The sequence below is a fragment of the Corynebacterium sp. H127 genome, from assembly GCF_037482665.1.
Taxonomy (GTDB): Bacteria; Actinomycetota; Actinomycetes; order Mycobacteriales; family Mycobacteriaceae; genus Corynebacterium.
Genome location: NZ_JBBHKY010000005.1, coordinates 1 through 114,098, shown reverse-complemented (window position 1 = coordinate 114,098; position 114,098 = coordinate 1). Strand labels below are relative to the sequence as shown.

112 protein-coding genes and 1 pseudogene (1 of these 113 running past the window's edge) are annotated in these 114,098 nt (G+C 58.1%); 50 read left to right on the top strand and 63 right to left on the bottom strand.

Features of this window, described 5'->3' with window-relative positions:
- From WG936_RS06970 to WG936_RS06960, 3 genes and pseudogenes are all read left to right on the top strand, one after another.
- A protein-coding gene (locus WG936_RS06970) for an ABC transporter substrate-binding protein (protein WP_339564674.1) crosses the window boundary here: on the top strand, positions 1-9 show its 3' portion. Its footprint begins 1,248 nt before the window's first position; the window shows 9 of its 1,257 coding nt (coding positions 1,249-1,257); the start codon falls outside the window, past its left edge; it ends in the stop codon at positions 7-9.
- Positions 10-29: 20 nt separating this feature from the next.
- Positions 30-941 (top strand): annotated as a pseudogene (locus WG936_RS06965) (carbohydrate ABC transporter permease); the annotation flags it as partial.
- 14 nt (positions 942-955) lie between these two features.
- Positions 956-1,777, top strand: coding sequence for a carbohydrate ABC transporter permease (locus WG936_RS06960; RefSeq protein ID WP_339572481.1), 822 nt, complete (start codon positions 956-958; stop codon positions 1,775-1,777).
- A 153-nt stretch (positions 1,778-1,930) separates the two neighbouring features.
- Here the strand turns inward: WG936_RS06960 and WG936_RS06955 are convergent, their stop codons facing one another.
- Together WG936_RS06955 and WG936_RS06950 are read right to left on the bottom strand one after the other, a co-directional pair.
- Positions 1,931-2,203 carry a HypC/HybG/HupF family hydrogenase formation chaperone gene (locus WG936_RS06955; protein ID WP_339572480.1) on the bottom strand — a complete coding sequence of 91 codons (273 nt, stop codon included), beginning with the start codon at positions 2,201-2,203 and terminating at the stop codon, positions 1,931-1,933.
- Between the two features lie 10 nt (positions 2,204-2,213).
- Complete coding sequence (locus WG936_RS06950) at positions 2,214-3,350, bottom strand: nickel-dependent hydrogenase large subunit (protein WP_339564671.1); 1,137 nt, start codon at positions 3,348-3,350, stop codon at positions 2,214-2,216.
- Positions 3,351-3,379: 29 nt separating this feature from the next.
- Between WG936_RS06950 and WG936_RS06945 the strand changes: the two genes are divergently transcribed.
- Entirely contained in the window at positions 3,380-3,718 is a 339-nt protein-coding gene (locus WG936_RS06945; RefSeq protein WP_339564670.1) for a hydrogenase maturation nickel metallochaperone HypA/HybF, read from the top strand.
- On the opposite strand, the gene WG936_RS06940 is transcribed toward WG936_RS06945, so the two are convergent.
- The 6 genes from WG936_RS06940 to WG936_RS06915 all read right to left on the bottom strand — a co-directional run bounded on the left by WG936_RS06940 (position 3,715) and on the right by WG936_RS06915 (position 9,868).
- Complete coding sequence (locus WG936_RS06940) at positions 3,715-4,257, bottom strand: HyaD/HybD family hydrogenase maturation endopeptidase (RefSeq protein ID WP_339564669.1); 543 nt, start codon at positions 4,255-4,257, stop codon at positions 3,715-3,717. The two genes, WG936_RS06945 and WG936_RS06940, sit on opposite strands and share 4 nt — an antisense overlap.
- Positions 4,250-5,419 carry a Ni/Fe-hydrogenase, b-type cytochrome subunit gene (gene cybH / locus WG936_RS06935; RefSeq protein WP_339572479.1) on the bottom strand — a complete coding sequence of 390 codons (1,170 nt, stop codon included), beginning with the start codon at positions 5,417-5,419 and terminating at the stop codon, positions 4,250-4,252. The genes WG936_RS06940 and cybH overlap by 8 nt, the downstream gene beginning before the upstream one ends.
- Entirely contained in the window at positions 5,416-7,167 is a 1,752-nt protein-coding gene (locus WG936_RS06930; protein ID WP_339572478.1) for a nickel-dependent hydrogenase large subunit, read from the bottom strand. Before WG936_RS06930 ends, cybH begins: the two co-directional genes overlap by 4 nt.
- Positions 7,167-8,327 (bottom strand): hydrogenase small subunit, encoded by a 1,161-nt coding sequence (locus WG936_RS06925; protein ID WP_339572477.1) that lies wholly within the window; start codon positions 8,325-8,327, stop codon positions 7,167-7,169. The genes WG936_RS06930 and WG936_RS06925 overlap by 1 nt, the downstream gene beginning before the upstream one ends.
- A 392-nt stretch (positions 8,328-8,719) precedes the next feature.
- On the bottom strand, positions 8,720-9,532 hold the full coding sequence (hypB, locus tag WG936_RS06920) for a hydrogenase nickel incorporation protein HypB (protein ID WP_339572476.1): 813 nt from the start codon (positions 9,530-9,532) through the stop codon (positions 8,720-8,722).
- Between the two features lie 3 nt (positions 9,533-9,535).
- Entirely contained in the window at positions 9,536-9,868 is a 333-nt protein-coding gene (locus tag WG936_RS06915) for a hydrogenase maturation nickel metallochaperone HypA (protein ID WP_339572475.1), read from the bottom strand.
- Between the two features lie 32 nt (positions 9,869-9,900).
- Between WG936_RS06915 and hypF the strand changes: the two genes are divergently transcribed.
- The gene (gene hypF, locus WG936_RS06910; protein ID WP_339572474.1) at positions 9,901-12,048 is read left to right on the top strand and encodes a carbamoyltransferase HypF; all 2,148 of its coding nucleotides are present in this window, start codon (positions 9,901-9,903) and stop codon (positions 12,046-12,048) included.
- On the opposite strand, the gene hypE is transcribed toward hypF, so the two are convergent.
- Complete coding sequence (gene hypE / locus WG936_RS06905) at positions 12,045-13,148, bottom strand: hydrogenase expression/formation protein HypE (RefSeq protein WP_339572473.1); 1,104 nt, start codon at positions 13,146-13,148, stop codon at positions 12,045-12,047. The two genes, hypF and hypE, sit on opposite strands and share 4 nt — an antisense overlap.
- 81 nt (positions 13,149-13,229) lie before the next feature.
- Between hypE and WG936_RS06900 the strand changes: the two genes are divergently transcribed.
- Entirely contained in the window at positions 13,230-13,493 is a 264-nt protein-coding gene (locus tag WG936_RS06900; RefSeq protein ID WP_339564661.1) for a HypC/HybG/HupF family hydrogenase formation chaperone, read from the top strand.
- Entirely contained in the window at positions 13,490-14,620 is a 1,131-nt protein-coding gene (gene hypD / locus WG936_RS06895) for a hydrogenase formation protein HypD (RefSeq protein ID WP_339572472.1), read from the top strand. Before WG936_RS06900 ends, hypD begins: the two co-directional genes overlap by 4 nt.
- Before the next feature lie 89 nt (positions 14,621-14,709).
- Here the strand turns inward: hypD and WG936_RS06890 are convergent, their stop codons facing one another.
- Genes WG936_RS06890 through WG936_RS06880 form a run of 3 tightly spaced genes read right to left on the bottom strand, consistent with a single transcriptional unit; the run spans position 14,710 to position 16,820 of the window.
- On the bottom strand, positions 14,710-15,162 hold the full coding sequence (locus WG936_RS06890) for a YdcF family protein (RefSeq protein WP_339564659.1): 453 nt from the start codon (positions 15,160-15,162) through the stop codon (positions 14,710-14,712).
- Positions 15,163-15,663 carry a 5-(carboxyamino)imidazole ribonucleotide mutase gene (gene purE, locus WG936_RS06885; RefSeq protein ID WP_339572471.1) on the bottom strand — a complete coding sequence of 167 codons (501 nt, stop codon included), beginning with the start codon at positions 15,661-15,663 and terminating at the stop codon, positions 15,163-15,165.
- Complete coding sequence (locus WG936_RS06880; protein WP_339572511.1) at positions 15,663-16,820, bottom strand: 5-(carboxyamino)imidazole ribonucleotide synthase; 1,158 nt, start codon at positions 16,818-16,820, stop codon at positions 15,663-15,665. Before WG936_RS06880 ends, purE begins: the two co-directional genes overlap by 1 nt.
- 265 nt (positions 16,821-17,085) lie before the next feature.
- On the opposite strand from WG936_RS06880, the gene WG936_RS06875 reads away from it, so the two are divergent.
- Positions 17,086-17,364, top strand: a complete 279-nt coding sequence (locus tag WG936_RS06875; protein WP_339564657.1) for a hypothetical protein — start codon at positions 17,086-17,088, stop codon at positions 17,362-17,364.
- A gap of 490 nt (positions 17,365-17,854) precedes the next feature.
- On the opposite strand, the gene WG936_RS06870 is transcribed toward WG936_RS06875, so the two are convergent.
- Both WG936_RS06870 and WG936_RS06865 read right to left on the bottom strand, forming a co-directional pair.
- Positions 17,855-18,295 carry a hypothetical protein gene (locus WG936_RS06870; RefSeq protein ID WP_339572470.1) on the bottom strand — a complete coding sequence of 147 codons (441 nt, stop codon included), beginning with the start codon at positions 18,293-18,295 and terminating at the stop codon, positions 17,855-17,857.
- Positions 18,292-19,065 (bottom strand): biotin--[acetyl-CoA-carboxylase] ligase, encoded by a 774-nt coding sequence (locus tag WG936_RS06865; protein ID WP_339572469.1) that lies wholly within the window; start codon positions 19,063-19,065, stop codon positions 18,292-18,294. Before WG936_RS06865 ends, WG936_RS06870 begins: the two co-directional genes overlap by 4 nt.
- 211 nt (positions 19,066-19,276) lie before the next feature.
- Here WG936_RS06865 and WG936_RS06860 point away from each other — a divergent pair, with 211 nt between their 5' ends.
- From WG936_RS06860 to WG936_RS06820, 9 genes are all read left to right on the top strand, one after another.
- Positions 19,277-20,884: an acyl-CoA carboxylase subunit beta gene (locus WG936_RS06860; RefSeq protein ID WP_339572468.1), complete on the top strand. Its 1,608-nt coding sequence runs from the start codon at positions 19,277-19,279 to the stop codon at positions 20,882-20,884.
- Between the two features lie 122 nt (positions 20,885-21,006).
- Entirely contained in the window at positions 21,007-22,632 is a 1,626-nt protein-coding gene (locus WG936_RS06855; protein WP_339564653.1) for an acyl-CoA carboxylase subunit beta, read from the top strand.
- Positions 22,633-22,640: 8 nt separating this feature from the next.
- On the top strand, positions 22,641-22,850 hold the full coding sequence (locus tag WG936_RS06850; RefSeq protein WP_339564652.1) for an acyl-CoA carboxylase subunit epsilon: 210 nt from the start codon (positions 22,641-22,643) through the stop codon (positions 22,848-22,850).
- 71 nt (positions 22,851-22,921) lie between these two features.
- Positions 22,922-23,509 (top strand): Maf family protein, encoded by a 588-nt coding sequence (locus WG936_RS06845; protein WP_339564651.1) that lies wholly within the window; start codon positions 22,922-22,924, stop codon positions 23,507-23,509.
- A gap of 3 nt (positions 23,510-23,512) precedes the next feature.
- Entirely contained in the window at positions 23,513-24,157 is a 645-nt protein-coding gene (locus WG936_RS06840; protein WP_339572467.1) for a peptidylprolyl isomerase, read from the top strand.
- Complete coding sequence (locus tag WG936_RS06835; RefSeq protein ID WP_339564649.1) at positions 24,157-24,510, top strand: DUF3151 domain-containing protein; 354 nt, start codon at positions 24,157-24,159, stop codon at positions 24,508-24,510. Before WG936_RS06840 ends, WG936_RS06835 begins: the two co-directional genes overlap by 1 nt.
- 30 nt (positions 24,511-24,540) lie before the next feature.
- Positions 24,541-26,478, top strand: a complete 1,938-nt coding sequence (locus tag WG936_RS06830; protein WP_339572466.1) for an OPT family oligopeptide transporter — start codon at positions 24,541-24,543, stop codon at positions 26,476-26,478.
- A 98-nt stretch (positions 26,479-26,576) separates the two neighbouring features.
- Positions 26,577-27,545 (top strand): lactate/malate family dehydrogenase, encoded by a 969-nt coding sequence (locus WG936_RS06825; protein WP_339572465.1) that lies wholly within the window; start codon positions 26,577-26,579, stop codon positions 27,543-27,545.
- Between the two features lie 119 nt (positions 27,546-27,664).
- On the top strand, positions 27,665-28,108 hold the full coding sequence (locus WG936_RS06820; protein WP_339572464.1) for a hypothetical protein: 444 nt from the start codon (positions 27,665-27,667) through the stop codon (positions 28,106-28,108).
- 403 nt (positions 28,109-28,511) lie between these two features.
- Here the strand turns inward: WG936_RS06820 and WG936_RS06815 are convergent, their stop codons facing one another.
- Positions 28,512-29,573 carry a Cj0069 family protein gene (locus tag WG936_RS06815; protein WP_339564645.1) on the bottom strand — a complete coding sequence of 354 codons (1,062 nt, stop codon included), beginning with the start codon at positions 29,571-29,573 and terminating at the stop codon, positions 28,512-28,514.
- 283 nt (positions 29,574-29,856) lie between these two features.
- Here WG936_RS06815 and WG936_RS06810 point away from each other — a divergent pair, with 283 nt between their 5' ends.
- From WG936_RS06810 to glpK, 5 genes are all read left to right on the top strand, one after another.
- Positions 29,857-30,714 carry a sulfurtransferase gene (locus tag WG936_RS06810; RefSeq protein WP_339572463.1) on the top strand — a complete coding sequence of 286 codons (858 nt, stop codon included), beginning with the start codon at positions 29,857-29,859 and terminating at the stop codon, positions 30,712-30,714.
- A gap of 217 nt (positions 30,715-30,931) precedes the next feature.
- Positions 30,932-32,713 (top strand): acetyl/propionyl/methylcrotonyl-CoA carboxylase subunit alpha, encoded by a 1,782-nt coding sequence (locus WG936_RS06805; RefSeq protein WP_339564643.1) that lies wholly within the window; start codon positions 30,932-30,934, stop codon positions 32,711-32,713.
- A 106-nt stretch (positions 32,714-32,819) separates the two neighbouring features.
- Entirely contained in the window at positions 32,820-33,227 is a 408-nt protein-coding gene (locus tag WG936_RS06800; protein WP_339564642.1) for a DUF1707 domain-containing protein, read from the top strand.
- The gene (locus WG936_RS06795) at positions 33,228-33,593 is read left to right on the top strand and encodes a hypothetical protein (protein WP_445227941.1); all 366 of its coding nucleotides are present in this window, start codon (positions 33,228-33,230) and stop codon (positions 33,591-33,593) included.
- Between the two features lie 52 nt (positions 33,594-33,645).
- Entirely contained in the window at positions 33,646-35,124 is a 1,479-nt protein-coding gene (gene glpK, locus WG936_RS06790) for a glycerol kinase GlpK (protein WP_339572461.1), read from the top strand.
- A 72-nt stretch (positions 35,125-35,196) separates the two neighbouring features.
- Here the strand turns inward: glpK and WG936_RS06785 are convergent, their stop codons facing one another.
- Positions 35,197-38,595 carry a pyruvate carboxylase gene (locus WG936_RS06785; protein ID WP_339572460.1) on the bottom strand — a complete coding sequence of 1,133 codons (3,399 nt, stop codon included), beginning with the start codon at positions 38,593-38,595 and terminating at the stop codon, positions 35,197-35,199.
- Positions 38,596-38,770: 175 nt separating this feature from the next.
- Here WG936_RS06785 and WG936_RS06780 point away from each other — a divergent pair, with 175 nt between their 5' ends.
- Positions 38,771-39,223, top strand: coding sequence for a hypothetical protein (locus tag WG936_RS06780; RefSeq protein ID WP_339564638.1), 453 nt, complete (start codon positions 38,771-38,773; stop codon positions 39,221-39,223).
- 10 nt (positions 39,224-39,233) lie between these two features.
- Here WG936_RS06780 and WG936_RS06775 read toward each other — a convergent pair whose 3' ends face one another.
- The gene (locus WG936_RS06775) at positions 39,234-40,610 is read right to left on the bottom strand and encodes an NAD(P)H-quinone dehydrogenase (protein ID WP_445227797.1); all 1,377 of its coding nucleotides are present in this window, start codon (positions 40,608-40,610) and stop codon (positions 39,234-39,236) included.
- A 46-nt stretch (positions 40,611-40,656) separates the two neighbouring features.
- Positions 40,657-41,850, bottom strand: a complete 1,194-nt coding sequence (locus tag WG936_RS06770) for an amidohydrolase (RefSeq protein WP_339564636.1) — start codon at positions 41,848-41,850, stop codon at positions 40,657-40,659.
- A gap of 48 nt (positions 41,851-41,898) precedes the next feature.
- On the opposite strand from WG936_RS06770, the gene WG936_RS06765 reads away from it, so the two are divergent.
- Positions 41,899-43,452 (top strand): phospho-sugar mutase, encoded by a 1,554-nt coding sequence (locus WG936_RS06765; RefSeq protein ID WP_339572459.1) that lies wholly within the window; start codon positions 41,899-41,901, stop codon positions 43,450-43,452.
- Positions 43,453-43,468: 16 nt separating this feature from the next.
- Here the strand turns inward: WG936_RS06765 and upp are convergent, their stop codons facing one another.
- A complete protein-coding gene (gene upp / locus WG936_RS06760; protein WP_339564634.1) occupies positions 43,469-44,104 on the bottom strand; it encodes a uracil phosphoribosyltransferase in 636 nt (211 codons plus the stop codon).
- 72 nt (positions 44,105-44,176) lie between these two features.
- Here upp and WG936_RS06755 point away from each other — a divergent pair, with 72 nt between their 5' ends.
- Genes WG936_RS06755 through WG936_RS06745 form a run of 3 tightly spaced genes read left to right on the top strand, consistent with a single transcriptional unit; the run spans position 44,177 to position 46,545 of the window.
- Positions 44,177-44,446, top strand: coding sequence for a hypothetical protein (locus WG936_RS06755; protein WP_339572458.1), 270 nt, complete (start codon positions 44,177-44,179; stop codon positions 44,444-44,446).
- Positions 44,443-45,297 (top strand): C40 family peptidase, encoded by an 855-nt coding sequence (locus WG936_RS06750; protein WP_339572457.1) that lies wholly within the window; start codon positions 44,443-44,445, stop codon positions 45,295-45,297. The genes WG936_RS06755 and WG936_RS06750 overlap by 4 nt, the downstream gene beginning before the upstream one ends.
- Positions 45,298-45,318: 21 nt before the next feature.
- The gene (locus tag WG936_RS06745) at positions 45,319-46,545 is read left to right on the top strand and encodes a hypothetical protein (RefSeq protein WP_339572456.1); all 1,227 of its coding nucleotides are present in this window, start codon (positions 45,319-45,321) and stop codon (positions 46,543-46,545) included.
- Between the two features lie 6 nt (positions 46,546-46,551).
- On the opposite strand, the gene WG936_RS06740 is transcribed toward WG936_RS06745, so the two are convergent.
- The 4 genes from WG936_RS06740 to trpS all read right to left on the bottom strand — a co-directional run bounded on the left by WG936_RS06740 (position 46,552) and on the right by trpS (position 50,618).
- Entirely contained in the window at positions 46,552-47,472 is a 921-nt protein-coding gene (locus tag WG936_RS06740; RefSeq protein ID WP_339572455.1) for an adenosine deaminase family protein, read from the bottom strand.
- Between the two features lie 10 nt (positions 47,473-47,482).
- Positions 47,483-48,229, bottom strand: a complete 747-nt coding sequence (locus WG936_RS06735) for an RDD family protein (RefSeq protein WP_339572454.1) — start codon at positions 48,227-48,229, stop codon at positions 47,483-47,485.
- Positions 48,230-48,374: 145 nt separating this feature from the next.
- A complete protein-coding gene (locus WG936_RS06730) occupies positions 48,375-49,454 on the bottom strand; it encodes a YhjD/YihY/BrkB family envelope integrity protein (RefSeq protein ID WP_339564628.1) in 1,080 nt (359 codons plus the stop codon).
- A gap of 132 nt (positions 49,455-49,586) precedes the next feature.
- Positions 49,587-50,618, bottom strand: a complete 1,032-nt coding sequence (trpS, locus tag WG936_RS06725) for a tryptophan--tRNA ligase (protein WP_339564627.1) — start codon at positions 50,616-50,618, stop codon at positions 49,587-49,589.
- A 110-nt stretch (positions 50,619-50,728) separates the two neighbouring features.
- Here trpS and panC point away from each other — a divergent pair, with 110 nt between their 5' ends.
- Positions 50,729-51,619, top strand: coding sequence for a pantoate--beta-alanine ligase (gene panC, locus WG936_RS06720; RefSeq protein WP_339564626.1), 891 nt, complete (start codon positions 50,729-50,731; stop codon positions 51,617-51,619).
- A gap of 61 nt (positions 51,620-51,680) precedes the next feature.
- On the opposite strand, the gene WG936_RS06715 is transcribed toward panC, so the two are convergent.
- Positions 51,681-52,634 carry a hypothetical protein gene (locus WG936_RS06715; protein ID WP_339572453.1) on the bottom strand — a complete coding sequence of 318 codons (954 nt, stop codon included), beginning with the start codon at positions 52,632-52,634 and terminating at the stop codon, positions 51,681-51,683.
- On the opposite strand from WG936_RS06715, the gene WG936_RS06710 reads away from it, so the two are divergent.
- A complete protein-coding gene (locus tag WG936_RS06710; RefSeq protein ID WP_339572452.1) occupies positions 52,633-52,761 on the top strand; it encodes a hypothetical protein in 129 nt (42 codons plus the stop codon). The genes WG936_RS06715 and WG936_RS06710 overlap by 2 nt on opposite strands.
- A gap of 78 nt (positions 52,762-52,839) precedes the next feature.
- Here WG936_RS06710 and panB read toward each other — a convergent pair whose 3' ends face one another.
- Positions 52,840-53,655 carry a 3-methyl-2-oxobutanoate hydroxymethyltransferase gene (gene panB / locus WG936_RS06705; protein ID WP_339564624.1) on the bottom strand — a complete coding sequence of 272 codons (816 nt, stop codon included), beginning with the start codon at positions 53,653-53,655 and terminating at the stop codon, positions 52,840-52,842.
- Positions 53,656-53,674: 19 nt separating this feature from the next.
- Between panB and WG936_RS12260 the strand changes: the two genes are divergently transcribed.
- Entirely contained in the window at positions 53,675-53,992 is a 318-nt protein-coding gene (locus WG936_RS12260) for a DCC1-like thiol-disulfide oxidoreductase family protein (protein ID WP_445227940.1), read from the top strand.
- On the opposite strand, the gene WG936_RS06700 is transcribed toward WG936_RS12260, so the two are convergent.
- The 3 genes from WG936_RS06700 to WG936_RS06690 form a co-directional block, all read right to left on the bottom strand.
- Entirely contained in the window at positions 53,989-54,885 is an 897-nt protein-coding gene (locus tag WG936_RS06700) for an exodeoxyribonuclease III (RefSeq protein WP_445227939.1), read from the bottom strand. The genes WG936_RS12260 and WG936_RS06700 overlap by 4 nt on opposite strands.
- Positions 54,886-54,926: 41 nt before the next feature.
- Positions 54,927-55,514: a hypothetical protein gene (locus WG936_RS06695; RefSeq protein ID WP_339572451.1), complete on the bottom strand. Its 588-nt coding sequence runs from the start codon at positions 55,512-55,514 to the stop codon at positions 54,927-54,929.
- Between the two features lie 188 nt (positions 55,515-55,702).
- On the bottom strand, positions 55,703-56,914 hold the full coding sequence (locus WG936_RS06690; protein WP_339564731.1) for an MFS transporter: 1,212 nt from the start codon (positions 56,912-56,914) through the stop codon (positions 55,703-55,705).
- A 158-nt stretch (positions 56,915-57,072) separates the two neighbouring features.
- Here WG936_RS06690 and WG936_RS06685 point away from each other — a divergent pair, with 158 nt between their 5' ends.
- Together WG936_RS06685 and WG936_RS06680 are read left to right on the top strand one after the other, a co-directional pair.
- Complete coding sequence (locus tag WG936_RS06685; RefSeq protein ID WP_339572450.1) at positions 57,073-59,289, top strand: NADP-dependent isocitrate dehydrogenase; 2,217 nt, start codon at positions 57,073-57,075, stop codon at positions 59,287-59,289.
- Between the two features lie 116 nt (positions 59,290-59,405).
- On the top strand, positions 59,406-60,569 hold the full coding sequence (locus WG936_RS06680) for a saccharopine dehydrogenase family protein (protein ID WP_339572449.1): 1,164 nt from the start codon (positions 59,406-59,408) through the stop codon (positions 60,567-60,569).
- Between the two features lie 39 nt (positions 60,570-60,608).
- On the opposite strand, the gene WG936_RS06675 is transcribed toward WG936_RS06680, so the two are convergent.
- Positions 60,609-60,788, bottom strand: coding sequence for a YbdD/YjiX family protein (locus WG936_RS06675; protein ID WP_339564619.1), 180 nt, complete (start codon positions 60,786-60,788; stop codon positions 60,609-60,611).
- Positions 60,775-63,039 carry a carbon starvation CstA family protein gene (locus tag WG936_RS06670; protein ID WP_339564618.1) on the bottom strand — a complete coding sequence of 755 codons (2,265 nt, stop codon included), beginning with the start codon at positions 63,037-63,039 and terminating at the stop codon, positions 60,775-60,777. Before WG936_RS06670 ends, WG936_RS06675 begins: the two co-directional genes overlap by 14 nt.
- A 280-nt stretch (positions 63,040-63,319) precedes the next feature.
- On the opposite strand from WG936_RS06670, the gene WG936_RS06665 reads away from it, so the two are divergent.
- The gene (locus WG936_RS06665; protein ID WP_339572448.1) at positions 63,320-64,633 is read left to right on the top strand and encodes an O-acetylhomoserine/O-acetylserine sulfhydrylase; all 1,314 of its coding nucleotides are present in this window, start codon (positions 63,320-63,322) and stop codon (positions 64,631-64,633) included.
- A 15-nt stretch (positions 64,634-64,648) separates the two neighbouring features.
- Entirely contained in the window at positions 64,649-65,710 is a 1,062-nt protein-coding gene (metX, locus tag WG936_RS06660; RefSeq protein WP_339572447.1) for a homoserine O-acetyltransferase MetX, read from the top strand.
- A gap of 32 nt (positions 65,711-65,742) precedes the next feature.
- Here metX and WG936_RS06655 read toward each other — a convergent pair whose 3' ends face one another.
- Both WG936_RS06655 and WG936_RS06650 read right to left on the bottom strand, forming a co-directional pair.
- Positions 65,743-66,093, bottom strand: a complete 351-nt coding sequence (locus WG936_RS06655; RefSeq protein ID WP_445227791.1) for a DUF3017 domain-containing protein — start codon at positions 66,091-66,093, stop codon at positions 65,743-65,745.
- A gap of 6 nt (positions 66,094-66,099) precedes the next feature.
- A complete protein-coding gene (locus WG936_RS06650; protein ID WP_339572446.1) occupies positions 66,100-66,951 on the bottom strand; it encodes a bifunctional methylenetetrahydrofolate dehydrogenase/methenyltetrahydrofolate cyclohydrolase in 852 nt (283 codons plus the stop codon).
- An 83-nt stretch (positions 66,952-67,034) separates the two neighbouring features.
- On the opposite strand from WG936_RS06650, the gene WG936_RS06645 reads away from it, so the two are divergent.
- A complete protein-coding gene (locus WG936_RS06645; RefSeq protein WP_339572445.1) occupies positions 67,035-67,514 on the top strand; it encodes a tRNA (cytidine(34)-2'-O)-methyltransferase in 480 nt (159 codons plus the stop codon).
- On the opposite strand, the gene WG936_RS06640 is transcribed toward WG936_RS06645, so the two are convergent.
- From WG936_RS06640 to WG936_RS06605, 8 genes are all read right to left on the bottom strand, one after another.
- Positions 67,511-68,176, bottom strand: a complete 666-nt coding sequence (locus WG936_RS06640; protein WP_339564613.1) for a metal-dependent transcriptional regulator — start codon at positions 68,174-68,176, stop codon at positions 67,511-67,513. The two genes, WG936_RS06645 and WG936_RS06640, sit on opposite strands and share 4 nt — an antisense overlap.
- Before the next feature lie 5 nt (positions 68,177-68,181).
- Positions 68,182-69,000 carry a metal ABC transporter permease gene (locus WG936_RS06635; protein ID WP_339572444.1) on the bottom strand — a complete coding sequence of 273 codons (819 nt, stop codon included), beginning with the start codon at positions 68,998-69,000 and terminating at the stop codon, positions 68,182-68,184.
- Complete coding sequence (locus WG936_RS06630; RefSeq protein ID WP_339572443.1) at positions 68,997-69,839, bottom strand: metal ABC transporter permease; 843 nt, start codon at positions 69,837-69,839, stop codon at positions 68,997-68,999. The genes WG936_RS06635 and WG936_RS06630 overlap by 4 nt, the downstream gene beginning before the upstream one ends.
- Entirely contained in the window at positions 69,830-70,513 is a 684-nt protein-coding gene (locus WG936_RS06625; protein ID WP_339572442.1) for a metal ABC transporter ATP-binding protein, read from the bottom strand. The genes WG936_RS06630 and WG936_RS06625 overlap by 10 nt, the downstream gene beginning before the upstream one ends.
- Entirely contained in the window at positions 70,500-71,642 is a 1,143-nt protein-coding gene (locus tag WG936_RS06620) for a metal ABC transporter substrate-binding protein (RefSeq protein ID WP_339564609.1), read from the bottom strand. Before WG936_RS06620 ends, WG936_RS06625 begins: the two co-directional genes overlap by 14 nt.
- A 101-nt stretch (positions 71,643-71,743) precedes the next feature.
- Complete coding sequence (locus WG936_RS06615) at positions 71,744-73,093, bottom strand: PH domain-containing protein (RefSeq protein WP_339572441.1); 1,350 nt, start codon at positions 73,091-73,093, stop codon at positions 71,744-71,746.
- Positions 73,090-73,551 (bottom strand): PH domain-containing protein, encoded by a 462-nt coding sequence (locus WG936_RS06610; protein WP_339572440.1) that lies wholly within the window; start codon positions 73,549-73,551, stop codon positions 73,090-73,092. Before WG936_RS06610 ends, WG936_RS06615 begins: the two co-directional genes overlap by 4 nt.
- Before the next feature lie 84 nt (positions 73,552-73,635).
- Entirely contained in the window at positions 73,636-75,018 is a 1,383-nt protein-coding gene (locus WG936_RS06605; RefSeq protein ID WP_339572439.1) for an anaerobic C4-dicarboxylate transporter, read from the bottom strand.
- Positions 75,019-75,331: 313 nt separating this feature from the next.
- On the opposite strand from WG936_RS06605, the gene WG936_RS06600 reads away from it, so the two are divergent.
- The 3 genes from WG936_RS06600 (at position 75,332) to WG936_RS06590 (ending at position 77,072) form a co-directional block, all read left to right on the top strand.
- The gene (locus WG936_RS06600; protein ID WP_445227942.1) at positions 75,332-75,901 is read left to right on the top strand and encodes a trimeric intracellular cation channel family protein; all 570 of its coding nucleotides are present in this window, start codon (positions 75,332-75,334) and stop codon (positions 75,899-75,901) included.
- A 283-nt stretch (positions 75,902-76,184) separates the two neighbouring features.
- Positions 76,185-76,787, top strand: coding sequence for a hypothetical protein (locus WG936_RS06595; protein WP_339572438.1), 603 nt, complete (start codon positions 76,185-76,187; stop codon positions 76,785-76,787).
- An 18-nt stretch (positions 76,788-76,805) separates the two neighbouring features.
- Positions 76,806-77,072, top strand: a complete 267-nt coding sequence (locus tag WG936_RS06590; RefSeq protein WP_339564605.1) for a hypothetical protein — start codon at positions 76,806-76,808, stop codon at positions 77,070-77,072.
- A 7-nt stretch (positions 77,073-77,079) separates the two neighbouring features.
- Here the strand turns inward: WG936_RS06590 and WG936_RS06585 are convergent, their stop codons facing one another.
- Positions 77,080-80,235, bottom strand: coding sequence for an error-prone DNA polymerase (locus WG936_RS06585; RefSeq protein ID WP_339572437.1), 3,156 nt, complete (start codon positions 80,233-80,235; stop codon positions 77,080-77,082).
- 218 nt (positions 80,236-80,453) lie between these two features.
- Between WG936_RS06585 and WG936_RS06580 the strand changes: the two genes are divergently transcribed.
- Genes WG936_RS06580 through WG936_RS06570 form a run of 3 tightly spaced genes read left to right on the top strand, consistent with a single transcriptional unit; the run spans position 80,454 to position 83,049 of the window.
- On the top strand, positions 80,454-81,317 hold the full coding sequence (locus tag WG936_RS06580) for a MetQ/NlpA family ABC transporter substrate-binding protein (protein WP_339564603.1): 864 nt from the start codon (positions 80,454-80,456) through the stop codon (positions 81,315-81,317).
- Positions 81,314-82,375 (top strand): methionine ABC transporter ATP-binding protein, encoded by a 1,062-nt coding sequence (locus WG936_RS06575; RefSeq protein ID WP_445227795.1) that lies wholly within the window; start codon positions 81,314-81,316, stop codon positions 82,373-82,375. Before WG936_RS06580 ends, WG936_RS06575 begins: the two co-directional genes overlap by 4 nt.
- The gene (locus WG936_RS06570) at positions 82,372-83,049 is read left to right on the top strand and encodes a methionine ABC transporter permease (RefSeq protein WP_339572436.1); all 678 of its coding nucleotides are present in this window, start codon (positions 82,372-82,374) and stop codon (positions 83,047-83,049) included. The genes WG936_RS06575 and WG936_RS06570 overlap by 4 nt, the downstream gene beginning before the upstream one ends.
- 1 nt (position 83,050) lies before the next feature.
- On the opposite strand, the gene WG936_RS06565 is transcribed toward WG936_RS06570, so the two are convergent.
- Positions 83,051-84,226 carry a protein adenylyltransferase SelO family protein gene (locus WG936_RS06565; RefSeq protein ID WP_339564600.1) on the bottom strand — a complete coding sequence of 392 codons (1,176 nt, stop codon included), beginning with the start codon at positions 84,224-84,226 and terminating at the stop codon, positions 83,051-83,053.
- Between the two features lie 53 nt (positions 84,227-84,279).
- Here WG936_RS06565 and WG936_RS06560 point away from each other — a divergent pair, with 53 nt between their 5' ends.
- The 5 genes from WG936_RS06560 (at position 84,280) to WG936_RS06540 (ending at position 89,002) form a co-directional block, all read left to right on the top strand.
- Positions 84,280-85,053: a hypothetical protein gene (locus WG936_RS06560; RefSeq protein WP_339572435.1), complete on the top strand. Its 774-nt coding sequence runs from the start codon at positions 84,280-84,282 to the stop codon at positions 85,051-85,053.
- On the top strand, positions 85,050-85,832 hold the full coding sequence (locus WG936_RS06555; RefSeq protein ID WP_339564598.1) for a hypothetical protein: 783 nt from the start codon (positions 85,050-85,052) through the stop codon (positions 85,830-85,832). The genes WG936_RS06560 and WG936_RS06555 overlap by 4 nt, the downstream gene beginning before the upstream one ends.
- 55 nt (positions 85,833-85,887) lie before the next feature.
- The gene (locus WG936_RS06550; RefSeq protein ID WP_339564597.1) at positions 85,888-86,100 is read left to right on the top strand and encodes a hypothetical protein; all 213 of its coding nucleotides are present in this window, start codon (positions 85,888-85,890) and stop codon (positions 86,098-86,100) included.
- A complete protein-coding gene (locus tag WG936_RS06545) occupies positions 86,093-87,859 on the top strand; it encodes a radical SAM protein (protein ID WP_339572434.1) in 1,767 nt (588 codons plus the stop codon). Before WG936_RS06550 ends, WG936_RS06545 begins: the two co-directional genes overlap by 8 nt.
- A gap of 138 nt (positions 87,860-87,997) precedes the next feature.
- Positions 87,998-89,002, top strand: coding sequence for an alpha/beta hydrolase family protein (locus WG936_RS06540; protein WP_339572433.1), 1,005 nt, complete (start codon positions 87,998-88,000; stop codon positions 89,000-89,002).
- Here the strand turns inward: WG936_RS06540 and WG936_RS06535 are convergent.
- Together WG936_RS06535 and WG936_RS06530 are read right to left on the bottom strand one after the other, a co-directional pair.
- Positions 88,999-91,932: an FAD-binding and (Fe-S)-binding domain-containing protein gene (locus WG936_RS06535; protein WP_339572432.1), complete on the bottom strand. Its 2,934-nt coding sequence runs from the start codon at positions 91,930-91,932 to the stop codon at positions 88,999-89,001. The two genes, WG936_RS06540 and WG936_RS06535, sit on opposite strands and share 4 nt — an antisense overlap.
- Before the next feature lie 21 nt (positions 91,933-91,953).
- Entirely contained in the window at positions 91,954-92,829 is an 876-nt protein-coding gene (locus WG936_RS06530) for a sucrase ferredoxin (protein ID WP_339572431.1), read from the bottom strand.
- A gap of 127 nt (positions 92,830-92,956) precedes the next feature.
- Between WG936_RS06530 and WG936_RS06525 the strand changes: the two genes are divergently transcribed.
- Positions 92,957-93,568: an AMIN-like domain-containing (lipo)protein gene (locus WG936_RS06525; RefSeq protein WP_339564222.1), complete on the top strand. Its 612-nt coding sequence runs from the start codon at positions 92,957-92,959 to the stop codon at positions 93,566-93,568.
- On the opposite strand, the gene WG936_RS06520 is transcribed toward WG936_RS06525, so the two are convergent.
- The 4 genes from WG936_RS06520 to WG936_RS06505 all read right to left on the bottom strand — a co-directional run bounded on the left by WG936_RS06520 (position 93,565) and on the right by WG936_RS06505 (position 97,688).
- Positions 93,565-95,061: a Y-family DNA polymerase gene (locus WG936_RS06520; RefSeq protein ID WP_339564223.1), complete on the bottom strand. Its 1,497-nt coding sequence runs from the start codon at positions 95,059-95,061 to the stop codon at positions 93,565-93,567. The two genes, WG936_RS06525 and WG936_RS06520, sit on opposite strands and share 4 nt — an antisense overlap.
- 9 nt (positions 95,062-95,070) lie before the next feature.
- Positions 95,071-95,745 carry a hypothetical protein gene (locus WG936_RS06515; protein WP_339564224.1) on the bottom strand — a complete coding sequence of 225 codons (675 nt, stop codon included), beginning with the start codon at positions 95,743-95,745 and terminating at the stop codon, positions 95,071-95,073.
- A gap of 129 nt (positions 95,746-95,874) precedes the next feature.
- Positions 95,875-96,522, bottom strand: a complete 648-nt coding sequence (locus tag WG936_RS06510) for a response regulator transcription factor (RefSeq protein WP_339564417.1) — start codon at positions 96,520-96,522, stop codon at positions 95,875-95,877.
- Positions 96,522-97,688, bottom strand: coding sequence for an ATP-binding protein (locus WG936_RS06505; protein WP_339564225.1), 1,167 nt, complete (start codon positions 97,686-97,688; stop codon positions 96,522-96,524). The genes WG936_RS06510 and WG936_RS06505 overlap by 1 nt, the downstream gene beginning before the upstream one ends.
- Before the next feature lie 73 nt (positions 97,689-97,761).
- Between WG936_RS06505 and WG936_RS06500 the strand changes: the two genes are divergently transcribed.
- Entirely contained in the window at positions 97,762-98,724 is a 963-nt protein-coding gene (locus WG936_RS06500) for a PspC domain-containing protein (protein ID WP_339564226.1), read from the top strand.
- Positions 98,725-98,839: 115 nt separating this feature from the next.
- Here WG936_RS06500 and guaA read toward each other — a convergent pair whose 3' ends face one another.
- From guaA to guaB, 3 genes are all read right to left on the bottom strand, one after another.
- Positions 98,840-100,396, bottom strand: coding sequence for a glutamine-hydrolyzing GMP synthase (guaA, locus tag WG936_RS06495; protein ID WP_339564227.1), 1,557 nt, complete (start codon positions 100,394-100,396; stop codon positions 98,840-98,842).
- 281 nt (positions 100,397-100,677) lie between these two features.
- The gene (locus WG936_RS06490) at positions 100,678-101,820 is read right to left on the bottom strand and encodes a GuaB3 family IMP dehydrogenase-related protein (RefSeq protein ID WP_339564228.1); all 1,143 of its coding nucleotides are present in this window, start codon (positions 101,818-101,820) and stop codon (positions 100,678-100,680) included.
- A 12-nt stretch (positions 101,821-101,832) separates the two neighbouring features.
- The gene (gene guaB, locus WG936_RS06485; protein ID WP_339564229.1) at positions 101,833-103,359 is read right to left on the bottom strand and encodes an IMP dehydrogenase; all 1,527 of its coding nucleotides are present in this window, start codon (positions 103,357-103,359) and stop codon (positions 101,833-101,835) included.
- An 82-nt stretch (positions 103,360-103,441) separates the two neighbouring features.
- On the opposite strand from guaB, the gene WG936_RS06480 reads away from it, so the two are divergent.
- A complete protein-coding gene (locus WG936_RS06480) occupies positions 103,442-103,810 on the top strand; it encodes a DUF5319 domain-containing protein (RefSeq protein WP_339564230.1) in 369 nt (122 codons plus the stop codon).
- Here WG936_RS06480 and WG936_RS06475 read toward each other — a convergent pair.
- Both WG936_RS06475 and WG936_RS06470 read right to left on the bottom strand, forming a co-directional pair.
- The gene (locus WG936_RS06475) at positions 103,807-104,637 is read right to left on the bottom strand and encodes a hypothetical protein (RefSeq protein WP_339564231.1); all 831 of its coding nucleotides are present in this window, start codon (positions 104,635-104,637) and stop codon (positions 103,807-103,809) included. The two genes, WG936_RS06480 and WG936_RS06475, sit on opposite strands and share 4 nt — an antisense overlap.
- Positions 104,637-105,200: a sigma-70 family RNA polymerase sigma factor gene (locus tag WG936_RS06470; protein WP_339564232.1), complete on the bottom strand. Its 564-nt coding sequence runs from the start codon at positions 105,198-105,200 to the stop codon at positions 104,637-104,639. The genes WG936_RS06475 and WG936_RS06470 overlap by 1 nt, the downstream gene beginning before the upstream one ends.
- A 299-nt stretch (positions 105,201-105,499) precedes the next feature.
- Here WG936_RS06470 and WG936_RS06465 point away from each other — a divergent pair, with 299 nt between their 5' ends.
- On the top strand, positions 105,500-105,799 hold the full coding sequence (locus tag WG936_RS06465) for a WhiB family transcriptional regulator (RefSeq protein ID WP_339564233.1): 300 nt from the start codon (positions 105,500-105,502) through the stop codon (positions 105,797-105,799).
- A gap of 55 nt (positions 105,800-105,854) precedes the next feature.
- Here WG936_RS06465 and groL read toward each other — a convergent pair whose 3' ends face one another.
- From groL to WG936_RS06415, 10 genes are all read right to left on the bottom strand, one after another.
- Positions 105,855-107,468: a chaperonin GroEL gene (gene groL, locus WG936_RS06460; RefSeq protein WP_339564234.1), complete on the bottom strand. Its 1,614-nt coding sequence runs from the start codon at positions 107,466-107,468 to the stop codon at positions 105,855-105,857.
- Positions 107,469-107,474: 6 nt separating this feature from the next.
- Positions 107,475-107,768 carry a co-chaperone GroES gene (gene groES / locus WG936_RS06455; RefSeq protein ID WP_339564235.1) on the bottom strand — a complete coding sequence of 98 codons (294 nt, stop codon included), beginning with the start codon at positions 107,766-107,768 and terminating at the stop codon, positions 107,475-107,477.
- Between the two features lie 165 nt (positions 107,769-107,933).
- Complete coding sequence (locus WG936_RS06450; RefSeq protein ID WP_339564236.1) at positions 107,934-108,353, bottom strand: hypothetical protein; 420 nt, start codon at positions 108,351-108,353, stop codon at positions 107,934-107,936.
- A 97-nt stretch (positions 108,354-108,450) separates the two neighbouring features.
- Positions 108,451-109,464, bottom strand: a complete 1,014-nt coding sequence (tsaD, locus tag WG936_RS06445; protein WP_339572430.1) for a tRNA (adenosine(37)-N6)-threonylcarbamoyltransferase complex transferase subunit TsaD — start codon at positions 109,462-109,464, stop codon at positions 108,451-108,453.
- Complete coding sequence (gene rimI, locus WG936_RS06440) at positions 109,461-109,913, bottom strand: ribosomal protein S18-alanine N-acetyltransferase (protein WP_339572429.1); 453 nt, start codon at positions 109,911-109,913, stop codon at positions 109,461-109,463. Before rimI ends, tsaD begins: the two co-directional genes overlap by 4 nt.
- Entirely contained in the window at positions 109,910-110,545 is a 636-nt protein-coding gene (gene tsaB / locus WG936_RS06435; RefSeq protein ID WP_339564239.1) for a tRNA (adenosine(37)-N6)-threonylcarbamoyltransferase complex dimerization subunit type 1 TsaB, read from the bottom strand. Before tsaB ends, rimI begins: the two co-directional genes overlap by 4 nt.
- 5 nt (positions 110,546-110,550) lie before the next feature.
- Positions 110,551-111,039: a tRNA (adenosine(37)-N6)-threonylcarbamoyltransferase complex ATPase subunit type 1 TsaE gene (gene tsaE / locus WG936_RS06430; RefSeq protein ID WP_339564240.1), complete on the bottom strand. Its 489-nt coding sequence runs from the start codon at positions 111,037-111,039 to the stop codon at positions 110,551-110,553.
- Positions 111,039-112,124: an alanine racemase gene (gene alr / locus WG936_RS06425; protein WP_339572428.1), complete on the bottom strand. Its 1,086-nt coding sequence runs from the start codon at positions 112,122-112,124 to the stop codon at positions 111,039-111,041. Before alr ends, tsaE begins: the two co-directional genes overlap by 1 nt.
- Positions 112,099-113,505: an NAD(P)H-hydrate epimerase gene (locus WG936_RS06420; RefSeq protein WP_339572427.1), complete on the bottom strand. Its 1,407-nt coding sequence runs from the start codon at positions 113,503-113,505 to the stop codon at positions 112,099-112,101. The genes alr and WG936_RS06420 overlap by 26 nt, the downstream gene beginning before the upstream one ends.
- A gap of 381 nt (positions 113,506-113,886) precedes the next feature.
- The coding region (locus WG936_RS06415) for an IS3 family transposase (RefSeq protein ID WP_339572426.1) at positions 113,887-114,098 on the bottom strand (212 nt) is incomplete at its 5' end.

Genomic DNA, 114,098 nt, shown 5'->3' with positions numbered 1-114,098 from the left:
TCCAAGTAAGCACAGCGGAAGGATAATTAATGAAGCACAGGTCAGCGTATGCGTTGATTGCCCCAGCGCTAACCGTGTTAGCGGTTGTCATCGGCTACCCGATCCTCAGGGCCATTTGGTTATCCTTCCAAGCTGACAAACATCTAGATCCTGACACCGGCGTCTTCGTTGAAGGCGGATTCGCCGGTTTCCAGCATTATCTTTACTGGTTGACACAACGCTGCATGAGCTCTTCAGGCGAGATTGGCAGCTGTCCCCCAGGCGTGATTTCTACTGATTTTTGGCCAGCAGTTCGCGTCACCTTGTTCTTCGCTGTAGTTACCGTTTTGTTAGAGACGGTTCTGGGCCTGTGGATGGCCACCGTGATGAACCGCGAGTTCCGGGGACGTGGCCTGCTGCGCGCAGCGGTGCTCATTCCTTGGGCCATCCCTACTGCAGTTACCGCAAAGCTGTGGCAGTTCATCTTTGCCGATCATGGCATCGCTAACTCTTTACTTGGTACCTCAGTCGGGTGGACTACCGACCCTTGGGCGGCTCGCTTCGCCGTCATCATTGCGGACGTGTGGAAGACCACCCCGTTTATGGCGCTCTTGATTCTCGCCGGTCTGCAAATGATCCCGAAGGACGTTTATGAGGCTGCCCGTGTCGACGGCGCTAGCACTTGGCAGATTTTCACGCGGATTACACTTCCGCTGGTAAAACCAGCGCTGATGGTGGCGGTATTGTTCCGCACCCTCGATGCGCTGCGAATGTATGACCTACCGGTGATCTTGATTTCCGCTTCCTCGAACTCCCCTACCGCGACGATCTCCCAGCTTGTGGTGGAAGATATGCGCCAAGGTCACTTCAACTCCGCCTCGGCCTTGTCTACCTTAATTTTCCTGCTCATTTTCTTCGTAGCCTTTGTGATGATTCGATTCCTCGGTGCTGACGTCAATAAGAAGGGGGCCCGCAAGTGAAAGCCGCCCGCAACTACCTCGCAGTTGTCCTCATCTTGATCTGGGGTCTTGCCCCGTTTTATTGGATGGTTGTCACCGCATTCCGGCATAAGAGCCACACCTTCGACACCACACCGTGGCCTACTCACGTCACCCTGGATAACTTCGCTGATGCGCTCGCTACGGACAAAGGCAATGATTTCCTTGGGGCGATCGCTAACTCACTGCTCGTGGGCTTGATTACGACGGTTCTCGCTGTCGCGGTGGGCGTTTTTACGGCCTATGCGCTTGCGCGCTTGGAGTTTCGTGGCAAGGGTTTTGTCACTGGCATTGTGCTAGCCGCGTCAATGTTCCCGGGCATCGCACTGGTCACTCCGTTGTTCCAGCTCTTCGGCGATATGGATTGGATCGGCACATACCGTGCGTTGATTATCCCGAATATTTCCTTCGCGCTGCCGCTGACCATTTACACCCTGGTGAGCTTCTTCCAGCAACTACCTTGGGAATTGGAGGAAGCGGCGCGTGTCGACGGCGCCTCCAGAGGCCAAGCATTCCGACTGGTGTTACTGCCCTTGGCAGCCCCAGCGCTCTTCACTACGGCAATCCTGGCGTTCATCGCGACGTGGAACGAGTTCATGATCGCGCAGCAGCTTTCCACCAATGCTACGGAACCGGTCACGGTGGCTATTGCCCGCTTCTCGGGTCCGAATTCCTTTGAGTACCCTTATGCTTCGATCATGGCCGCGGGGGCGCTAGTCACTATTCCGTTGGTGATCATGGTGCTGATTTTCCAGCGACGTATCGTGGCCGGTCTCACAGCTGGTGGCGTCAAGGCTTAAACTAGTGGCATGACTGAGGATCCACACAAGCACACCCGTAGGCAGCTACAGTTTCAGGCGCTTACGGGTTTCTTGGGGTTTCTCGCTTTTATGTCGGTGATACAGGCAACCATCAATGTGATGCGACCAGAGCCTGCATTATGGCCGGCAATTCTAGCCCTCATTTTGGTGTTGCTGACGGTCATCGTGTGGCGCATCGGCCGGAAGTAGGTTGTTTTCCTGAATGGCCGCCAGGGACAGCAGGGCATCTTCTGCTGACAACACGCTCATAGCGAATCCATTTTGGATCAACACATAGTCGCCTACTGCCACCTCCGGGACATAGGCGGTACAGCATTGGCGAACCTGACCGGCAACATCGATGACGGCCGTCGGCATGAGGCCATTGTCTACGCTCACGATTTTGGCTGGAATTCCGAGGCACATAGCTCTAACCTTAGCCTTCCTCTGCCACGTTGATGCCCATCGCGCCGGCTGGTGCAGAGGTGATAGGCAGGCACGGATCCGCCGCACGTATCGACGCCTCCAGCTCCACCCCGGAGCTCAATGACTCACACAGCATCTCCGCTAACCACCATTCATTTTGAGCGGTAGGAGTAAGGATCTGGCACTCAATCAACCGACCCGAGGCATCGGAGACATAGCGATGCACCAGCAAGCCTCGTGGCCCCTCCACGATTCCGATACCTTCGCCGGCTTGCTGCTTGCCCTCAAATAGCACTTCCCCGGCGCACAGCTCGGAAGACTCGAGGATCTCTGCAATCGCCAGGACGCTGCTCATCAGCAATTCCTGTTGTGCTTGTTTCGGACCTAGCGGAGCTGCGTCGACTACGGACCGGGCGACTGGGCCTACACGGTAAGGCCTGCCATGCACCAGCGGTCGCGGTGCTGGGTCGCCTGGAACCGACTCGACCACACACTGCGAAAACTCCGGGACCAGAAAGCTCGTGCCGTCTGAAAGCAGCACCCGATTTCCTAAAGGGTCCAGCGTGCCCCCTAATGCCAGTGTCATGCTCAGACCGCTAAAGGTGTCTTCCCAGTGATCATCCTTTGGCAGCTGCTGGATAGCACTCTTGAGCGCGGGCAGCTGGGTTGCCAGCTCGGTAGCAAGCTCGTGATTGGCGGGCGCTCGGACTCCGCCCGGCACCGCTACATCGGGGAAGTGCCCGGAGCAGCCTGCTGTGGCCATCGCAAGTTTGCCGACCTTTTTTAGTGCCACCGCTAGATCCCTATCCACCGTGAACAAGCGTGGCGCCACTGCATCCAGAATCGACCCATAATTGAGCAGACTGCGGACTAGTCGGGCGGTTTCCGGGATCTCCGGCACACCAAACAATGCATCCAAGGCCCGTACCCCAGCGAGGTGGTGTGTTACTGGGCAGATCCCGCAAAGGCGCTTGACGATGTCGGGAACCGCGCGCACCTCCTTGCCTAAGAGCAGTGGGTCGAGGCGCGGGAGTCCGGAGAGATCGAAGCGGGCGTCGATAATGGCGCCGTCCTCATCCTTTTTGTAGCTGACCCGGGCTTCAAACGGGTCCACGAACTGATCGAGGGTGAGCGTCGTAATGCTCATCGCGGCTCTCCTAGCGGATAATGGGATCTATGCATGAATTAGGGATTCTGACGGGTGTTGTCTCCACGGTAACGAACGCAGCTGCGGGGCGGGCGATTTCCGCCGTGGGGCTGAAAGTTGGCACTCGCAGCGGTGTCATCGAGGAAGCACTAATGGCAGCATGGCCGATCGCGACAGCGGGCACGGCCTGCGAAGACGCCGAATTGCGCATCGAGGTCATCACCGCAACTGTCTTTTGCCCGCAGTGCGATACCGAACGTGCGATAGATGAGTATTTCGCGCTCACCTGCCCCGTGTGCGACTTCCCCACCGCAGACTTAAGGCACGGGAAAGAGTTTGAGGTTGCCTTTGTGGATGTGGAATCCTAGCCGAGCCACTGCTCGATAAGGGTCTCGGCAGCCACCACCGCTTCCGGGATCGCTGCTGCCACCGAAGGCGACATCCCTACGTTGAGGTCGGTATCAGCCACCACAATCCCCACGACACCTACCCGCTGCGGTTCTCGACCTAGCAGCCGAGCTGCTGAGAGCAGATCCAGCAACCCAACCTGATGCGGGGAAAGCTTCGAATTAAGTAGCCTCGGGATCTGATCCCCCACCAAGGTCACCACGTCCCCTACTTTGCCGGGTCCGGCGAGGGCATCGAGGATGAGCAGGTTCTGGGCATCCTGGATCAGTGGCAGTAGCTCCATTCCTGAAGTGCCACCATCTACGAATTCCACCTTTGCAGCCTGAGGGTTTTCCTGAGGGGCGTCGTCAAGCATCGGCGTAAACGAGCGGGAGGGCACCCACGCCAGCTCATCCTCCTCCCCACCCTGCAGGCGACGCAGAATGGCAAGGCCAACTGCGTCGTCGGTCATGATGGGGTTCCCGATGCCAATGACGGTGATACGCGGCTGCTTAGACATTGCCGATTCTGTGCGCATCGCGAGGAATCGTCCCCTTGCGGATCCACACACCGCCGTTGATCATTGAAGAAATACCGCCCAGCGTTTCTTGATTATCGGCGCGCACCGCTAGGTACACGTGGATCACCACAAAAGTCCAGAGGATGAACATCAAAGCGGCATGCACTAGTCGGACAAAAGGCACACCAAACCAGTGGACTGGCGCAGATATTGCGGCCCAGATCCAGCTCGACTGCTCTGCGAGTCCGAACAGCGCCAAACCCGTAATGAGCTGAATGATGCACAAGCCGTAGATCGCCGTGTATGCGAGCTGCTGCAGCGGATTGTGTGCCAGATAGGTGGGATGGTCCTTCTTCACAAAGAGGTAATACAAGATGGTGTCCCACAGGCCGTTGACGTCCCGCATCGAGTCAAAAGGCCACAGCGAACGCCATCGGAGTTGTCTTTGGGCGGAAAACAGCCACAGGCTCAAACGCCAAATTCCCATTGCGATCCAGGCGAATCCCGCGAGGAAATGGGCGAAGCGCATGTACCCCATGAGGTATCCAACTTCGCCAGGGTTAGTCGGCTGAGCGCCAAAGAATGGGTCCATGATGTAGTAGCCGGTCAGGCTCATCATGATGATGAGGAAGACATTTGCCCAATGCTGAAAGCGCAACGCCTTTGACCAGAGGTGGACTCGGACCCATTGATTGTTTCCAACGTGGCCGTGTTCCTCGGGCTTATCAATGCCCATCGCAATGAAGCCCTCGACGTAATACTGAGTCTTCTGCCCAATGGCATCAACATCCGCCACTGCTACCGTCAGGATACGGTGGCCGAGGATACGTGCTGCTTCGAAGTTATCAACGAAGTCCCGCTTCTTCGTTCGCTCCATAGATGCTTTCGCAAGCACCGCGTGAGTATCACCGCGCATGACAAGCTGGCGCCCAACCCCGTTGCCGATACTGGCCAGCGAGTACTTTGCCGAAGGATTAACGGGCACGTATTCGCTTGCTACGATCGGGCCAGCTTCCCGCTGCAAAGCCAGCTCTACAGGATCATTGGTCCCTGCAGGCGCAGCCGCAGCGAACTCGAGCAATTCCTCCGGCGTGTACTTGCCAGCGGAATACACTTGCGCAATGCGGATCTCCCGCTGCCGTGAGCTGAGCGAGGTAGTCATGAGGTCATCACCTGGAAAAGTGGTTTGCCATCAGGGTCGAGCACGTGGACGGCGCACGCCATGCACGGGTCAAAGGAGTGGATGGTGCGCATCGGCTCCAGCGGCTGTTCTGGATCGACCAATGGGTGCTTGCCATCGCCGGAGAGCGCTTCTTCGTAGGGGCCAAGCTCGCCCTTCGGATCGCGTCCGGATGCCAGCCAGGTGGTGGGAACTACCGCCTGGTATCGGGAGACTTTGCCGTCCTTAACGGTCACCCAGTGGCTCAAGCAACCACGCGCAACTTCAACGAAGGCATAGCCCGACTTCTCTTCCGGCCATGAGCTCGGTTCCCATTTAGTGGAATCGAATACATCAATGTCACCATTCCTGATGCCCGCAATGAACTCCGGAAGCAGCGTGTTTGCCATTTGTTCCGCGTTGGTTGCGGCTTCAATAGCGCGAGCTAAGGTACGCCCAGCCGTTGAGTTCATTTGCTCGAGCTTGAAGCCAATCTTGTACATGGCGTCATCAAGGAGCTGCTTGGTCAGTGGTTCGTCTTGGGCATAGGCCAAGAGGACGCGGGCAACCGGTCCCATTTGCATGGCATGACCGTCATAACGTGGTGCCTTAGACCAGGTGTATTTGGTGTCATCTGCAAGCCACTCGTATGGCGGCTTTGGGCCAGTGTAGTTGACTTCGGTTTCACCGACAGCAGGGTGCAAGCCAGCATCGTCGCCCTCTTCGTAGGAGTACCACGCGGAAGAGACAAACTCTTCGATCTTGGACTCGTCGAACGGGTGGATGGTGCGGTAGTCACCGTTAAGGAAGATGCCCGGCTTGACCTTCGGATTCGGTGTGGTGGCGGGCATGCCGCCCTTGACCTTGCCGGAGTAGGTGGTGCCTTGCATGCCGACGGCCATCATGTTTTCCGAGGCCTTGCCGATATCAAAGTAGTCCTTGTACACGCCCATGATTGCCAGCGCATCAGGGACGTAGCACTCATTGACAAACTCGGTGATTTCATCGATCCAGGACTTGATGTTGTCCAGGGTCACCTGGTTTACCGTCTCGGATTTGTCCGGATCGATGGAACACGCCATGCCGCCGACGAGGAAGTTGGGATGGGGGTTCTTTCCACCGAAGACGGTGGAGATGCGGATGATCGAACGCTGGAATTCCAAGGCGTCGAGGTAATGCGAAACCGCCATCAAGTTGGCCTCTGGCGGGAGCCGATAGTCTGGGTGTTCCCAATAGCCGTTTGTGAAGATGGAAAGCTGTCCCGAAGCCAAGACATCCTCCAAGGTCTTCTTAACCTTGGCGAACTTGTTTTCCGAGTTCAGCTTCCAGGTAGAGCCAATGGACTTTGCAAACTCGACAGTTTTAGCTGGATCCGCCTTTGCAGCTGAGACCACATTGACCCAGTCGAGGGCGTGCAGGTGATAGAAGTGAACCACATGGTCGTGAATGCCATGAGAACCCAACACCAACTGTCGAATCATTTGGGCTTGCTTCGGAGGGGTGGAACCGATCGCATCCTCAACTGCTGCTACCGAGGCAACAGAGTGGACTCCGGTGCACACACCGCAAATACGTCCGACGAACGCCCACACATCGCGTGGATCGCGGTCCTTGACGATGGTTTCAATCCCGCGAAACTGGGTGGTTTCTGCCCAGGCCTTCGAGATTTTGTCACCATCGCGCTCTAGCTCGAGTCGCAGGTGGCCTTCAATACGGGTCAGTGGGTCAATGACAACGCGTTCAGTAGCCATTAGTGTTCCTTCTTTTCTGCTACGGGGGCATCGCCGAATGCTGTCAGAGTTTCATTTGACTCGGATTCCCGCACTGGAATGGACTTAAACAAGGTCAATCCGCCGTGGATCGCTGTGCCTACGGCAGCAGCTCCGATGAGGCCTAGGCCGATCTTTTCCACCGGCTCTTCAATGCCGAAGCCCTTGATGTGTGGCAGTTCCTTGTAGAACGGTGTGAACTTGTCAAAGAAGTCCTTCTCGGTACAGCCGATGCAGGGGTGACCTGCGCCGATCGGCCAGCCAGACTTGAGGTTCCATTGCACGATCGGGCACGGGCTAAAGGTAGATGGACCCTTGCAGCCGACCTCGTAGAGGCACCAACCATTTCGGGCGCCTTCATCATCGAAGGAGCGTACAAACTGGCCGGCGTCGAAATGCGCGCGACGTGGGCAGGAATCGTGGATCCGCTGATCGTAGGCGAACAGCGGACGCCCTTCAGCATCGACTTCTGGAGCTTCGCCGTGAGTGAGGATGTACGTCAGGGACGCAGTGATAACTTCACCGATCGGTGGGCAACCGGAGACATTGATGACAGGTTTGTCGGTGATGATTTCATCTACACCCACAGCGCCGGTCGGATTTGGACGCGCAGCTTGGACGGAACCGTAGACTGCGCACGCACCGACGGCCAGCACGACGTCAGCGTTCTCGGCAGCTTCCTCCAGGACCTGTTTGACGGACTTACCTCCGATGGTGCAGTAGATTCCGTCGTCCTTCATCGGGATCGAACCATTGACCACCAGAATGTGAGGCTCTTTATTTACGTCATCCAGGGCTTTCTCTGCCGCATGCCCTGAAGCAGCCATGATGAGGTCGTTGTAATTAACGGACAGTAGATCGAGCACGAGCTCTTCTACTGTGGTCCCACCAGAGCGGATCGTGGATTCCATACAGCCGGTACATTCTTGTAATTGCAGCCACACCACGTTCGGTTTTTTAACCGCACCAAGTTTGTCAGCAATTTCTTCTGCAGCGGCTTCCGGCATCTTCGCAAAAGGAGAACCTACTGCGAATACACCGGCAAGTCCGCCGCACATTTTAAGGAAATCTCGACGCGGGACACCGCGGAGTTCCAGATTCTCGGCGAGGGTTTCACCTTGCCAGTTAGCACCAAAATTCATTTTGGCGAGCCCCATTCCATATTTTGTGACTCGAGACACAATAATTAACTAATGCCAGCAGGCATCACTAGTTAAACCGTAGCAAGTATCACCGCACTTAGGGAGTAGGTATTACCACTTTGCTAGCCCAACATTGTTCAACGCTCAATGTTGGTGTGAGAATCGTCATTAACCCCGAGAATTTTCCGAAATATCACAGCCGCGCCACAGTCATTCAAAATGCCCTAAAAGCCACTCTCAGCTGCAGAAACCACAAAGCCGAGACGAGAGGAACGTACCTCGTCTCGGCTCCTAGAACCTAGGTATGGAAGTAGGGCAATCTTGGTCACATTTATCTTAATTTATGTACCAAATCTACCCGTTTGGGGGTCACCCCCAGGCCAAGCCCGGCCTTACTGAGCGGTTGCTCGCGGACGCGACACCCACTCGATCCAAGCGTCCATCCCAGCGCCAGTTTTCGCAGAAACCTCAAACACTTGCACTCCCGGATTCACTGTCTCCAGATTGCGACGGAACAATGCCATGTCGAAATCCAGATAAGGCAACAGATCCACTTTGTTAACCACCACTACAGCGACAGAGCGGAACATGATCGGGTACTTCAGCGGCTTATCCTCACCCTCAGTGACCGAATACACCATGGCCTTGCAATGTTCCCCCACTTCAAATTCTGCAGGACACACCAGGTTGCCAACATTTTCAATCAGCACCAGATCCAGGGTGGACAGATCCAGCCCTTTCAAAGCTTTCGCGACCATAGGCGCATCCAAATGGCATTCACCACCGAAGCCATTGCCAGTGTTGAGCAGGGAGATCTGGGCGCCGTAGCCTTCGAGCCGATCGGCGTCGATAGCCGTTTCGATGTCACCTTCTACGATGCCGATACGCACCTTGCCTTGTAGCGCCTCCAAGGTCTTCTGCAGCACTGATGTCTTGCCAGAACCCGGCGCGCTCATCAGGTTGATGCACTGGACACTGTGTTGATCAAAAGCTTCACGATTATGTGCAGCGCGATGATCGTTCTCGGCAAAAATGTCCTCTAGGACAACGATGCGCTCGCGCCCCGTGTCATAGCCGGAATGATCGCCGTGCTCACTTGCAGCGGGATCAATGTGCTCAAGGTGTACATGGTCGCCGTGCTCGTGATCGTGCTCATGATCATGGCTGTGTACGGTGCCGTCGTCGTGGCGGTGGAATCGTCCCATGGGTTAGCTCCTAGTTACATCGATATCGAGGATGGTGAACTCATTACCACTTGTCACTTCCGCTGTTTCGCCACAGGTGGGACAGGTGAAGTCGAGTTCAGAAAGTTGTGTTTCGTGTCCGCTTGCGCAGGTAATGCGCACTGGCTCCCAGTGTATGTCTAGTTCAGCGTCCTCAAGAGGTGAGTCTTTGATGACAAATCCCCAGGCATACTCCAAGGTTTCGGGCACCACCTGACGCAGTGCGCCAATACTCATGCGCACGGTGAGGACCTCTCGACCAGCGGCAGCCCGGGTAACGGCGCGCGCCAACTGCGTAGCCAAAGCGACTTCATGCATAACCTAGAACGTAGCAGTCTAGGCTGGTGAGCATGACAGAACGTCGTGATATCCGGCTGCGCGGGGTGGTCCAAGGCGTGGGCTTCCGCCCCCATGTGGCTGCCACTGCAGCCAAGTTTCCCATCACTGGCTTGTGCGGTAACGACGACCGTGAAGTGTTTATTGAAGCCCAAGGGAAATCCGCCGATATCGACTCGTTCCTCTGCACCTTGTTGGACACGTTGCCGCCCTTGGCCCACGTAATTTCCGTCAGTACCAGCACACTGCCGCTTGTCGACGACCATGGCTTCCGCATCGTATCGTCACGGCACGTCCCAGGTACGCGCACACTGATTCCTCCAGATGTGGCCACCTGTCCAGAATGCTTCGCCGATATGTCCAGGCCGGACGATAGGCGCTACCGCTATCCGTTCACCAACTGCACCAACTGTGGCCCCCGGTTAACGATCATCGAAGATCTACCGTACGACCGGCCTGCCACGACCATGAAGAAGTTTCTGATGTGTCCGGACTGTGAACAGGAGTACCGCGATCCCAAAGACCGGCGTTTTCATGCCCAGCCAATTTCCTGCCCGAATTGTGGCCCGCAGCTGTGGCTCGAGGGGATCGACTCTGACAACCCCATCCGCACTGCTCAGGAGCTGCTCGACCAAGGGAGAATCCTCGCGGTCAAGGGCTTAGGCGGCTTTCACTTGCTCTGCGATGCCCGCAATGAACAAGCGGTCTTGGAGCTGCGGCGTCGAAAAGCGCGGCCCGGCAAGCCCTTCGCGGTGATGACCCCGATGACCTCACTAGCGGAGCTGACGGCGGAGCAGCAGGCTTTGCTGGAATCCCCTGCACACCCGATCGTGATTGCACCGATGAGCAGCTCCTATGATCTCGCGCCTGCAGTGGCACCGGGACTCAACGATGTGGGAATCATGCTGCCCTATACACCGCTGCACTCGCTCCTCGTGGACCGGCCGTTGGTGGCTACCTCCGGCAACCTCTCCGGCGAGCCGCTGTGCTACACAAATGCTGACGCGCTGGCTCGCCTCAAAGGATTTGCGGACTATTTTCTCCTGCACGACCGGGACATTCATGTTCCCGTAGAGGATTCGGTCTTCCTGGAGACGATGCCGGTGCGCCGCTCCCGCGGTTATGCTCCCTTGCCGTTCTCGCTGCCGGGCTCCGGCACTGTGTTAGCTGTGGGTGGCGAGCTCAAGAACACCTTTTGTCTCGCTCATGATGATATCGCCCACGTGTCCGCACACATCGGCGACATGGGTTCCTTGGCCAGCCAGCAGGCTTTCGAGCGTTCGGTCGCGCAGATGCTCCGTATGCAACGCTGTGAGCCAAAGATCGTAGTGTGCGACCTACACCCGAACTACGCCACCACGGGGTGGGCCGAACGCTCCGGGTATCCGGTTGTGCCAGTTCAGCATCACTATGCGCATGCTCTGTCCCTGTTGGCATCGCATGGCAGGTTCGAAGGCCCTTTCGCCTGCGCCACGTTGGATGGCACAGGATACGGCACCGACGGCACAGTGTGGGGCGGAGAAATCCTCGTTCTTTCAGAGGACCTGCGCTCTTTCACCCGAGCCTGGCACTTGCCACAGTTCCCTATCGTCGGTGGCGACCGCGCAGTGCAGCAGCCGTGGCGCCTCGCGCTCGGACTGGCTCATGCTTGGGATCTGCCCTGGGACTACGAGCATCCGGAAACGCACCAGGTAGAGCTACAACTTGGGCGCAACGTGGGGCTGGTGCAGACCTCCTCACTGGGCAGGCTTTTCGACGCCGTCGCAGCCATGCTCGGCATCTGCACGGAGCAAACCTATGAAGCGCAGGCCGCAATGGAGTTGGAACGGATAGCAAGCGGTTCTCTTCGCTCCGCAGCCCATGATTGGCGCGCGCTCATGCTAGAAGTTCTGGAGGAATCAATTCCAGTGCCCGAGCGGGCCATGCGATTCCATCAGGGTGTGGCCGTACTCCTCGCCCAAGAGCTGCGAGCCTGCGCAATGCCTCTCGTCGGCGTAACCGGAGGCTGCGCGTTGAACCGGCTGCTAATGCGATTCCTGCGGAAAGAGCTAGCTGGGTTGGAAGTCTTAACACACGAAACGGTGCCCGCCAACGACGGCGGACTGAGCCTAGGCCAGGCGTTGGCCGGTCGGTTGGCTTTATCCGCTGACAACCCGCGCTAGCAAATACGTGGCAGTGGATCCCCTACCAGCATGTCCACCATGCGGGTACCGCCAAAACCGGTGACTAGTACAACAGATGCAGCTGGTTCTGGTTCCACCCGTCCGATCACACAGGCGCCTTCTGCGCCGGCCTCGCGCAGCGCGGTCACTGCAGCGTCTGCCGAATCAGCTGACACGACCGCTGCAAAGGTCCCTTCGTTGGCCACATACAGGGGGTCTATTCCGAGCATGTCGCAGGCGCCACGAGTCATGTCACGGACGGGGATCTTGGAATCCTCCAGCACCACGGCTTTGCCCGTGGCGCGGGCCATTTCATTCATGGACGTCGCTAAGCCGCCGCGGGTGGCATCGCGCATCCAACGGACTTCTGCGCCAGAGCAGAGGGCGTCGATAAGCCCGTTGACGGCCTGGGTGTCGGACTCGATCGGGGCCTCAATGGCAAGGTCTCCGCGGGCCATCATCACCGCCATCCCATGGTCAGCGATGGGACCGGAAAGCACGATTTTGTCACCAGCCTGGATCTGGCTAAAGCCAAGATTGCGGCTCGGCGGGATGACACCGATGCCTGCAGTGGTGATGTACACCTTGTCGCCCGTCCCTTTGGGCACGACCTTGGTATCGCCGGTCGCAATGGTAACGCCAGCCTTGTCTGCTGCAACCCGCATTGCGGCAACGATGCGGCGCAGCTCCTCAAATTCCAGGCCTTCCTCCAAGATGAAGGCCACGGAGATAAGCTTCGGGATAGCACCAGCAACTGCCAGGTCATTCACCGTGCCGTTGATTGCCAATTCGCCGATATTGCCGCCCGGAAACTCGATCGGGCTGACCACATATGAGTCGGTGGACATCGCGATGGAGGAACCATGCTCCTGAATCAAAGAAGCCGCCGACACCACTGCGCTATCGCCACCTTGCGCAAGGACGTCGTTGCCATAAGCGTCGAAGAAGACCTGTTCTACGAGGGCTGCGGAGGACTTTCCGCCCGCGCCGTGCGCTAGTGTGACGCGATCCTCAATGAGGCGAAACGGGCGCAGCCGAACACGCTCAATGTTCGAATTAACTTTAGTTTCGTCCTCGTTGAGGCGATTCTTCGGGTCCACTGGTGCTCCTTTGAATGGGTTTGCTAACAATGTTAGCCCCCAGATGACTGCTAAGCTCAAGTCATATCTAAAGGAGAACCTATGTGTCTTGGTGTTCCTGCGCAGGTAGTAGAAATCCCGGAAGCTGCGCGTGCCAAAGTATCGATCAGCGGCGTGACCCGCATGATCTCCACGGATCTAATGACAGAGCCCCTCGCGGTGGGCGAATGGGTCCTCGTTCACGTTGGGTTCGCGCTCAGCAAGATCGATGAGGACGAGGCCCAGTTGACCCTGCAGCAGATCAAACAGCTCGGCGCGAATACCTTTGAAGACGAGCTCGATTCTTTCAAAGGCAGCGCGATATGAAATTCGTCGACGAGTTCCGTGACCCTGAGGCTGCCAAAGCCCTACTGCGCCGAATCGAGCATGATGCGGCCCTGTTAGAAAAGCCGATTTCCCTCATGGAGGTATGCGGTGGACATACGCACACCATTTACCGCTATGGGCTGGAAAACCTGCTGCCAGAAAACGTGGAGTTAGTCCACGGTCCGGGCTGCCCAGTGTGTGTGATCCCCATGGGGCGCATTGACGATGCTGTGTGGCTCGCCAACCAACCCGACGTCATCCTCACAACTTTCGGCGACATGATGCGTGTCCCGGGCTCCGAGGAATCCCTCTTGCAAGCCCGCGCGAAGGGGTGCGACGTCCGGTTCGTGTACTCGCCTCTGGATGCACTCAAACTCGCCGAGGAGAACCCGGACAAGCAGGTTGTATTCTTTGCTGTTGGTTTTGAAACCACTACTCCTTCCACCGCTGTGACTCTGGAAACTGCGCGTAAGAAGGACATCGACAACTTCACGATCTTCTCCAACCATGTCACCATCGAGCCACCACTGCGTGCCATCGTCAACGGCGGCGAGACTAAGGTCGACGGCTTCATCGGGCCTGGCCACGTCTCTACGATCATCGGCACTCATGCTTTTGACTTCCTAGTGGAAGAATTTGGGATGCCCTGCGCAGTCGCAGGTTTCGAGCCACTTGACATTCTGCAAGCTGTTGCAATGTTGGTGTCTCAATTTGCTCACGACGAAGAAAAGCGCGTTGACAATCAGTACGCCCGCGTCGTGCGTGCTGAAGGAAATCCTGCGGCGCGTGCATTGCTGGACAAGACCTTTGTGCTCCGTGGCACCTTCGAATGGCGTGGCCTTGGCTGGCTCGAGAACTCGGGTATGGGCATCGCGCCGGAATACGCCAAGTGGGACGCAGAAAAGCGTTTCGACGTCCCTGGCAACCGCGTCGAAGACCCAAAGGCCTGCGAATGCGGCTCCGTCCTGACCGGCCGAATCAAGCCTTGGCAGTGCAAAGTATTCGGCACCGCATGCACCCCGCAGACCCCGATCGGCACCTGCATGGTCTCCCCTGAAGGAGCCTGTGCCGCGTACTACAACTTCGGACGTATCGACCGCGAGGCGACGGCTTCTCTAGCCAGATAACAGGTGTCGGATGTGGTAATGCAGATTGACTGTTTCAGGGGCTAAAGTGCCATTTGCGTTGCCAAATCCGACATTGCTACTGCACTTAACTAGCCCTTTAGCTTCCGCCACAGAATCCGACCTGCAGAGTGCGGCAAAGCGAATACTTCACGAACCCACATCTTTGGGGCCTTCGCAAAGGGAGTTCGCGCCGTCACCATCCGCACCGAAAGTCCATGGTGCCATGCCCACATCTTTGTGCGCCAAGCATGAAAGTCGCTGGTCACGACGATCCACATCGGATAGCCTTTCAGCAGCGAAAAAGACTGCTCCAGATTCTCATTCGTGGAGCGCGCTTGGTTTTCTAGCGAGATCACCTCGGGCGAAACCCCACGCTTGATCAGCCAGGAAGCCATCGCTTCCGCCTCTCCCTGATGCCCCGAAACCACCACGTGCTGGGATTCCAGCGCATACGGTAACGCCGCTTGAAGTCTTCGGGTGAGAGTGCCTCCTGGACGGCCGCCCAAAAGCCTGCTGCCCAGGATCAGCACCGGTTCGTGCATCTAGCCCTCCATGAGGCGCTGGCGCAGGGCTTCGTCCTTGGCGAGGACCTCATCGCGCATGTTTTCCTGATACTGCACCATTTTTTCCACCAAGGAGGGATCCCCTGCGGACAGGATCCGGGCAGCGAGCAGCCCAGCGTTCTTGGCCCCACCGATGGAGACGGTAGCGACGGGCACGCCGCCGGGCATCTGCACGATGGAGAGCAGAGAATCCATGCCATCCAGATCCTTGAGCGCACGCGGGATGCCAATCACAGGCAAGGGTGTAGCGGCCGCAACCATGCCTGGCAGGTGTGCGGCGCCACCGGCGCAGGCGATGATGCACTTCAATCCACGCTTGTGAGCCTCACGCGCATAGTCGAGCATGCGCTCTGGGGTGCGATGAGCACTGACGACGCCAACTTCGAAAGGAATGTCAAAGGTGGCGAGCATCTCGGCGGCTGGCTCCACAGTGGGCCAATCGGAATCGGAGCCCATGATGAGGCCTACAAGCGGCTGCATTAGTTGTCCTTCCATTCTGCATGGACCAGGAAGTGAGCCGCGAGCTCGCCCTTTGTCTTGAGCTCTGCCACGTCCCCGTTCCCGGTGAAGTTCACATGCCCGATCTTACGGCCCGGACGGTGCTGCTTGCCGTAGAAGTGAATCTTGGCATCCGGGAATCGTTTCCATACCTCGCGCATACGCTCCGGCATCGGCATCTCCGGATCTTCTGGCGCCCCCAGCACGTTGGCCATAACTGACCATTCCTGCAGCGTGTCCGTGCTACCTAGCGGCATGTCAAGCACTGCGCGAATGTGCTGCTCAAATTGATCGGTGACGCAGCCATTCTGCGTCCAGTGACCGGTGTTGTGCGGGCGCATCGCAAGCTCGTTGACGAAGATGCCGTCCGGGGTCTCGAAAAGCTCGACAGCGAGGTTACCAGTGACACCGAGGACTTCTGCGGTCCTAATTGCGGTTTCTTCCGCTTGCTTCTTCAATTCCGCTTTGAGTCCAGGTGCTGGGGCGATAGCAAACCAGCAAATGCCGTCCTTTTGGATGGACTCGACTACCGGCCAAGCTTTAACCTCTCCGGACGGGCGCCGAGCGACCATCGCTGAAAGCTCACGCAGCAAGTTAACCTTCTGTTCTGCCATCAGCGGGGTGCCGCCCGCAAGCAGCTTCTCGACGAGCCCAACAAGCTCCTGCTTGGACGATGGGAACCACACGCCCTTGCCGTCGTAACCGCCACGGCGAGCCTTAAGGCACACCGCGCCATCAACCTTTTCCCAAAAGGCCTCCGCTTCCGACACTGATTCGATGGCCGCAAACGGTGGAACCGGAGCACCAAGCTCTTTCAATCGAGTGCGCATGACGAGCTTGTCCTGAGCATTCACCAAAGCTGTCGGGCGAGGCTGGACATTGATTCCCTCAGAGATCAGAGTTTCCAAATGCTCATTTGGCACATGCTCGTGGTCAAAAGTGACAGCGGTAGCGCCGTGGGTGACGGCGCGGAGGTCATCGAGATTCTTGTAGTCGCCCAGTACAACATCGGCTGCGACCTGCGAGGCGCTCTCCTCCAGCGAGCTGGCCAACACACGCACAGACTGCCCGAGCTCGATCGCCGCGGTCTGCATCATGCGTGCCAATTGTCCATCGCCAATCACACACAGAATTGGCATGTCTGGTGCGTGCGCTGCTGGATTCCCTATGTTGTCAGTCACGGCTAATAACTATAGCGCCTAGATCAACACTCAAATAACCTTAGGTTTTATGAAGCTGAACCTTGAGGAGTTTTCCGACACATGGGCAAAAACGTGCGCGGGAAGCCAGATAGAACCGGGAGATCACGTCTGGCTCCACTCGGATTTGTTGTTTTATCCCGACGCGGTCATTACGACAACTTACCAACCCGAGATGACATTTCCGTTGCCATTATTCTTCAACATGACTCGCATCGCGGACACGTTCAAGCTCCCCTGCGGTCGCATTGATCTGACCACACCTAGCGAATGCCTCCGAATGCTCGTGACCAATATCGGATTAACGGCAGACGGCTTTGGAAGCAAGTGGGACTATCACCACGGATTCACCCACGAATCTGAACCGCGACTCTACGCCTACATCGATGAAATCCCGTGGGGTGTCACGATCAGCACTCGCAAAGGAGATTCCAAATTCATCGGTCCTATCGAACCCACTGGAGACTTCCAATGGAAGAGCTAGCAAATATCCCAGCTCTCAGGGAAGTCCATTAGCAGCGCATCAGTCAAGTGGTTAACAAATAGCGTACCCAAACTGGCTTAGCTTTCAGAATTCAGGCGCTCAACTGCGAAAACCAAGAAGCGCCAACTACGTTTTGAACTGCACCGATTTAAAGCGATGACAACAACTGATGATTCTCCGGTTGTTCGAAACCCATAGAATTATTCAGAGGGATATCTATTCATCAGAGAGACCATTGTGAGCCTCCATTCCCAATAGTGGATGAGGTAGTTGCCTTTCCTTTTCAGGGATTACGTCGTGCTGGTGAACGTAGTTTCAAATGGGTTGTGCCCGTTGGCGTGGCGTATGAATTGATCCGGTAATGGACCCCTACTGCGACTAGGGCGACCACCATGGATACCTTTCGACTCAATTCCTACATCTACTCGAAAGGCTGACATCACAACGGCCGCTCCCCCAAGCATCACCGGACTCAATGCGTACGCACGCCCTACCAAGACTGCCGGCGTCCAGCAATAAGTTCGTTGATCTCCGCCGCGACGCGTTTTGCCTTCGGCACATCCGGGAAGATCAGCGGCCGGCTCATGCCTGAGACATCTACATATAGCGAGCCCTTCTTCTTATATGCTCCCAGGATGTGCTGCAGCGGGATGGAATCTTCTCGGGAACCAAATCCCGGCGCCCGTACAATAAGGCGCTCGGAGGTGACGGCAAAACGCTGTCGCCTTAGCCGCAGCAATGGCAGGATGAGTCGCCAAAATATCAACAGCATCCACAGCACTGCGATGCCGTTATGCAAGTCAACCAGCCCTTGATTGTCAGCCCAGCCGATGGCCATCCAACAAACGGTAGTGAGCAACAAGGTCTCGATGACGGGAAAGGTCAGAGAACTTAGCGGTGCGGTGAGATCGTAACGGAAAGACTCGTTCATTGCTGCAACCTCAGGTGAACCACATCGCCAGCAGCAATTTCATGTACTACCGCATCTGCGGACTGCACTTGGATTAGTCCATCATCTGCCACACCGATGCACTCGCCAAGCAGCTCCTTATCACCCGGGAGGTGAACGCGCACTTGTTGCCCGATAGAGCTACAAACGGCGCGGTAGTCCCGCATAAGAGTCGGCTCATCATTCATCCACTGCGTCAAACGCTCTTTAAGAGCAATAAGGACGCTTCCGACCAGCACAGTTCGATCTACCGGGCCGCCGACCATTTCTAGAGAGATCGCGTGTGGCACGGGAAGCTCACCCTCGCTAAGAGAGACGTTCAAGCCCAGACCAATCACAATCGCAGGCTCCGGCTGAAACTGGGCAACCTCAGCGAGGATGCCGCAGACCTTGCGTCCGTTGATAAGGACGTCGTTGGGCCATTTCAGGGCGACGTCGTAGGTGTCACTGAGGGCGTCGATAAGCGCCAGCCCCGTGACCAGCGGCATGGTGCCGAGGCGCTCCACCGCACTTGTCGACGGCCGGATGAGGATCGACATGGTGGCTTGTGACATCGGTGGCGCGGTCCATACCCGCCCGTGACGACCCCTGCCAGCGCTTTGATATTCCGTCACAGCTGCGGTCCACTCGGGCGCCCCCTGCAGGGCGGCTTTGACTAGGTCCGCATTGGTGGAACCTGTCTCTGCGGTGTAGTCGATGCGTGGCAGCTGCGTTGCAGCGCATAAAGCATCGATGTTCAGCGGCTCTCTCATAAGAAAAGAGTGTAGTCGTTCGGTCAATGTGGCGAGTTTCACCTGGCAGAATGGCGGATTCTGCCCTACCTCGGCGACATTCAGCGCGACACGCCGGAAAAATGTGACGCAGATTTCTTTTGTGCCCTGAACTGGAAAAACGTGAGCGATCCCTCAAGAATTGTGTTTTCTTGGTGGAAACTAACCATAAAACCCCTTAAACTCCCCGAACATGACCATTTCCTCACCTTTGCGACGGCTCGATGACATCACGGAACCAGTGCAAGCAGCACACGCGACTACCGCGGAGAAAATTGCTGACCTCAAGGCCCGCCGCAGCGAAGCGCTGACGATTTCCAAACCCCGCGAAGACCGCCTCTCTGCACGAGAGCGCCTGGACTTCCTCCTCGACGAGGAATCTTTCGTCGAAACTGACCAGCTCGCACGCCATCGCACCCACGACTTTGGGATGCATTCAAAAAGACCCGTCACCGACGGCATCGTTACCGGCTGGGGAACAATTAACGGACGTGAGGTGTGCGTCTTTTCCCAGGACGGCACCATCATGGGCGGCGCACTCGGCGAGGTGTACGGCGAGAAGATGATCAAAATCATGGAGCTTGCCGTCAACACCGGCCGCCCGTTGATCGGCCTCTATGAAGGGGCCGGCGCCCGCATTCAAGATGGTGCCGTATCGCTCGACCAGATCGCGCGCACCTTCTATCACAACGTGAACGCTTCTGGCGTCGTCCCGCAGATTTCCGTCATCATGGGCGCCTGCGCAGGCGGCAACGCATACTCCCCCGCACTCACGGACTTTGTTGTCATGGTGGAGAAGCAATCTAAAATGTTCGTCACCGGTCCCGACGTGATCAAGACCGTGACCGGTGAAGTTATCACCCAGGAGGAACTGGGCGGCGCCTCCACCCACATGGCAACGGCCGGAAATTGCCACTATATTGCGGAAAGCGATGAAGATGCACTCGAGTGGGTACAGGACCTGCTCGAGTTCCTGCCAAGTAACAACCGCGACCTCGCTCCTCTCGAACCTGCGGAGAGCATCGAGGCAACCGTCGATGACCTGCTACTCGATAGCATCATCCCCGACTCCCCCACCACTCCTTACGATGTCCGAGATGTCATCTCCATCCTCACGGATGACTCGGACTACTTCGAGATCCAGGCGGATCGCGCCGAGAACGTTGTGATCGCCTTTGGCCGCATCGAAGGCCAGTCCGTCGGGTTCGTGGCCAACCAGCCAACTCAATACGCTGGCTGTCTCGACATCGACTCCTCCGAAAAGGCCGCACGCTTCGTCCGCACCTGCGATGCCTTTAATATCCCGATCATCATGCTTGTCGACGTCCCTGGCTTCCTCCCCGGTGCCGGCCAAGAGTACGAGGGCATTCTGCGGCGTGGCGCAAAACTCCTATATGCCTATGGAGAGGCCACCGTCCCAAAGATCACGGTCACTATGCGCAAGGCTTATGGTGGCGCGTACTGCGTTATGGGCTCAAAGGGGCTTGGCGCGGATGTGAATCTTGCGTGGCCGACCGCGCAAATTGCCGTCATGGGCGCCGCCGGAGCAGTGGGCTTTATCTACCGTAAAGATATAAAGGACGCGATTGCGAAAAAGCTCGACGTTGAGCAGCTCATCCGTTCTTTTGAGCGCGAGTATGAAGATCACATGCTCACGCCATATGCGGCGGCGGAACGGGGGCTTATCGACGCCGTCATCCTGCCTTCCGAAACCCGAGCGCAAATCGCACGCAATCTTCGCCTCCTTAGCAAGAAGAATGTGATGCGCCCCGCACGTAAGCACGGAAACATTCCACTTTAATACGTGATGTGGCCCGCTTTTACCCCTAAAAGCGGGTCGAGTCACCACCTTTTTTGGGTTCTGCCCAAATTCGATTGCCCACTCAGTAAACAAAAGTGGGTCAACAACATAGACTGATTGCCATGACTGCCGCAATGAACACTGGCGCCGAGACGCCTGACCTGACGACCACCGCCGGAAAGCTGGCCGATCTTCGCGCCCGCATCGCCGAGACCCACGCCCCAATGGGCGAGGCTTCTATTCAGAAGGTGCACGAAAAGGGCAAGAAAACCGCTCGTGAACGCATCGAGTACCTCTTCGACGAGGGCTCCTTCGTCGAGATCGACGCTCTGGCACGGCACCGCTCTAAGAACTTCGGCCTGGACGCTAAGCGCCCAGTCACCGACGGCGTAGTCACCGGCTATGGCACCATTGACGGTCGCAAAGTCTGCGTGTTCTCTCAGGACGGTTCCGTTTTCGGCGGCGCACTCGGCGAAGTTTATGGCGAGAAGATCGTCAAGATCATGGACCTGGCAATCAAGACCGGTGTACCTCTGATCGGTATTAATGAGGGCGCTGGCGCCCGCATCCAAGAGGGCGTTGTCTCACTGGGTTCTTACTCCAAGATCTTCTACCGAAACGTACAGGCTTCCGGCGTTATCCCACAGATCTCCTTGATCATGGGCGCTTGTGCAGGTGGACACGTTTACTCTCCAGCGCTCACTGACTTCATCGTCATGGTGGACAAGACCTCCAAGATGTTCATTACTGGCCCGGATGTGATTAAGACCGTCACCGGCGAGGACATCACCCAGGAAGAGCTCGGTGGCGCTCACACCCACATGTCTACTTCGGGAACCTCGCACTACACCGGCGCCGATGACGCTGACGCACTCGACTGGGTTCGCGAGCTGGTCTCCTACCTGCCTGCCAACAACCGTGCCGAAGCGCCACGCATGGAATCAGACATGATGATTGGTTCAATCCAGGAGAACATCAACGATTCCGACCTCGAGCTGGACACCCTGATCCCAGATTCCCCGAACCAGCCTTACGATATGAAGGACGTCATCACCCGCGTTGTCGATGACGGCGAGTTCTTGGAGATTCAGGAATCCTACGCGGAGAACATCATCATCGGCTTCGCCCGCGTTGAAGGTCGCTCCGTTGGCATCGTGGCTAACCAGCCAATGCAGTTTGCCGGCTGCTTGGATATCAAGGCTTCTGAGAAGGCCGCTCGCTTCGTCCGCACCTGTGACGCTTTCAATATTCCGATCATCGAGTTCGTGGACGTTCCTGGCTTCCTCCCAGGCACGAACCAGGAATACGACGGCATCATCCGTCGTGGTGCAAAGCTGCTGTACGCCTACTCTGAGGCCACCGTCGGCAAGATCACCGTCATTACCCGCAAGTCTTACGGCGGCGCCTACTGCGTGATGGGATCCAAGGACATGGGCGCGGACCTCGTGCTGGCATGGCCTACCGCCCAGATCGCCGTCATGGGCGCATCCGGCGCTGTCGGATTCATCTACCGCAAGGAACTCAAGGCAGCTGCTGCTGAAGGCAAGGATGTGGCAGCGGTAATGAAGGAATACGAGCAGAGCTACGAGGAAACCCTCGTCAACCCATACATGGCTGCAGAACGTGGCTACGTCGATGCCGTAATCCCACCTTCTGAGACCCGTGGCCAGATCATCGAAGGCCTGCGCCTCCTGGAGCGCAAGGTTGTCAGCGTCCCAGCCAAGAAGCACGGCAACATCCCACTGTAAGGATTTCCATGGAAGACAAAAAGCCATTCCTGACCATTACGAAGGGCAACCCAGATGCGACGCAGGTCGCAGCTCTGACTGCGCTCTTCGCCGGTCTCAGCGCTGCGCCCGCAGCGGAGCCGACCCGTGACCGTAACAACTGGGGCTGTATCTCGGAGCGCCTCCAGCGCCCGACCACCTACAATCCCAATGCTTTCCACAACGTGTCCTACTTCTAGCTGGGGTCTACTTCTCCTACCCAAGCGCTAAAGCCCCTTAAAACGCAAACATTTGGGTAGGGTAAGTCGACATGCACCTAGTACTCGCTTCAAGCTCACCCTCGCGGAAATCCATCCTGGAATCCGCGGGGGTGTCTCCCGTTATTCACCCCGCAGATGTCGATGAAGACCGCATTATCGCTTCACTGACTGGAGCGGAGCCGGCTACGGTCGTCGAGAAGCTGGCACAAGCCAAGGCGGAAGCGGTTGCACACCACTACCCTGCTGACGTGGTGATCGGCGGTGATTCCATGCTGCTCTTGGACGGAGAGCTACAAGGAAAGCCCCATACCGTGGCGGCCACCATCGAGAGATGGCGAGCCCAACGTGGCAAAACCGCTGAGTTGATCACCGGGCACCATCTCATCTCCCCTGCCGGAACTTACACCGGTACTTCCCGCACTCGGGTCCACTTCGCGCAAGCTAGCGACGCAGACATCGCGGCATACGCCCAATCTGGAGAGCCGTTGCAGTGCGCCGGAGCATTTACCTTAGAGGCAATGGGCGGCTGGTTCATCGATCGCATCGAGGGCGATCCCTCGAGCGTGATCGGCTTATCCCTGCCACTGGTACGGAAAGCACTGTACTCTTTCGGTATCAACGTCTCAGAATTTTGGTGAAACATGAAAAAGCTCCTTGTCGGCGGTGTGCTGGCAATCCTTACCGTCTCGCTCAGCGCCTGCGGCACTACCACTAAGCCGGAATCCAATGCTGCCTGCCAATACAAATCCAGCAAGGCTGCGGCTAGGGACGTCGACAAGCCGGCAGGCGATGCACCGACTGGGATGGTGGGGCTGCGTCTGACTACCTCGGCGGGCGATATCGATCTCGACCTCGACGCAGACCAAGCACCCTGCACCGTCAACTCCATAACCCACCTAGCCAAGCAGGGCTACTTCGACAACACTGTTTGCCACCGCCTGACAAACAGTGGCATCTTCGTCCTGCAATGCGGCGACCCAACAGGTAGCGGCAGTGGTGGACCTGGGTTCAGTTTTGCTGATGAATACCCAGTAGGTACCGGAGAAAAGGGCCTGTACAAGGCCGGAACGATCGCGATGGCAAACGCCGGACCGGACACCAACGGCTCACAGTTCTTCCTCAATTATGAAGACTCGCCGCTGCCTCCCAATTACACCCTTTTCGGCACGATGACGCCAGAATCCCTCCAGGTAGTGCGCAGCATCGCCGCCAAGGGCACCGCGACAGGTGCCGGCGATGGCGCCCCAGCAGAAGAAGTCACCATACAGAAAGCAGAGGTCAAGTAATGCAACTGACTCCCCCGCCAGTACACGTCCCAGCCTTTGATTCCGCCGATCCTTACAAACGGCCCGAGAACCCGGAAGCGTGGGCCTTGCTCGCAGAAAAAGCTGAAGATCCCCTCGTCCGCTACGCATTTGCCCGCACCGGCTACCACCGGGGCCTAGACTTGCTTCGCGGGAACGGCTGGAAAGGCTTCGGCCCTGTTCCTGCTGCTCATGCCCCTAATCTAGGGGTGCTGCGAGCCATCGCCCAATTGGCCTTAGCTGCTCGAGAAATCGGAGAAGATGCCGAGTATGACCGCTGCCGGGCGCTGCTTTCAGACTGCGACAACTCGGTGGTTGAATCTCTACTGGGTTAAATAGCGCTTAAGGGTGTAAATTTTTTCTTCATGGAGAACAATCCCGGCCCATCGGTAAGAGAACTCACCCTTCGCGGCGTGATCATCGGTGGCATTATCACCCTGGTATTTACTGCAGCCAACGTCTACCTCGGTTTGAAGGTAGGCCTAACCTTTGCCACTTCTATCCCGGCAGCGGTTATTTCCATGGCCGTTTTGCGCAAGTTCGCTGGCCATACCATCCAAGAAAACAACATCGTACAAACCATTGCCTCCGCGGCAGGCACCCTATCCGCCATCATCTTCGTCCTCCCGGGACTCGTGATTGTCGGATGGTGGAGCGGGTTTAGCTATTGGACCACCGCGGCAGTATGTGCGATTGGCGGCATCTTGGGTGTCACCTATTCCATCCCGCTGCGTCGCGCGCTCGTGACCGGCTCCGACTTGCCTTACCCGGAGGGAGTCGCTGCAGCAGAAGTTCTGCGCGTCGGCGATGAGAACGGCTCTGCGGAAGAGAACAAGGTTGGCCTCAAGGTCATCACCTTCGGCTCTCTCGCTTCAGCAGGCTACGCGCTGCTCACCGCCCTTAAGGTTGCCACCGGCAGCTTATCGACGGCCTTCCGTATCGGCTCCGGTGGCACGATGGCAGCCACCTCCATGTCTCTCGCTTTGATCGGCGTCGGCCACCTTGTGGGCGTGGGTGTGGGCATCGCAATGATCATCGGCCTGCTGATTTCTTATGGCGTTCTGCTGCCGGTCTTTACCGCAGGAACGCTACCGGAATCTGGGGACATCTCCAGCGTCGTCTCCAGCACCTTCTCTTCAGATGTGCGCTTCGTTGGCGCAGGCGCGATGGCGATCGCAGCGGTCTGGACCCTCATCAAGATCATCGGCCCTATCGTCTCGGGCATCAAGAGCTCGCTGGTTTCCTCCCGAGATCGTCGCAGCGGCCAAACCGTCGATATCACTGAACGCGATATCCCGTTCCCAGTAGTTGCAGGAGTCACCCTCGCCTCGATGATCCCTGTTGGGTTGTTGCTGTGGCTGTTCACCAAGGACACCCTCATCGCCCACCACGCCACCGGCTTGATCGCCTTGAGCATTGTGTACGTATTGGCTGTCGGCCTGCTGGTCGCAGCGATTTGTGGCTACATGGCTGGTCTTATCGGCGCTTCCAATAGCCCGATTTCCGGCGTGGGCATCATCGTTGTCATTTCTGCTGCCCTATTGATCAAGTTGCTGGCAGGCGGTGAGGATCCGACTACGCTCGTCGCATACACCCTGTTCACCGCGGCCATTGTTTTTGGCATTGCCACCATTTCCAACGATAACCTCCAGGATCTGAAGACAGGTCAGCTCGTCGGCGCCACCCCGTGGAAGCAGCAGGTTGCCTTGATTTTGGGTGTCCTGTTCGGTTCCGCAATCATCCCGCCAGTCTTGCAGCTGATGCTCACCGGCTTCGGTTTTCAAGGCGCACCTGGTGCCGGTGCAAACGCCCTCGCCGCGCCACAGGCCGCACTGCTTTCCTCCGTGGCGCAGGGCATTTTCGGCGATTCGCTGGATTGGTCTTTGATCGGCCTCGGAGCCGCAATTGGCGCCGGCGTGATTTTGGTAGATGAAATCCTGGCACGCACCACTTCCAACCTTCGGTTACCGCCACTTGCTGTGGGCATGGGTATGTACCTTCCGATCAGCCTCACCTTGATCATCCCGATCGGCGCCTTCATCGGACGCGCATACGACAACTGGGCGGAGAAGAATGGCGGCGAGCCGGTCAAGCGTCTCGGCGTGCTGCTCGCAACCGGCCTGATCGTCGGTGAATCGCTCTTCGGAGTCTTGCTGGCTGGCATCATCGGAGCCACTGGGTCTGACGAGCCACTGGCCATCACCCCAGAATCTTTCGAAACCCCAGCTCAATTCGTGGGCTTGGTTGTGTTCGCAGGTCTCATCGGAGGCCTATACACCTGGTTGAAGAAGAACCGCGTGTAGCTCTTGAGCTACTAGGGGCTCGGCGTTTTCGCCGGGCCCCTTTCCTATGCCCGAAACCGGCGTAGCGTGGACTACACAGGCGCAGAAAGGATCTACACATGGTCAGCACACACAAACTTGTCATCGTCGGAGTCGGCCACGTGGGATCCTACGTGCTTGCCGACGCCATGAAGCTCAATCTTTTCGGGGAGATCGTCACCATCGATTGCGACCAGACTGTTGCGCATGGTGAAGCCCTCGACCAGCACCAGGCCACGGGATTGCACACAATTGCGTCGGCAAGCGTGCGCTCCGGCGGCTACGAAGACTGCGCCGATGCAGACGTCATCGTCTGCGCCGCCGGCCCCTCCATGCTGGTGGACCCCGAGCACCCCGACGCCAAGCCGGACCGCGCCGCACTGGCCCCACACAACGCGCAAGTGATCCGCGAGGTCATGGCCGGCATCACCGCACACACACGCGAGGCGGTTATCATTCTGATCACCAACCCGCTGGACACCATGGTGTACATCGCCGAGAACGAGTTCGGCTACCCCGCCGGTAAAATCTTCGGCACCGGGACCATGCTCGATTCCGCCCGACTGCGGCGCATCGTCGCCGACCGGGTGGGGGTCTCCCCCACCTCCGTGACCGGCTACATGATGGGCGAGCACGGCATGTCCGCCTTCCCAGTTCTCAGCCACCTGTCTGTCGCGGGGATCCCCACCGCCGAACTGCCGGCACAGTTCGGGGTAACCCTGGACCCGGCGGAGCTAGCGCAAGCCGTAGTAGATGCCGCCTATGATGTGTTCCGATCAAAGGGCTGGACCAACGCGGGCGTCGCCCAATCGGCGGTTGCGATGGCGCGCGCGGTGCTATTGGATGAGAAAGCTATTTACCCAGCCTGCACAACCTTGCGTGGCGAGTACGGCCATTCTGGAGACGTCGCGCTATCGCTACCCACCGTGATTGGTGCAGGGGGAGCCGAACGGCGCATTCCGGTTTCTCTCAATGCTTGGGAAGCTCTCGCTCTAGAGCGCTCAGTAGCCGCAATCCAGCAGGCGATGGGCTCAACCGGCCTGCACTAGCACCGAAAAATTGAGCATTGTTATCTAATCGAAATTTACTGGACTTATTTTTCAAATAGCCATAGTCTAAAGTTCTCAGTGACAGTAGTTCTTTTCTATGCGATTGGCAGGATTCTTTGATGCGCATCCGACACACCCCCATCATCCTCGGCATCGGCCTGAGCCTCGTGCTCACTCCGATGGCTCAAGCTGAAGAAGTTAACCCAGAGCTCTTCAAGAGCAGCTGGGGCGACAACGGCGCAGAGTTTTCCACCCCGGAGAGCGAATACTGCCGCATTTCTGAGGACATGGGCCCTGAGGGGGCACAATACGTGGTCTGCCGCACTGGAGAGACTCCCGAAGCAATCGTCGGGGTTATCACTGGCGAGCCGGCCTTCTACGAAGAGAATCCGCCACTGCCTTTCAACACCATGACCGGGGAGCAGCCAGCACTGCTTAATCCTGGCCAGGAGCTAACCGTTGGCGCTGGACGTTGCATGGTCACCGCTGAGCAGGGCACCGTCTGCAACATCGACGACAACGGCTTCACCTTGCCGATGACTGAAGAAGCTCCTGCGCAGTAACCCGCCTAGAATTGCCGCTGACAACGCTTCGTTGGGAGTGTTATCAGCATATCTAGAGACCTTAGAAACGCTTCCGGCTCAGGTCGGCGAACTACGAGGGGTGCAGCGCCGTTTTGTTAAGCGATTCCCACAAGCGACGAGTATTTCAAGGAAGCACGCTACTGCTAGCCTGGGCGATCGTCGCGATCACCGCAGTGGCGATCAGGGGTCGGAGCTTCAACGCACTGGTAACGTACTGGCCCTTTCCAGTATTTCTGGTCCTCGGGATCTTCGGCACAGTACTGCTTATCGTGGAATTCTTCCGGATCCGGGGCAGGAGCGAGCTTAGCCGCCGCTGAGTACTGACAGAGAAAAAGTGATCGCCCAGCCTCCAGATGGCTGGGCGATCACTGCGCTAAGAAGTCTAGACAGACTTCTTCTCCACGCGGGAGATGGCTTCCTTAGCCACCATTTCCTGGATTCCCATGTCGAGTTCCGAAGTAAAGCCAACACAAGAGCAGTTAATCTCACCGAGAACGTAAGTGTCTTCGCCGTTCTCGCCGTCGGCAAGCATGAAGTCAGCGGTCCAAATCAGCGGAATGTTGTCACCACCGAGCTTTTCAGCGATAACTGGGCGAGCTGCAGCGAACAGGTCGATGAGCTCCTGCCATGCCTCTGGCTTGTCGTAGGTGTACTTTGCTCCGGAGAACAGCGTCGCGGAGAAGTTGTCACCGCCCGCAGCTGGCTTCTTGTGCACCACGAATACGGGATGCGGGCCAACTAGCAGGATACGGATCTCACCTTCAACGATGCGTGGCATGAATCGCATGTCCACAAGCATGCCGTTTTCACCGATGATGTACTGGTCGCAGAAATCCATGAATTCGCCGAGCGGCTTGAGCTCGGTGTGGTTATCTACGGCCTCCGTGCAGCGCAGCACAGTATCCAGTGGCAAGGCGGTGCCTGGAGCCACGGAAGCTGCCAGCTCCTTGTCCTCAAGCTGGACGCGCCAGATACCTTCGCCAGTAGAGCCGCGGTTCTGCTTGAGTACGCGTTCACCGTAGGAGATAGAGGTTGGGAAGGTGTTGTGGAAGGTCTCGACATCGTAATAGGCTGCGGTGTCCGCTGGAACCAAATCGGTGTCGTTGAGTTTTACCAGCGCATCCTTCGCTCCATAGGCCATCATTTCCTCTGGAGTAGACATGCCCACGAGGCCTGCTTCGTTGGAGAGCTTGGTGAGCAGATCGAAGTAGCCTTTTTCACCACCAGGAATATTGCCTGGGTTCACACGGGAAATGTAAGCGTCAAAATTCTCGGACACGTACTCGAAGAGCTTCTCCGACCACTCCGGACGGTAGAAGACAACCTCGGAATTCCAGCCCGCTGCCTTAATGGCATCGACGATGGGCAGGGTGTCCTTACGGTGACCGTTAATTTGCTTGTCGCTGCCACCCTCGACTTCGAATACGACGATTGCCTTTTTCATGCGCTCTCCTTGGTAGCTCTGTGTGCACAAGGCTCGTGGATTCGCGCCCTGCTTAAGAAAAACCTTATCTTTGCGGCACCTTGCTTGCAGGGCCAATGAATATTTGGTGCGCAAAACCACAGGTTGTGGCCTGGCATCCCAAAGCTGACCGCCCCACCGAATACCCCCACCTTCAAAATGTTAGACGGAGCACACCCCTTCTTGAGCTGTGACTGTCCGGCAGCGATTCCCGCTAAGGTGGTGGCTAACCACTGCTCATAGATTATGGAAAGGCTGCCGACCCATGGCCGTACCCCTAGACCCGAACCCCAAGTTCAAGGCTTTCGCCCACCCTGAGCGCCTCGTATCCCCACAATGGCTCTCTGCCCAACTTGGTTCGAAGGGACTAAAGGTGGTCGAGTCTGATGAAGACTCCCTGTTGTACAGCATCGGTCACATCCCTACCGCTATCCAGATCGACTGGCACCGCGACCTCAACGATCCCCTCACCCGCGACTTCATTTCACCTGAACGATTTGCAGCTCTAATGGATGAGAAAGGAATCGCTCCGGATGACACCGTGGTGATCTACGGAGATAAGCGCAATTGGTGGGCCGCTTATACCTTGTGGGTGTTCGAGCTGTTTGGCCATAAAGATGTCCGCCTACTCGACGGCGGCCGCGACGCGTGGATGGCAGAGGAACGCGATACTTCCTACGATGTCCCGGAGTATCCAGCAGCGGGCTACCCCGCCCCCACCTTAAAAGAAGATCATCTGCGCGCTTTTGTCAATGATGTGCGCGCCGTCATTGACACCGGAACGCTTGTCGACGTCCGCAGCTCCGAGGAATACCAGGGCGCGGAAACTCAACAAAGCCAGCCGACGATTCGTCGCGGTCATATTCCTGGTGCCAAGAATGTCGCCTGCGAGTCAAGCGTCATGGCCAATAACTACTTCCGGTCACGGGAGGAGCTGGAACAGATCTACGCAGGATTGGATCCGCAGTCTCACACCATCGTGTATTGCCACGAAGGCGAGCGTTCCGCTCACAGTTGGTTCGTGCTGAAAAACTTGCTCGGGTTTGCAGACGTGCTGAATTACGACGGCGCATGGGTCGAGTGGGGCAACATGGTACGTATGCCAATCAATAAGGATTCCTGACCTACTCCTTGAACATTGTTCAGGCAATTTTTTTACTCCCGCTTGGGGGTGCAATGCCACATTCCTTCACTCGATTCCATTCGAACTTGCGACATCTTGTGTAACAATAAGTGTCACGCACTGCACCCCCAGCCAGCTGTGGGACGTGGCACAACTTAGTAACAAGCGTGAATAGTTCACTCAACTAGCGCATAGAAACTTCCAGGAGGGGTTAGACGTGACCGTCGAGACCAAGAAGATCACCAAGGTGCTGATTGCAAACCGTGGTGAGATTGCAATTCGCGTTATTCGCGCAGCACGCGATGCCGGCATCAAGAGCGTCGCTGTTTACGCCGACCCAGACGCGGATGCACCTTTCGTATCGATGGCCGACGAGGCTTTCGCGCTGGGTGGCCAGAATTCTGCCGAGTCTTACCTCGTCTTCGATAAGATCCTCGACGCTGCAAAGAAGTCCGGCGCGGACGCTATCCACCCTGGTTATGGCTTCCTTTCTGAAAACGGCGACTTCGCGGAAGCCGTCATCAACGCTGGCCTGATCTGGATCGGCCCTTCCCCGCAGTCCATCCGCGAATTGGGCGACAAGGTTACCGCCCGCCACATCGCCCTTAAGGCAGAGGCCCCAATGGCCCCTGGCACCAAAGAGCCAGTGAAGGATGCCTCCGAGGTCGTTGCTTTCGCCGAAGAATACGGTCTCCCTATCGCCATTAAGGCAGCATTCGGTGGCGGCGGCCGCGGCATGAAGGTTGCCTACAAGATGGAAGAAGTAGCCGACCTCTACGAGTCCGCTACCCGCGAAGCCGTTGCAGCTTTCGGCCGTGGCGAGTGCTTTGTGGAGCGTTACCTGGACAAGGCGCGCCACGTAGAATGTCAGGTCATTGCTGACCAACACGGCAACGTTGTTGTCGCCGGCACCCGCGACTGTTCCCTCCAGCGTCGCTTCCAGAAGCTGGTTGAGGAGGCTCCGGCCCCATTCCTCACCGAAGACCAGCGCACCCGCCTGCACGAGTCTGCCAAGGCCATTTGTAAGGAAGCTGGCTACTACGGTGCTGGCACCGTCGAATACCTCGTTGGTTCCGATGGACTGATCTCCTTCCTCGAGGTCAACACCCGCCTCCAGGTGGAACACCCTGTCACCGAAGTCACCACTGGCATCGACCTGGTACGCGAGCAGTTCCGCATCGCCGAGGGCAAGGAACTCCATATCAAGGAAGATCCAACCCCACGTGGCCACGCCTTCGAGTTCCGCATCAATGGTGAAGATGCCGGCAACAACTTCATGCCTGCTCCAGGCAAGGTCACCAAGTACGTTGAGCCTTCCGGCCCTGGTGTCCGTATGGACGCTGGCATCGTGGAAGGCACCGTCATCGGTGGCCAGTTTGACTCCATGCTCGCCAAGCTCATCGTCTTTGGCGAGACTCGTGACGAAGCACTGCAGCGCGCATCCCGCGCTCTCAACGAGTACGTAGTCGAAGGCATGCCTACCGTGCTCCCATTCCACCGCCACATCGTGGAGAACCCGGCATTTGTTGGTGACGGCGAGAAGTTTGATGTCTACACCAAGTGGATCGAAGAGGAGTGGGACAACCCAATCCCTGCCTACGTTGATCCTGCCGAGGTAGAAGAAGCCGAAGAAGCAACTCCTTCTCAGAAGGTTGTCGTGGAGATTGATGGCCGTCGCGTGGAAATCGCGCTCCCCGGCGATCTCGCTATCGGCGGTGGCGCAGCTGGCGGCGCCAAGAAGAAGGCAAAGAAGCGCCGCGCAGGTGGCGCTAAGGCAGCCGTCTCCGGCGATGCAGTTTCCGCTCCGATGCAGGGAACCGTGATCAAGGTCAACGTGGAAGAGGGCCAGGAGGTAGCCGAAGGCGACACCGTAATCGTTCTCGAGGCCATGAAGATGGAGAACCCAGTCAAGGCTCACAAGTCTGGTGTTGTCAGCGGCATCGCAACAGCAGCGGGTGAAGGCGTCACCAAGGGTGCCGTCCTGATGGAAATCAAGTAATCCGCTAACGCAGAACCACACGCCGACGGCCCGAATGCTCCCCACGGAGTGCTCGGGCCGTCAGTGTTTACCCAAAAGTGGCAATCAAACGGGCATAATGATGAACATGCAGGACATAGAACGGCAACACTATTTGATCGGCGATTTCGAGCGCGAGTACGCGCTTGAAAAGCTCAAGAGTGCCACGGAATCGGGCCACCTGAGCCTCGCAGAGTTCGACCAGCGCGCCGCCCGAGCCGCGAGCGCTCGAACTAAGGGCGATATTGAGACCCTCGTCCACGACATCCCCGAAGATCTGGTAGTCAAGACCGAACGCACCTCCGGATTGCAGCGTCGGATCGGAATCATTGCGCTCGACGCTTGCCTCATCCCATTTGCTCTCCTCATAGCCCCAGAACTCGCCACTTTCGTTGCACTGCTGATACCGGTGCTCGTTGTCTTACTCTTCGTCCTGAAAGTGGGGCCGGACTCTTTGTATCGAACCAAAACCACCTACACGCAGATCGGAAAATAGATGGAGCCCATGGATGTCAACGGTGGCCGCTTCTACGCGCGCCCCTTGCGCGATGATGACGCGATAGCGCTGGAGCAGGCGATGACTTCGGTGGGGTCGATTAGCGCGGCGCAGCAAGAGTGGCTCAATGATACGGCCTATTCCTGGGCGGTGTGTGAACAAACCAACGTCAATGCCGTGGCTATCGCGCGCTACCACGATGGCAACCTCGAAGTAGCTCCGGTAGATGATCCGGAACGCGATCTGCCGAATGATCCGATGTTGCCACCGAAGAAGACACGAGACGGTGTCGCGGAAGGCCGCGCAGCCATTCAGCGCTGGATCGACGGTTTCCTGCCGCTGTATCAGGCAGAGCAAGCACGCTAGCCAACCTGCACTTGCTGGAAAAGCTCACCCCGGAAGCGATTAGGCTGGTCTCATGGCTCCCCGTTTCCGCAATCGCCGCAAGATCATCGCCGCCATCGACCAAGGCACAACGTCTACGCGCTGCATGCTTTTCGACGACCATGGCCGCGCCCTCGCAACCTCCCAGCTCGAACACCGCCAGATTTTTCCGAGGCCAGGCTGGGTGGAGCACGACCCAATGGAAATCTGGGCGAATACCCGGCGCGTGATGGCAGATGTACTAGCCAAGGCCGAGTGCTCGGGTGAGGACATTGCGGCTGTCGGTATCACCAACCAGCGCGAAACTACTGTTGTGTGGGATCGGCACTCAGGGAAGCCGGTGTACAACGCGATCGTGTGGCAAGACACCCGCACCGACAGCTTTTGTCAGGATCTCGATCCTGCGCTATTCGAAAGAACCGGCCTGCCGGTGTCCACCTACTTCTCCGGCCCCAAAATCGCATGGATCTTGGCGCATGTACCAGGTGCTCGGGAGCGAGCTGAAAACGGCGATCTACTATTTGGAACCATCGAATCGTGGTTGATTTGGAACCTGACAAAGGGCGATCACGTCACGGATATCACCAACGCCTCCCGCACCATGCTCATGGATCTGAGCACCGGCCAATGGGATCCCGCGCTATGCGAGGCGCTGGGGATCCCGCCAGCAATCCTCCCCCGCATCGTCTCGAATTCTGAGGTCATCGGGAAAATCCATCGTGTGGGCGAGTTCAGCGGAGTGCCGATCGCAGGTGTACTCGGAGACCAGCAAGCGGCAACCTTCGGCCAAGCCTGCCTCGAGCCCGGAGAGGTCAAAAACACCTACGGCACCGGCAACTTTTTGTTGCTGAACACCGGTACCGAAATCCAGCGCTCCCAGCATGGGCTGATTTCCACTGTGTGTTACAAACTTGGGTCACAACCCACTGTGTACGCCCTCGAGGGCTCCATTGCAGTCACCGGTTCATTGATCCAGTGGCTGCGGGACAACTTGGGGCTGATTGTGCAGGCTGCGGACGTCGAAAAGCTTGCTGCCTCCGTACCTGACAACGGCGGCTGCTACATAGTCCCGGCATTTTCCGGCCTCCTCGCCCCGCACTGGCGCGCTGACGCCCGCGGTGTGATCACCGGGTTGACCCGCTTTCACACCAAAGCCCACTTCGCCCGCGCGGCGCTAGAAGCAGTGGCCTATCAAACCCGGGAGGTAGTCGAAGCGATGAACCAAGACACCGGCCTCGAGATTTCAGCGTTGAAAGCCGACGGCGGAATGGTGGGAAACTCACTGCTGATGCAGTTCCAAGCTGATCAGCTCGGGGTCCCTGTGACCATCCCGGCAGTCACAGAAACCACTGCTCTCGGCGCCGCCTACGCAGCCGGCCTTGCGGTGGGCGTATACAAATCCCTGAATGAGATCCGCGCGCTGTGGGCCGAGAAACGCACCTACCAACCGCAGCCCTGCGACCCCGCGCTTTTCGACGGCTGGCAGACAGCAGTCACCAAGAGCTTTGCATAACTCTGGCAGGTTTATACCGCCTGCGCTGGGACTTTGGGCTGCCTTACGCCACGAAATAGCAGGTACCAGCAGTTAGCTCACTACGAGCAACAAGTCACCGCTTTCTACCTTGGTGGGCTGCATCAAGGCGATGCGCTCTACGGTGCCGTCGATAGGCGCGGAGATGGTGGCTTCAAGCTTCATCGCCTCGATCACAGCCACCGCATCACCGGCCTTGACTTCCTCGCCCTCAGCAACCGTGACGGTCACTGTGCCCGCGAAAGGCGCTGCGATATGACCTGGGTTGCCTGGATCAGCCTTTTCAGCGGCCTTGACCACGGACTCCACGTTTCTATCGCGCACCTCCATCGGGCGAACCTGTCCGTTCACCGTCAGCATGACCTTGCGCATGCCCTTCTCATCTGGCTCGGAGATCGCGTCGAGGCGCACGAGGAGCACCCGGTTGTCAGCCAGCCTGATCGTCGTTTCCTCGCCAGCGACGAGTCCATAGATAAACTCTCGGTCGCCGAGGATCGCGGTGTTGCCGAACAAGCGACGGTGCTCTGCGAACTCCTCCGCAGGCTTCGGGAACAGCAGTCGATCCAGCGCAGCGCGGCGAGTGACAGAATCGCCAGACAACGCGGCGGCCGCGGATTCTGGCACGTCAACTACGCGATTCGCCTCGCTACGTCCCGCCAAAGCACGGGTTCGCAGTGGCTCCGGCCATCCCCCGGGAGGAGTGCCAAGTTCACCGCGGAGGAATGCAATAACGGAGTCAGGAATATCGTACTTTTGTGGATCCGCAGCGAATTCAGCCGGCGTCACACCCGCACCCACGAGGTATAGCGCCAGGTCGCCGACAACCTTGGAGGACGGGGTGACCTTTGTAGGTCGGCCGAGGAGCTCATTCACGCCTGCGTAAGCATCCTCGATGAGTTCGAAGCGATCCGCTAGCCCCAGCGCCACCGCCTGCGCGCGGAGATTGGAGAGCTGACCACCCGGAATCTCATGCCGGTACACCCGCCCGGTAGGACCTGGGGTACCTGATTCGAATGGTGCGTAAATCTGTCGCACCGCCTCCCAATAGGGTTCTATATCAGAGACGGCCTGCAAGGAAAGCCCGGTGTCGCGTTCAGTGTCAGCGAAGGCCGCGACCAGTGCGGACATGGAAGGCTGCGAGGTGGTGCCAGACAGCGGCGCCGAAGCGACGTCAACGGCGTCCGCACCGGCATCCGCAGCTGCAAGATAGGTAGCCAGCTGACCGCCAGCGGTATCGTGTGTGTGCACATGCACGGGCAGGTCAAAGCGCTCTCGCAGTGCGCCGACGAGGGTGGCAGCTGCCTTCGGACGTAACAGGCCGGCCATGTCCTTGATGGCCAGCACATGCGCCCCAGAATTGACGATATCTTCCGCTAGCCGCAGGTAGTAGTCGAGAGTGTAGAGCTTTTCATTCGGGTCGGCCAGGTTACCTGAGTAAGCCATCGCCACCTCTGCCACAGCGGTGCCGGTATTCAGCACAGCATTGATCGCGGGCCGCATCTGAGAGACATCGTTAAGGGCGTCGAAAATGCGGAAGATGTCCACGCCAGAGGACGCAGCCTCCTGCACAAACGCCTGCGCGACGCTGTCGGGATACGGCGTGTAACCGACGGTGTTACGCCCGCGCAACAGCATTTGGATTGGCACGTTCGGCATCGCCTCGGCAAGCCTGTCTAAGCGCTCCCACGGATCCTCATGGAGGAATCGCAATGCCACGTCATAGGTAGCACCACCCCATGCCTCCACAGACAGCAGCTCAGGTGTCAGTGCGGACACCGCTCGAGCGGCGTCGACTAACGCGCTCGATCGAACGCGCGTGGCCAAGAGCGACTGGTGAGCATCGCGGAAGGTGGTGTCGGTGACAGCAAGCGCTGTTTGCTGTCGTAGCTGACGTGCGAAACCGTCCGGGCCAAGCTCGCGGAGAAGATCCTTGCTACCGGGACGACGCTCGGGTAGATCGGGCAGCTTATCGACGGCCCGCGGCATCACGCTCGGGATCCCGTGCGGCCGGTTAACCGTAGTGTCGGCGAGGTAGTCCAAGATGCGCCCCGCCTCGTCGTCGGCAGGTGGCGCCGACATCAACCACGGGTGCTCTTGAATGAAGGAGGTAGCCACCCGCTTGGTAGTGAAGTCTGATTCACGCAGCAAGGCCCGCAAGAAACCAATGTTGGTTGCGACGCCGGAAATATGAAACTCGTTGAGTGCCCGCTGTGCACGGGCCACGGCAGTAGCGAAATCCGCTCCCCGGCAGGTCAACTTGACCAGCATTGAGTCGAAGTGCGCCGTGATCTCTCCGCCCAGCATGGCCGCACCGTCGAGACGGACGCCGGCACCACCGGGACTGCGGTAGGCGGTAATTGTTCCAGTGTCAGGACGGAAGCCGTTACTGGGGTCTTCGGTAGTGATGCGACACTGCAGCGCTGCGCCTCTAGTGGTGATGCTGTCCTGGGTGAGGCCAAGATCACGCAATTTCACGCCCGCCGCGATCTGCATCTGAGTTTTCACCAGGTCCACTTGGGTCACCTCTTCGGTCACCGTGTGCTCAACCTGGATCCGCGGATTCATCTCAATAAACACGTGGTTTCCGGCTTCATCAACCAAGAACTCAACGGTTCCTGCGCCAAGGTAGCCAATGTGGCGACAGAACTTCACCGCATCCGCACAAATCCGCTCCCGCAGCTCAGGATCGAGGAACTGCGCTGGAGCGATCTCTACTACTTTCTGATGGCGGCGCTGCAAGGAACAGTCGCGCTCGTAGAGGTGGATCACGTCTCCAGTGGCGTCCGCCAGAATCTGGACCTCGATGTGCTGTGGGTTCAATACCGCGCGCTCAATGTAGACCCGTGCATCACCGAAAGCGGACTCCGCCTCCCGCGAAGCCTCAATTGCCAGTTCTCGGAGCTGCCCAGATTCTGGGACGAAGCGCATTCCGCGCCCGCCGCCGCCGGCGACTGCTTTAACAAAGATTGGGTAGGTTTGTCCCGCCGCTGATTCCACTAATTCATCGATGTTGTCAGTTGCTTGCGACTCATCGAGCGTTGGGAGGCCGGCTGCACGCGCTGCAGAGACGGCAGCTGATTTATCACCCGTCAGCTCGAGTACTTCCGGGGTCGGCCCGATGAAGGTGATGCCGTGTTCCGCACACTCCCGCGCAAGTTGAGCATTCTCCGAGAGGAAACCATAGCCAGGATAGATGGCATCAGAACCGGATTCCTGCGCGGCCCGAAGGATCTCATCAATGTTGAGATATGCCTTTACCGGCGAGCCTTCAGTTCCAATTCGGATCGCCTCTGAGGCAAAGGCCCGGTGGAATGAGTTTCGGTCCTCGATGGGAAAGATTGCAACTGTTTCGGCACCGATCTCATAAGCAGCGCGAAATGCTCGAACAGCAATTTCGCCACGGTTGGCCACGAGAACCTTTGAAAAAGTTGGTGTCTGTACTTCTTGAGACATTGGCGCCTTCCTATGCGACTTTTAGGACAACTCCCTCAACTTTTCCATGTTTCTGATCGCGCTGCGTCCAGCTTGCTAGAAATACACCGGGTTAAACTACCGCCCCGGCTAAAAAGCGAACGGTTGTGAACCAGTTGCTGGCACTGGCCTACAGTAACCGCATATAGTCCGTGATATGAGACCAACGTCCCCTGCACGAGTTGTGGCTGTGTCCTTGTGTTGGCCACTTTTCCTGCTGCTGCCTGGGCTGGCAGCCTGTTCGCCACCTGCGCCATACGATGCGCTCGCCCGGTTACAAGGGGAACCTGGCCCAGTGCTGACGCTGCCGGCATCGGAGCTCGTCACCAAGGACGCTCAACATTTTGTCATCGTGTGCCCCGGTGTCACGGCCCACGACGTAGTAGCAGTTGTAGAAGACTCAGTTAAGGTTCCCGAAGAGGGCTACGACCAGGTGATGAACTCCTTTGTCAGCGTTACCTCAGATCGCAGCGTTGAGACTCAGCGTTATGCCACCGAGGAGCTCGACCTGTGCAGCGAAGGCTTCGCAGATCCCCTCACGCTACGCACAACCGCCACCGAGTTGACCTTCCGAAAGGAAGGAACTCAGTGGCGGCTGCAGGCTCGCTAGGCTGCGAAGGCTAGTCCAGGTCGTCGTGAGTGACGAGCTGACGTGCTGCCTCCGTGATCGAACCCGACAAGGAAGGGTACACGGCGAAAGTGCCGGCTAGGTCGGCGACGGTGAGACGATTGTTCACTGCTACCGCGATCGGAAGGATCAGCTCAGAAGCGATCGGGGCGACCACTACGCCACCGATGATCTGACCTGATGCCTGACGACAGAACAGCTTGACAAAGCCGTGCCGAATGCCGCGCATCTTGGAACGCGCATTTGTTGCCAGCGGCAGCATGATTGTGCGTGCGTTGACCTTACCGTCAGCCACTTCTTGCTGAGTAATGCCCACCGCAGCGATTTCTGGACGCGTGAACACTGCGGTGGCCACCGTCTTCAGACGGATCGGTGATACGCCTTCGCCGAGAGCGTGGTACATGGCGATACGCCCCTGCATGGCGGCGACGGAGGCGAGAGGGAACAAATCGGTGCAGTCACCGGCTGCGTAAATTCCAGCAACGGAAGTGCGCGATACTCGGTCCACCTTGATGTGGCCAGAAGGAGCAACATCAACGCCTACGGTTTCCAGCCCGAGATCGGCGGTGTTCGGAACTGAGCCGACAGTCATGAGTACATGGGATCCCTCGATGGCACGGCCGTCGGAGGTGTGGACTACTACCTTGTCATCTCCGGCGTATTCCACGTTCTCCACACGGGCGTGCTTTTCCAACTGCACACCCTTTTCTGCGAGCACAGTCTCGAGGACATCTGCTGCATCAGCATCATCATGTGGGAGGATGCGGTCGCGCGAAGCAACCATCGTCACCTTCACGCCCAATTGTGCGTAGGCGGAAACGAATTCGGCGCCGGTGACACCCGAACCCACCACAATCAGGTGCTCTGGCACTTCTTGCAGGTCATATACTTGACGCCAGTTGAGGATGCGGTTGCCGTCTGGTTCTGCTCCCTTGAGGATGCGAGGCGAGGAACCGGTGGCGATGAGAACAAGTTCGGATTCGAGCAGCTCGGTAGTTCCATCATTCTTGTCCACATGGATGTAGTGAGTGACCTGCTTGTTGCTGTGGTCGTCGAAGCGAGCACGGCCGTTGATCACGCGGATACCTGCGCGACGCATCTGGGCGAGAATGTCGGCAGATTGTGCTTGCGCCAGATCCTTCACACGACGGTTGATCTCTTCGATATGCATCAGTTCACGAGCACCATCGATTTCAGTGAAGATGCCCGTCGCAGCAATGAACGACTTTGAAGGCACACAGTCGAGGACAACGGCGGCACCGCCCAAGCCCTGGTCCTCAACCAAGGTGACTTCAGCTCCGTACTTGGCCCCTGCCAAAGCTGCTTCGTAGCCAGCAGGGCCGCCGCCGATGATCACGATTCGATTGATCACTTAAGTTCTTCCTCCAAAGCCTTTTGATTTAGGTTCGCACCGGTTAGCTTAGCCGACTTTCTTCGTTATCGGCTTCTTGGGCGAATCGTTGTGCTATAGCACCGAACAACCGGACACCAACCTCCACGCACCGCGGGTCTACTATGAGGTCCGCTCGATGCAGATCAAACTTCTCGCCGGCCCCACTCCAACAACCGAGCCGGCCCATCGCGCCTGGCACATGTTCCAAATACCAGGAGAAATCCTCACCGCCCGAAGATTGCGGAGCTTCTACTATGGCCATGGGGTCGATCGTGCGTGCGGCGTCGACAAGCATTGCAGTGGAGACATCATCATTGACCACCGGTGGCACTCCCTTGATATATCGGATATCGAAGTTGCAACCGGTTGGTGCCAGTATCTGGGCGATGAGTTCACGCATCAGCGGCTCAATCGTCCGCCACACCTTGATGTCCGCGGTGCGAATCGTGCCGGAAACCGTCCCGGTTTCGGGAATCGCGTTGGCGGCATAACCAGCATTAATCGTCCCGAACACCATAACGGTTCCGGTCCGCGGATCTACCCGGCGCGAGAGCAGCGCCGGGAGCTGCGTCACCACCGAGGACAGCGCATAAACTACATCCGCCGTCATATGCGGCCGGGAGGTGTGTCCTCCCGGGCCTGACACGCGGATCTCCAGCACATCGCCTGCCGACGTAATCGCCCCGGCCCGCGCCCCTATGAGCCCTACCCGCAATTTGGGCTCCACGTGCAGCGCAAAGATCTGGTCGACGCCTTCCAATCCGCCCCACGCGATCACCTGTGGCGCGCCGCCGTCCATGACTTCCTCAGCTGGCTGAAAAATGACCCGGATGCCGGTTTTGAGTGGATACGTAGCTAGCGCCACTGCGGTGGCCAATGCGACCGTTGTGTGGACATCATGCCCGCAGGCGTGCATGACTCCAGGGTGCATGGAAGCAAAGGAAACTCCGGTGTGTTCTTCGATGGGCAGCGCATCGATATCGCCACGAAACGCCAAGCGAGGCGCGTCCTCCGGCCCCAGGTCCACCATGAGCCCCGTGCCCGGGAATGGTTTCGGCTGCAGGCCGTGTTGACGCAGCACGTTTTCAATGAAGGCTGTGGTGTCATACTCCATGTGGGATAGCTCTGGGTTTTGGTGCAGGTGATGCCGCCACGCATGGATGCTGGCGGAGTTCTCCGCTAACCAAGTGTCTATGTGAGATCGGATCGAAATCATTTACTGCCTCCTGCCACGAAGCTTAGCTAAAGCGACTAAGTTGGTGATATGTCCCAGCCTCGAGAGCTCGTTTTTGGCACGGCGGGTATGCGCGCCCCAATCGGTCCAGCACCAGATCAAATGAACGTCATTCAGGTCACCCGGGTGACCGCCGGTCTTGCCGCGTGGTTGTCCAAATCTGTGGGCCGAGTGCGCAAAGATCATCCCCTCTCCGTCCTCTTCAATCAAGACGATTCCCTGCATGTGGTGGTCGGGTACGACGCCCGCTACGGCTCTCCCAACTTTGCTGCTGTCACCGCCGAGGTATTTGCTGGTGCTGGTTTTGAAGTCACATTGCTGCCGATGCCGTCGCCCACTCAGCTCGTGCCATGGCTAATTCGCAACCGTGGCTTGGATGCCGGGGTGCAAATCACCGCTTCCCATAATCCGGCAGGCTATAACGGTTACAAGGTCTATTCCTCCGACGGGCGACAAATCGATACTGATGCTGAGCACGCGATCGAAGAGGAGATCCGGGCGATCGAGGATCCTTTACAGGTTCCCCGCGTCATGGTGCGTCCCACCACGGACCAGCTCCGGCGCTACATTGATGACGAAGTGGATCTGATCGCACCACCGCAGGCGGATTTGCTTCGCGTTAACAACGAGCGTGCCGCGCTGAAGGTTGCCTACACTTCGATGCATGGGGTTGGTGGCCGGGCGATGACGCAGGCGCTGCTGTCTGCCGGCTTCGCGCAGATCTTTCCTGTTACCGCGCAGCACTACCCGGATCCACTGTTCCCCACCGTGGATTTTCCAAACCCAGAAGAACCAGGGGCTACCGACCTGCTCATGGAGACGGCGCAGCAGGTTGATGCTGACGTGCTCATTGCGCTGGACCCCGACGCCGACCGGTGTGCGATCGGCTACAGGCAATCAGATGGCACCCATGTCATGCTGCGTGGCGACGACCTCGGCCCGCTCCTCGCAGTGCGGCTCACGCCTCGCATCGCCGCGGAAGACCACCCCGTGGTCGCCGCTTCTGAGGTGAGCTCTAGATTGCTCAAGCACATTGCTGCAGATTACGGCTGGGACTACCAAGACACCTGTACCGGCTTCAAGCACCTTGTGCGCGCTGCAGATGACCGACCGGGCACGTTGGCGTTCGCTTATGAAGAGGCAATCGGGACGGCGCCCGCTCCGCACCTCGTCGGAGACAAAGATGGCATCGCTACGGCGCTCTACGCCTGTGCTTGGGCCGCTGAGCTCAAAGCACAAGGCATGACGCTCGGCGATGAACTAGTAACACTGCACAAGCGGTACGGCATGTTCCTCAGCGATCAAATCGCGGTACGCACCTCGGACCCCGAAGGCTTGATTGCAGCGCTGCGTATGCATCCGCCCACAACGCTTGCCGGAGTACCAGTGCACGCTGAGGACCTACGGTGCTCGCAGGGAGTACTGTTTTCAGGTCCAGGTGTGCGTGCACTGGCGCGAACCTCTGGAACTGAAAGCAAGGCGAAGTTCTATCTCGAGGTACACCAGCCCTGGGAGTCGGAAGGAGCTGCCGAGCTCCTCGAGCTGCTCCGCACGGAAATAGACGAGCTAGTGACTCGACTGTAGCCCGCGCTTCTGCGCGCTATATCTGGATGTTGCGAGGCCCGTAGAGGCGGTCACCGGCATCACCGAGGCCGGGGACGATGTAGGCGTCCTCATTGAGGGTCGGATCTACCGTCGCAGTGATCAGCTTGCAGGGCAGGCCCGAGTTTGCCAAGGCGTCAACGCCCGCTTGGGCCGACACCATGCATACGCAGGTGATATCAGTGGCGCCACGATCCGCCAGCAGCCGGATGGCGTGCAACAAAGAGCCACCGGTGGCAAGCATCGGGTCAACCACGAATACTGTCCGCCCGGAAAGATCCTCTGGCAGGGCTTCCAGGTAAGGAACTGGCTCGTGGGTTTCCTCGTCGCGTGCTAGGCCGATGAAACCGACTTGCGCATCGGGGATCATAGACAACGCTGGGTCGATCATCCCCAAGCCTGCGCGGATGACTGGAACGATGATTGGTGGGTCGAGCAGTCGGGCGCCCGTCGCGACGGCGACGGGTGTAGTGACGTCGAAGTGCTCGACCTCAAGGTCACGTGATGCCTCATAGATCAGCATGGCACCAAGATCAGCGAGTGCCGCGCGGAAGGCAGCGTTATCGCTGCGTTCATCGCGCATGATCGTGAGCCGGGCAGCTGCAAGTGGATGGTTGACGATGCGGATATCCATACCGGAAAGTCTAGATGAAAATTTCTGATACCTAATGCAACCTTTTGAGGGTGTGCAGCAGTCTATTTAAGTATGAGCCTTTTTAACTTTTCTCCAGCCCGTACTCGCCTCTTGATTTCTGACCTTCGCACCCAAGCAAGCAGTGTTTCTGCGACCTCCGTCACCGCCGAAGACACCACAGATTTTCACGTCGCAGTCCGCGAAGCGGCCGAGCGGCTCAATCTACGAGCCACGCATCTTGGCAACTACCTACACCGTGTCGCAGACAACTCCGAGCGCGTCCTAACGCAGGTAGAAGAAAATGATGCCGCCTTAGCCCGGGACCTGGAGTTGCTCAGATGATAGACCTCACTGCCCCGCTGCTAGCCATTGAGAAATTGCTTCCGGCCGCAGTGGAAATCGCCGCCGGAACGTTACCCCAGCTGGACACCGCCTTGCAGGTGGCCACTGCGATCGGTGCGAACCCGAACGCTTTGGTGGGAGCACGTGATACGTTGCTGCAAAACCATGGCCAATTCGAAAGCATCATTGGCGCCGCGCTGCCGGAGATTTCGCTAGCCACCAGTGATCTGCTGGGCATTGGCCAAAACTTCCTGAGACAAGCCCTGGGGATTCTCCCGCGGCTGTTGAGCCCGGTGCCGGGATCGCAGGCAACCGCGATAGCGGAATTGAGCACCTTGGCGTTGTTATCAGTTCAGGAGGCAAGCTCCCGCGCCGATAGGCTCCGCGCGGACCTGGCTCCGGCCGTCGCAAAGCTTGACGGCGTCGCTAGCGAACCGTTACCGGAGCTACCTCCCGAGGTACCTGTGGCGCTTTCTGGGCCCGCGCCGACCTCAGCTGCTGGCAGCGCACAGGGCCAGTCTGCGGTGCAGGCGGCGATGACCCAGCTCGGCACGCCTTATGTCTGGGGCGGCACCACCCCAGACGGCGGCTTCGACTGCTCCGGATTCACCCAGTGGGCTTGGCGGCAAGCTGGGGTGGAGATCCCCCGGATCGCGGAAGATCAAACTGTGGGACGGCCAGTAGCCCATGAGGAACTGCAGGCAGGAGACTTGGTGGTGTGGGACGGTCACGTGGCGATGTACGACGGCAAAGGCCACATTATCGAGGCAGGTGACCCTGTTTCGCGTAATCCGCTGCGCCAAACAAATATGGGAATGGCATTCAAGGGTTATTACCGGCCAACAGGCTAAAGGCAGCTAGTATGTGTTCCTATGGCACAGAACCAAGGCATCCTCCCGGTCAAGCTGTCGCTCACTGCAGGCGACTACTACACCCTTTGGGCACCGAGCTGGAATGAGCACGGCGCAGAGTGGCAAGCGTTCTTAGGCGCGGGTGAGCATGTGTTCTTCTTCGAGTCTCCCGCGCAGCTTTTGGCCTACCTGAACACGAACGCCAAGCATGATCTGAAGAACCACCCACAGTGGAACAGCTTTGCTGCCGGTGATGCGCTACGCGTCGTACCTCGCACTCGCGATTACTACGACATCGTCGGAGCACCGGGTATGTTGGCAGGTCGCCCGTCACATGAAAATGTTTCCGGCGTGAATCGGGCGTTTTCCGTGGCACGTGGGCTGGGCGAGGTACTCGATCTTGCTGAGGTCCAGGGCTTCTTTGGCAGCTACTCGATCCTCGGCAATGTTGATCGTGGTTCCGAGCATTTCAGTGCCGAAGAAGGACTCGGCGAGTGGTCGGCCATCGGGCGTACCGTGCTGAAGGGCTGGGACAACGTGGTGGATGCACTCGACAAGGTCGTACACACCCCCGCTGTGCCCGAAGCTGAGGTTTCGCAAGCCCAGGCGCAGATCGACGCCGCGGAAAAGGTAGCAGCAGCGGCGAAAGAACGCGCTGAGAAAGAAGCCGCTGCCGCTGAAGCCGCACTGGATCCTTATGACACCACCATCTGGGGAACCTCCGGAATCGATCCCATCAAGGTGGCCATCGATGGTCGGATTGTTTACTCACTGCGCACCTACGTGGCTGAAAATCCCGTCTTCTTGGGTCGTTTTGGGGAAATCTTCACCTTCAACAATCCGAAAGCTTTGCTCCGCTGGCTCGTGGAACACGGCGACCACGACCTAGCCAAGGTCGCCACGTGGTCGGAAGTCATGGACGAAGTCAACGGTGGTACCGCCGAGATCACTGTTCACCCGGTCAACACGTACACGTTCACGGGTTTGGCGGAGGACATCACTAAAGACCCCAAGGACGTCGATACCGAGCAGATGCGCCAGGCTTATGAGCTGCTTGCCGACGCCGCAGACTGGGCTGGCGACGACTCGCTGAACTCCCTGCTACTGGCAAACCCAGGCCTGCAGGATTACATCTCCTACATGTTGGGCGCCCGCTCCAGCTACTTGCCTTCTGCCCCGTACACTGACGAGGCCAAGGGCTGGAAGCAACTCGAAGAATCCCTGACCAAGCGATTCAGCAAGCTCTAAGCCCCGCTAGTCTTCTTCATCGGCGGGGAGATCCGTCCCCGCCGGATCTTCGAACGCACCATCTTCTAGGTCAGCAAAATTTTGATACGCCGGAATGATCTCCGAGTGCATGATGCTTCGGCGTAGTTCCAACGGCGCGAAAGCAGCCTCCATCGCGTTGACGGTGAGCTCGAAGAGTTCCTCAAGACCATAATCAAAGCCCTCAACAAGCACCATCATCTCCTCAACCACACTGTGCCCGCCGGGATTCAGGGTGCAGGTGAAACCTAGCTGCTGCAGCAGCGGCAATGGATGGTCCCCGACTTCGTCGACAAGCCCGGCAGCGACGTCGGCGCTAAGGCTCATTTCGAGAGGCACTTCGCGGTCTCGAATATAGCTGGACAACGGCCCAGCGGCGATTCCCTCAAGATCAACGCTGAAATCCTCGTACAGCTGCGTGGCACCAGCGATCCGGGCTGCGCCCGCAGTAACAGCAGCCTCGAGTGCGGCAATCCCCTCGCCGCTGTCAGCGTTCACCACGAAGGGCAGGAAGTTTCGGCGTAGCCCCATCAGAGCATCGCCGTGCTTATCGACGCCCTGGGCAGCGCTCCCTTCGAAGGACACCCCTACTACGAGGCCGCGATGACCTCGCGCTAGTTCGATCGCGCTCTCAACAGCAGCGATCTCACTAATGGAGAAGACCACTTTCGCGGTAATTCCGTTGGCTGCTGAACGCTCCACTGCTCGCCGCAACTCCTGCAGCTGGTCCGCAGTGGTGACCGCGCACCGCAGCTCTGCGTAGACAACGCCCTCGCTGGCCAAACGCTCCAATTCGGCGCTTACAGCAGCGAGAGTTACATCGTGGCGTAATACCACCTTGGGAAGGAGTGCCACGATCTCGCGACTGACTAACTTGAACTCCGGGCTGATATCTAGGTCTTGATGCATGCGCTCAAGTCTAGAGCGGGCTGTCTTTCTTCACGACCTCGGCATTAGCAATGCGGTCATGGGCGCCCTGCCTGCCGTTAGACTCACTTATCGTCGAAGCATAGATACACGCAGCGATAAAGGAGACAACGGTACCCACGCCGGGCACCATAGCTACCAACCGCCACCAATTGCGCTTCGCAGCATGTTCGAGCGAAAGCTTCTGTCCGGTGTTGACGTCGCGCACCGTGTAACCGAGCATGAGCTTGGCTGGAGTCGCTCCGAATTTCACTTCGAAGCCAAGGTAATACACCAGGATGATCAGTGCGCTGGCCAGTACCCCGATGAAAGAATCCATGGAAGCACTACTCGTTATTGTGCCCACGATCGCCAAGGCGATTAAACCATCCAGCAGCGTCATACCAACGCGAGCCGAAGGGCTTGGACGATTCGGTGCCATCGGTGCCACTGGCACAGCAAAGTGTGGTGCAACTGGAACGGTTTGCTGCTGTTGGTACTGATTTGCAGAAGCAAAAGGATTTACTGCCGGGTTTGGGTTAATTGGCCGCGTCGGAGGTGCCGGCTGCGGTCGGGCATATTGCGAAGGCTGCGGTTGTGGTTGAGGCGTTGGCTTCGCCGGTTGCTGCGGTGGCAGCAGAGGCCAAGAACCAAAGTTAGCCAAGTGCTCCAACTCATAATCGCCCAACGGCCGACCGGATTCCAGCGCCTGATCATAAGTGGCACGCTGCTCGGGGTGCGCGAGAATTCCATAAGCCATGCGCAGCCTTTTAATCTGAGGCGAATCGTCAGGGAAACCCATCTGTTGCAGGCGGACTTCTTGCGCCAATAGTTTTACACTCTGTACGCCGCAGTCTTCAGCTGAATTGAGTTGGAATTCTTGGTAAAGGTTCACAACCTAGACCTTACTTCCGCTTGAGCGCCTTCGCTGCCAACGCGCTGCCTGCAAGCCCCATTACGGCACCTACACCAACCCACGTGGATTTAGGGCTGCCTTCACGTACCTCATTACGCACCCGGATAACTGCTGGCTCTGGGACTTCTACGATCGTCATGGCCAGAGATTCCTTGGTGGTGGCCGCCCACGCAGAGCAGTACAGCAGGATGCGCCAGATGAAGTACAGCAGGACCATGACGCCGATGATCGGACCGAAAGTTGCCCCGGCCGGATTGGACAGACCGTTGGAGAAAAACATAGACGCAAGCTGCTTGAACAACTCGAACGCAACCGCACCGATTATGGCCGCATGAATTGCGGAACGCATCGGGACCTTGGTTCGCGGTAGGTACTTGATGAGCCAGAGGAACACCAGGAAGTTAGCCAAGAGGCCGATCACAACTGCAATGAGGTAGGTAATGATGAAGATCCCCGGAATGTGTCCCAGGCCAATGCGCTCAACGAAACGATCCGTAAGCCCGGAAGACCCCACCGCGGTTACACCAAAGGCAACCACCAAGGAGACCAACAACCCAATCAGTCCGACGAGATCTTTACCCTTGGCCACCAGGAAGCTCTGCTTGGTTGGATCGACCTTCCACATTTTGGAGGCGCCATAACGCAAGTTGTTCATCCAGCCGAGCCCGGACCACAAGGCGGTCAGCGTACCAATGCTGGCGATAGCGCCACGCTGGTCGATCGCGGTAGCCAGGATCTCATTCAGCGTCTCCCCGAGCTGACCGGAAGCCATGTCCCCAATCCGAGCTTGGACTTCGGCGAGGAGCTCCTGATTGTTGGCCAAGGCGAAACCGAGCGCCGCAAAGAGCAGCATGAGGATGGGGAACATCGAAAGGACGGAGAAGTACGTAATACCGGCAGCGTACTGGTTGCCACCCATGGTGCCGAAGCGCTCGTTCATCCGCATGATGTGGTCGAACCATTCCCACTTGAGTCTCAGCTTGTCTACAAACCCAGGATCATCTTTGTGAACCCTCTCGATGCCGTACTCGTCGGTGCGCTTTTCGCTCGCCTTGGTCACTGCGGTCATGGCTAAACTCCTTTTGTAATTCTGACTTTCTCTACAGTAGAGAGGAATCGGCAGAGATTCAGCGCTTGTGCAGCCCTGTATCCGTTCTTTTGCTGGATTGTTACCCCAGCTTAGGAAATGCGGACACGAAAATTAGCGACGCGGAGCCAAAAAACCGATGTTCTTATAGACGTCGGCAAGCGTGCGGGCTGCAACTTCCGAAGCTTTTTCAGCACCCACGGCAAGCACCCGCTCCAGCTCACCCTTATCTGCCATGTACTCGTCGAATTTGGCTTTGAGCGGAGTGGTGAAGGCCTCGAGAGCTTCGGCGGTGTCAGTTTTCAGCGCCCCGTAACCCTGCCCCTCATACCCCTTGACCAGCTCGTCAATGCTCTTGTTCGTGAGCGCAGACTGAATCACGAGCAAGTTGGATACGCCGGGCTTATTCTCCTTGTCATAGCGGATTTCACCGTCATTGTCAGTGACCGCCGACTTGATCCGCTTCGCGGAGACCTTCGGATCATCCAACAAGTTCACGCATCCCTTAGGATTCTCCCCCGACTTACTCATCTTCGACGTTGGCTCCTGCAGATCATAGATCTTCGCGGCACCCTGCGGGATGAAACCTTCGGGCACCACGAAAGTCTTCTTGAACCGAGAATTAAATCGTTCTGCCAAGGTGCGAGTGAGCTCGAGGTGCTGGCGTTGATCCTCCCCGACCGGCACAAGCTGAGGGCGATAGAGCAAGATGTCTGCTGCCATCAGCATCGGGTAGGTAAATAGGCCTGCCGACGTCCGGTCCGCACCGCGCTTAGCTGACTTATCCTTGAATTGCGTCATCCGCGATGCCTCACCAAACCCGGTCAGGCAGGTAAGGATCCAGCCCAATTCCGCATGTTCATGGACATGCGACTGCACAAACAAGGTGGACTTTTCCGGGTCGATACCCAGCGCCAAGAGCTGCGCTGCGCCGGCAACTGTACGGGCCCGCAGCTCTTTCGGGTCCTGATCAACCGTAATCGCGTGCAAGTCTGGGATGAAGTAGAACGCCTCATAGGAATCCTGGAGATCAATCCACTGCTTCAGCGCCCCCAGGTAATTGCCGAGGTGATAAGAGTCGGCAGTTGGCTGGATACCGGAGAGGACTCGTTGCTTCTTTTCAGGCTTGGGCGCAGTGTCAGTCATGGTTTATTAGTGTAGCGATGTATGTCTAGCCTGCTAGGCATTGCTGGGCTGAAGCATTCGGCCGCGCACATAGACTAGCGATTGGGCACGCACACTAAGATCTTTAGGTCATGACCGCGTTTCAGCCAGGCAAAGCCACCGTCTACACCTCGATCAAGGAAATCTCCCAGCTCACCCGCGCACTCCGCAAGGTATCCCGCCCGGTTGTGCTGGTCCCCACCATGGGTGCTCTCCACTCCGGACACATTTCCTTAGTGAAAGCCGCACAGCGCATCCCTGGCGCGAACGTCGTGGTGAGCATTTTTGTCAATCCCTTGCAGTTCTCGGAAAATGAGGATCTGGATGCCTACCCGCGGACGCTGGAACAGGACGTCGAGAAGCTGCGCGCCGCGGGTGCCGACGCCGTGTTCGCTCCCACCCCGCGCGAAATGTACCCCAATGGCCCCCGTACGATGATTCACCCGGGCTTGCTAGGCGCCGAGCTCGAAGGCAACTCGCGTCCCACGCATTTCGCAGGGGTGCTGACCGTAGTCCACAAACTCTTCCAGATCACCAACGCATCCCACGCCATTTTTGGTGAAAAAGATTACCAACAGATCGTGCTTATCCAGCAGATGGTCAATGATCTGAACCTCGACGTACAGGTCATCGGTGCCCCCATCGTCCGAGAAAATGACGGCCTCGCGCTGTCTTCCCGCAACACCTACCTTTCGGAGGCGGATCGCGAACTCGCATTGACCCTTTCCGCAGCTCTCACCGCCGGCGCTTACGTGGCAGGCGACGGCCCCGACGCCGTGATCTCAGCAGCGCGTTCCGTCATTGACTCCGTACCCGCAATAGCCCTGGATTACCTCGAGTTACGAGGGCCGGGACTCGGCAAAGTGGACCCCACGGGCGCTAATCGACTCTTGGTAGCTGCCAAGGTAGGTGCGACGCGGCTTATCGACAACATCGGGATTGATTTCGGCTCGGAGGAAGTAACAGGCACTCCGCGATCATGATTTCACGATCATGATTTCGAGAGAGTGGCGTAGAGCTGGACGCATTTAGCACTTGCTCTACTCACATAATCATGATCGTGAAATCATGGTCGCTATTCTTCGGCTCGTATCCTGGTACAGGCCCTCGCCCGGGATTACGGCTGAGAATAGTAAGTACCGAACGCACCAACGGTGCCGCACCATTGCCTGGCGGGAAGAGATCCGGGTAACCGAACCTAAGGAACTGGAAACCAAGATGCTCCAATGCCTTTTGGCGCTTGGCTTCCGCGAGCAACGCTGTCGGCTCACGGTATTTCACATCGCCATCCATTTCAATGGCCAACCACCCATTAACTAGCAGGTCAGGATACCTCACCTCGAATCGAGACACCCTCACCTCGGGCTGGATTTGCAGCGACGTTATCAGTGGAGAATGTACATCCAGCAGCAACGCACGGGCGGCGGATTCCAAAGGACTCTGCGAAGCACCGCTGCCCCATTTGAGAGCACGCGCAATCTTCTTTCGTCCCGGCATCCCCTTGAACAGCGAAAACTTCTTAGCTAGCTCCGTCCGACTCTTCAAAGTGAGGGCATGGTCCATGGCGACCAAGCCATCGACAAAGTCACTCGTCCTGACTACATCGACCAAAGTTCGATTGAAGGTGGTGCGCCGAATCCCGTCCACCGATTCCCAATGATGCTCGGGCAGCCGCCATTGCTTCGTCCTAGTTTTCGGGGTCGAACAGCGACCACTAGTGGCACCGGGATAGGCCAGATAGACGAAACTGGGCGTGCGCAATTGTGGGAAACCATGCAGCACTGCCGCCGATTCCCCCACTATCACCGCAGAATTGCGCGTCAGTCCGACAGCTTCTACCCGTGCCCGATATTGCTCCCAACGGGTTAAAGAATCCAATATTTCCGCTGGAATCGCAATATCCGGAGCCAAATATTGATGGCTCGCTGCGTGATCACGCAGCCACAGCTCGCGTTCCGGCAAGGTGAATCTACGTAAATGGACGAAGTGCTTGCGCATGGCTAAAGAAAACTCCCCCAAGTTTCCCAATGTGATGTTGCCTGCGATCTTCCCACAAAGAACCGACGGGCGCGCGACGGCAGAAAAGCCAACGCGCAATCATGATTTCACGATCATGATTATGTGAGTAGAACTTGTGCTATTCGAGGCTCGGTAACAACGCTTGTCTGTAAATCATGATCGTGAAATCATGGTCGCACCGCCCCTAAAACACATGCCCCTCCCCCGGGAATTCTCCGTTCTCCACGGCTTCCTTATATTTGGCGGCTCCGGCAAGCATTTCGGCGCCCACCGAGCCGAAGGCACGCACGAACTTCGGAGTGCGGTTTCCTTCGGGGAGCGCAAGCATGTCATGCCATACAAGAACTTGGGCGTCGCACTGCGCGCCGGCGCCAATACCGATTGTTGGGATCGGACAGTTGGCGGTGATTTCCGCTGCGAGTGCCGCCGGGACCATTTCGAAAACCACGAAATCTGCTCCGGCGTCGACGACGGCAGTGACGTCGGCACGCACTGCATCTGCCGATGTGCCACGCCCCTGCACCTTGAAGCCACCGAGTCCGTTGACGGATTGCGGGGTAAAACCGACGTGTGCGCACACTGCTAGGCCTGCAGACTTGAGCGCACGAATTCGATCCGCCATACGCACCCCGCCTTCTAGTTTCACCATGTGCGCACCCGAACGGCGCAGTAGCTCGGTGGCGGAACGCACTGCTTGTTCATCGGAGGCTTCATAAGTGCCGAAGGGCATGTCGATGACCACGAGTGCATTGCCTGCACCTCGCACAACGGCCGCTCCGAGCATGCACATTTCGTCAAGGGAAATTGCGGTGGTTGAGGTGTAGCCGAGCATTACATTGGCGGCGGAGTCCCCTACTAAGAAGCACTCAATCCCGGCGTCGGCAAACGCGCGGGCTGAGGAATAGTCATAGCAGGTGAGCATTGCCCAGGGGCGTTGCCCTTTGCGCGCTTGCAGTTCAGAAACTCTAACTTGCTTCGTTGGTACCAAATAGCCAGACATTGCGCCTACCATTGTCCTTATGTTCTTTTACGATGCCGATTGTGGCTTTTGCACTTGGAGTGCGCAGCATCTCCAGAAATTGACCACGGGCGTTGAAATCGCTCCTGGCAAAGGACTATACATTCAGCACAATGCCTATTTTGTTGATTCGCAAGATCGGGTGTATTTGGGCAATCGCGGCATCGGGATGATGCTGACCCGGCATGGGCGAAACCGAAGGATCCGGCTGCTCGGTCGCCTTCTTGGCCTGCCGATATTCAAACCGGTGTATCGGATAATTGCGTGGAACCGGTACCGACTTGGACCGCTAGTCGGGGCCGGAACCTGCAAACTCTAGGCGTATTCCACGTTCAACGGCGCATGGTCTGACCACCGTAAATCATAGGCGGCGGCTTTATCGACCCAGGAGCGTTGCGCTCGGGCCAGCATCGGCGCGGTTGCTGCTTGATAGTCAATCCGCCAACCAGCTCCGGTATCAAATGCTTGGCCACGATAGGTCCACCAGGTATGCGGAGCATCTTCGGGCTGCAGCCGTCGGGCGACGTCGAACCACATCGGGTTGGTGTTTGCTTCCCGCCGGGGGCGAACTGAGGAGTAATCGACTGCGCCTAGGTACTCACCATGCACCTCCACCTGGGAGATTTCGTCCGGGAAGACGCCAAAAACGGAATCCATGAACGCGCGCTCGTCGGCAAGGAAACCGGACTTCTTTTGGTTAGCTTTCCAGTTCTTCAGGTCTTCTCGCCGATGGCAGATGTTCCAGTCTCCGCCGATCACCATATTGGGATGCTGCACCGCCAGCTGGGTGATCACCTCGGAGAATTCGTCGAGGAAGCGGTATTTTTCATCCTGCTTTTCAGTGCCGGCAGAACCCGATGGTAGGTAGAGCGAGGCGACGGTGACATCATCAAATGAGCCTTGAATGAAGCGACCGGAGTCTTCAAACTGGGGGATGCCGATGTGGACGTCGAGAAGCGGTTTGCGGGACAAAATTCCCACCCCGGCGCGCCCTTTCGCGCTCGCTTCTGCGCCGACATAATGCCAGCCCGAGTCGAGAGCTGGGGCGAGCGCATCGCGAGTCTGTTTTTCGGTTGCGCGTACCTCTTGCAGCAGGACCACGTCTGCGTTTGATGATTCCAGCCAGGGCAGAAAGCCTTGGTTCTTTTCACTGCGTTCTTTGACTGCAGCTCGGATTCCATTGACATTGACGGAGGAAATGATCAGACTCATGCAGTCAGTGTAACGGCCGGCAGCTCCCCCACTGCGAGCGCTCAGGAAAGTGGCTGCAACTCGCCGAGATCGCGGGGCTCAACATCAGTTTCCCCTACCGCAACACCAGTATCCGGTATTGCGCGCGACCAGCCGAGGTACGTCATCCACAGCACCAAGCCGCCATGGGCAAACATGCCCAACAGGTCACTGAGGAAAGAGAACCATACCCGGTTGCCAATTTCTCCCTGGAACAGGTAGCACCCGAACCACGCCACCGAATATGCGACAAAGAACCAGCCCAAAAGTAAAGGGAACCGGCGATCACGGAACAAAATCCAGGCCAGCACGAGCATGGCCAGCGGCAGGACGCACTGCGAGTAGCGGCCAACAATCGGGGCCGCCCCCGATTCAGAGATCACTTGTCCAAGGGCTATAGATTCCTGCACAAAAAGCAGCTGCCCGAGCATAGCCAGCCCGAATACCACCCACGCGGCGATCGGGAAACAGCGCCGGAAGAACAAGGTAATGCCCAAGATGGTGGTAATGCCCAGCACACTGACACCTACCCGCCATACCAGCAGCACCGTTGCGGACCAATCGGTAACAACATCGGAGATTTGCCAGAAGAAGAAAATAGCTGTTACCACGCCGACTAATCGGGCATAGCTAATTTCTCTCCTGGTGAGATCGGCGGGATGTGTCGCCATTCAGTTTTGTCTTCCTGCCAGGCTGAATTAATTCAGCATCAAGGGGGCCACCTAAAGACTTTACGCGCTAAAGCGCCCCAAACCCAAGAAAATCATTAAAAATAGCATCAAATTGATTAAGGTTGCGGTTACCGTGCATGTCTTCTCAGCAAGACGGTCGGGCCCCAGATGAGCAACGCCGCCGCGGCCAATCCAGCCCCGACCAGTGCAGGAGCGGCATAGGAAAAGCCCGCAGCGATCACTGCACCACCTATCGAGGCCCCCGCAGCGTTCGCCAGATTCAACGCCGAGTGATTAAGAGCTGCAGCAAGAGTTTGCGCCCGCCCCGCAACGTCCATGAGCCGGATCTGCAATTGCGGTACCAGCGCAGAGCCAAAGAAGCCGATGAGTCCGAACACTGCAGTACCAATGACCTGGTGCGCGGACAGGAAATAGAACCCCACCAGAACCACAACAATACTGCTGAGCACGAACCCGATCCCCAGTTCCAAATTTCGGTCGGCCAAAAACCCGCCAAAGAGATTACCGAGTAGCCCACCTGCGCCATAAGCTGCGAGCACAACCGGTAGGTATTTCAGATCCATGGCGGCTCGCGCGGGATCCGTCATCGTCCATGCAATATACGTGTACACAGCAAACATGCCACCGAAACCGACCGTCCCCATCGCTAAGGTAAGCCAGACTTGAGAACGCGCAAGCGCACTCAGCTCTGTGAGCGCAGAGGTGGGTTTCATGTCAGCCATGTGAGGCATGAAACGCCACAGAGCCAGAACTGTCGCGATGCCTGCCGCAACCACGACGCCATAGGAGGCTTTCCAATGTACTGCCTGCCCCAGCCACTGTGCGAGCGGAACCCCGCCGATCGTTGCAGCCGAAAACCCAACGCCCACTAGTGCCAGCGCTTTACCCCGCTGCCCTGGCGGCGCCAGTGCCGCAGCACACAAACCCGACACCGAAAAGAACGCCCCATGTGGCAGCCCTGCTACAAACCGGGCGATCAAGAGTGTGCCATAACTTGGTGCCGCGATTGTGAGGGCGTTGCCCAGCACGAAGAAGGCCATCAACATCAGTAGCAGCCTGCGACGCGGGATATAGCCGGTCAGAGTAGTAATCAGCGGCGCACCCACCACCACGCCCAAGGCGTAAGCCGAGATAATATGGCCGGCGCTGTCTTCGGTGATATTAAAGTCTTGTGCGATCAGCGGCAGTAGCCCCATGGAAACAAATTCGGTGGTGCCTATCCCGAATCCTCCGAGCGCAATCGCCACCATGACGATCATGCGGTGTCGCTCAGAAATCTCAGTTTGACGTGGTAGCGGCCGCCTGTTGGGCAAACGCATCTTGCGGGATTGCTCATTCACGTCGCATCACCCTACACCCCGAAGCGGGGTTATGCCGTTCCCCGAAAAGGTGCACTCCTTTTTGGGCAAACCTACCCCGCACACTGGGAACAGGTATTCTTGATACCTGTACTGCAATCTTCTTTAAGGGAGTTACATTGGCAAAAATCATTTACACCCGCACTGACGAGGCTCCACTGCTCGCGACCTACTCGCTGAAGCCAGTCGTGGAAGCTTTCGCTTCTACCGCGGGCATTGAGGTGGAGACGCGCGACATTTCCCTCGCTGGCCGTATCCTGTCCCAGTTCCCAGATTTCTTGAGCGAGGATCAGAAGGTTGCTGACGCTCTTGCGGAGCTCGGCGAGTTGGCAAAGAACCCTGAGGCCAACATCGTTAAGTTGCCAAATATCTCGGCTTCGGTCCCACAGCTTAAGGCCGCTATCAAGGAGCTGCAGGCCCAGGGTTACGCGCTGCCTGACTTCCCTGATGCACCAGAGACTGCTGAGGAAAAGGACATTCGCGCGCGTTACGACGCCGTGAAGGGCTCCGCCGTTAACCCAGTTCTCCGCGAAGGCAACTCTGACCGCCGCGCGCCAATCGCTGTGAAGAACTTCGCTAAGAAGAACCCACACCGCATGGGTGCTTGGTCCGCTGACTCCAAGACCAATGTCGCGACCATGGATTCCGATGACTTCCGCCGCAACGAGAAGTCCGTCATCATGCCAGCCGCTGACACCCTGACGATCAAGCTGGTCAAGGCCGACGGCTCTGAGGAGATCCTCAAGGACGGTCTGAAGGTACTGGAGGGCGAAGTTATCGACGGCACTGTCATGCGCGTCGCCGCCCTCGATGCGTTCCTCGCAGAGCAGATCAAGCGTGCTAAGGAAGAGGGCGTCCTCTTCTCTACACACCTCAAGGCAACCATGATGAAGGTCTCCGACCCGATCGTGTTCGGCCACGTAGTCCGCACCTTCTTTAAGGATGTTTACGCTCAGTATGGCGAGCAGCTCCTGGCAGCTGGCCTTGATGGAGAGAACGGCCTCGCAGCAATCTACTCCGGTCTCGCAGAGCTAGAGAACGGTGAAGAGATCAAGGCAGCCTTTGAAAAGGGCTTCGCTGAGGGCCCAGCAGTTGCCATGGTGAACTCCGATAAGGGCATCACTAACCTGCACGTTCCTTCCGATGTCATCGTGGATGCCTCTATGCCAGCTATGATCCGCACCTCCGGGCACATGTGGAACGCTGCGGGCGAAGAGCAAGACACCCTAGCCGTTCTTCCGGATTCCTCTTATGCAGGCATCTACCAGGTAGTCATCGACGACTGCAAGAAGAACGGCGCCTTCGACCCAACCACCATGGGCACCGTCCCTAACGTTGGTCTGATGGCGCAGAAGGCTGAGGAGTACGGCTCCCACGACAAGACCTTCAAGATCTCTGCCGATGGCAAGGTTGTCATCCTCAACTCCGCCGGCGAAGAGCTCATGGATCACGAGGTTTCCGCAGGCGACATCTGGCGCGCATGCCAAGCCAAGGATGCTCCTATCCAGGATTGGGTCAAGCTTGCTGTCACCCGTTCCCGCCTGTCCGGCATGCCGGCAGTGTTCTGGCTCGACACCGAGCGTGCACACGATCGTAACCTGATCACCCTGGTGGAAAAGTACCTGAAGGACCACGACACCGAGGGCCTGGATATCCGTATCATGTCCCCGATGGAAGCTACGCAGTTCACCATCGACCGGATGCGCAAGGGCGAGGACACGATCTCTGTCACCGGTAACGTGCTGCGTGACTACAACACCGATCTCTTCCCGATCCTCGAGCTAGGCACCTCTGCCAAGATGCTGTCCATCGTGCCGCTGATGGCTGGCGGCGGACTCTTTGAGACCGGTGCAGGCGGATCTGCCCCTAAGCACGTTGAGCAGCTGGTCAATGAGAACCACCTGCGTTGGGATTCCCTCGGCGAGTTCCTCGCTCTGGCGGAGTCGCTGCGCCACTTCGCCAACACCGCCGGGATTCAGAAGGCTGCTGTGCTTGCCGACGCCCTGGACAAGGCAACCGAGAAGCTGCTCGATGAAAATCTCTCCCCTTCCCGCAAGGCTGGCGAGATCGACAACCGCGGCTCCCACTTCTTCCTGACCAAGTTCTGGGCAGAAGAACTAGCAGCCCAGTCCGAGGACGCTGAGCTGGCTGGCCTGTTCCAGCCGATCGCAGCCTCCTTGGCCGCAGCGTCCACCGAGATCGAGAAGGACCTCCTGGACAACCAGGGCTCCCCAGTCGACCTCGGCGGCTACTACGCTCCGAACGAAGAGAAGGTCAACGCTGTCATGCGTCCTTCAGCTAAGTTCAACGAGATCATCGACGCGCTGAAGAAGTAGTCTCAGCGACTCCGTCGTATTAAGGCCCGGTCTCACCCATTTTCGATGTGGTGTGGCCGGGCCTTTGCCATGCTCTTCGAAGGCAAAAATTCGGTTTCCCACTACACTGGGCGAGCATGAACCGCGAATTCGACATCATCTTGTTCGGCGCTACCAGCTTCGTCGGGAAGCTTACCGCCGCCTATTTGGCAGAGCACCACAAAGATCTCAGTATCGCCATCGCCGGACGAAACTGGGCCAAGCTCCAAGACCTGCGACTGCCTTTTACCCCACTCAAAGCAGATGCTGCCAACAAGTCAGAGCTTGTTGAACTTGCCCGCAAAGCTACCGTCATTATTTCGACTGTCGGTCCTTATACGCGTCACGGAGACATGCTCGTAGACGCTTGCGCTGAAAACGATACGCACTACGTGGATCTGAGTGGGGAAGCCCTGTTTATCCGGCGCACAATAGATCGCTGGCACGGCAAAACTGCTGCCAAAATCGTGCATTCCTGTGGCTTCGACTCAGTGCCAAGTGACATGGGCATGTTCCATCTTTCTGAAAAGGCCGAGGGCCGGCCGTTCAGTGAGGTCGTTATGGCCGTCGATAAGCTCAGCGGCGGGCTATCCGGAGGCACCGTCGATTCGATGCGCGAGGTGAGCAAAGATGCGAAGCGGATGCCTAAGGGCGGAGCTATTTTGCATTCCCCGTATTCACTGTCTCCGGACCACACTCGTGAGCCGGACTTGGGGCCGCAGCCAGATTTCGAGGCTGCGTACGTTCCTCTGCTCGGGCAGTGGTCGGGCCCATTCTTCATGTCGATGTTCAATACTCGGGTGGTACGCCGCTCTAATTCCTTGCAGGGATATCGCTATGGAAAGCGATTGCGCTATCGCGAGGTTGTCCCCACCGGGTCCGGACTTGGCGGTCAATTGCGCGCAAAGGCGTTGCTGGCGGCAATCGGGGCAGCTTTTTCTGCGATCATGGTGGATAAACTGCGAAAGCCCCTGTCCAAGGTGGTGCCGGAACCAGGCGAGGGCCCGAAGAACCTCGATGACGGCGGTTTCCTCATCACTCACCACGGCAAGCTGGAGGACGGTTGCCTGCTCACTTCTCGTGTGATGGCGGACGGCGATCCGGGGTACAAGGTCACCGCGATGATGCTGGCGGAGGCGGCTGTGGTGCTCGCGACGCACGCCGAGGGTTTGCCGGAGGCTACTGGCGTCCTCAGCCCCGCCACTGGCTTGGGTAAGCCGTATCTTGCGGCGCTCCAGCGGGGCGGGATGAAGTTTGCTTAGCCAGGCGCAAACCGGCGTGTAGCCAGCAGCATCGGCAAGCTAGCAGCACCGAGCACCGGGATTGCGCGCCTTTTCAGCGTAGCGATCCCGGAAGTACTCCCGCTCGGTGGGCACCGGGCTATCCGGGTGATGGACTCGAAGGTGGGCAACGTATTTTTCATATTCACGTTCCCCCACGATCTCACCAAGCCACCACCAGATCGCCTTAATGACGCGCATGAACCGCCGGCCCCCTTTCGGCCCACTGCTCTGCCAGCTGCTTTTCGACGTCCGTAGGAATCATGCCCGTCGGAGCAAAGTAGGCAGAAGGATGCTCGGGGTCCTCGCTGGTCGGGGTTTCCTCTCCACGGCCTTGGGCGGCGATGGTGCGGACACATGCCCAGAGAGCTGCCAGCACGACCACGAGGGTCAGTACTGCGAACAAGATGGAGAGAATGCCCTGGATCATGGTGTTGCGTATTACGGCATCGATGGCTTCGATAGATTTCGCGGTGCCAAACTCCGTTAGCCCCTGGGCCTTGGCATCGGCGAAGCGGTTGTGCTGAGCAAAGTAGCCAATCTTCGGGTCTGCGGCGAAGATCTTTTGCCAGGAAGCGTACATCGTGACGATAAGGTCCCACGCTAGCGGTACCCCCGGGATCCAGGCCCATTTCAGCAGGCCCTTCTTGATCACCACGACCAGTACCAGTGATAGCGCGATAGCCGCGAGCAACTGGTTAGCGATGCCGAACAGCGGGAACAGCACATTGATGCCACCAAGCGGATCAGTGACGCCCATGATCAGAATCGCGCCCCACAGTGAGCATACGAAGATGGTGGAAATCCAGTGGCCCAGTGTCCATGATTGGTCACGGAACTTCTTCAGTCCAGGAACGTTTGCCAGGGTATCGGTCATCATGAATCGGGCAACGCGTGTTCCGGCATCAACTGTGGTCAGGATGAACAACGCCTCAAACATGATGGCGAAGTGGTACCAGAAGGCCTGCATCTCTGGATGCCCGAAGATACTGGTGAGGATTTCGGACATACCGAAAGCGAGGGTCGGTGCGCCACCGGTACGGGAGATCACCGTATGCTCCCCCACTGCCTGTGCAGCTAACGTCAATTGTTCTGCGCTCAAGCCTGCGCCGGGAATTCCCAGGCCGTTGACGAATGCTGCAGCAGATTCTGGTTTACCACCAGTCATGGCTAAAGGCGCGTTCATTGCGAAGTACAAGTGACGGTCCAGGATCACGGCCGTGATGAGAGCCATGATGGCCACGAAGGATTCCATCAGCATGCCGCCATAACCGATCATTCGCATCTGGGTTTCCTTCTCCACGAGCTTCGGAGTGGTACCTGAGGAGATGAGGGCGTGGAAGCCGGAAAGGGCGCCACAAGCGATGGTGATGAAAAGGAAGGGGAACAGGCTGCCGGAGAAGACTGGCCCCTGCCCACTCCGCGCAAACTCCGTGACAGCAGGCATGTGAACCTCAGGGCGGTCAATCAAGATTCCTACTGCCAGCAGCCCGATCACGCCGACTTTCATGAACGTGGAGAGGTAATCGCGCGGTGCGAGCAGCAACCATACGGGCAAGATTGCGGCGATCACACCGTAGATGATCAGTGCCCACGCGAGCGTGAGCTTGGAGAGCGTAAACCACTGCACTCCCCAATCCGTGTTGGCGACCCAGCCGCCAGCCACGATGGAAAACAGCAGGAGGAATACACCGATGACCGAAACTTCCATCACCCGGCCTGGCCGTAGGTAGCGCAGGTAAATGCCCATGAACAATGCGATTGGGATGGTCATGGCGATGGAGAACACGCCCCAAGGTGACTCAGCTAGCGCGTTGACCACAACCAGGGCCAGCACAGCGATGATGATCACCATGATCGAGATGACTGCGAGGATGCCGGCGGCGCCTCCGAAGCGCCCCACTTCATCGCGTACCATTTGGCCGAGTGATCGCCCACCGCGGCGGGTAGAAACCCACAGCACAAGGTAGTCTTGCACCGCGCCAGCGAGAATGACGCCGATCACGATCCACAATGTTCCTGGCAGGTAGCCCATTTGAGCTGCCATAACAGGACCAACGAGTGGGCCAGCGCCGGCGATAGCGGCGAAGTGATGGCCGAACAGCACACGACGGTCCGTCGGCATGAAGTCTTTGCCGTCGTTGCAATATTCGGCCGGGGTTGCTCGCGAGTCCTTTGGCCGCACGATTTTGTATTCGACGAGTCGTGCGTAGCCAGCGAAGGCGATGATGTACGAGCCGACGGCTGCGCATACGAGCCACACTGCATTTACAGTTTCACCACGGTGAAAGGCGATCATTGCCCAACCGGCAGCCGCAATCACCGCAATGATCAGCAGGAAAAGCTTCTTTTTGGTTGTCATAGGACGCTTGTCATCCACGCCCACGGGAAGATCTGTTGCATCAGTATGCAGGAGGGTGACACGTTCGGGGACTTTTAGTGCTTGGCTCATGCGCCTACTGTCCTTTCCGGTTAATTCCGCCGGTTACCTGGTTTGCGGATATATAACAATTAGACAGGAAATTGACTTGCCTCACAATAGTCACTTACATAGCCACCCCTAACACGAGCAATCATGGGCAACTTCCATCACCAATCCACACCCCAGCGAACAAAGCCGTCTACCCCCAACACCGTCACTACCTGCACAAACTAAAAATAATAGACAAAGCTGTTTACATAGACTGAGCTGTCCGCTACATTTGTGTGAAATTCCACCGAAAGGACACACCATGAGCAAGTACGACAACTCCGACACCTCCCAGTGGGGCTTTTCCACCCGGGCGATCCACGCCGCGCAACCAGTAGACAGTGACAATGGCGCCCGAAACCTCCCGATTTATCTCACCTCCAGCTACGTCTTCGACTCTGCCGAACACGCATCCAAGCGTTTCGACCTCTCCGATGCCGGCCCGGTCTATTCTCGACTCACTAACCCGACCGTCAGTGTTGTGGAAGACCGCCTCGCAAATCTCGAAGGCGGCGTTCACGCAGTACTATTCGCATCCGGCCAGGCCGCCGAGACTGCCGCGATTCTCAACCTGGCCGAGGCCGGTAGCCATATCGTCAGCTCACCGCGCCTTTATGGTGGCACCCAAACACTATTCCAAGTCACCCTGAAACGGCTCGGCATCGAAACCACCTTCGTGGAAAACCCCGACGACCCCGAGTCCTGGCAAGCAGCAGTGCAGGAAAACACCGTCGCCTTCTACGGCGAAACCTTCGGCAATCCAGTAGCAGATATCCTCGACATCCCCGCAATCGCGGAGGTCGCACACCGCAATAGTGTGCCCCTCATTGTGGACAACACGCTTGCCACTGCTGCCGTCGTCAAGCCCCTCGAGCTCAGCGCCGACATCGTGGTAGCCTCCCTAACCAAGTTCTACACCGGCAACGGCTCCGGCCTAGGCGGCGTGCTTATCGACGGCGGAAAGTTCGACTGGACGGTAGAAAGAAACGGCAAACCCGTATTCCCGCAGTTCACCACCCCAGATCCGGCTTACCATGGCCTAAAATATGCTGAGCTCGGAGCCCCTGCGTTCGGGCTGAAAGCCAGGGTCGGTATCCTGCGTGACACCGGCGCCGCCCCTTCCCCGTTCAATGCTTGGGTTACTGCCCAAGGACTTGACACCTTAAGCTTGCGCCTCGAGCGCCACAATACGAACGCGCTGGCCGTTGCCGAGTTTCTCAGCGAGCAGGAAAAGGTGGTCTCTGTAAACTACGCAGGTCTCCAGTCCTCCCCATGGTTCAGTGTGAAGGAAAAGCTGGGTCTGCAGCATGCCGGAGCGGTGCTGTCCTTCGATGTCGCCGGTGGTCGCGAGGAAGCGTGGCGGCTCATCGACGCGTTGAAACTGCATTCGAACCTCGCCAACGTTGGCGACGTCCGGTCCCTGGTAGTCCATCCTGCCTCCACCACTCATTCCCAATCTGATGCCAAAGGCTTAGAACGAGCCGGAATCAGCCAATCCACGATTCGCCTTTCGGTGGGCATTGAGGATATCGAGGACATTATTGCTGACCTTCGCGCCGGGCTCCAGGCCATTTAGAAAGCAGGCTGAAAGATGCAGACCGTAGCAATTGGAGACTTCACCACTGAGGCTGGGGCGAGGATCCGCGATGTGACCATCGCTTATCAAACCTGGGGCGATCCACGCAGTGAGAACGTCGTGCTCATTGAGCACGCGCTCACCGGCGACAGCGACGCTACTGGCTGGTGGCCCGGGCTCATCGGCCCGGGGTTGGCGATTGACACCAACTCCAACTACGTGATCTGCACGAATGTCATCGGTGGCTGCAAAGGCTCCACCGGCCCGTCCTCGCAGCATCCCGACGGCGGCCGGTGGGGTTCGCGATTCCCTGCGATCTCCATTCGAGATCAAGTGGCGGCTGAACAGCGAGCGTTGTCAGCTGTTGGAATCGATCAGGTATCTGTAGTGATCGGCGGATCAATGGGCGGTGCCCGCGCACTCGAGTGGGCTGCGATGTACCCCGATCGCGTCGCCTCAGCCATGATTCTCGCAGTATCCGCCCGTGCCAGTGCGTGGCAGATCGGTATCCAGGCCCAACAGATCGCCTCGATCGAAGGCGACCCTGAGTGGCGGGGCGGCGACTATTACGAACACGGCCCTGGTCCGATCTCCGGGATGAGTACTGCGCGAAAACTCGCCCATCTGACTTACCGTGGCGAACTGGAAATCGATGAACGCTTCGGCACAGATGCACAAGCTGGTGAGGATCCCCGGGGGCCGTTCCGCTCGCGGGAACACCGCTTTGCGGTAGAAAGCTATCTGGACTACCAAGCAGAGAAACTCGCGGAACGTTTTGACCCCGGCTCCTATGTCACCCTTACGGAGTCCCTCAATAGGCATGACGTGGGTCGCGGCCGTGGTGGTCTGAACCGAGCCCTCACTAACATCACCGTTCCCACCTTCGTAGTCGGCGTAGACACAGACATCTTGTACCCGTACCACCAGCAAGAGCACCTATCGCGAAACCTGGGAAACCTACTTGGTATGGGAAAGATCGTCTCCCCGGTGGGGCACGACGCGTTCCTCACGGAAACCCGTCAGTTGGATCAGCTCATACGCCGCTTCTTCCGACTCACCGGACAAACGCATACTTAGCACTTGTGAGAGCTAGCCTTCGCGCCACTCAACTAGCTTCCGAGCGAGTCCACCGAAACAGCTAGAAACACCATTACCAGGCCCAGCACCGTCTCAAAGAACACATCAAAGTTCCGTGACCGCACTGCAAGGACGCCTAGTAGCTTTGAGTCGCAGGTCAGACGAACCACCGCGAGCAGGCAGAGCGCTCCGCCGAGGACGAAGGTGGCCCGCCGCCAGTGCTCCGTCAGCGCGCATACAGCCGAGAGTGCAACGAAAAGCACGAAAGCGAGCAACGCGATACGCTGCAGCAGCGGGGATAGTCGCGAGGGCGGCATGCCCTCATCATGCGGATTTCTGAGCGCGGCTGCAACGTGTGGTGGTGGAGGTGGCAACAACGGCATGATTGCCTAGTTTGCCTGTTGTTCCGCTCGTTCGACAACGTTGCGAACGAGGAATGCACGGGTCAATGGTCCGACTCCCCCGGGGTTTGGTGAGACGAAACCTGCTGGCTCCCAGACGTCCGGGTGGACGTCGCCAAGCAGCTTGCCGTCTTTGCGAGACACCCCAACGTCTAAGATTGCTGCCCCAGGCTTCACCATGTCAGCGGTCAACATGTGCGGTTGGCCAGCGGCGGCAACGATGACATCCGCAGTGCGCGTCTCCGCAGCCAAGTCCTTAGTGCCGGTATGGCACAACGTCACGGTGGCGTTTTCAGAACGCCGGGTCAGCATGAGACCGATAGGGCGACCAACAGTGACACCACGTCCGATCACCACCACCTTCGCGCCAGCCAGTTCCACATCGAAACGACGCAGCAGAGAGATCGCACCGTTCGGAGTACACGGCAATGGGGCGGGCTCGTTCAGCACCAGCTTGCCGAGGTTAACTGGATGCAAGCCGTCGGCATCCTTGGCTGGATCAATAGCTGCGAGTACTGCGTTTTCATCGAGATGCTTCGGCAAAGGCAATTGCACGATGTAGCCAGTGCATTCAGGATCATTATTGAGCTCCTGGATAACCGCGAGCAGCTCTTCTTGCGACACGTCTGCTGGAAGATCCTTACGGATCGACTTCACACCGATCTGTTCACAGTCGCGGTGCTTCATCTTCACATAGGAATGGGAAGCAGGATCGTCGCCGACCAGCACAGTTGCCAGCCCGGGCACGATACCTTTGTCTTTCAGCGCAGCCACGCGTTCCTTAAGGTCTGCGAAGATCTCGTCGCGGTACAGATTTCCATCCAGCTTCGTAGCAGTCATGGCTTTCATTATTCCACGGTTTGATCACCCTTCCGACCGCGCGGTGCTTATCGACGCCAACTCCACGCGTATCCTCAATGGTTATGCACGTCGAATCCCCTTTTGCCCACGTCATCTTCGAGCAACCCGTCATCCCACCTAACACGGGAAACGCGATCCGGATGTGCGCGGGAACCGGAGCGATTCTGCACCTGACGGGCCCGCTGGGATTTGATTTGGCAGAGAAAAACCTCCGGCGAGCGGGTTTGGATTACCACGATCTCGCTGATGTGCGCGTCCATGAGAACCTTGATGCTGCTTTCGACGCGATCCCCGGCGCGCGGGTTTTTGCCTTCACTGCGCACTGCGAGAATAATTTCGCAGATGTGCAGTACCAGCATGGGGATGTGCTGCTCTTTGGTACCGAGCCAACCGGTTTAACGGACTATGCCCTCGGCCACGACCGCATCACCCAGCAGGTACGGATCCCGATGCTGCCAGGTCGTCGCTCGATGAACCTATCCAACGCGGCGGCAGTTGCAGCCTATGAGGCGTGGCGACAGCTGGGCTTCGTTGGTAGCTAGACCTCGCGCACGTTGATCGCGGCCAAGCCGGCGTCGGCTAGCGCTACTTCGCGGGAACCCACGTTGACCAGCTGCATCCCCCCGAAGGCTGCCTCCCCCAGGCTCAACTGCTGACCTGGCACAATGCCATGTTTGGCCAGGTAGCGCAGCAACTCCGGGTCCCCATCATGGATGCGTAGGACTTCGACTACCGTGCCCGGCTCAATCTGTCCGAGATGCAGGCGGTCCATATCCTCGACCTCCCCCTGCGCGGTAGGGATCGGGTCACCGTGCGGATCGTGCGTGGGGTGGCCCAAATGCGTATCTAAGCGGGCAATGAACTCATCCGATACCGCGTGCTCAAGCATGTCTGCCTCTGTGTGAACCTCATCCCAGCTATAGCCCAAGGTCCGAACGAGGAACGTTTCGATCAAGCGGTGGCGGCGCGCCATCCCCAACGCCAAGGAGCGCCCCAGGTCGGTCAGAGTGATCCCACCGTAGCGCTCATGGTGCACGAGGTCTTGGGCTCCCAGCCGCTTGATTGCCTCCGAGGTAGTGGAGGTCCGTTGCCCCAGGATGGCGGCAATTTCCCCCAGGCTTGCGGGTTCGCCGGTGCGTTCCGCAATATCCCACAGGATTTTCAAGTAGTCCTGAGTCTTCATGGGCAAGTCAGAAACATGCATGAGCTTTACTGTAGTAGACCGCTCCGCCGCCATAGGCCTGATAGGGCAAAGCAGCATCCTCCTGCCAGGGCGATCATTCCGCCAGCAGACAAGCTAAGCCCTACTGCTATCGTCAATCCGAATACCGCTAACGTGGCGCCCAAGACTGCAGAGCCAGCCAGGAACCATAAGGGATCCTTCGCGGTAGTCCACAAAGTCCCCGCCGGAGCCGCGATCAATGCGATCGGCAAGATCGTGCCGACCGCGGGGATACACACGACAACCGTCAGACAGATGAGGATGAGCACGATGGCGTCGAAAAGCGCGGTGCGCTGACCAGGAAAGTTACGGTCAAATGCGGTGTAGACCAACGGCCACCGCAGCGCCCACACCACAGCCCCTGCGATCAAGAGCAGCCCTGTAGCAGCGGCGATATCAAGGGCATTGACTGTCAGAATTGAGCCAGTGAGGAAAGAGTCCACCCGCAGCGGGAGCGGCTGAAACCACTTTGCCAAAAAGTAGCCTCCGGAAAAGCCCAGAGTGAGCACAACGCCTGCCGCTGCTTGGGCGCTAAGCCCGGCGTGCACTTCCAGTACACGCATCATGCCGGCCAGCGGGATACACGCTGCGAACGCCCCGAGAAACAAGAACACAGAGAGCCCAGACGCACTGATCCCCGGGACAAATGCTGCCGCCAAGACCACACCAAGCACGGCACCGGGGAACGTAGCATGAGTGATCGCTTCACTAAAGAACACCCGCCGGTGCAATACCGCCACAGCCCCGACCAGACCGGCAGCTGCGCCGACGCTAAGCGCCTCGACGAGCGGAAAAACGGGGATCATCGCACACTCCTACTAACAGTTCGGGCAAAGAGCACCAGGAAAAACACGCCGACCAAAGCCAGCGAAACTGCTGCCTGCGGGGACACCGGTCGACTGCTGCTTTGCAGCATCCACCACATTCCGACAACACTGCCGAGGGCGGCGACCGCCACGGACCAGGCCACCATTGCAGCCGAAGTCGGGGCGACGAGGCGCGCGGCAGCGCCCGGAACCACCAGGAATCCGACCACGAGCAGGACCCCGACCACGGAAGATCCGGCGACAACTACTGCCGCGATCGCTAGATTCAGTATCAACTCACAGCGCCAGCCCACGATCCCGGCCCCGGCGGCTGCCTGTGGATCAAAGGCGAGAAAGACTTGCGAACGCCAGCTCAACAGCAAAAGCGCTAGTGCGGCTAGGCACAGGACCACTGATTGCAAGAAGCGGGCTTCAGTCATCTCCAACAACCGCCCGAACATTAGCGCCTCTAATTGACCCGACTTGTCTGAAAAGTACAAGGCGGCGACGATGCCGAGGGAGTAAAAGGAGCTCAAGACCACTGCGGTGCCGGCTTCCTCTCCTGCGCTATGCGCGGAATGGGATCGCCGAAAGGTCAGGATCGCAGCAGTCACCACAGCCGCGAGAGATGCACCTACGAGAATCGACTCGGTACCACCCCACACGAAGCCTCCGACGATGCCCGGAAACACCGAGTGCACCATAGCCTCGGCGCGAAACTCTGCTCGCTTCAGGTTCACTAGTGCCCCAGCAACGCCGGCGGCTGCGCTCAACACCAGCAACATCAGTAGGGGCCGTAGCAAATAGTCGGTTCCTAGAACGTACTGAACTAAGTGCATAGCAGTTCGTCCACTCTGGCGTGGGCCAGCACCTGCTTGGTAGGACCACATGCGCGTTGTTTCCCGGCCAGTACCAGGGTGTATTCGCAGCAGCGTCGGGCGAGTTGCAGGTCGTGGGTAGAGCTGATCAAGCTCACTCCATCGACCTTCAGCTCATCGATGATTTCTAGGAGAACTTCCCTACTGTCCGGGTCAAGGCCATTAAATGGTTCGTCCAACAGCACTAGGCTGGGATCGGCCACGAGGGCACGCGCGAGGAGGACCCGTTGACGTTGACCTCCTGACAAGGTTCCGAACCGGGCGTCTGCCTGATCCTCCAGCTGTACCCGGCGCAGCGCCCGTCGTACTCGGGCGCGGTGCTCCTGGTTCGGGCTGAAGCGCAGCCAGGAGCGCTGCGTATATAGTCCCATCCCGACAACTTGCTGCGCGGTTATTGGGAAGGTCAGGTCGAATTCGGTAGTTTGCGGGACGTAGCCAATCGTGGCATCAGGGGCCATGGCTACAGTTCCGGAGAACTGTCGTATTTGCCCGAGCAGGCCCTTGAGCAGGGTAGTTTTCCCCGAACCGTTGGGGCCGATCAGGGCAAGCGCTTGGCCCGCTGGCAGGTGAAAAGTTACCTCGGATACCGCGGGGGTTGCCGTATATCCGAAGCTGGCATCTTTAACGTTCAGCATGCTCGACCGTATCCTTTGGCGCGTATCCGTCCAAGGCAGCAGGCAGAGGCGCGGCGGTGCCGCCCCATGCGCTCACCAGGTTGGTGATGTTGTGAGTAATAGAGCCCACGTACGTTTCGCCGTCAGTGCCCGCAGGTCCGAGCGAGTCTCCATACAGGGCCTCATCTCCCGTGATTACCCGCACGCCCGCAGCGCGTCCAATTGCTTCGATGGATTTTGCACTGTTGGAGTTCTCCGCGAAGATCGAGGTTGCGCGCGCTTCTTTGACTTGCTGCACCCCGGCTTGGAGATGTTGGTTGGTGGCGTCTTGCTGTGAGTTGAAGTCTGATAGCGCGGAGCCGATGAACTTGATATCAAAGTCATGGGATAGGTAACCGAAGGCATCGTGGGATGTGAACAGGATCCGGTCTTCTTGCGGTACCGTCGCCATGCTTTCCGACGTCCACCGCGCCAACTCCGCGAGCTGCTTTGTGTACGCAGCGGTGCGCTCCCGCCAGAGTTCTGCATGCTCCGAATCTGCCTGCTGCAGCGCAGCGCCGATGTTTTCCACCTGGACAGTCGCATTTTTAGGACTGGTCCACACGTGGGGATCGTATTTGAACTCCGGGGGCGCGCCGTCCTCTCCGTCGAAAGGCCACGGCGCTACCTCTACCTTCTTGCTGCCGTGATCAACGGTGTATTTTTCCTTCTCTGAGGTGCCCTCTTGGTGGCCTGAGGTTATGAGTTTGGTGCCCTCAAATCCAGAGGAGGCCACTGCTTGGTCGAGGAAGTTCTCCAGATCTACACCGTTGCTCAGCAGTAGGTCTGCGCGATTGAGTGCCGCCATCTGCTGTGGGGTCATTTCGTGGTCGTGTGCAGAAGCGTTTGGGGCCAAGAGGCACGTCAATTCGAGTGCGGCTTCACCGGAGCCATGCGTGCTGGTGACGCCTTGAGAATCCGTCTTGGTAAATTCCAGCCCTTCGCCGCCTGCAGCGCTAGCGATCTGGGTGACATAGTCACAAATCTGCGTGGTAGTTGCCACTACTTTCAGCCCGGAGCTTCCTTGACCTAGCTGCGGCGCTGCGCAGGAGACGAGACAGCAACTAAGCGCCAGAGCACTAACGCTGAGGCGGAGACGCGAATTTTTCACGTAGGTGTCCTTCTTGCTAGAGGGGTGGCGAGGCCCCTAATGGGCAATCGTCATGTTCAGAAACACCCTAGCAAGAAATTATTGCATATGAAATTCTTTGTTCAATGCCTTGAACTTATCGCGTTTTGAATGCTCGGCAGCGCGCGTTTCCGCAGTACTTCCAGCAGCTGCTGCGCATCCGCGAGTAGCAGCTGCTTCCCCGACATCTGCACTGGACCAGGAACTAGGTCAAAGCGGACATCAGCCAGCCCGAGGCCCTGCGCGATCGGACCGCGTTGTAGCGAGAGTTCTTGGATATGCTCCGGCGCAATCACACTCATTCGATGCCCAAAACGCCCAGAATGAGTTACCACCGCTCGCTCCCCCAGCAGGGTTACCGCCTGTTGACCTTGATCAATCGGCGATACCCACCACGCGGATTTCGGACTGCGATACTGCGGCTGCGTCGCCCGCTCCGGCTGAGCATGCGTGACAACGTCCTGCTCCGTGAGCGGGCTGAGCACGCACAACATCGCCAGGGCTTGCTCCCGAGTTCCCACCGGTAGCAACATCGACGTCCCGGCCTGCTTGTCTCTCATGCCATAGCCAGCGGTGGAAACGATAACGCTCCACCAGTTGAATGGCCGCCACAGCACTGGCTGGGCGATTTTCACCGCATGAATCCGAGCCAGCGGGATGGTTTGTCTGCGCTTATCAGCAAGCCCGTATGTGACATTCAAGGCATCATTGTCCACCTCAGCTGTAAAACGCCAACTCTTGTCCACGATCCCCCACACCCACGGCAGCAGGCCCACGAACACCGGGATCACCGCACCAAAGCCACCCGGCACGACAAACCCGAAAACAGTTGATAGCAGCACCACGACGCTAGCTGGGTGAATTACTGCGGCGAGCAGACTGCGCTGAATAGGGATCTCTGGAATGAGAGCAGCATGTACTGGTTCTGTTAAGGACCGTTCCTCCATGTCCTCTCCACGCGCCCGCGCCAGAACTTCTGCGCAGACGCGCTCAGCCTTGGGTTTCCGCAAATAGAGAATCTCCAGGGTTGACCCCGCACCACCAGCGGTTTCAATCCGCACCTTTGCCACCCGGAAGATGCGCGCGATCACGGGTTCAACCACGTCCACGGATTGGATCCGTTCATAGCGCGCCGAGCGAACGGTGGTTGAGATAACGCCGTGTTTGAGCTCAACCTCGTCATCGCCGAGCCGGAAGCCCATCGCCCGCCACCATATTCCAGAAATCCCCCACACCAGCGCACAAGACAGTAAGAACACCCCGATACCCGCGGCGAACCACCACAATTGCACCTCTTCACCCCGCAGGAAATCCGCAATTTCCTTCAATCCGACGGAATTAATGTTCGCGATGATTACCGCGAACACCGCCAGGATTGTCGTCCAGAACTTCAACAATGGGGTCGCGCGATGCACGCGCTGAAATTCCCTCACAGCCCGTTCATCCTTTCGCGAGCCCGCTCGGCCAAGCGAGTGCGCAGCGCATCGGCGTCAGCTCCCGGCAGGCCCCGCACTTTGGCATCGCTTGTCGACGACGCCGTGTGCAGCTCTACGTGTTTAAGTCCAAACGCGCGCTCAATGGGGCCGGCCTTCACGTCGACGAACTGGATGCGACCATAGGGCACCACTGTGAATACATGCCAAAGCTTGCCTTTGGTGAGGAGCAGTTCTTGCTCCGATTCAAGCCAGCCAAGCTTCTTTACCTGAGCTGGGATCAGCCAGAGCTGCCAGAGGAACAGGAGGAAGAATATTGCCGCTCCGACGTAGAACCAGGCGTCGATAAGCAGTGCCGGAATAAGGAAGCCAAGGATGGCAATCAATGTCCACGGCAAGACCACCAGGTATCGAACTTTGACAAGTTTGGGCGAGACCGGATGGAGCGGAGTTGTCATACCTCCCATCCTAAACCTGGATAACACAACGCCAGCGGCTCCCGACTTTTCGGAGAGACTCGCTGGCGATTGCAGTTGAAGGCGTTAAAGCACTACTTGCGCGAGGAGGGAACCCACCACACAGGAGGTAATCACGGAAATGAAACCCGGGATGATGAAGGAGTGGTTGAGCACGTACTTGCCGATGCGAGTAGTGCCTGTCTTGTCGAAGCCGATGCAGGCCAGGTCCGAAGGGTAGGTCGGCAGAATAAAGTAGCCGTATGCCGCGCCATAGAAGCCGACGATGAGCTCAGGGGCAACACCGAGCTGAAGGCCGATCGGGGCGATAGCAACGAGGGCGGCAGCCTGGGAATTCACCAGCTTGGATACGATCAACAGGACAATTGCATAAGCCCAAGGCGCGGTCTCCACGACACCACCCAGCGAGCCCTTGAGGGCGTCGATATGCGTCTGGAAGAAGGTATCTGCCATCCAGGCCACGCCGAAGACGGAGAACACGGCGGTCATGCCGGCCTTGAACACCGTCGTGTTGGCGATCTTGCCGGACTCCACCTTGCAGAAAATCAGGATGAACGCACCGGCAACGAGCATAACCATCTGGATGACCAGGTTCATGGACAGCGGCTCCATGCCCTTCTTACCCTCGAAGGCAGGGCGAAGCTTTTCAAAGGCACCGAGCACAACCACCACGGCGATGGCGGTGAAGAACGTCCACATCGCACGGAAAGACTCCTTGGGGAAGACCTTTCCGATCAGGGTCTCGGAGGAACCGTAGACCATGTCCTTGAACTCCGGATCCTTCATCCGCTCCTGGAATTCCTCGTCCTTGTCCAGATCCTTACCACGGCGCAGCGACCACAACGCCGCGAGCAACACGCCAGCCAGCGAAGCGGGAATTGCCACCATGAGGATCTGCGGGATCGAATAGGCCTTTTCGATGACACCGGCGTCCTTGGCCAGGATCGAGGCGAGCGACACGGTAGCAACCGACACCGGCGAAGCGGTAATACCCATCTGCGCCGAGGTGGAAGATACTGCCATCGGGCGCTCCGGGCGAATGCCCTTCTTAATCGCGATGTCCTCAATAATCGGGAACATCGTGTACACCACGTGGCCCGTTCCACACAGCACCGTGAGGAACCAGGTAGTCAGCGGCGCCAGGATGGTGATCATCTCCGGCTTCTTACGCAGCAACTTTTCCGCGTATTGCATCATCACGTCTAGGCCACCGGCTTGTTGCAGTGTGGCGGCGCAGCCGATCACCGCGATGATGGTCAGCATGACGTCGACAGGCGGCTTGCCCGGCTCAAGGCCGAACAAGAACACCATGAGAAGCAGGCCAAAGCCTGAGATCAAGCCAAGGCCAATGCCGCCATACCTAGTACCCAGGAGGAGGCAGAACAGGACGACGGCGACTTGCAGGACTATCGCTAGCGTTGTTGATGGGTCGAGAATTGTGGCGAGCACAGATCTCCCCTTTCAAGGTGGGAATCCCTCAGTGAGATTCAGTTTGTTGATTATTTCCAACTTAAAACTGAATCGGTTATGTTGGAAAGTCAACATTCATAGACATATCCCACATCGTTCCAGCTTGACATCACGCTTTAGCGGTGCCTTAACTGCTCACACTCGTCGGATAGGGATTCTCTCCGGGTCATTGCCCCCACGATTCTTCCGTCCGCTAATCTGATTCAGGTCAGCACTTCCAAGCAAAAGAGGCGGCCCATCAGTGTTTACCCTGCTCAAAGCCCTGTGGATCATCGGCATCACTGCTGAAGGAATGACCGGCGCTTTGGCTGCCGGCCGCCGGAAAATGGACCTCTTCGGAGTAGGCGTCATTGCCTCCGTTACCGCAATCGGCGGTGGCTCTATCCGAGACATACTGCTGGGCCACTACCCCCTGTCCTGGGTGGCCGAGCCCCATTGGCTGCTGCTTATTTGGGCAGCCTCTCTACTTACTGTGAGCATGCCGTTTCTGCTCGAGAATTTCCGTGTGATGTTCCTCGTGCTCGATGCCATCGGCCTCTCTGCTTTCGCAGTGATCGGCACCGAAGTAGCGATACGCCAAGGTCACGGCTTCATCATCGCGGTGGTGGCCTCAGTGATCACCGGCGTGTTCGGAGGCGTACTGCGAGACCTACTCAGTAACCAACTTCCGCTGGTATTCCAAAAGGAGCTGTACGCCTCCATTGCAGTGTTAGCCACGTGCGTCTACTTCTTCATGGATTGGCTTGGTACTTCCGAACCAGTCACGGTTATCGTTTCCGTCTGTGTTGCCGTCACACTGCGCTTGCTCGCCATCTGGCGCAGCTGGTCACTGCCCGTTTTCGACTACCAGGAAAGAACCTAGCGCCGGATTTGGCTCACTGCTCGGACGACACTGCCACGCCGAGGCCCCAATCGCGGGAGCGTCACCTCTTGATATCAATCCCGTCATTGAAACTCACACCCCCAAAAAGTACATCCCACATCTTGCATACCGACAAAATCGAACATAGAAATTCCCTGTTGCCAATTAATAACAAAATCATCAGGAGTTTATAACAAATTATTGAACATCATTCAATTAGGTTTGGCTTACCTTAAACTGGCGACCGCAAGTTTTCACCCCAACCTCAAGGAGTTCTTTCGTTTTGATTAAAAAAACCCTCCGCTTTTCTTCAGCAGCACTATGCTGCTTTGCCGCGCTAGTATGCACACCGCTATCTAGCGCTTCCCCTACCGAACTGGAAGCCACCTACGCCACACAACACGATAGCCAGGCTTTGGACCAAGAGATCGATAAGTACACCTACACCGACACCGACGGTGTACCTCATTTTGACACGCAAGCCGCTCAAAATGCTGGAGCTTCTAAAACGGCAATCCGGGCAGGTGAGTACATCAATGGTTTTGCAGATCCAACTGCGACCAGAGGCCTTGATGGTTTCATGAATAAGTGGCGTTACTGTGGCCCAAACAACTCCCAACCAGGAGAGCCTCAGGAAGGAAAGCCAGCCGACGAGGCTTGCCGAACACATGATGTTTGTCTACGGGATCAGTCCGATTTGAACGCAAAGAAAGCTTGCGATCAGGCGCTTATTGATTCCACTCAACATGAACTGGATCATAATGCGGGTTCGTATACCTGGGACGAAATCGCGCATCTTCACGCAATGAAGCACGCCATTTCGTGGGCACGAGACAATTGCCGAGTCCAGAATCCACCAGGAGTTTGCCAAGGTAAGCTCCTCTAGGTTCCTATAGAAAGAGCTATGGAAAAGTTTGACAATATCCTCAGCCGCGTAACTCTCATCGCCGCCTTTCTAGTGGCGGCGCTGGTCTGCGCCGACGAATTCGGAGCCAGTGACGCGTTCCGCGTCGCGGCCGCCATCCCCTTGACCATCGCGGCGATTATTGTGGCCGTCCGCAAGCGCCAGTTCACCATTGCGGCGCTAGCAATCCTCGCCCCGTGGATCGACATCGTACTGATGCTTTTCGCCTTCACGTTGTTCGGATTCAGCTTCGGGATGGGCCCCTAGGGCGCCGCTACCTAAAGTCCCGCGACCCCCTGCTCAGCCACTCCCCGACGGGGAGTGGCTCCAGGCGATCTGCCACCAGCGTCGGCGCGCCCGCCGCATTCTGAATTATGCCCCGAACGAGCAAGGCCTTCGCGGTACGCGCCACTAGGCGCTGCCGAGACCACAAGCCGGGAGAGATCAAGACGTTAATCAGCCCAGTTTCATCCTCCATGCCAAGAAAGGTCACCCCGCTCGCGGTCTGCGGACGCTGTCGATGCGTCACCACGCCTGCCACCCGAATCCTCCTCCCATCTTCCACTTGGAGCAGCTGGTTCGCTGTTGTAACTCCCTGCTGCGCCAGCGCTGACCGCACTATCGACATAGGCTGCGTATCGGGCGTTACTCCGGTGGTTGCGATATCCGCCACCAGCAGCTCAAAGGCATTCATTCCCGGCAGTGCCGGGGCCGAAATCGCCGAGAGCCCGGGCAGCATGCCCTCTTTTTCCGTCGCAGCCACGCCCGCCTCCCATAATGCCTGCCGACGATCCACACCAAAGCAATCCAGGGCACCGGCTTTGGCTAGGGATTCCATGTGAGAAACACTCAAGTGTGCGCGGCGGGAGAGGTCCGCAATCGAGCTCAGGGGAGCCTGGTTCCGGGCGTCGATAATGCGCTGCGCAGCCTCCGCACCCAGCCCGCGCACCAGATTCAAACCAAGCCGGATCGCGCCCTGTGGACAGTCTGCCTCAACCCCAGATTCCGCGACTGAGACCGGCAGGATGCGCACACCATGGCGGCGTGCATCCTGAATCAGAGACTGTGGCGAGTAAAACCCCATTGGTTGGGCACGCAACAGCCCCACACAGAATTCTGCTGGGTAGTAATACTTGAACCAAGCCGAAAAGAATACGAGGCTGGCAAAGGATTGGGAGTGCGATTCTGGGAAACCGTAGGCGGCGAAGGCCACCATCTTGTTCCACAAGTTGTCTGCTATCTCACCCACGATGCCATTGTTTTCCCGCAGCCCCGTGAAGAATCGCTCCTTGAGGGCCGCCATTTTCGCCGGAGAGCGTTTCGAGCCCATCGCACGGCGCAGGGCATCTGCTTCCGCCCCGGAAAACCCGGCGGCATCCCGCGCCATCTGCATGAGCTGCTCCTGAAAAAGCGGTATCCCCAGCGTTTTGCGCAGGGCGGGCTCCAGGCAGGGATGGTCGAAGCTAACCGGATCCTGACCGTTACGCCTGCGAATGTACGGGTGCACCGAACCGCCCTGGATCGGGCCGGGACGAATCAGGGCAACCTCCACCACGAGATCAAAGAAGTTACGGGGTTTGAGCCGAGGCAGCGTAGACAATTGCGCGCGCGATTCCACCTGGAACACGCCCACAGCATCCGCACGAGAGAGCATCTCATAGATGTTGGTATCGGTGAGGTCCAGCTCCCAAAGTCGCACCTGCTGCCCGCGATGTTCCTGCACCAAATCCATCATGTGATGCAGCGCCTCGAGCATGCCCAACCCCAGCAGATCAAATTTCACCAGCCCCGCGGAAGCGCAGTCATCCTTATCCCACTGCACGACCGAGCGGCCTGCCATGCGTGCCCATTCTACTGGCACGACATCTGCGATTGGTCGATCGCAGATCACCATTCCTCCAGAGTGAATGCCCAAGTGTCGTGGTTGCCCTTTAAAGCGGGCTGCCAACTCGAGTACGCGCTCCGGAGGTTCCGCGCTTCCCCGCGACCAGGCATCACAACTGCCCTGTGGGTATCCGAGGGCCCTGCCCGCATCACGGATCGCCCCCTTCGTGCGGTAGGTGATCACGTTTGCCACCTGAGCAGCGTTATCGCGCCCATACTTGTCATAGACATACTGGATTACTTCCTCGCGCCGACCGGATTCGATATCAATATCGATGTCTGGCGGCCCATCGCGATCCGGGGAAAGAAAGCGCTCAAAGAGCAAACCCGCCTGGATCGGCTCTACTGCGGTAATACCGAGGGCGAAGCACACAGCAGAGTTCGCAGCCGAACCGCGGCCCTGGCACAAGATATTGGCACCTCGGCAAAAATCCACCAGGTCCATAACAATGAGGAAATAGCCGGGGAAGTCCAGCTGCTCGATTACTGACAGCTCATAATCGATCTGCTGCTGGGCCCGATGCCGCACCTCCGCAGAACGCCCTGCATAGCGCTCGACATAGCGCTCCTTGATGATCTGCTGCAGCCAACTCATTTCAGAATGCCCGGGAGGAACATCCCAGTGCGGCAGGTTCGGGGCAATAAGGTCCAGCGTGAAGGCGCATTCAGCAGCGAGCACCACAGTGTGCTCGATCAGATCATGCGCATCCGGTAGCGCTTTCTTCAGCGAATCGGCGCTCCGCAGCCAGGTGCCTCCCATTGGATGCAACTGTGGTTCGGCGCTTCCCAGATCAAGACGCAAGTTCAGGGCGTTCTTGGCTGCAGCTAAACGCGCATCGGGAGCTGTTGCGGCGTTCGGGACACAAGAAACGATTCCCGGTAGTCCCCAGTCCGCTTGCATCTCACGCAGCTCAGCGAGCCGGTCTGCGTCTTCCGGAATCAACTGCACCTGATGCTCCAGCACAATGTTTTCAGCTCCGAATACCGCTAGTAAGCGTTCAATCGCCGGAAACCACCGGTGATCTACCAGAATCACCCAATGTGCAGCATGTACTCCCAGTTCCTCAAGCATCGGATAATGGGTGTCTTCTTTAGTTCCGCCAGCCATTCGTGCCATCGAAATAACCCGGGATAGTCGACGGTAGCCCTCGGGGGTGCGGGCGAGCACTGTGAGCGGGGCGTCGATAAGCGATAGCTCGGCACCAAAAACTGTTTCAATCCCAGCCGTGGCGGCAGCTTCAGCGAACTTCACGGCCCCATAGAAGCCGTCTCGATCCAACACTCCTAACGCGGGCATGCCTAGCTCCGCTGCCTTAGCAACGAGGTCTGTCGGTTCTGAGGCGCCGACCAAAAAGTTGTATGAGCTATGTGCGTGCAACTCGGCGAAGCAATTTCGTACAGGCGTTGCAATATTCTCCGCAGCAGGCGTTTCCAGATGCAGCACAGATACCGGTGTTTCCACCCGACGGCCGCTGAGGATTCTTTCCAACTTAGACCAGCTCAGCGGGCGCCCATTGAAGCCAACCGGACCGCCATTCCATTCCACGGCATCAGAGTAGCTAAATTAGAACACATGTTCCACCCCAAAGCTCAAGCCTGGCATTTTTGTGATTAGGATCACTTTTTAACCATACTCGCTGCTCAAGGCAGGCAATCCACTCAAGGACAGACCAAGCTTTCTAGACCAAGCTGTACATCTAAGGGGCGCATTGCTAGGGTTTTGAACAGCAATATAGAAAGCTCTGTCTAGAAAAGGATCATGTCATGAAATTCCGTCGCACCGCAGCCCTCGGGCTGGCCACCATCCTCGCCGCTACCTCCCTCACCGCCTGTGGCCGGGGAGCTTCCGACGAAAACACTATTAAGATCGGCACCACCGAATCAGATATGGGCTACTGGCAGGTATTCGAAGACGAGGCTGAGAAGGCCGGAATTGAATTAGACACCACCCAGTTCGCCGATTACAGCACTCCAAACCGCGCGCTCTCCGAAGGCGAAATCGATGTGAATCTCTTCCAGCATCTGAAGTTCCTCTCCGAATACAATACCGGCGCGAATGACACCCTAGTGCCGATCGGTTCCACTCAGATCGTGCCACTGGCACTGTACTGGAAGGATCACAGCAGCCTCGACGGTATCGAGGGGCAGGAAGTTGCTCTTCCCAACGATCCCTCCAACCAGGGGCGCGCAATCAACGTCCTGGTACAGGCGGGATTAGTAAAGCTCAAGCAGGAAGGACTGGTCACTCCGACCCCAGCAGATGTTGATGAAGCTGCCTCCAAGGTCAAGATCACCCCGATCGACTCCGCACAGACCCCTGCGGTCTACGGTGAAGGCAAGCCAGCCGTAATCAACAACACCTTCCTAGAGCGCGCAGGCATCGACCCTACCCTCGCAGTGTTCAAGGACGATCCGAACTCGACCGAGGCTGAGCCATACATCAACGCCCTGGTGGTTCGCGCAGAGGATGTAAATAATGAGAAGATCGCTAAGCTCGTCGATGTTTACCACACCCCAGCTGTCCAAGAGGCCCTCGCAAAGGACTCCCAGGGCACTTCGGTAGCGGTCAAGCGCCCCCAGGAAGAGCTCAAGGCTATCCTGGATCGACTGCAGGCTTCCTCCAAATAACTCCCAAGGATCAATACCCAGTGTCTAACGCTACGCGCCCCGGAACTCGCATCCAGTTCCGGGATATCACCAAAGTCTTCCGCACAGATAAGAAGACCCTGCACGCCATCGACGGCGTCACCTTGACCGTCGAGCCTGGCGAGATCATCGGCATCATCGGCTACTCCGGCGCGGGTAAATCCACGCTGGTGCGGCTGATCAACGGTCTCGAAACCGCGACCAGTGGTGAGCTGCTTCTCGACGACCTGAACATCGTCGGCATGCCCGAAAAGAAGCTCCGCGCCACCCGCCGCGATATCGGAATGATCTTCCAGCAGTTCAACCTGTTTTCTTCTCGCACCGCCGCCGGCAACGTGGCCTACCCGCTCGAGCTGGCCGGTATGCCCAAGGCCGAACGGGACAAGCGCGTAGCGGAACTGCTGGACTTTGTCGGACTGGGCGACAAAGCCAAGCACTACCCCGAGCAGCTTTCAGGTGGGCAAAAGCAGCGTGTGGGCATCGCCCGCGCACTGGCAACCCAACCTAAGCTGCTGCTAGCGGACGAAGCTACCTCGGCGCTCGACCCGGAAACCACACACGACGTACTCGAACTACTGCGTCGAGTGAACAAGGAATTCGGTATCACCATCGTGGTGATTACTCACGAAATGGATGTAGTCCGCTCCATCGGAGACAAAGTCGCCGTCATGGAGTCCGGCAAGGTGGTTGAGTACGGCACTGTCCATGAGGTGTTCTCCAATCCGCAGACCCCCGTAGCTCAGCGCTTCGTGGCTACTTCCCTGCGCAATACCCCAGACCTAGTGGAAGCCGACGAGCTCCTCCGGCGCCCGGGGCGAATCTTCACGATCAACCTCACTGAGGAGACTGGCTTTTTCGCCGCGTCGGCGGACGCGACCAAGGCCGGCGTCAACATCAATATCGTGCACGGTGGCATCACCACCCTGCAGCACCATTCCTTCGGAAAGGTCACCGTACAGCTCACCGGACCCGAAGACGCTGTTGAGCGCTTCTACCAGTCCGTATCCGCCAACGCAGAGGTCGAGGAGATCAAGCGATGACCGAAACTATCCTCGCAGCAAACTGGGATCGCCTCGGCGACCAATTCGTAGAATCCATCTGGGACACCCTCTACATGGTGTCGATCACGATGGTCGTCGGCGGCCTTTTGGGACTTGCCTTGGGCATCTTGCTGTACACCACTCGCTCCGGCAGCATCCTGCACAATAAGGGGCTGTACACGGTGCTGAACATTCTGGTGAACTTTGTCCGGCCGATCCCCTTCATCATCCTCATCGCTTTCATCGGCCCAGTGACCAAAGCGATGATCGGTTCGACCATCGGCATCGATGCCGCTGTGTTTGTCATGTCAGTTGCGGCTACCTTCGGCGTGGCCCGAATCGTCGAGCAGAACCTCGTGGCTATCGACCCAGGTGTAATTGAAGCCGCGCGGGCAATGGGCGCGTCCCCTTGGCGCATCATCCGCACTGTGATCATCCCGGAGGCGCTCGGCCCGTTGATCCTCGGCTATACCTTCATCTTCATCGCGGTAGTAGATATGTCCGCGATGGCCGGTTACATCGGTGGCGGCGGCTTGGGCGACTTCGCGATTGTGTACGGCTACCGCTCCTATGACCCAGAGGTCACCTTGGCAGCAACCGCAGTGATCATCGTGATCGTCCAGATCGCCCAGCTCCTCGGCAACTGGTTGTCCAAGAAGATCATGCGTCGCTAGTCTAAGTCCCGCAGTAGGTCACGTACCCCGAAGCGGCCGCTTGGTAGTCCTGCTCAGGCTTGGTGAATGGATCAGAAAGCACTTCCTGCAGCGCCAAATATGGCGCAAGGTCACCGGCTAGGGCAGCGTCTAGCGCGCGCTGCACTACCTCATTACGCGGGATGACCTGCGGGTTTTTCCCAGGCATCGTAGCGTGGGCCAGGGTGTGATCCGGCTGTTCAAGAGCGAGTCGCTCAAACCACTTGTTGATCTCGCTGGGATCCGACGTACCCAGCTTCTCCGCCCACACCTCCAACAATGCGGCGCGGAAGGCTGGCTCAAAGTCGATCTCTTCCTCCAGACACTCCGCCAGGCGCATTAGGTTCCACTGCATCATCGCGGGCTGACGCCCATAGGCATAACGCTTACCGACGTCAATAGAGCTAAAGCACGCCCCCGGGTCGTGTGCATCTAGGAATGCGCAGGGCCCAAAATCGAGGGTTTCCCCAGATATGCTGCAGTTGTCGGTATTCATCACCCCATGGACGAACCCGATGCCCATCCACTGGGCTACCGTCTGCGCTTGCCGGGAGACCACAGCGCTGAGTCCACCTGGGAACCGCTCCCACGCATAGGAACTCAAACGTTCCAACAGTTCCGGGCTGCCATTGCGTCGCACTAACTCAAAGCTGCCTACTCGCACATGTGATTTGGCTACCCGTACGCACACCCCAGCCGGGGTGACTAACTGCCGCTGGATTTTTCTGCCTGTGCTCAGGACGGCAAGGCCACGCGTACTAGCAACGCCCACTGAGTGCAGGTACTCAGAGATGAGGTATTCGCGGAGCATTGCGTCGAGAGGTCCGCGGCCATCCCCGCGGCGGGAGAATTGGGTCCGCCCCGTCCCCTTGGCCTGCACCTCGCGTCCGGAGAATTCCCCGAGGAGGATAGCGCGGCCGTCGCCAAGCAGCGGCGAATACTGCCCAAACTGGTGACCGGCGTAAGCCAGTGCCCACCCGCCGTCGTGTCCGAGTAGGAAGTCAATCCCCTCGTCCGAACGCAGCCAATCGGGGTCCAATCCGAGTTCTACAGCTAGTGGCTCATTCAGCAACAGCAGTTCTGGTGCAGGCGCATCCTCACCTCGTGCTGGGTAAGCGAGCTCCGGGAGTGCGGCTGCGAAGGAAGATTCAGGAACCATGGTGCCCCAGTATAGGGCCAGCGTGAGCCAGCGAACTGATCTACAGTCAAATCATGTACAAGGTGTTCTTGCGATTGTTGCTCGGCGCACTTGCCATGACTGTTGTCGGTCTGCTCATGGCGTTTTTCCTGGTGGATACCACCGGGTTCGCGATAGCAATGCTGATGGTCGTCTTTGGGTTTCCCCTCACCATCATGTTCGGCGTCTTCACTCTGATCGCTTTTCTGCTCCCCCGCAATGTAGCGAAGAATTGGACAGACGGAAAGGTCGGCGTGGGGCGGGTCCGCGATTATCACCACATGTACCGTGTGAACAACCGTCACGTCTATCGGATCAACATGCAGGTCGAAGGCGAGGACGGTGCGATCTTTGCGGGGTCGCTGAAGTCCACCGTCGGCAGTCGACGACTATCAAAATTGACGCCCAACACCATGATTCCGGTGATTTACCAGGCATCCAAACCAGAAAAGCTGTATGTTCCACACGGCCCGCTCCAGCACCGCGCCCAGCTGTTTTATGACTATGCCTGCCAACGTGAAGGCATCCTCGATCAGCAGACACTCAACGCGCAATATTGGGGCAACGAAGCTCGGGCCATCATCGCGGATATGCAGCAAACAGGCCGCAAGCATGAGGATGCCCTGGAATGGAACTTGAGCCTCAACGTGACCACCCCAACAGGTCAGCAGTTTCCGGCCAGCGCACGCCTGTACCTTACTGAGGAGAAGTACTTACAGCTACGCAATGCCAGCTATGTAGAGGTCAAGTATCTCCCGGCCGACCCATCGGTGGTCGCGGTGCGCATCCCTAAGGAAGTGCGACGATGATCCGTCTCCTCATCACTAGGACGCTGCAGCTATTCATCATCGTCATCATGTTCCTTGTGCTGAAGTCGCACTGGGAAGATCGCGCAATTCAATCCACCGAGGATCTCATCATCGGCGGTGTCGTCTTCTTAGTAATCGGATGTGCAGCCCTTGCCTTCGTTTCCAAAAAGATGGCGCCCAAGGATGTAGCGGCACGCTGGCGTGAGGGGCGCGTTGGCGTGGGCACTGTGCAGTCCTTTTCCCGCAGTGGCCTGCGCAAAGGAGTGCGCGCTTATCAGATTAAAATGGATGTGGAGAGCGAAGACGGCGCTCGGTTCCAGGGAAGCATGGTTGCGGCCGTCGGCAGGCGTCGCCTGGGCTCAGTGGTTCCCGGCGCTCAGTTTCCGGTGATCTTCCAACCTAAAAAGCCAGCAGCGCTCTATGTCCCGCATGGTCCGTTCCGTGAGCGAGCACAGCTGTTCTTTGACTTTGTCTGCCTGCGTGATGGATTCCTGGATCAAGCAACCTTCGATGCGATGTACCACGGTGCACCGGCACGAGCGACCATCATCCAGCATTCGGTCACTGGCCGAACCATTCCCGGCAAGCACGAAGTTCAGCTGAAGCTCACGGTGTTTACTCCACACGGGGAGAGCTTTCCCAGCACTGCAACCTTGTTTGTAGATAGCTATGAAAAGGCTTCCCTTGTGCAAGCCAACTATGTGGAAGCACGTTATCTCCCACACTGGCGCGAGAAGGTTGCGGTACAGATTCCGCGGCTTCCGCAGGAGCTGCGCTGACCCAGGCTACTGGACTAGGGTACTGGGGTAGGAAGAGATTAAGGACGCGAGAAAAGTGACTGACTTTCAAACGTGGCTCAGACAAAACCAGCTAGATCAAGCGCTCGCCAATGGCACCTTGTTCCAGCAGACCGGCAGCTTTAACGACGGCTGGACGGACATCGTCGGAAACGAACTGCGGATGCGCGGTTGGAGTGGCTCTTCTACAGGCGGCAGCAGCTCGAACAACAACAATAACAATAATAACAACAATAATAACAATGGCTGACCTGCAATTATTCCATCAAGCCATCAAGCTGACCTTCGTCCCAAACCAGTACTGCAACCTGGGATGCTCCTATTGCTATCTTGGGGATCTCACCGAAAACCGCGACACCTACGATGATGTGGTTTCCCAGTTCCACTTGATTGCTGGCCACCTTGAACACCAGGGCATCCTCATTGATGCGCTTCTCCTCCACGGCGCCGAGATCTCATTACTCCCCCAGCCAGTACTCCGCGAGCTCTTCCAGGCCTACTTCGACTACCGCGAGCGCTACCGCAGCGAGCTGAAGGCGCTGGGTAGCCGCACGCTCAGCCCAATCCACATCAAGACAAACCTGTACAACTTTCATGTGCTCCGGCCACTGTACGAGGAGTTCCGTGTCTCCATCTCTGGAAGCTTTGACCTCCCCTTCTCGCTGCATCATGAGCTACGCACCACTAAGCAAGGCAAGTCCACGCTCCAACGCACTCGAGACAATGTGCTGCTTCTGAAGGACTACCCTTACGCCAAGGGGATCAGCTGCGTCGTCGGAAAGGAGCATCTCCGACGGATCGCCGAGTTCATCGCAGACATTGAGTGGCTGGATGAACATGGTTTCGACATGTGCACCGACTTCTACATCATGTTCGCTTATGACAGCGCCAACTCCAGCTACGTCTCCCAGCTCGACCAGGAAGAAATGGTCGCTTTCCTGCGCGCGCTGCAAGAGCACTTCCACGGCACCAAGTTCGAGCGCGCCATCTACTACGAATGGTTCAAAGAATTTACCCACGGCTACTGCACGAACCAGATCAACTGCGGTGAAAACAACTTCCTGGTCCAGAAAGACGGCGATGTCTACCCGTGCCATCGTGGCCAGGCAGAACCCGCACTCAAGTTCGGCAACATGGTCCAGTTGGGTATGCCGGAGCTTATCGACGCCGGTTCCCGCACCATCGCACAATACGAAGCCAACAACGAACCCCTCTCCCAAGAATGCCGCGCCTGCCCCTGGTTCTATCTCTGCTTCGCCGGCTGCCCCATCGAACGCAACAACACCCGCGGCTCGCGCGCCTATACCTGCTCGCTACAGAAGGAGCTCTATAAGGCGCAGCCGAAACGCTTCCCGCCCAAGCCAGCGGAGAGTCGCCGCCTCGTCGATGCCTTCATCCGGCAAAATCAGCCACACATTTACGACGACCTCACCGTGCCGCGTCTGATGAACTTCAACCCCGAGCTGCTTGACCCGGTTAATGCACTGCCAAACCTTATTTCCCGCGATCCAACACTGCAGGAAATGTACCGCCTTGGCGCCATCAAACTAGTGGTCAATGGCCAGGCAACTGATTTGTTCTCCAGCCACCTCTACGGGCGGATGACTCAGGTGACGCTGCGGCCAGATGATGCGGTTTTCATCGCCGTCGATAAGGCGTATTGGCAGGTGAACGGTGGCGGTGACGCATCGAACGCAGTCAAGGTGCAGCTACTCTCCGATGCGCCAGTGGTGTACGGCGATGAGCAGCGCACCAAGATGAGCCACGTGGCCACACTGGATGCCTACCCGGCGCAGCTGCAAGAGCTAGCCGACGCCTGGCTACTTGACCTCACACCGTTCTTAGTTCTCCACGCCCCGGGCTTCCTGCCTGACTTTGGCAACCTGATCTCGGTGACCACGCTGCGCGCTAGGGAATATCACTACTCCAAGCACGCGAAGAATGCGTTTTACCACATGGAGACCATTAACCTGCCATTCCCAGAATTCCGATTCTCCTGGAAAGCATAATCAGAAATCTTCCCCGCCAAACAGCGCAATACCACCGCATACATGGGCCGTTAGCGCAGGTTGACGGGGAAAATTTCGTCCGATATTTTGTGGCACAAAGTTAACCTGCACGCTACGTCTGGGCGCTAAGGTCAAGCTATGCGGAAACTTCTTAAAGTCCTCGGTGCTTTGGTCCTCGTTGTGGTCTTGGTGGTTGCCACCATCGCCGGCATCAACGCCTATAACACCAAGCGCTACGCGGTCCCGGGCAGCACCGACCTGCAAGATAAGTCCACCTACGAAATCAATGCCCAGGTCAAGAGCATCGAGGGCGACTACCTCAACGGTTTCCACTTCACCCCGAGTGAACGCAAGCACCGCGGCACCGTCGTGGTGTTCGGCGGCTCGGAGGGGTCTCCAAGCTATCAGCAGGCAAAGGCCATCTCTGAGCAGGGCTACGAGGTGCTGTCCTTGTTCTTCTTCGGCCAACCAAACCAGCAAGAGTCACTCGCGGAGGTGCCGTTGGAATTCTTCGACGAAGTGACCAAGTATCTCGATTCCGGGGTTCCTGACCCGCAGCCAGTAACAGTAATCGGTTCTTCTAAAGGTGCGGAGCTCACCGCAAATCTGGCCGCCCGCGGCGCACGGATGGACAATATCGTGCTGTACACCCCATCCGAATACACCTATCAAGGACTTAGCTTCGGCCGCGAGGAACATTCTTCTTTCACCAAAGATGGCCAGCCCGTGCCCTACCTCTCTTTCCGAGACGCAGAGCCAAAGGCCAGCTCAAAGATGTTCTTTGACATGATGCTCGGCCTTCCCACTGCGTACCGAGCCACCTACGAGTCAATGCCGGAGCGCGCCGCCAATGCCGAAGATGCCCGGATCCCGATCGCGAATTTCCAGGGCAAGGGTCTCCTCTTCGCCGGCGAGCAAGATGCGATGTGGCAGGGAGACGTTGCCGCCCGCGGACTCGCGGAACGCAACCCGAATCTGGAAGCACACGTCTACCCGAACGCCGGCCACATATTTTCCGAGGACATCACCACCTTCGGCCGCTCCTGGGAGAAAATGCTCGGCGGCACCGTGGAGGGCAATCGTACGGCCAAGCAGGAATCGGACAAGGTACTGCTAGCAAAGCTCGCGGAATGGCACGGCTAACGCGTCGCTTGTTCCAGCAGGTACGCCACGTGTTCGTAGCCGAGCCCAGTCTTCTGTTCCAGCCCCATTTCGCAGGTACGGTTCGCGGACACGAAAGAATCGATATGTCCGTCCTGCTCTGCTAGCGCTAGCCCAGCACGCTCATCTGCGGTAGCCGATTCGAGCAGTTCTGGGTGCAGCAAACCACGGTCTCCTGCGGTACCGCAACAAGTAGCACCGAGTGGGATGAACGCATCGCTGGCGGCAAAGGAAGCAACTGCCATCAGTGGCGTGACCAGGTCTAGGTGTTGTATGGAACAGTTCGGGTGTACGGCTACGCGCCCGGCAGGATTGCTCACTGTCAACTCAGGTAGCAGCGCGGCTGCCCAGGCGACGGCATCCAAAATCTGGATCTGCTGCCAGCGGGCGAGCTGTTCTTCCGACAGTTCAGCTGGGACATCATGCACCATTCCGTGTGTACAGGATGATGCATCCACAATGATGGGCAGCGTGCCGGATTCTGACCATGTCCACAGGTCTTCTAGCAGCTGTACCGCCATATAGTGCTTGGCATCGCGGAAGCCTTTGGAGCTAAACGGTGTACCGCAGCATGTGCCGGCAACATTGTCCGGGATGTGCAGCGGCTTGCCTGCCCGCGCCGAAAGCGCGACCAGCGTCTCCGGCAGTGAAGGCCCGGATCCGCTACGACCAAACATGCGGTTAATGCACGCCGGGAAGTAGATCGCAGCCGCTCCACTGCGGGTAGTGCTCGGCAGTGCGGCAGAGGCCGGAGGCAGGCCGTCCTTGGCAGAGGGTACGAGGTCTTCTGAGACTACGCTGCGCACTATCCCGGTGAGGGCTCCCAGCACGTTTGCTCCAAGCTCCGGACCCAGTACTTTCTGCACTGCTCCGGCGGCGCTCAAACCGCCACGGGCAGCTTTTTCTACCGCTGCCCAGTTCTTGGCCAATCCGAGTGCGACTTTGTTCGCTTGGGCAGTTTGCTGCGTCGCCCGGAATGTTTTCATCAGCGCCCCAGTGTCAATGGAGATCGGGCAGGAGATGGCGCAGGTGCCGTCCGCTGCACACATATCGATGGCGTCGTAGCCATAGTCGTCGAAAAGCGCGGCAAGCAGGGCGGAACCTGCGGGCTGGCGAGCCATTTCGCGGCGCAGCACGATGCGCTGGCGCGGGGTGACGGTGGCGTTACGCGATGGGCACACGGGTTCACAGAAACCACATTCCACGCAGTGCGTCGCCTCGGCTTCAATGCGCGGGTAGGACTTGAAGTTTTTGAGGTGAATGTCCTGGTCGCGCGTGAGCTTGACGTTGGGAGCGAGGAGCCCGTCTGGGTCCAGGAGCTTCTTGACCTGCCACATCATTTCAAAGGCGGTGCTGCCCCATTCGCGTTCCACATGGGCGGCCATCGCGAAGCCGGTACCGTGTTCGGCCTTGAGGGAACCGTCGTAGCTGTCAAGGACCAATTCGGCCAGCTCGTCGATGAAGATTTCATAGGCCTGCACTTCAGTAGGGTTGTCAAAGGCTGGCGTCATGAAGAAGTGCAGGTTACCGAATGCCGCATGCCCCATCACCATCTCCGGGTAACCGTGTTTGCGCAGCAATGCCATGAGATCCTTGGCGGCCTCGCCGACCTGGGCGGGCGGGAAGCACACGTCCTCGGTGATGAGTGCGGTTCCTTCTTTGCGCTGCTTGCCGAAGAGGGCATACAAGCCGCCACGGATTTGCCAGGCCAGATCGATGTCCCGTTGATCCCGCATGAAGTCCAGCGGAGCGGTCAGAGGCGCACCTGCGAGCACAGCCTCGGCGGCGGCGATCTTGGCCTGCAAGTCCGCCTCATCTAGGCCGGCGATTTCCAGCAACAGCGCAGAAGCATCGTCATCGAGTTCTGACCATTCGGCCGCCGCGCCCTTGAAGTTACCGACGGATTCCCGCAGTACCGGGCTGACTAGGATTTCACAGGCGGCAGCACCGGCCGCCATGAGCTTAGGTACGTACTCCGCGGCGGAAGCCAGTGTTGGCAGCATCACCCAGGTCACTGCCTTTTCTGTTGGCAATGGCAAGGTGCGCAGGTCCGCATCCGCGATGAATCCGAGCGTGCCTTCCGATCCGACCATGAGACGACGCAGGATACCGACCGGGGTATCGGCATCAAGGAAAGCATCAAGGCGAATGCCGTTGGTATTGCGGATTGAAAACTTGCGACGCAGCCGCGCCACGAGGGCTTCATCGGCAAGCAACCGCGCACGAATATCCAGCAGACCGCGCACCAACTCCGGTTCCGCAGCGGCCAGGCGCTCCTCGGCATCTGCCGCACGCGTATCGACGACCGTTCCCGACGGCAACACGATCGTGGCATCTTCGATCGAATGATAAGAATCCTCCGCGACAGTGCATCGCATTCCGCCCGAGTTATTGGCCAGGATGCCGCCGATGGTTGCCACCACCGCAGATGCTGGATCTGGAGCAAAGCGGCGCCCTGTGCGCGCGAGCACAGCATTGAGCGCGGACAGGGTTTCGCCGGGACGAACGTGCACGGTTTCGCCTCGAACTTCAATGCCCCGGAAATTGCTCCGGACGTCCACGAGGATGTCGTCGCACTGCGCCTGACCGTTCAGGGAGGACCCACCGGAGCGAAAAGTTAGGTGGCGGCCGTTCTCACGGCAGTACGCGAGCAGCCGCTGCATGTCCGCGATGTCCCGTGGCGAGACCACAACCTGCGGGAAGAGGCGATAGTGGCCGGCATCCGAGGCGTAGCGCACCAGGTCAAGGGCCCGGGAATGGACCTGTTCCTGCCCTAGCAGCGCCACCAGATCTTGCTTTAGCTTTTCCGGGGTACCCGCTGCCAGTTCCTCGGGAAAATGATCCGGAAAACCCTCCGCACTCCCCGCAGGCTTAGCGATTTTAGAGGTATCAAGTGTGAGGAGTTTAGCCATAAGCCGAGTATAAAACGTGTGCTAGTGCAATCGTGGCACTATTGCTCGTATTTTCCAGGCTTTACCTGCTTTCGGGGCATCCCCACACGAGGAGATCACGCCCTCGACTGGACGCTGCTCTAGCACGACCTCCCATTGCCGGCCATCATTGTGGCTGACCACGTCACCACTGACCACAAGTGCACCGAGTCGCACAACTTCGCCGTGTTCCACCAAGCGGGTAGCTACCGCCAGTTCGGCGGCTTGTTCCGCAGCCGGATAGCAGCTCCGCCCGCGATTGCCGGCGAGGAACAGCTCGCCGCGTTGAAAGTGGCGCACCATGTCTGCGGCCGCGTTTTCCCCTAGGTGCCCGAAGGAGTAACCCCAGGGCAGCACGATAATCGAGGGGGCAAAGCGGTGTCCTTTGGTATGCGAGGATTCCCAGACAACATCACCGCCGAATTCGCTTTCAAGTGCAGCTGCCAGCGGGCGCCCTTTGACAGCGCAGCACATATCTCTTTTGCCATGCGTACACACCAGCACCACTGGATGGGGCACGCGTTCGCCCCCGGAAGTCCCCGGCGCGCTGATATCTAGGTTAAGTAGTTCCGCCACACTATTGACGTGCAGTTTTTCTACTATCCCGTGCTCCACAAACGCGATAAAAACGGTGTGCCCTGCACGCTGCTGCCCCTCTCGTCCGGGTTTACGGATCAGCTGCAGGCTAGCGCCGAACTGCTTGAGGTATGCAGCGAGGCGCGCCGTCGTCTCGGAGTCGAAGGCATCGCCGTCCATGATGTCCCGACCCCAGCCGTGCAGGTGCTCAAAGGCTACAAAGATGGTTCCGGTCTTTGCTGTACCGGGTAGCGGCTCGACGCGATTGTCGGAGCACAGTACGGGGGCCAGTTCGGTGGTCATACTCCCACACTAGCGATGTGAAACAAGGTTAGCCTAACTGTTGCTGATGGGGCGGTTGTTATTAATGTTCTGCAACGATTTTCAAATCTGGCTTCATTTCTCCCGCGACTCTAGCTACGGTAAAAGCATGAATGCCCTCACCCGTGTCGTCCGCAGTTCCTCGGTTGTTGCCATCCTCGGCCTCGCCGCTGGCCTTGTTGCCTGTGGCTCCAATCAGACATCTTCGGGTGGGCCCACCCAAATCCAGCAACAATCGCTGAGCGCGGACGGAAGCAACAGCGCCTCCGCAATCCAACCACTCGGGGATACCAACTCCACGATGAAGACGCAGCGCGCCGAAGCACCCGCGAAGCTGGTACCCACTGCGATGCGCGCCGGAGCACACCAGAATTTTGATCGCGTGGTCATCGAGCTCGCCGGCGAGGGCACACCTGGCTGGCATGTTGACTACACCACCACCCCACAGCAGCAAGCTAGCGGGCTCGATCTAAAGGTCAGCGGTGACTCTTTCCTTAACGTCAACATTGACGGCACCACTTACCCATTCGAGGTAGGCATCCCAGACCCTGAGCTCACCCCCGTTAAAGGCGAAGGCCCCGCCGTGGTCGAAGTGGTATCCGGTGGAACTTTTGAAGGCCGCTCCCAGTTCGTCATCGGACTCAAAGGCGATCGGCGTCCCTATTCTGTAGCTTTCCTGGAAGACCCCAAACGCTTGGTCATCGACTTTGAGCAAAGCTAGTCATAGCTAGCTTCTATCCGCCACCGCCCCGCCAACCACACCAGCAAGAAGGCGCGCTGGGCGCCTGCTTGATCTACCACCAATTGGAGTCGGGCATATTTTTGCGCGGCGTCAGGCTCCCACCACCGGTCGTCGATAGGCCAAGGCCCCGCCCATCCCAGCACGGCACACCGCCGCGCGCCCTGCACCGCCCAGACCGGATCCCCGCTGAGGACCGCGTCCGCCCTAACAAAAACCGGATCCCCAGCAGCATCCACTAGCTGTATAGCCGAGGCAGGGTGACTGGCGGCGCGCGCCGGGAGCGGTGAGGGCAACGCCCCAAGCCACGGCCCCGCTTGGCGACGCTCCGGAACCTCCTCCCCATAAGGCACCAGCTCCACCTGTTCTGTTGCTCCACGTCCGCCAGTAGCTCGCGGCTGCAATACCGCATCCGTCCCCAGCAAGGACTGCACCCGATTAATCACGCGACGCGCCTGCGCCGCCTTGTCATCGGAGGCTCCCCACAACCCCTGGTCATGAACAGGAACGCTCACCTCAAGCGGCTCGAGCGCCAGCGTAGTAATCTCTGGGATCTGTCTACTCGTGAGCCAGCCGTCGAGCTGCCACCGCACCCGATCCGCTGTCGCCGATTCCGTCAACGGTTCCCGCGTGCGCCACACCCGCGCCAGCTCCGTATCCGCCACCGCGATCACCTTAAGGCGCTGGCAGATCACCCCGGCGCGCTGCAGTTTCCCATGCAAAGTCACCGCTAGTGTGCGTGCAAGGAACGCCGCCTCATCCACACGGGTGATCGGCTCCTCTGGAGTAAGTTCCACTCGCAACTCACTCGTCGGCAGCTCCGGCGCCACCTTACGATCCTCGCGGGCCTGCGCAATACGTTGACAACGCAAGCCCGCCCTGCCAAAGCGCGTCACCACTGCCGATGTTGGCAGCGCAGCCAATTCTCCGAGCACACGTATGCCCAGCGTGCGGAATGCTCGAACAGTATCCGCGTCACAGTGCAGCGCTTCTTCAGCCATGAGTAGAGCCAGTGGCTGATTAGCCAAAAAGGCTTGACTCCCCTCAGGAGCCACCACCGCCCCGATGCGCGCAGCAATCACCGCGGTGGCAATGTCATCTGCCACCCCGACCATGCAATCCACGCCTTTCAGCGCAGCCGCATCCGCCAACAGTTGCACGGCGCGGGCCTCACTGCCGTAGAAGCGGCCAGCAGCACCGGCGTCGATAAGCGCAAGCCCCGGCCGCAAAACCTCGACGCTTGCAGCGACCTCCCCCAGCCCATAAACCACCACCTCAAACTCACGCGCATCCCTATCTTCATCCCATTCAGCGATCGTGAGCTGCGGGAATAATGCCTGAGCCTCCCGCACCCGCATGCCACGTTTCACCCCTTTGCCACGGGCGGAGGCAGTGCAAGCGCGCACCCGATGATCCTGAGTCACTGCCATTACGCCAGCGGCATGCGGGGGCCAATCGGGAAACCATACCGCCATGACCCGCACCTAAACCACCCGAAGCTGCGGCTTCTGCGACACACTGCCCACAGTCAAGCTTTGGGTAGTAACACCAGTTTTCCCGACGATATGCACCGTCATATTCATGCCACGAATCCGCCCTACCCCTGGGCCAATGCCCTGATAGTCACTCACCCGCGCCGTGATGCTGAGCTGTGGCGACGACACTCGCACATTCACTAGCAGCAGGACAGCATGAGACTTTCGCAGTTTGCCCAACAAAGGACGCGCCCGTACCGGAGAAAGTTCCAAAGGCACCTCCGTGCGATAGAGCACCAGATCCATCCCCTCAGTGAGCACGGCTACCGTATTCAGTGGATCGGGCCCCGGATCCGGAACAGCGACAATACGTTCGAGACCGCACTGCAGTTCCGCAAGCAATAACTCCGGCCAGCCAACGATGGCCACAAAGTTATTGTCCGCCACCACTGCCCGAATCAGCTCTACAATAAACGCGGGAGTATCACTGACCTGACACACCATTTGGCGGGCTAGCTGCAGATCCAGCCCCCGCGGCACAGGGAGAACATCCGCCGAGGTCACCTCTGGAGCTGGAGCAGCCCCCACCGCTTCCATCCTCGTTCGAAGCGCGACGATGCGCTCTTGCCGGCTAAGCCCGGAAAGATCCATCCCCACTTCTTTTCGAACGCCTGTTCCCAACACGTGTTCTAGTATTGCGGAATTGTCGGCTCAGTTCAACCGGATTACCAAGGCCCTGCGCCGAATTTGTCACTTGAGCTGGAAAAAATCTAGCTCACAGCAACCCTGCGGAGTGCGAAAAACAGCACAACCTCACGCCAAGTCATAACGCTGCGCCCACCGTGTGAGCGCATAGCGATTCGACTGCTGCGTCTTGCGCAGAATATTCGAGGCGTGAGTCTCCACCGTCTTAATAGAAATGAACAGCTCAGCAGCAATCTCCTTGTAGGTGTAGCCACGAGCAAGCAAGCGAAGCACCTCAAGTTCTCGACGCGTAAGCGCATCTACCAGTTCCGGCTGCTCTGCGGCCTCATCCACCACGCCAGCACCCGCATGGGAGTCCGGGGCAGCAAAGGCATCAAGAACAAAGCCAGCCAGCCGAGGCGAGAATACGGCATCTCCATCGTGGACACGGCGAATGGCGTCGACAAGCTCAGCTCCATTAATGGACTTAGTGACATACCCACGCGCACCAGCCCGAATCACCGAGATCACATCTTCCGCAGCGTCCGAAACAGACAGCGCCAAGTAGCGCGGAGTTGGCGCCCCTGCGATGACAGCCTGCCCACCACCATCGGGCATGTGTACATCAAGCAAAACGACGTCTGGCTTCGTCGCCACAATCCCCGCAATAGCGTCCGCTACCCCACCGGCCTCGCCGACAATATCCACCTGCGCAGAAATCTCCGCACGGACCCCGGCACGGAAAACGGAGTGATCATCGACAAGAAAGACACGAATCATGTCTCCGAGTCTACCGGCATTGTGATGTGGATTTCTGTGCCCTCACCCGGCTCCGTCTTCAGCTCTGCTTTACCGCCCGCGCGCTCCACGCGGCCAAAAATGGAATCGCACAGACCGTGGCGCGAGCCATCCACGTCCTTCGGATCAAAACCAACGCCACGGTCACGCACGAAGATCTCCACGTCACCGAACACCTCGGAATACACATCCACAGTAGATACCTGCGCATGCTTGGCAGCATTTACCATCGCCTCACGTGCAGCCAGCACTGCGGCTTGAGTCGCATCAGTGATAGGGGCATCCCCGACCGTCACCGGAGCGATGCGAATACCAAACATGTCCTCCACCTCACCTGCTGCCAGTTCCAGGGCCTGGGTAACGGTACTAGTAGAGGCGGTTTTGCCGTCGAAAAGCCACTGGCGCAGCTCTCGCTCCTGACCGCGAGCCAAACGCGCCACCTCTTGCTCATCGCCGGCACGCTTCTGGATCAACGCCAGTGTTTGCAGCACCGAATCATGCAGCCGCGAAGCGATCTCTGCCCGCTCAGCCGCAACAGTCTTCTCATCCCGCTCCTCCACTACCCGCTGCCACATCCGCAGCAGGAGCGGCACTGCGAGCACCGCCGCGCCCGCGAACGTAATCAACACCGCGGCAAAGGTAGCCCCGAACACCGCGGGGTCAGCCCAATTCACCGCCACTAGGAACACGCCTGCCAGCACCAAAGAAACACCGGAGATGATAGAGAACGCGTTCTTAGGCTTAGCCAGAGACTCCACGCCCTGGTCATAGGCGCGCCACACCACCAAGGCGCCCACACCAACCACCAAGGCTGGGATCAACGCAGATCCCTCAAAACCGGTGAGCAAAGAAAAACTCAACAAGGCAGCAGCGATACCAACCACCACAAAGCCCATGTTGACGATGCGCGGGGTGGAGGTATTCTCAGGGATCTCCGCTTCCAGCCCCGGCGGAGTCGGCTTGGTCAGCATCCACGTAGCCATGTAGAACAGCAAGCCCATGCCACCGAACAAGGAAGAAACGAGCAGCGCGAGGCGCACAGTCAGCACATCTACGCCCAGATGCACGGCAAGGCCAGACGCCACGCCGCCAACGACGCGGGTCTTCGGCCGATAAAACTTCGGGTACATCATGCGACCAATCATCGCATGACCCTGAGGAAAAGAAATCCGGGTTTCCCCCGATGTTTTCTTTTCCTCGCCACGCCACACTAAGAGTATGAACACACAAGCAATCAATGCCATGTGGGAATCCCGCCCAACACGTATCCCTAGCAGCCAAGGTGGCAACGCTAAGGTCGCAGGTGTCTGCGAAGGTATCGGGGTCCGATACCAGGTCGATCCCACACTCATCCGAATACTCTTCGTAGCGGCCGGTCTAGTTGGCGGTGGCCTCGGAGTCTATCTAGTCGCCTGGCTGATCATGCCTCGCTACTCCATGGAGCTCTCCCCCATTGAAGCGGTACTGAAAAACTCTGGGGAGGAATACCAACACGAGAAAAACACCGGCTGGTGGCTCCTTGCAGCGCTGATAGTCTTCGGTTTTAGTGCTACCAGCGGCAGCGGCGACCTAGTCAGTGGCTCCACACTGGTCTCCCTGGCCCTAGCCTTCGCGGTCTGGTACTACCTGCACTCTAAGCAGCCAGAGACGCCTACCACTCCTTATGCCGACGTGGGACCGGCAGAAGGTTTCCAAACACCCACCCCACCAGCATGGGACCCACTCGGCGCAGTGCCGGCCCTCTGGGATCTACCCGAACCAGGCCCCGCACCAGCACCTGCCCCTAAAAAGAAGTCGCATGGGTGGCTCTGGATTGGTGGTGCCATTGCGGTGCTCGCCCTCGTTACGGCAGTCACCAATACCGATTTCCACACTTCCGCTAGCAACCTCACCTCAGTAGTTAGCAACGAGTCCCAGCTGCAGGACACCTACGAGAACGGCATCGGCAACCTGACCCTCGATCTCTCTGACCTCGCACCACTAACGGAAAACCGCACCGTGCAGGTAGATAGTGGCATCGGCAATGTGGAAATCCGACTTCCCAAGGAAGTACCAACCAAGCTTGAGTGCGAAACCGGTCTCGGGGATTCAAACTGCACCCCAGGACTACACAACGAAGGCCCTGGCAAGGTACTCACCATCAAGATCGACAGCGGTATCGGACAAGTAACGGTGGATTAGAAAACTACCCCGCCCTTTAAGACACTCCAGCAACCAAAAACCGCTTGGGCATTCTGAGAATGACGATGCCCAAGCGGTTTAGTACACCACTGCTAATCCGATAGCTAGCTGATGTTTACTCCCATTCGATGGTTCCTGGAGGCTTAGAGGTGCAATCCAGCACCACGCGGTTAACGTCAGGTACCTCATTGGTGATGCGGGTGGAAATCTTCTCTAGGACGTCGTAAGGCAGGCGGGTCCAGTCTGCGGTCATTGCATCCTCGGAGGACACTGGGCGCAGCACAATTGGGTGGCCGTAGGTGCGGCCATCGCCTTGGACACCAACGGAACGGACGTCGGCAAGCAGCACAACTGGGCACTGCCAAATCTCATTGTCCAACCCAGCCGCGGTGAGCTCGGTGCGTGCAATCAGGTCTGCAGCGCGCAGAGTTTCGAGGCGCTCCTGGGTCACTTCACCGATAATGCGAATGCCAAGGCCAGGCCCTGGGAATGGCTGGCGGTTAACAATCTCCTCCGGCAAGCCGAGCTCACGACCGACGGCACGGACCTCGTCCTTGAACAGTGCGCGCAGCGGCTCGACGAGCTTGAACTCGACGTCATCGGGCAGCCCGCCCACATTGTGGTGAGACTTGATGTTAGCGGTACCCGCACCACCGCCGGACTCAACCACATCCGGGTACAAGGTACCCTGCACCAAGAAGCCAACTTCCTGCCCCTCAAGTACCGAGGCCACGGCGCGCTCGAAGGAGCGGATAAACTCGGCGCCGATAGCCTTGCGCTTCGCCTCTGGATCAGTCAAACCAGCGAGCTTAGCCAAGAAGGCATCCGCCTCATGCACAGTGACGAGGCGGGCGCCGGTCGCTGCCACGAAGTCAGTCTCTACCTGCTCACGCTCGCCAGCGCGCAGCAGACCATGGTCAACAAAAACACAGGTCAGCCGGTCGCCGATTGCGCGCTGCACCAAAGCCGCTGCCACGGCCGAGTCGACGCCACCAGACAGACCACAAATAGCACGGCCTTCTGGGCCGACCTGCTCACGGACAGCCGCAATCAGCTCCTCCGCGATGTTAGCCGCCGTCCAGTTCTGCTCCAGACCAGCGATCTCGGTGAGGAAACGAACCAGCACTTCCTGGCCATGCGGGCTGTGTAGCACCTCTGGGTGGTACTGCACACCAGCCATACGCTTTTCTACACATTCAAACGCTGCCACTGGCGCGCCCGCGGAAGAAGCGGTGACAGTGAAGCCGGCGGGGGCTTCATGCACTGCATCGCCGTGTGACATCCACACTTTGTGGGTTTGCTCGAAGCCCTCATGCAAGAGACCACCGGAGACAGTCATGTCAGTTCGGCCGTATTCACGGTTGCCGGTGTTGGCCACCGTACCGCCCATTGCGTGGGTCATCGTTTGGAAGCCGTAGCAGATGCCAAAGACAGGCAAACCAAGCTCGAAGATAGCTTCGTCGATCTTGGGAGCGCCCTCCTCATAAACGGAGGAAGGCCCACCGGAGAGGACCAAGGCCAGCGGATCTTTGGCCTTAATCTCTTCGATGGTTGCGGTGTGCGGAATGACCTCGGAGTAGATCCGGGCTTCACGCACGCGGCGCGCAATGAGCTGTGCATATTGGGCGCCGAAGTCGACGACAAGTACTGGGCGTTGAGATTGCGGATTCACGCCCCAAAGTCTATCCCACGTGCACGTGTGGGCGCGATTCACCTTCGACGTATTTTCGGCGCAGAATCTCGTGTACCAAAGCGGCGTTCTGTCCGCGCCCCACAAACAAAGCATTAGTGAGAAATCTTTAGCTACAGAGCCAAACAAGATCAGGGCACAAGCTGCCCCAGTATGCAGTGGGTCAGTACCGTGGTAGCGATTCACAATGAAAAAATGCGTTGAGTACCCGAAGCTTTGATTTGCTCCGAGAACTCAACGCATAATATTGCTAGCCCGGTGAACTAGCGCAGTGCCAGCGAGACCTTTTGGAAGCTCTTCAGGTCCGTGTATCCGCACTTGCCCATCGCGCGCTTAAGGCCGCCCACAAAGTTGAGGTGGCCGAAGGCATCCGTGGATGGCCCATGCAGGACAGTCTCCAAGGACGGCAGCGGTTGCTCTTCGAGGTTTTCTGCCGTAACCACACCACGTGGGAAACGCGGATGAGCGGCAACGGCAGGCCAGTAGTAGCCCTGAGCGGCAGCTTCTGCTGCTTGAGCGAGTGGCGCACCCAGCACTACGGCGTCTGCGCCACAGGCGACGGCCTTCACGACGTCGCCGGAAGACTCAATTTCGCCGTCAGCAATGATGTGCACATAACGGCCACCGGTCTCGTCAAGGTAGTCACGTCGAGCAGCTGCTGCATCAGCGATGGCCGTTGCCATTGGGGTCTCAATGCCAAGCGCATAGGCGTTGGTATTGTCTCCGCCACCGACGATGATGCCTGCCGCTCCGGCGCGCATCAGGTGCATAGCCGTGGTGTAGTCGCCTACCCCACCAGCAATGACGGGCACATCAAGGTTGCCGATGAATTCCTTGAGGTTCAGCGGTTCACCGTCTGCCTGCACATGCTCGGCGGAAATCAGCGTGCCCTGAATGATCAACAGTTCAGCGCCGGCTTTGATCACCACTGGGGCGAGAGCGTGTGCCCGCTGTGGGGAAACCCGCACCGCAACGGTGGCACCAGAGGCACGAACCTCAGCGATGCGCTCAGCAAGCAGTTCTTCGTCCAACGGCGCAGCATGCAGCTGCTGCAGCAGCGCGATCGCCTTGGAATTGAGGATGTCAGTAGAAAGCAGTTCTTCGCCTGCGGCCGCTACCACCTGAGCAATAGTGCCGGCGAGGTCGGCATGCCGTCCCCAGAGACCTTCGGCATTGATGACGCCCATGCCGCCCTGCTTGTCCATCTCGATGATGAACTCCGGAGTCGCTAGCGCGTCCGTCGGGTGGGACATGAATGGGATTTGGAACGTGTAGGCATCAATGTTCCAGGTGGTATCCACATCCTTGGAGGAGCGGGTGCGACGCGAAGGGACGATAGAGATGTCATTTAGGCCGTAGGCGCGGCGGGCCTCGCGGCCCATGCCGATTTCAACAATGTCTCGCATTGGGGGTGTTTCCTAGCGCTGGTAGTAGTTAGGTGCTTCGACGGTCATCTGAATGTCATGAGGATGTGACTCGCGGAGGCCAGCGGCCGTGATCTGGACAAAGCGAGCATTCTGTAGGTCTTCAACAGTTGCGGAACCGGTGTAGCCCATGGCAGCGCGGAGGCCACCAACCAACTGGTGCAGGATGGAATCGATGCTGCCGCGGAATGGCACGCGTCCTTCGATGCCTTCTGGTACAAGCTTTTCTTCGCTCTTAACATCAGCCTGGAAGTAGCGGTCCTTGGAATAGGAACGCTTCTCGCCGGTGAGCCCACGTCCTTGCATCGCGCCAAGCGAGCCCATGCCGCGGTACATCTTGTACTGCTTGCCGTTGACCACTGCGATCTCGCCTGGGGATTCAGCAGTGCCCGCGAGCATCGAGCCGAGCATTACAGTGGAAGCGCCGGCTGCCAGTGCCTTGGCGATATCCCCAGAGAACTGCATGCCACCATCGGCGATGATAGGAACGCCCGCTTTCTTAGCGACGACTGCGGCCTCCATAATCGCGGTGATCTGCGGAGCACCCACACCTGCAACAACACGGGTGGTGCAGATGGAGCCTGGGCCGATGCCGACCTTTACTGCGTCTGCGCCAGCCTCAATCATCGCCTGAGCAGCGCCACGGGTGGCTAAGTTGCCGCCAACGATCTGTACTTTGTCTCCGAAACCTTGCTTTACCTTGGACACCATCTCAAGTACGCCACGATTGTGGGCATGCGCGGTGTCTACGATGAGCACGTCAGCGCCGGCGTCGACAAGCGCTCCGGCACGCGACCAGGAATCCGCACCCGTGCCGATACCTGCGCCGACGAGCAGTCGACCGGAGCCGTCTTTGGAGGAGTCCGGGTACATCTCGGTCTTTACAAAGTCCTTGACGGTGATCAGACCGACGAGCTTGCCTTGCTTATCGACGATCGGGAGCTTCTCCACCTTGTTGGTGGACAGCAAGCTCAGTGCTTCTTCCTTGGAGACGCCTTCTTCTGCGACGACGAGAGGCATTGGAGTCATGACTTCAGCGACACGACGGCTCATGTCCTGCTCGAAACGCATGTCTCGGTTGGTGCAGATACCGACGAGCTTGCCGTCCATGTCAACGACGGGAAGGCCGGAGATACGGAAGCGAGCGCACAGCGCATCCACTTCACCGATGCTCATGTCCGGGGAGCAAGTGATTGGGTTAGTCACCATGCCGGACTCGGAACGCTTAACAATTTCTACCTGTTCGGCTTGATCGTCGGTAGACAAGTTGCGGTGCAGCACGCCCATGCCGCCTTGCCGAGCCATGGCGATTGCCATGCGGGCTTCGGTGACAGTGTCCATAGCAGCGGACACGATAGGAGTCTTCAGGCGGATCTCCCGCGTCAGCTGACTCGAGGTGTCCACGTCGGATGGGATTACGTTCGACTCGTCCGGGATCAACAGGACATCGTCAAAGGTCAGCCCCACTAGCGCTACCTTGTTTGGATCTTCTCCACCAGTCGCAACTTGATTGTTCATCATAAAGCCCTCCTCAAAGCCGTCAATTGATACCTAGAGTAGTGCTTTGCCGGCATTTAGGGTAAATCGCGGTAAGGTTTGCTCTGTGAACTTTGATGGAATGCCACTCGACCCTTTTGCGGACGACCCAAACGACCCGGCGTCGTTCTTGGAGCCGGACGATGACTTCCCTCCGCTCACAGTTGACGAACGCGCACACGTCCTCGAAGATCTCACCCTGTTGGAGAAGTTTCAGGCGGCTTTGGAGCCACGTGGAGTCCAAGGAATTTTCTTCTTCTGCGAAGATTGTGAGGAACCGCACTACTACAACTGGGAGATCATGAAGGACAACATGCGCTCCTTGCTAAGCGGAGAGCAAAGTCCCGTCCATGAACCCAGCGCGCACCCTGACGTTGATGCGTATGTGCCTTGGGATTACTGCTTAGGTTACTTGGACGGGTTCAACGCTCGTTAAGGCATCGGCCGCGTTGCGGTACCGGTGACCTCGGTCGGCTCACCGGTAGGAGACTTCGTGGTTGTCACCGTGGTAGGTGGCGTCACTGTCCCTGAGGTTTCCGGCGCAGTAGGTGGCTGAACCACGGTAACCGTGACCGTTTCTACCTCAGTCACAATCACTGGTGGCAGCTGGATCACAGGCTCTTTTTCGGTGGTGGTGGCAACGGAGGTCTCTACAGCAACCGAGGTTGCGGTGGTTGGGACACTCTGAGTGACGGTGGTCTCCACCTCGACGATACGTGCTTCGAGCTCATTGATTGCCCGTTGCGTGGATTGGCGATCCTGAGAGTTGACCGCATCCGCGAGTATCCGAGCTTGTTCAAGCACACGCATCGCACCCTCGACATCGCCCTCTGCGTGGCGCTTGTCAACCTCATCCAAGGCACTGGCCAAATCAACCACTGCTGCATGCCCGCCAAATACGGCAGTCTTGGCACCCCACAATGGCGAGGATGGATCCGCATTGTAGATGGCACCACCCGTGCCAGCGAGGAGCACCGTTGCGGCAGCGGCGCCAACTAGGCTGGCCATCCACGGGCTCACCCGACGACGCCGTTGTTTGTCCAGCGAAGCGACGGCTGGAGCCGCTGGCAGAAGCTCATCCAAGGAAGGCGCATTCGGAATCGGTGCGTTGACCTCACGATGCAGTTCCAGCATCATCGCGGCTAGCGGATCGGCTCCGTCGCTAGGATCGACGCCGCGCGAAAGGTCATCGAGAAAGGCGTCGGTGCCGAACAGCTCATGGAACTGTTCGGTGGTGCCTTTCTCATCACGACGATCGGTCATTATTTTTCCTGCCCATCCAATTGCTTCCGGAGCGCCGCCAGTGCTCGATGCTGAGCGACTCGGACGGCTCCCGGGGTGCTTCCTACAATTTCGGCGGTTTCTTCCGCCGAAAGACCAACAAAAACCCGTAGTGTTACGATTTCTCGTGCCTTCTCATTTAATGAATCGAGAAGTTCACGCACTCTGTTACTACCATCGCTGACCAGCGCAAACTCCTCGGGAGTATCGCGGTCTTGTACGGAATCTGGTACTTCATCAGTAGGATTGGAAAGATCTTTAGCAAAACTACGGTGGGCATCTGCCACCTTATTCGACGCAATACCGTATACAAAGGCCATGAACGGCCGTCCGCGATCCACATAGTTGCCAATCGAGGTTGCTACAGCAAGTAGGACTTCCTGCGTAACGTCATCTGCGGTGGGATGCTTGCCACCACTGACGCGGGCACGGGAATATCGCAAAATCGGCGGGTGAATGATCGAGATGACTCGTTGGAGCGCCCGACGATCTCCGTCGGCTGCAAGCGGAACCAGTTCCGCTAGCTCCCGTTCGAAGTCATTCACCTAAATACGCCTTTCGATTCTGATCTCCCATACACATGGGTCCGACAGATCATTGTTACGCGACTTTTAAGAATATTTCACATTTGACTGGCGTCCGACACCAAATTGTGACCAATCAGGCCGATAGGAAAAAGTTCACCTACAGTTAATCTACGCGCATTGCCACTGATAGCGACAAGTTTTTCCCTCCGCAAACCTTGCGTGTCAACTGCAGTTCATCTGTTTCGACACCAGTTGTTTACCCAAGGCGTTCAAGATTCACTGGCGTACCGAAAATTCCAGACACAGGAGGAAGTCCCATGCCGCAGCCTAGCCAGCTTCCAGGCCCGAACGCAGACTTTTGGGATTGGCAGCTTCACGGCTCTTGCCGAGGCGAAGACTCCGCAGTTTTCTTCCACCCAGACGGCGAGCGTGGTCGCGCCCGCACGCAGCGTGAGAACCGCGCAAAGGCGATTTGTCGCGAGTGCCCCGTATTGACCCAATGCCGTCGCCATGCACTCGAAGTTGCCGAGCCTTATGGCATCTGGGGTGGCTTGAGCGAGTCCGAACGTGACATGCTCCTGCGCCCTCGCCGCGGCAACCGTCGCATGGTTGTATAACAAAAAGCCACCCATCGCCTTTTAAAACGATGGGTGGCTTTTGCCGTCACAGCAATTAGTGATGGTGGTGATGCCCAGCTTGCGGAGCTTCCTCCGCTGGCTTTTCGACGACAGATGCTTCCGTCGTCAGCACCATCCGGGCCACCGAAGTAGCGTTCACTACTGCCGAGTGGGTGACCTTCACTGGGTCAATGATGCCCATCTCCAGCAGGTTGCCATACTCGAGCGTCGCAGCGTTGAAACCTTCACCGTTAGGCAGCTCTGCGGTACGGGCAACGACGACTGCGCCGTCGACACCCGCGTTCGCACCAATCCAGTAAGCCGGCTTCACAAGCGCGCGGGATAGTGCGAGCACGCCCACCTTTGCATCGCCTTCAAACTGCTCAGCATAGGATTTCAGCTCTTCAGCGATCTGCACCAGTGCAGAGCCGCCGCCAGCGATGACGCCTTCTTGGGCCGCAGCACGGGCCGCATTGATCGCGTCCTCCACACGAAGCTTGCGTTCGTTCACTTCGGTTTCGGTCGCTGCTCCCACCTTGATGACAGCGATACCACCAGACAATTTGGCGAGGCGTTCCTCAGCCTTTTCTTTGTCCCAGGTGGAATCCGTTGTTTCGATCTCGCGGCGGATTTGCTCACGCCGGTTTTCTACGGCCTCAGCAGTGCCAGCACCGTCGACAATGATGGTCTGATCCTTGGTCACGGTGACGCGACGGGCAGAACCAAACATGCCCAAGTCAGCTTCATTCAGGTTGATGCCGACCTCTGGGTCAATGACGGTAGCAGCGGTAACCACAGCCAGATCATCCATGAAGGCCTTGCGGCGATCACCGAAGTACGGCGACTTCACAGCGACGACCTTGAGAGTCTTGCGAATCGAGTTGACCACGAGCATCTGCAGTGGCTCACCATCAAGGTCTTCCGCGACGATCAATACCTGCTTGCTGGACTCAACGATCTTTTCCAGCACCGGAAGGAAGTCCGGCAGGGAGCTGATCTTGTTGCGAACCAACAAGATCAGCGCATCGTCGAGTACCGCCTGCTGCGTGTCAACGTCAGTGATGAAGTATGGGGACAGGAAGCCCTTGTCAAAGGACACACCCTCAGTGATGTCAAGAACGGTCTCCATCGACTGGGATTCCTCCACAGTGACTACACCGTCTTTGCCAACCTTGTCCATTGCGCCAGCGACCATCTCGCCGATCTCAGGATCGCGGGAGGACACGGTAGCGACGTTGGCAATCTCCGCCGCAGAAGAGACATCGGCAGCACGCTCTTGGAGCAGTGCCACAACCTTTTCTGCACCAGCAGCGATACCGCGGTTGAGCTCAACCGGGTTGGCTCCGGCTGCTACATTGCGCAGGCCTTCTTGAATCAGTGCCTGCGCGAGCAAAGTTGCAGTAGTGGTGCCGTCACCAGCGGTGTCATTGGTCTTCACCGCCACCGACTTCACCAGCTGAGCGCCGAGGTTCTCGAACGGCTCCTCGAGGTCAATTTCGCGGGCGATGGTGACGCCGTCATTAGTGACGGTAGGGCCACCGAACGCCTTGTCTAGAACCACGTTTCGGCCACGTGGGCCGAGGGTTACTTTGACGGCGTCGGCAAGCGCGTCGACGCCAGCCTGGATGCCCTTACGAGCGTCTTCGTCAAATGCGATGAGTTTAGGCATTGGCCCCTACTTTTCAATGACAGCAAGCACGTCACGCTGGGACAGGATGAGGTACTCCTGACCCTGGTACTTGATCTCGGTGCCGCCATACTTGGAGAAGATGACAATGTCGCCTTCCTTGACGTCCATAGGGATGCGGTCACCGTCTTCGTCGAAACGACCAGCGCCCACGGCGATAACAGTTGCCTCCTGTGGCTTCTCCTTGGCGGAGTCTGGAATGACCAGGCCAGACGCAGTGGTGGTTTCAGCCTCGTTGATCTGGACGAGGATCTTATCTTCCAAAGGCTTGATGCTTGCCACGATTAAAGCTCCTTATGAGTATGAGATGTGCCGGTTGCGATGCCTGCACAGCCGTCGTCGCGGGTGAACAACTGTGTTCTAAACAACCTACTGGCACTCTACCCTTAGGAGTGCCAGCTCTCAACACAATAAAAAACCGGCCATCGTTCCTGGCCGGCAGAGCTATTAAGAGTGCAGGTTAATGACGGCATCTCGCCAGAGCTGAAAGTCCTCCGGCTCGTCCGCACGGTAGTTACGAGCCGCGCGAATCCCATGCTCAACCCGTTCAATATCAGCATCGCTAATATCCTCGCCCGCAACGCCTACGAAAATAACAGGGCCACAAATCGCGGTAGTCGGATCGGTATAGAACGCAGAGTTACCAGTGGCAGCTTCATTTCGAGCCATGGAAGCAACCGGGTTAGGCTCCGAACCATCTTCGCGAGCATCTGGCGAATACAGTGCCGCCAGCGCAGTCCCATCCTCCTGGAAAGCTACAGAAACACGGTCACTTTCAACACGTCCCAAGAATTGGGCTGCCTGCTCCAGCTCGAATTCGATCTTACGACTAGTCAGATCAGGGTTTACCAAGTAACCGAGGGTCATTTCTTCTCTCCCAATACTTAAAGAGGGGATTGCAATTACTGGATATCATCATACATGGGTTTACCTAATATTTGCGCTCACTTAACTAACTGTTCATTTAGACAAGCGGTACTTCAACCTCGAGCGCAGGATCGCATCCAACAGTCATTGCAGATGCCACCGCACCTTCATGAATTAACTGGGCAGCCAGTGCAGCGATCATGACACCATTATCCGTGCAGTACTTGAAACGAGGCACCCGCAGCTCAATCCCTGCAGAAGCACATCGCCGCGCAGCCAGCTCCCGCAGCCGAGAGTTCGCAGCTACTCCACCGCCAAGCAACAACACCTTCGCACCGGTCTCTTTACACGCGGCTACCGCCTTCTTGGTCAAAGAATCGCACACCGCCTCTTGGAAGGAAGCACACACATCGGCTACAACGATCTGCTCCCCTGCCCGTTCTGCAGCCTCGACAAAGCGCGCTACTGCAGTTTTCAAACCTGAAAAGGAAAAGTCGAGAGAATGCGGAATGGCCCGGGGAAACTTGATGTTTGGAGTTCCCTGCTGCGCCAGCTTGTCAATGATCGGGCCACCCGGGTAACCCAGGCCAAGTAGTCGTGAGACTTTGTCGTAGGCCTCGCCAGCGGCGTCGTCAAGCGTCGCACCCAACTCGCGCATGGGCGCACCGACACTGGTGACTTCAAGAAGCTGCGTATGTCCGCCCGAGACCAGCAATGCGATCGCATGTGGAAGAGGCTCGCCCTCCAAGTTCGCCACCGCTACGTGCCCGCCGAGGTGATTCACTCCGTAGAACGGCACCCCCCAAGCAGCCGCATAGGCCTTCGCCGCGCTAGCCCCCACCAACAACGCACCAGCCAGCCCAGGGCCGACGGTGGCCGCAACAACGTCCGGTTTATCAATCCCCGCCTCGGCCAACGCCGCCTGCATCACCGGACGAATGGCCTCCAGGTGCGCACGCGAAGCAATCTCCGGGACCACCCCGCCGAAACGCGCATGCTGCTCCATCGATGAGGCAACCTGGTCTGCAAGCACCGTCATCTGGCCGTCCAGCAACTCAATGATGCCCACTCCGGTCTCATCGCAGGAGGATTCGATTCCAAGAATGATCATTGCTGGGCCTCCCGTTTCATCGTGTACGCATCCGCGCCTGATGGTTGGTAATAATTCTTACGGATTCCAATGTTGCTGAAACCGTACTTTTCATACATTTTGATTGCTGGAACGTTGTCTGTGCGAACCTCAAGAAACACCGGTCCCCGCATAAGGTCAGCAACGTGCATTAATTGATCCATGAGCTGGCCCCCAATCCCCTCGCCTTGGCTAGCAGGATCCACGCCAATGGTATGGATCTCAAACTCGGGATCTTCGTGAGTCCCAAGTAAGCTCAGGCCGGCATAGCCAACTAGTTGGCCTGCGTCTTCAAACCCCACATAGTGATTGTTGGGCTGCTGAAACTCCTGCATGAAGGCAGCTTCTGACCACGGATCATCCCCTGGAAAGAGCAACTGTTCTAGTTCCGCGCAGCGCCGCGCATCTACCACCTCTAGCTTGCGAATCACAGCTGCACATCCGGGATAGCTGGGCTTTTAGGTTTAGACGCCGGCTCCTTAGCATCAGGACGACGCAGGTAAAGCGGGATCAGGGGCTCAGGAGCCACACTGAAATCTACCAACCCGACCAATGCCACCGGAGTGGGATAAAGATCATGAGTGCCAGCGAGGTGTGTGCGCACCGACTCTGGCATGTTCACTGCATCAAAACCAGCCGTCGAGATGTCCGCATAGGCGCTGACCTCCGGACCTGCAACGCGAGCGCCGTCTTCATACCTTGCCCAATACACTTCTTTGCGACGCGCATCGGTACACACCAGTGCCTTTCCAGGAAGCTGCACCCCAATAGCATCGAGGGAACACACTCCGTACACCGGAATGCCTAAAGCATCAGCAAATGCTAGACCGGTGGCCATACCGACGCGCAGGCCGGTGAAAGGCCCGGGCCCAGCGCCGACCACTACGGCATCCACATCGCTAAATTGCTTAGCAGCTGCACTAAGTGCGCGTTGAGTCGCCGCGACCAATTGTTCATTGTGATCACGGCAGTTTTCGAGAATGCTTTCACCTACCGACTTGCCGTCTTCAACGAGGCCGGTGACAACAGTGGATGTGGAGGTATCAATTGCGAGGACTAGCACGGGCTCTATGCTAGCGCCTGCCACCGCCACGAGACGATCCGCGCCTCAGATTCCGGGTCCTCTGCAACGGCCGTCGTCCGGTCCAGCGAGACGAAAAGATAGTCATCTGCAATCTGCTCGACCAGTCCCCCGCCCCACTCTGCGATTACCACGGCCTGCAAGAGGTCTGTATCCAGGTCAAGTGAGTCGAGGGCACCGCTTGGATCCACGCCGGAATCAAGGAGTCGATAGGCATCCACGTGGACCAGGCTCGGCCCCGTAGAAAGCGAGCGATGTTCACGCGCAATGACGAAGGTTGGGGATGTGACGCGTCCTTTCACGCCAAGGCCACGTGCGATCCCCTGTGTAAGCGTGGTTTTTCCCGCACCGAGCGGGCCATCCAAAATCACCACGTCACCAGCCTCGAGAGCCGCGCCGAGTTGTTCCCCCCAAGCCTGGGTCTGCTCGGGAGTTTCAAAGCGTTCCTCACCGGATGCCGGAAAACTCGACTTCATCACTTTCCTCCCACGTATGTGCGAAGGGTTCGCCCCTTGGGTAGGCAGATTATTTCATAGTTGATGGTGCCGATGGCGTCGGCAAGCTCGGTGGCGTTCATTTCACCGCGCTCGCCTGGTCCGAACAGGATCGCTTCAGCGCCAGGCTCGGTGGTGTCTTGGTCCAACCACACCACGATCTGGTCCATGCAGACACGCCCCACCTGCGGGTAGCGCTTGCCGCCGATGGTGACCTCAAGGTGGCCCTGCGTGGCGCGAGGCAGGCCGTCAGCATAGCCCACCGGAACGACGCAATAGTTGCCGTCGCGGGGTGCCCGCCAGGTCAGGTTGTAAGAGGTGCCTTCACCCTGGGAGATCCGCTTGACCACACTCACTCGCGCAGACCAGGTCATCGCAGGTTTCAGGCCATGGTCCTGCCCTGGCATCGGCTCCAGTCCATAGAGAATCAGTCCTGGGCGAACCATTTGGTAGTGCAAGTCCGGGCGAGTGAGCGTGGCCGGCGAGTTTGAGATGTGGTTGACGGGAATGTCCAGTCCAGCCGCGCGGGCAGCGGCGATGGCGCGCTCGAAGGTGCTGGCTTGCTCGTCGGTAATCGGATTTCCCGGTTCATCCGCGCAGGCTAGGTGACTAAAAAGCCCGGTGACCGTTGTTTTGGAGCGCTTCAGCAGTTGGAAGACCTCCGCCCAGTGTTCCTCCGGCAGACCAGAACGACGCAGGCCGGTATCGATTTTGATGGCGACGCGGCAATCATAGTCAGCCACGGCCCGCGCATGTGCGAGGGTAGGGACACCAAGCTCGATGCCGCGGTCAATAGCAGCCACAAAATCCTGTTCGGCGGACCAGATCCACGCGAGGATTGGCTGGGTGATGCCTTTCTCTCGCAAGCTCAGGGCTTCCGTGAGCGTGGCCACACCGAATTGATCTGCGCCGTTTTCAGCCATGACCCGCGCTACCTCGACAGCACCGTGCCCGTAGGCGTCCGCCTTCACCACCGCCATGAGCTGCGCCTGCCCCGCCAAATCCTTAATAATCCGAGTGTTGTGCGCAATGGCGTCGAGGTCAATGGTGGTGGTCAGCAATTCCATGGTTATCAATCGTAGTCAACACCCTAGTGAGCGCTGCAGCTATGTCCCCGGCTGGCGCCGGTCCCCCTAAGCTCGCAGCCGCAAGGCAGTGCAGGCGAACGGCGCTCGCAACCATTCTTATCGACGCCTCAAAAGCGACCCCCTTGGCAATAATCCCTGCTAACACGTCCCCCGATCCGGGCGTAGCCGCCCAGGAACTACCCGCTTCCACTAAATAGACCTCGTCACTACTTGCGATCACCGTCACTCGCCCTTTGAGCACCACCACAGCATTAAATTCGCGGGCCATGGCCTGCGCGTCGGAGACACGGCCCTTAGGGCTGCGGCCACATAGTCGCTGGAACTCCCCATCATGGGGAGTTAATACGGTGAGGGAATCCCGTTGTTGGAGCAGTTTCTGCAGCTGAGGGTTCCCAGCGATTTGAGTGAGGGCGTCTGCATCGATGACCACAGGCACGTTGTCTCTCAGGATTTCCGCGAGCATTGGATCACTGGTGCCCGTTCCCGGCCCAGTCACCCACGCATCGACTTTCCCAGCCAGCGTGGCACCAGCGACCACCTCGGGCTGGGCCTGCAACACGTGGGACGTACAGGGGCCGACATAGCGCACCATCGAAGAGCTAGCGCGCGCAGCGGCCGTGGTACACAGCACCGCAGCTCCGGGATACTGTTCACTTCCCGCGTGGATCCCCACTACCCCAAGGGTGTACTTATGGTCGCTTGGCCCGGGCATCGGCCAGGCTTCCATCCCCGCCGAATATCCCCACGGCCGAGGCAGATACTGATCAATACCAAGGGGCTCCAACACCACCTGCCCGCAATGCTCCCACCCCAGGATATGCGCAGGTTTGAGCCCACCGAAGGTCACCGTGCAGCGCGCACTTATCGACGCCCCCAAGGACTCTCCTGTCATCGGGTCGATACCGCTGGGAATATCAACAGCCAAAACTGGATGAGCTCTGGCGCGCTCCGCGGCTTCAGCTGCCACGCCGCGAAGCGCGCCACGCGACCCGATGCCAAGGATGCCGTCAATAATGAGGTCCGGGTTGCTGATTCCACAGACCAACCGGGGATGTTTGATGGCGCCAAGGGCTGGGTGGATGCGCTCCCCTAGCTGCCACACCTCGATAACAACACCGCGTTTTTCCAGCTCCGCGGCGGCGTAGAGGGCATCACCGCCATTGTTCCCGGTTCCAGCCAGCACGAGGACCCTGGAACCGGAAACTTGCCCGCAGATCGACTTGAGCATGCGCGCAGCGCGGATCGAAACAGCGAACGCGGCCCGCCGCATAAGTTTTTCGCCGAGTTGCGCCACGAGGGGCGCTTCTGCGGCTCGGATCTGCTCCGGAGAGTACAGCGGCAGATGTTTTTGGGGAAGCATATTCTCCAATTTAGCGTCGGCGTAGGCCACTACGGCGGTACATCAACTCAAATACCTTCTCGGACGCGTCAGGAAGACTGGGCGCACATGCCAGCTAGGCATGGCAACCAGGTTCAGAATTAGGCAGCGACGGCAGCATGAAATAGCTCACTTCGTTTCTGCTGATTTCTACAAAATTACGTTTGCATCCAAATAGAGGCATCCTAGGAAAACTAAATGCGAAGTGGATGGAACTAATCGCTGGTTATGCTCTAGGACGCTTCTATTACCCAGAGAGCTACGCAAAAGGGGCTGACTTGCCGTCGGACAAGCGCAGGCACTAAAAAACCGCCCCTGGAACGCACACGTGAACTGGCCCCCGAAAGTTGGACTGGTTTAATTCTAGGCGGTTAGGGGTTCAAGGGTCTGGTTCCGGTAGTGCATCGGAGTCAGACCCTTGAGTCGTTTCTGGAGTCGTTCGTGGTTGTACCAGTAGATGTAGTCATCGATTGCCTTGTAGAACTCCCGCAGGCTGGTAAATGATTCACCGTGGTACATCTCAGTCTTTAAGTGCCCGAAGAAGTTTTCCATCACCGCATTGTCATAGCAGTTGC

What these genes read in the sequence shown, in the direction of transcription:
- WG936_RS06955 (WP_339572480.1), bottom strand. Translation starts at nt 2,203, where the DNA reads ATGTGCCTCGGAATTCCAGCCAAAATCGTGAGCGTAGACAATGGCCTC.
- WG936_RS06950 (WP_339564671.1), bottom strand. Translation starts at nt 3,350, where the DNA reads ATGAGCATTACGACGCTCACCCTCGATCAGTTCGTGGACCCGTTTGAA.
- WG936_RS06945 (WP_339564670.1), top strand. Translation starts at nt 3,380, where the DNA reads ATGCATGAATTAGGGATTCTGACGGGTGTTGTCTCCACGGTAACGAAC.
- WG936_RS06940 (WP_339564669.1), bottom strand. Translation starts at nt 4,257, where the DNA reads ATGTCTAAGCAGCCGCGTATCACCGTCATTGGCATCGGGAACCCCATC.
- cybH (WP_339572479.1), bottom strand. Translation starts at nt 5,419, where the DNA reads ATGACTACCTCGCTCAGCTCACGGCAGCGGGAGATCCGCATTGCGCAA.
- WG936_RS06930 (WP_339572478.1), bottom strand. Translation starts at nt 7,167, where the DNA reads ATGGCTACTGAACGCGTTGTCATTGACCCACTGACCCGTATTGAAGGC.
- WG936_RS06925 (WP_339572477.1), bottom strand. Translation starts at nt 8,327, where the DNA reads ATGAATTTTGGTGCTAACTGGCAAGGTGAAACCCTCGCCGAGAATCTG.
- hypB (WP_339572476.1), bottom strand. Translation starts at nt 9,532, where the DNA reads ATGGGACGATTCCACCGCCACGACGACGGCACCGTACACAGCCATGAT.
- WG936_RS06915 (WP_339572475.1), bottom strand. Translation starts at nt 9,868, where the DNA reads ATGCATGAAGTCGCTTTGGCTACGCAGTTGGCGCGCGCCGTTACCCGG.
- hypF (WP_339572474.1), top strand. Translation starts at nt 9,901, where the DNA reads ATGACAGAACGTCGTGATATCCGGCTGCGCGGGGTGGTCCAAGGCGTG.
- WG936_RS06900 (WP_339564661.1), top strand. Translation starts at nt 13,230, where the DNA reads ATGTGTCTTGGTGTTCCTGCGCAGGTAGTAGAAATCCCGGAAGCTGCG.
- hypD (WP_339572472.1), top strand. Translation starts at nt 13,490, where the DNA reads ATGAAATTCGTCGACGAGTTCCGTGACCCTGAGGCTGCCAAAGCCCTA.
- WG936_RS06890 (WP_339564659.1), bottom strand. Translation starts at nt 15,162, where the DNA reads ATGCACGAACCGGTGCTGATCCTGGGCAGCAGGCTTTTGGGCGGCCGT.
- purE (WP_339572471.1), bottom strand. Translation starts at nt 15,663, where the DNA reads ATGCAGCCGCTTGTAGGCCTCATCATGGGCTCCGATTCCGATTGGCCC.
- WG936_RS06880 (WP_339572511.1), bottom strand. Translation starts at nt 16,820, where the DNA reads ATGCCAATTCTGTGTGTGATTGGCGATGGACAATTGGCACGCATGATG.
- WG936_RS06875 (WP_339564657.1), top strand. Translation starts at nt 17,086, where the DNA reads ATGACTCGCATCGCGGACACGTTCAAGCTCCCCTGCGGTCGCATTGAT.
- WG936_RS06870 (WP_339572470.1), bottom strand. Translation starts at nt 18,295, where the DNA reads ATGAACGAGTCTTTCCGTTACGATCTCACCGCACCGCTAAGTTCTCTG.
- WG936_RS06865 (WP_339572469.1), bottom strand. Translation starts at nt 19,065, where the DNA reads ATGAGAGAGCCGCTGAACATCGATGCTTTATGCGCTGCAACGCAGCTG.
- WG936_RS06860 (WP_339572468.1), top strand. Translation starts at nt 19,277, where the DNA reads ATGACCATTTCCTCACCTTTGCGACGGCTCGATGACATCACGGAACCA.
- WG936_RS06855 (WP_339564653.1), top strand. Translation starts at nt 21,007, where the DNA reads ATGACTGCCGCAATGAACACTGGCGCCGAGACGCCTGACCTGACGACC.
- WG936_RS06850 (WP_339564652.1), top strand. Translation starts at nt 22,641, where the DNA reads ATGGAAGACAAAAAGCCATTCCTGACCATTACGAAGGGCAACCCAGAT.
- WG936_RS06845 (WP_339564651.1), top strand. Translation starts at nt 22,922, where the DNA reads ATGCACCTAGTACTCGCTTCAAGCTCACCCTCGCGGAAATCCATCCTG.
- WG936_RS06840 (WP_339572467.1), top strand. Translation starts at nt 23,513, where the DNA reads ATGAAAAAGCTCCTTGTCGGCGGTGTGCTGGCAATCCTTACCGTCTCG.
- WG936_RS06835 (WP_339564649.1), top strand. Translation starts at nt 24,157, where the DNA reads ATGCAACTGACTCCCCCGCCAGTACACGTCCCAGCCTTTGATTCCGCC.
- WG936_RS06830 (WP_339572466.1), top strand. Translation starts at nt 24,541, where the DNA reads ATGGAGAACAATCCCGGCCCATCGGTAAGAGAACTCACCCTTCGCGGC.
- WG936_RS06825 (WP_339572465.1), top strand. Translation starts at nt 26,577, where the DNA reads ATGGTCAGCACACACAAACTTGTCATCGTCGGAGTCGGCCACGTGGGA.
- WG936_RS06820 (WP_339572464.1), top strand. Translation starts at nt 27,665, where the DNA reads ATGCGCATCCGACACACCCCCATCATCCTCGGCATCGGCCTGAGCCTC.
- WG936_RS06815 (WP_339564645.1), bottom strand. Translation starts at nt 29,573, where the DNA reads ATGAAAAAGGCAATCGTCGTATTCGAAGTCGAGGGTGGCAGCGACAAG.
- WG936_RS06810 (WP_339572463.1), top strand. Translation starts at nt 29,857, where the DNA reads ATGGCCGTACCCCTAGACCCGAACCCCAAGTTCAAGGCTTTCGCCCAC.
- WG936_RS06800 (WP_339564642.1), top strand. Translation starts at nt 32,820, where the DNA reads ATGCAGGACATAGAACGGCAACACTATTTGATCGGCGATTTCGAGCGC.
- WG936_RS06795 (WP_445227941.1), top strand. Translation starts at nt 33,228, where the DNA reads ATGGAGCCCATGGATGTCAACGGTGGCCGCTTCTACGCGCGCCCCTTG.
- glpK (WP_339572461.1), top strand. Translation starts at nt 33,646, where the DNA reads ATGGCTCCCCGTTTCCGCAATCGCCGCAAGATCATCGCCGCCATCGAC.
- WG936_RS06785 (WP_339572460.1), bottom strand. Translation starts at nt 38,595, where the DNA reads ATGTCTCAAGAAGTACAGACACCAACTTTTTCAAAGGTTCTCGTGGCC.
- WG936_RS06780 (WP_339564638.1), top strand. Translation starts at nt 38,771, where the DNA reads ATGAGACCAACGTCCCCTGCACGAGTTGTGGCTGTGTCCTTGTGTTGG.
- WG936_RS06770 (WP_339564636.1), bottom strand. Translation starts at nt 41,850, where the DNA reads ATGATTTCGATCCGATCTCACATAGACACTTGGTTAGCGGAGAACTCC.
- WG936_RS06765 (WP_339572459.1), top strand. Translation starts at nt 41,899, where the DNA reads ATGTCCCAGCCTCGAGAGCTCGTTTTTGGCACGGCGGGTATGCGCGCC.
- upp (WP_339564634.1), bottom strand. Translation starts at nt 44,104, where the DNA reads ATGGATATCCGCATCGTCAACCATCCACTTGCAGCTGCCCGGCTCACG.
- WG936_RS06755 (WP_339572458.1), top strand. Translation starts at nt 44,177, where the DNA reads ATGAGCCTTTTTAACTTTTCTCCAGCCCGTACTCGCCTCTTGATTTCT.
- WG936_RS06750 (WP_339572457.1), top strand. Translation starts at nt 44,443, where the DNA reads ATGATAGACCTCACTGCCCCGCTGCTAGCCATTGAGAAATTGCTTCCG.
- WG936_RS06745 (WP_339572456.1), top strand. Translation starts at nt 45,319, where the DNA reads ATGGCACAGAACCAAGGCATCCTCCCGGTCAAGCTGTCGCTCACTGCA.
- WG936_RS06740 (WP_339572455.1), bottom strand. Translation starts at nt 47,472, where the DNA reads ATGCATCAAGACCTAGATATCAGCCCGGAGTTCAAGTTAGTCAGTCGC.
- WG936_RS06735 (WP_339572454.1), bottom strand. Translation starts at nt 48,229, where the DNA reads ATGGCTTATGGAATTCTCGCGCACCCCGAGCAGCGTGCCACTTATGAT.
- WG936_RS06730 (WP_339564628.1), bottom strand. Translation starts at nt 49,454, where the DNA reads ATGACCGCAGTGACCAAGGCGAGCGAAAAGCGCACCGACGAGTACGGC.
- trpS (WP_339564627.1), bottom strand. Translation starts at nt 50,618, where the DNA reads ATGACTGACACTGCGCCCAAGCCTGAAAAGAAGCAACGAGTCCTCTCC.
- panC (WP_339564626.1), top strand. Translation starts at nt 50,729, where the DNA reads ATGACCGCGTTTCAGCCAGGCAAAGCCACCGTCTACACCTCGATCAAG.
- WG936_RS06710 (WP_339572452.1), top strand. Translation starts at nt 52,633, where the DNA reads ATGGCTAAAGAAAACTCCCCCAAGTTTCCCAATGTGATGTTGCCTGCG.
- WG936_RS06715 (WP_339572453.1), bottom strand. Translation starts at nt 52,634, where the DNA reads ATGCGCAAGCACTTCGTCCATTTACGTAGATTCACCTTGCCGGAACGC.
- panB (WP_339564624.1), bottom strand. Translation starts at nt 53,655, where the DNA reads ATGTCTGGCTATTTGGTACCAACGAAGCAAGTTAGAGTTTCTGAACTG.
- WG936_RS12260 (WP_445227940.1), top strand. Translation starts at nt 53,675, where the DNA reads ATGTTCTTTTACGATGCCGATTGTGGCTTTTGCACTTGGAGTGCGCAG.
- WG936_RS06700 (WP_445227939.1), bottom strand. Translation starts at nt 54,885, where the DNA reads ATGAGTCTGATCATTTCCTCCGTCAATGTCAATGGAATCCGAGCTGCA.
- WG936_RS06690 (WP_339564731.1), bottom strand. Translation starts at nt 56,914, where the DNA reads ATGCGTTTGCCCAACAGGCGGCCGCTACCACGTCAAACTGAGATTTCT.
- WG936_RS06680 (WP_339572449.1), top strand. Translation starts at nt 59,406, where the DNA reads ATGAACCGCGAATTCGACATCATCTTGTTCGGCGCTACCAGCTTCGTC.
- WG936_RS06675 (WP_339564619.1), bottom strand. Translation starts at nt 60,788, where the DNA reads ATGCGCGTCATTAAGGCGATCTGGTGGTGGCTTGGTGAGATCGTGGGG.
- WG936_RS06670 (WP_339564618.1), bottom strand. Translation starts at nt 63,039, where the DNA reads ATGAGCCAAGCACTAAAAGTCCCCGAACGTGTCACCCTCCTGCATACT.
- WG936_RS06665 (WP_339572448.1), top strand. Translation starts at nt 63,320, where the DNA reads ATGAGCAAGTACGACAACTCCGACACCTCCCAGTGGGGCTTTTCCACC.
- metX (WP_339572447.1), top strand. Translation starts at nt 64,649, where the DNA reads ATGCAGACCGTAGCAATTGGAGACTTCACCACTGAGGCTGGGGCGAGG.
- WG936_RS06655 (WP_445227791.1), bottom strand. Translation starts at nt 66,093, where the DNA reads ATGCCGTTGTTGCCACCTCCACCACCACACGTTGCAGCCGCGCTCAGA.
- WG936_RS06650 (WP_339572446.1), bottom strand. Translation starts at nt 66,951, where the DNA reads ATGACTGCTACGAAGCTGGATGGAAATCTGTACCGCGACGAGATCTTC.
- WG936_RS06645 (WP_339572445.1), top strand. Translation starts at nt 67,035, where the DNA reads ATGCACGTCGAATCCCCTTTTGCCCACGTCATCTTCGAGCAACCCGTC.
- WG936_RS06640 (WP_339564613.1), bottom strand. Translation starts at nt 68,176, where the DNA reads ATGCATGTTTCTGACTTGCCCATGAAGACTCAGGACTACTTGAAAATC.
- WG936_RS06635 (WP_339572444.1), bottom strand. Translation starts at nt 69,000, where the DNA reads ATGATCCCCGTTTTTCCGCTCGTCGAGGCGCTTAGCGTCGGCGCAGCT.
- WG936_RS06630 (WP_339572443.1), bottom strand. Translation starts at nt 69,839, where the DNA reads ATGCACTTAGTTCAGTACGTTCTAGGAACCGACTATTTGCTACGGCCC.
- WG936_RS06625 (WP_339572442.1), bottom strand. Translation starts at nt 70,513, where the DNA reads ATGCTGAACGTTAAAGATGCCAGCTTCGGATATACGGCAACCCCCGCG.
- WG936_RS06610 (WP_339572440.1), bottom strand. Translation starts at nt 73,551, where the DNA reads ATGACAACTCCGCTCCATCCGGTCTCGCCCAAACTTGTCAAAGTTCGA.
- WG936_RS06600 (WP_445227942.1), top strand. Translation starts at nt 75,332, where the DNA reads ATGACCGGCGCTTTGGCTGCCGGCCGCCGGAAAATGGACCTCTTCGGA.
- WG936_RS06590 (WP_339564605.1), top strand. Translation starts at nt 76,806, where the DNA reads ATGGAAAAGTTTGACAATATCCTCAGCCGCGTAACTCTCATCGCCGCC.
- WG936_RS06580 (WP_339564603.1), top strand. Translation starts at nt 80,454, where the DNA reads ATGAAATTCCGTCGCACCGCAGCCCTCGGGCTGGCCACCATCCTCGCC.
- WG936_RS06570 (WP_339572436.1), top strand. Translation starts at nt 82,372, where the DNA reads ATGACCGAAACTATCCTCGCAGCAAACTGGGATCGCCTCGGCGACCAA.
- WG936_RS06565 (WP_339564600.1), bottom strand. Translation starts at nt 84,226, where the DNA reads ATGGTTCCTGAATCTTCCTTCGCAGCCGCACTCCCGGAGCTCGCTTAC.
- WG936_RS06560 (WP_339572435.1), top strand. Translation starts at nt 84,280, where the DNA reads ATGTACAAGGTGTTCTTGCGATTGTTGCTCGGCGCACTTGCCATGACT.
- WG936_RS06555 (WP_339564598.1), top strand. Translation starts at nt 85,050, where the DNA reads ATGATCCGTCTCCTCATCACTAGGACGCTGCAGCTATTCATCATCGTC.
- WG936_RS06545 (WP_339572434.1), top strand. Translation starts at nt 86,093, where the DNA reads ATGGCTGACCTGCAATTATTCCATCAAGCCATCAAGCTGACCTTCGTC.
- WG936_RS06540 (WP_339572433.1), top strand. Translation starts at nt 87,998, where the DNA reads ATGCGGAAACTTCTTAAAGTCCTCGGTGCTTTGGTCCTCGTTGTGGTC.
- WG936_RS06535 (WP_339572432.1), bottom strand. Translation starts at nt 91,932, where the DNA reads ATGGCTAAACTCCTCACACTTGATACCTCTAAAATCGCTAAGCCTGCG.
- WG936_RS06530 (WP_339572431.1), bottom strand. Translation starts at nt 92,829, where the DNA reads ATGACCACCGAACTGGCCCCCGTACTGTGCTCCGACAATCGCGTCGAG.
- WG936_RS06525 (WP_339564222.1), top strand. Translation starts at nt 92,957, where the DNA reads ATGAATGCCCTCACCCGTGTCGTCCGCAGTTCCTCGGTTGTTGCCATC.
- WG936_RS06520 (WP_339564223.1), bottom strand. Translation starts at nt 95,061, where the DNA reads ATGGCGGTATGGTTTCCCGATTGGCCCCCGCATGCCGCTGGCGTAATG.
- WG936_RS06505 (WP_339564225.1), bottom strand. Translation starts at nt 97,688, where the DNA reads ATGATTGGTCGCATGATGTACCCGAAGTTTTATCGGCCGAAGACCCGC.
- WG936_RS06500 (WP_339564226.1), top strand. Translation starts at nt 97,762, where the DNA reads ATGAACACACAAGCAATCAATGCCATGTGGGAATCCCGCCCAACACGT.
- WG936_RS06490 (WP_339564228.1), bottom strand. Translation starts at nt 101,820, where the DNA reads ATGCGAGACATTGTTGAAATCGGCATGGGCCGCGAGGCCCGCCGCGCC.
- guaB (WP_339564229.1), bottom strand. Translation starts at nt 103,359, where the DNA reads ATGATGAACAATCAAGTTGCGACTGGTGGAGAAGATCCAAACAAGGTA.
- WG936_RS06475 (WP_339564231.1), bottom strand. Translation starts at nt 104,637, where the DNA reads ATGACCGATCGTCGTGATGAGAAAGGCACCACCGAACAGTTCCATGAG.
- WG936_RS06465 (WP_339564233.1), top strand. Translation starts at nt 105,500, where the DNA reads ATGCCGCAGCCTAGCCAGCTTCCAGGCCCGAACGCAGACTTTTGGGAT.
- groL (WP_339564234.1), bottom strand. Translation starts at nt 107,468, where the DNA reads ATGCCTAAACTCATCGCATTTGACGAAGACGCTCGTAAGGGCATCCAG.
- WG936_RS06450 (WP_339564236.1), bottom strand. Translation starts at nt 108,353, where the DNA reads ATGACCCTCGGTTACTTGGTAAACCCTGATCTGACTAGTCGTAAGATC.
- tsaD (WP_339572430.1), bottom strand. Translation starts at nt 109,464, where the DNA reads ATGATCATTCTTGGAATCGAATCCTCCTGCGATGAGACCGGAGTGGGC.
- tsaE (WP_339564240.1), bottom strand. Translation starts at nt 111,039, where the DNA reads ATGAAGTCGAGTTTTCCGGCATCCGGTGAGGAACGCTTTGAAACTCCC.
- alr (WP_339572428.1), bottom strand. Translation starts at nt 112,124, where the DNA reads ATGGAATTGCTGACCACCACCATTGACCTCGACGCCATTGCGCACAAC.
- WG936_RS06420 (WP_339572427.1), bottom strand. Translation starts at nt 113,505, where the DNA reads ATGCTTCCCCAAAAACATCTGCCGCTGTACTCTCCGGAGCAGATCCGA.